A 115,343-nucleotide genomic window follows, 5' to 3' on the forward strand; every position below is an offset into this window, starting at 1 on the left:
GGTGAAGAAAAAGAGCACCAATTACATATAGACTTGGATACAGACACTATTGACTCTCATCTTGTATTCAAAGGTGCATTAGATCGAACAACAAGTTGGATTGGAGAGCTTAGTGAAGCCGATGTTATTACAGACATAGGGCCTTGGAAGTTAAATAAACAAGCAGAGCTATCTTATAATATTCAAACACAACAAGCATTTATTCAAGCGCATTGTTGGAGTCAAGAAGATGGAGCATCAGTTTGTCTTAATAAGGACTTAACAGCAGGTAAAGAAGGAGCTGTTGATTTAAGTATTAAGCAGTTCCAGTTTCAGAAATTAGCAGCTTTTTTACCTGAGGAAACCCAAATATACGGTGAGATTAATGTGGATGTCTTTGCTGACTGGTTTGAAAACTCATCGCCTCATGTGAAAGCCTCTATTATCTTACCAAAAGGTAAAATAGAACAGATAATGGAAGATACCATCACTGTAGGTTGGGATGAGATAACTGTAAATGCAGAGATGAAGAATGATCAATTAACCTCTAATTGGGCTGTAATGCTAACCAATAATGGTCAATTAAAGGGAGAAATGAATATTGACCAACTTACAGGTAAGAAGACCTTAACGGGGTTCTCTGAGATAGAGCAATTGTCTTTATCTATGCTTAAACCATTATTGGGTGAATACAGTGAACTAGATGCGTTAATCAAATCACGTATTAATATATCTGGCCCAATTGAGCACCCTAAAATGTTAGGGGCAATTACTATAGATAATATAAAGATGAAAGGAGATGTATCTCCGGTTGATATTAACCAAGGTAATATAAATATTCAATTCTCAGGTTATGACGCAGTACTAACGTCATTGATTACAACTCCTGATGGTGAGCTTAATATAGATGGTACAGGAGAATGGTCTAACTTAGATAATTGGAAGGTCGGTCTAGATGTATCGGGGCAAGAGTTACCAGTTAATGTTCCACCAATGGTGAAACTGAAAGTAAAGCCCGACTTACAAATCAGAATAATTCCAACCCTTGCTAAAATTAGTGGTTCTATAGGTATTCCATGGGGAAGGATAGTAGTTAAAAACCTTCCAGAAAGTGCCATTGGTGTATCTTCTGATGAAGTACTTCTGACTGATAATTTAAAGCCTATAGATACAACGACCCCATTACCAATGAGAGTTGAGACGGATATTATTATTAGCATTGGTGATGACGTGTTGTTATCTGCTTTTGGTTTAGAGGGAGGGTTAATTGGTAAGCTAAATATCACGCAAAAGGATAAAGCTCCTTTCATTAATGGTGAAGTCAATATAAAGGAGGGAACCTATCGTTCTTTCGGCCAAGACTTACAAATACAAAAAGGTAAGATTTTATTTAATGGTCCTGCTGATCAACCTTATGTAGCAATAGAGGCTATTCGAAATCCAGAAAATACTCGTGACGATGTTATTGCAGGAATACGAGTTAATGGCTCTGCAGATACACCAACCGTTGAAATATTTTCTTCACCAAGTATGCCACAAGCTAATGCATTGTCTTATTTATTGAGAGGGCAGGATATTGATGCTGAATCTGGTGGTAATGCTATGACAACAACGTTAATTGGTTTAAGCATTGCTAAAAGCGGTAAGATTGTTGGAGAAATAGGGCAAGCGTTTGGCGTTCAAGATCTTCAGCTTGATACTGCAGGTTCCGGTGAGGAATCACAAGTTACAATAAGTGGTTATATTGCACCTGGTCTACAAGTTAAATATGGTGTTGGCATATTTAACTCTGTTGGTGAGTTTACTTTAAGATATCGAATGATGAGTAATTTCTATATAGAGGTGATATCAAGTTTAGAGAGTGCTGTAGATATTATTTATCAATTTGAATTTGACTAAATACTTTGAATTGTGGGTAACTGTGTTGATAACCTGTATTGTAGCTAAGGGTAAAAAAAGATAAGTTTCCTTTTGTATAAATGCTCAACAAACAGTAAGTAAATATAGAAAAATGAGCATTTAATACTTGCTAATATAAGCTGTGTCCCTATAATGCATCCTCACTGACACGGAGCGCTCAACGTAGAGCAGCAAAGGGTTGGTTGAAAAAACGGTTTTAAAATTAAAATAAAAAAAAGTGTTTGACACTTAAGTTTAATTGGATAAAATAACCGTCCTCTTCACTGAAAGGCTTAAGTGCTTCGAAAGTTAGAAGAAATGCTCTTTAACAATTTAACCAAATCAATCTGTGTGGGCACTTGTGAGTTGATAATCACTACTTTGCTTTTACTTTTCGAAGTGAATTCAAACAAAAATAATCAATGAACTGAGTGACTACACAAAATTACTTTTATGTAAGAAATCAGTATTAATCATTGAGCCGGTTTTGTTTCTGCCCTCTTTTAACTAAGAAGACAGAGCAACCAAAAAAACTTTAATTGAAGAGTTTGATCATGGCTCAGATTGAACGCTGGCGGCAGGCCTAACACATGCAAGTCGAGCGGTAACAGGAATTAGCTTGCTAATTTGCTGACGAGCGGCGGACGGGTGAGTAATGCCTGGGAATATGCCTTAGTGTGGGGGATAACTATTGGAAACGATAGCTAATACCGCATAATGTCTTCGGACCAAAGAGGGGGATCTTCGGACCTCTCGCGCTAAGATTAGCCCAGGTGAGATTAGCTTGTTGGTGAGGTAAGAGCTCACCAAGGCGACGATCTCTAGCTGGTCTGAGAGGATGATCAGCCACACTGGAACTGAGACACGGTCCAGACTCCTACGGGAGGCAGCAGTGGGGAATATTGCACAATGGGCGAAAGCCTGATGCAGCCATGCCGCGTGTATGAAGAAGGCCTTCGGGTTGTAAAGTACTTTCAGTCGTGAGGAAGGGTGTGTAGTTAATAGCTGCATATCTTGACGTTAGCGACAGAAGAAGCACCGGCTAACTCCGTGCCAGCAGCCGCGGTAATACGGAGGGTGCGAGCGTTAATCGGAATTACTGGGCGTAAAGCGCATGCAGGTGGTTTGTTAAGTCAGATGTGAAAGCCCGGGGCTCAACCTCGGAACCGCATTTGAAACTGGCAAACTAGAGTGCTGTAGAGGGGGGTAGAATTTCAGGTGTAGCGGTGAAATGCGTAGAGATCTGAAGGAATACCAGTGGCGAAGGCGGCCCCCTGGACAGACACTGACACTCAGATGCGAAAGCGTGGGGAGCAAACAGGATTAGATACCCTGGTAGTCCACGCCGTAAACGATGTCTACTTGGAGGTTGTGGCCTTGAGCCGTGGCTTTCGGAGCTAACGCGTTAAGTAGACCGCCTGGGGAGTACGGTCGCAAGATTAAAACTCAAATGAATTGACGGGGGCCCGCACAAGCGGTGGAGCATGTGGTTTAATTCGATGCAACGCGAAGAACCTTACCTACTCTTGACATCCAGAGAATTCGCTAGAGATAGCTTAGTGCCTTCGGGAACTCTGAGACAGGTGCTGCATGGCTGTCGTCAGCTCGTGTTGTGAAATGTTGGGTTAAGTCCCGCAACGAGCGCAACCCTTATCCTTGTTTGCCAGCGCGTAATGGTGGGAACTCCAGGGAGACTGCCGGTGATAAACCGGAGGAAGGTGGGGACGACGTCAAGTCATCATGGCCCTTACGAGTAGGGCTACACACGTGCTACAATGGCGCATACAGAGGGCTGCAAGCTAGCGATAGTGAGCGAATCCCAAAAAGTGCGTCGTAGTCCGGATCGGAGTCTGCAACTCGACTCCGTGAAGTCGGAATCGCTAGTAATCGTGAATCAGAATGTCACGGTGAATACGTTCCCGGGCCTTGTACACACCGCCCGTCACACCATGGGAGTGGGCTGCAAAAGAAGTGGGTAGTTTAACCTTCGGGAGGACGCTCACCACTTTGTGGTTCATGACTGGGGTGAAGTCGTAACAAGGTAGCCCTAGGGGAACCTGGGGCTGGATCACCTCCTTAAACGATAGATTGCAATTTATGAGTGTTCACACAGATTGATTAGGTTAAAAAATTAAAGAGACGTTATGTGGGGCTATAGCTCAGCTGGGAGAGCGCTTCGCTGGCAGCGAAGAGGTCTGCGGTTCGATCCCGCATAGCTCCACCATTTTTAAGTATTCTCTTTGAGAGTCTTTAAAAATGGTTTCGACACCTTTTATTAGGTTGAAAAACAATTGCTCTTTAACAATTTGGAAAGCTGACTGATTTAAATAACTTACGAGTTATTCAAATCAAAATTTAAAAGTTCTTAATATCTTTTGTTTATCTTAGATAAACAAATTAAAAACACATTCAAGTGTTCTTGTATTTTGAATCCGGCGAAAAACCAGAACTCGCAATGACGAGTTCAACCTTGGTTGTTTATGCCATACGAAACCTCTTGGGGTTGTATGGTTAAGTGACTAAGCGTACACGGTGGATGCCTTGGCAGTCAGAGGCGATGAAAGACGTATTAACTTGCGATAAGCCCAGATTAGGTAGTAAAAACCTTTTGAGTCTGGGATTTCTGAATGGGGAAACCCACTAGCATAAGCTAGTATCGCTGCGTGAATACATAGCGCAGCGAAGCAAACCGGGAGAACTGAAACATCTAAGTACCCCGAGGAAGAGAAATCAACCGAGATCCCGAAAGTAGCGGCGAGCGAAATTGGGTTAGCCCTTAAGCTTTTAATGAGACAGGTGAAGCCTCTGGAAAGTGGCGCGATACAAGGTGATAGCCCTGTAACCGACATCTCATCATCAGTGAAAACGAGTAAGGCGGGACACGTGATATCCTGTCTGAATATGGGGGGACCATCCTCCAAGGCTAAATACTACTGACTGACCGATAGTGAACCAGTACCGTGAGGGAAAGGCGAAAAGAACCCCTGTGAGGGGAGTGAAATAGAACCTGAAACCGTGTACGTACAAGCAGTAGGAGCATACTTGTTATGTGACTGCGTACCTTTTGTATAATGGGTCAGCGACTTATATTCAGTGGCAAGGTTAACCGTTTAGGGGAGCCGTAGGGAAACCGAGTCTTAACTGGGCGTTCAGTCTCTGGATATAGACCCGAAACCAAGTGATCTAGCCATGGGCAGGTTGAAGATTGAGTAACATCAATTGGAGGACCGAACCGACTAATGTTGAAAAATTAGCGGATGACTTGTGGCTAGGGGTGAAAGGCCAATCAAACTTGGAGATAGCTGGTTCTCCCCGAAATCTATTTAGGTAGAGCCTCGGACGAATACTACTGGGGGTAGAGCACTGTTAAGGCTAGGGGGTCATCCCGACTTACCAACCCTTTGCAAACTCCGAATACCAGTAAGTACTATCCGGGAGACACACGGCGGGTGCTAACGTCCGTCGTGGAGAGGGAAACAACCCAGACCGCCAGCTAAGGTCCCAAAGTTATAGCTAAGTGGGAAACGATGTGGGAAGGCTCAGACAGCCAGGATGTTGGCTTAGAAGCAGCCATCATTTAAAGAAAGCGTAATAGCTCACTGGTCGAGTCGGCCTGCGCGGAAGATGTAACGGGGCTAAGCTATACACCGAAGCTGCGGCAATGCAATTTATTGTGTTGGGTAGGGGAGCGTTCTGTAAGCCGTCGAAGGTGTGCTGTAAGGCATGCTGGAGGTATCAGAAGTGCGAATGCTGACATGAGTAACGATAAAGGGGGTGAAAAACCCCCTCGCCGGAAGACCAAGGGTTCCTGTCCAACGTTAATCGGGGCAGGGTAAGTCGACCCCTAAGGCGAGGCTGAAAAGCGTAGTCGATGGGAAACGGGTTAATATTCCCGTACTTCTTATAATTGCGATGGGGGGACGGAGAAGGCTAGGTGGGCTTGGCGACGGTCGTCCAAGTTCAAGTGCGTAGGCTAAGAGTTTAGGTAAATCCGGACTCTTGTTAGGCTGAGACACGATGTCGAGCATCTACGGATGTGAAGCCATTGATGCCATGCTTCCAGGAAAAGCCTCTAAGCTTCAGATTATAAGAAATCGTACCCCAAACCGACACAGGTGGTCGAGTAGAGAATACTAAGGCGCTTGAGAGAACTCGGGTGAAGGAACTAGGCAAAATGGTACCGTAACTTCGGGAGAAGGTACGCTCCTAGCGGTGATGAGACTTGCTCTCTAAGCTGCCGGGAGTCGCAGATACCAGGTGGCTGCAACTGTTTATTAAAAACATAGCACTGTGCTAAATCGTAAGATGACGTATACGGTGTGACGCCTGCCCGGTGCTTGAAGGTTAATTGATGGGGTTAGACTTCGGTCGAAGCTCTTGATCGAAGCCCAAGTAAACGGCGGCCGTAACTATAACGGTCCTAAGGTAGCGAAATTCCTTGTCGGGTAAGTTCCGACCTGCACGAATGGCGTAATGATGGCCACGCTGTCTCCACCCGAGACTCAGTGAAATTGAAATCGCTGTGAAGATGCAGTGTACCCGCGGCTAGACGGAAAGACCCCGTGAACCTTTACTACAGCTTGGCACTGAACATTGACCCTACATGTGTAGGATAGGTGGGAGCCTTTGAAACCAGTACGCTAGTATTGGTGGAGGCAATCTTGAAATACCACCCTTGTATGCTTGATGTTCTAACGTTGGCCCCTTATCGGGGTTGCGGACAGTGCCTGGTGGGTAGTTTGACTGGGGCGGTCTCCTCCCAAAGAGTAACGGAGGAGCACGAAGGTGGGCTAAACACGGTTGGACATCGTGTGGTTAGTGCAATGGCATAAGCCCGCTTGACTGCGAGAATGACAATTCGAGCAGGTACGAAAGTAGGTCATAGTGATCCGGTGGTTCTGAATGGAAGGGCCATCGCTCAACGGATAAAAGGTACTCCGGGGATAACAGGCTGATACCGCCCAAGAGTTCATATCGACGGCGGTGTTTGGCACCTCGATGTCGGCTCATCACATCCTGGGGCTGAAGTCGGTCCCAAGGGTATGGCTGTTCGCCATTTAAAGTGGTACGCGAGCTGGGTTTAGAACGTCGTGAGACAGTTCGGTCCCTATCTGCCGTGGGCGTTGGATGATTGAAAGGGGCTGCTCCTAGTACGAGAGGACCGGAGTGGACGAACCTCTGGTGTTCGGGTTGTTACGCCAGTAGCATTGCCCGGTAGCTAAGTTCGGGATCGATAAACGCTGAAAGCATCTAAGCGTGAAGCGAGCCTTGAGATGAGTCATCCCTGATACTATACGTATCCTAAAGGGTTGTTGGAGACTACGACGTAGATAGGCAGGGTGTGTAAGTGCTGCGAGGCATTGAGCTAACCTGTACTAATTGCCCGTGAGGCTTAACCATACAACACCCAAGGGGTTTTGAACGGATTTAAAGTTGCAAGAAACAGATTGAATGTGATTAAGAACAACTCTTTATATAGAGAAACGGCTTTCCAGATTATTATTTATCTCTTAGTGAGGTAGATAGAAAGAATTTGCTTGGCGACCATAGCGTTATGGACCCACCTGATCCCATGCCGAACTCAGAAGTGAAACGTAATAGCGCCGATGGTAGTGTGGGGTTTCCCCATGTGAGAGTAGGACATCGCCAGGCTTTTAAATTAAGATACACCTGAATAGACACTGCGGAGTGGTAGTTCAGTTGGTTAGAATACCGGCCTGTCACGCCGGGGGTCGCGGGTTCGAGTCCCGTCCACTCCGCCACTACACCAAGAAAGCCCTAATCGAAAGATTAGGGCTTTTTTACATCTGAATAAAACGAATCGTTCAGGTTATAATACCAATTTCGTTAATTTTATGATCTAATATGGACTCTTAAAAGGAGTCCTTATGAAGCATGATTTCCCGAGTTTGATTAATTCCACATCCAATGCTCGACTTAGAGTGCGTTATTTATCCGTTTCTCATTTTGTTGACGGTAAAAGTCGCACTCAAATAGCTAAGTATCTTAAAGTTAGCAGAGTAAGCGTCAATAAATGGGTCAAAGCATATCTCAACAATGGTCTTCAAGGACTTCAAGAGAAACCACATTCTGGTAGGCCTTATCGCCTAACAGACGAGCAAAAATCACAACTCAAAGAATGTGTTATCGAACATGCCGTAAATGAGAGTGGCGGTCGTCTTCAAGCAAGAGACATTGGGCTCTATATAGAAAGCAACTTCAATACATCATATAAAAAGTCGGCGCTCTATCAGTTATTACATGACATAGGTTTGAGTTGGATTACAACTCGTTCCAAACATCCTAAGCAGTCAGTTGAAGCTCAAGAAGCTTTTAAAAAAATTCCCAATCGAAACGCTCCTTAAGATCCCTGGTCATGTCCCCTTAAAAGATGTTCAAATATGGTTTCAAGACGAGGCTAGATTTGGTCAACGCAATACAACAACGCGCATATTGGCAGAGAAAGGGACCCGCCCTAGAGTAGTACAACAACAGCAATTTGAGTATGCATACCTTTTCGGAGCTGTATGTGTCACGACAGGAGAAACTGAAGCGATAGTGGTTCCCCTGAGCAATATGGAAGCAATGAAAGAGCAACTCAGATTAATTTCTCAAGCCACACTAGCTGGCAAGCATGCTGTTGTTATCATGGATCAAGCGAGTTGGCACCAGAGCTATCTTGCCGATGAATTTGAGAACCTCACCATAATTCATATCCCACCTTATTCGCCCGAACTTAACCCTATAGAACAGGTATGGAGTTGGCTCCGCCAAAATGAAGTAGCAAACAGGTGCTTCGAAAACTATGACGATATCGTAGAGACATTATGTAGAGCGTGGAATCGGTTTTGTGAAGATAAAGACAGAGTCATCTTACTCTGCTTTAGATATTGGTTAAAATTGATAAGTTAATTAACGGAATTGGTATTATAGATATAAAAAATGGAGATACACAATATGCATCTCCATTAATAATTGATAGTGCTATGGATTAAGAATCTTTTTCTAATTTCTTTGCTTTTTCAATCATGGTTGTAATGGTTGAGCCTTGAACCAAAATAGAGAAAACAACAACAGAATAAGTCATAACAAGAATAATTTCTCTGACATCTATATTCTTATCTGGGATGATGATAATGCCTGATGGGATAGCCAAAGCCATCGCTAAAGCCAGTCCGCCTCGAAGGCCGCCCCAAGTTAAGATATTTACGGATAATGGGTTATAAGTTCTGAATCGTTTAAAGCCAATATATGGTAAGTAAACGCTTAAATAGCGACTTGCTAGCACCAGTGGGATAGATATTGCCATTAAGATCCAGTCTTCTTGATGGAATTGGAATAACAACATAGACATACCAATAAGAAGAAATAACACGCCATTTAAGAATTCATCAACAAGCTCCCAGAAATGGTCTAAATGCTCTTCACTTTCTTTTGAAAAACCAATATAACGGGTCCAGTTGCCGATCATTATACCAGATACGACCATAGCTAAAGGACCTGAAACATGAATGACTTCAGCAAATGCATAACCTGATGTTGGGATACCTATGGTTAATAATAATTCCATTGAATGGTCATTAGTTGAACTTATTAGATAATGGAAAATTAAACCTAAAAGGAAACCGTAAATAATACCGCCAATAGCTTCCTGTAAAAATAGTGCTGTTACACTACCAATTGTTGGTGTTTCTGAACCAAAAGCAATGGTAAATAGCGTAACGAAAATTACTAAACCAAAACCATCATTGAATAATGATTCACCTTCGATTTGAGTCGAAATACGTTGTGGAGCATTCAGCTTTTTTACTATCGCAAGTACGGCAATAGGATCGGTTGGTGAGATCAATGAGCCAAATAATAAGCAGTAGATTAAATCAAGATTAATACCTATTAGATTACATATTCCCCATAGAGTAAAACCAATAAAGAAAGTTGAGAATAAGGTAGCTCCTAAAGCAAGTACGGTTATTTCCCACTTTTGATCTTTAAGGTTTTGAAGTTTTATCCCTAGCCCGCCAGCAAATAATAAGAAACCTAATATTCCTTTTAATAAAAAATCTTCGAAATTTATATCTGTCAGAGTTTCAGTCGCAACTTCTCTAAGATGAAACCAATCATTGTGACCAGCAAAAATTATCCCTAGTGATAGCATCATTGAGCCTGCAGTGATTGCTATCGTTGTCTGCATTTTTCCTATTTTGCTATTAAAAAATGCGATTAACATAGCAGCAGCTGCAAGAAAGCAGAGTGTGTTATATACGGACATTGTTAACCTCTATATATCTTATTTATGTAACAAAATGTGATTCAGGTCATTTTCCACTCAAATTGATAAATATCAAACTTTATTTCTAATTTGGATAAATAAATCTATTTTGGACGTCTAGATTCCTATTCGATGTGTGATAGGATTGTAACAGAAACGTATTATGGATGAGGCAGTACCGTGGCAGGAAGCAATAAGAAAACTGAAATAGAAAAGCACCTTCTGGAACGTATACTTTTGATCGATGGTGGCATGGGAACCATGATCCAAGAGTATAAGTTTGAAGAACAAGATTATCGTGGAGAGCGCTTTAGTGATTGGCATTGTGACTTAAAAGGTAACAATGATCTTCTAGTGCTTTCTCGTCCTCAAATTATTAGAGATATTCATTCTGCTTATTTAGAAGCGGGTGCAGATATCTTAGAGACTAACACCTTTAACTCAACAACGATCGCAATGGCTGACTATGATATGGAAAGTCTGAGCGAAGAAATGAACTTCGAAGCTGCAAAATTAGCAAGAGAAGTCGCAGATGAATGGACATTAAAAACGCCTCATAAACCGCGTTATGTTGCAGGTGTTTTAGGCCCAACGAATCGAACGTGTTCTATTTCTCCTGACGTAAATGACCCTGGTTACCGAAATGTCTCTTTCGATGAATTAGTCGAAGCTTACTCTGAATCAACTCGTGCATTAATCAATGGTGGTTCTGATTTAATTCTTATTGAAACCATCTTTGATACTTTAAATGCAAAAGCGTGTTCTTTTGCCGTTGAATCTGTTTTTGAAGAAATGGGTATTACATTACCGGTGATGATTTCAGGTACGATTACAGATGCTTCAGGTCGTACGCTTTCAGGACAAACTACAGAAGCGTTCTACAATGCTTTGCGTCATGTTAAACCAATCTCATTTGGTTTGAATTGTGCATTAGGACCTGATGAATTACGTGAATATGTAAGTGAGCTGTCTCGTATTTCTGAGTGCAGTGTTTCAGCACACCCGAATGCAGGCTTGCCTAATGCCTTTGGTGAATATGATCTCTCTCCAGAAGAAATGGCAGAACACGTAAAAGAGTGGGCCGAGAGTGGTTTTCTAAACTTGATTGGAGGTTGTTGTGGTACGACTCCAGAGCATATTCGTCAAATGGCACAAGTGGTAGAAGGGGTTAAGCCACGTCAATTACCGAGACTTCCTGTTGCTTGTCGTTTATCTGGTTTAGAACCATTAACTATTGAGAAAGACTCTCTTTTTGTGAACGTAGGTGAAAGAACCAATGTTACCGGTTCTGCTCGTTTTAAGCGTTTAATCAAAGAAGAGTTATACGATGAAGCCTTGAGTGTCGCTCGTGAGCAAGTAGAAAATGGCGCTCAAATTATTGATATCAACATGGATGAAGGCATGCTTGATGCTGAAGCGTGTATGGTTAAATTCTTAAATCTATGTGCTTCAGAACCAGAGATATCTAAAGTTCCTGTGATGGTCGATTCTTCTAAGTGGGAAGTTATCGAAGCTGGCCTTAAATGTATCCAAGGTAAGGGTATTGTTAACTCGATATCGCTTAAAGAAGGTAAAGAAAAATTCTTACAGCAAGCTAAGTTGATCCGTCGTTATGGTGCAGCTGTGATTGTGATGGCTTTTGATGAAGTGGGTCAGGCCGATACTCGTGAGCGAAAAATTGAAATATGTACTAACGCTTATAATATCTTAGTAGATGAAATTGGTTTCCCGCCAGAAGACATTATTTTTGACCCAAATATCTTTGCTGTTGCTACGGGAATCGATGAACATAACAACTACGCTGTTGATTTTATTGAAGCAGTTGCCGATATAAAAAGAACGCTTCCTCATGCCATGATTTCAGGTGGCGTATCTAACGTATCATTCTCATTCCGAGGTAATAATTACGTACGTGAAGCGATTCATGCTGTGTTCTTATATCACTGCTTTAAGAATGGTATGGATATGGGGATAGTGAACGCTGGTCAATTAGAGATTTACGATAACTTACCAGAAGATTTACGCGAAGCGGTAGAAGATGTCGTTCTTAACCGTCGCAATGATTCAACAGAACGACTACTAGATATCGCGACAGAGTATCTAGAGCGTGCTGTCGGAAAAGTCGAAGATAAATCAGCACTTGAGTGGCGCTCATGGTCGGTTGAAAAACGTCTTGAGCATTCATTAGTAAAAGGGATTACTGATTTCATTGTTGAAGATACCGAAGAAGCTCGTGTAAATTCTGAACGTCCAATTCATGTTATAGAAGGTCCATTAATGGATGGTATGAATGTGGTTGGTGACTTATTTGGTGAAGGTAAGATGTTTCTTCCTCAAGTAGTTAAATCTGCTCGTGTAATGAAGCAAGCGGTAGCGCATTTAGAGCCATTCATTAATGCAACTAAAGATGTGGGATCTACTAACGGAAAAATTCTTTTAGCTACAGTAAAAGGTGATGTTCATGATATCGGAAAGAACATCGTAGGCGTAGTACTACAATGTAATAACTACGAGATTATTGATCTAGGTGTAATGGTTTCTTGTGAGAAAATACTAAAAGTAGCAAAAGAAGAGAATGTCGATATTATCGGACTTTCAGGTCTTATTACTCCATCACTTGATGAGATGGTTCATGTCGCTAAAGAGATGGAGCGTCAAGGGTTTGATTTGCCACTTTTAATTGGTGGAGCAACAACCTCTAAAGCACATACTGCTGTTAAGATAGAACAAAACTACTCCCAACCTGTGGTTTATGTTAATAATGCTTCTCGTGCTGTTGGTGTTTGTACGTCATTGCTTTCTAATGAATTGAAACCAGCATTTATTGAGAAGTTGGATTTAGATTACGAGCGTGTGCGTGATCAACATAGCCGTAAAACACCACGAACAAAACCCGTTTCACTAGCAAGAGCACGAGAAAACCAAGTCGATATTGATTGGGTAAACTACACGCCTCCTGTACCTGTAAAGCCGGGTGTGCATATTATTGATGATATGGATGTTGCTACGTTACGCCAATATATTGATTGGACCCCTTTCTTTATGACATGGTCTTTAATGGGAAAATATCCTGCAATTTTAGATCATGAAGAAGTGGGTGAAGAGGCGAAGCGTTTATATAAAGATGCGAACGATCTGTTGGATCGTGTAGAAAAAGAAGGCTTACTAAAAGCGCGAGGAATGTGTGCTATTTTTCCTGCTAACAGTGTTGATGATGATATTGAAGTGTATACCGATGAATCACGTACTGTGGTATTGAAAGTTCTACATAATTTACGCCAACAAACAGAAAAGCCAAAAGGGTTTAACTATTGTCTATCTGATTATATCGCGCCGAAAAAGAGCGGAAAAGCCGATTGGATAGGTGGCTTTGCTGTGACTGGAGGTATTGGTGAGCGAGATCTAGCGGATGAGTATAAAGCCAAAGGTGATGACTATAACGCCATTATGATCCAAGCCGTAGCAGATCGCTTAGCCGAAGCATTTGCTGAGTATTTACACAAAGAAGTTCGTAAAGATATCTGGGGATATTCACCAGATGAAGATCTTTCTAATGATGATCTTATCCGTGAAAAATACCAAGGTATTCGCCCTGCTCCTGGTTATCCTGCCTGCCCTGAGCATACGGAAAAAGGAAGCTTATGGGAGTTGATGAATGTTGAAGAATCGATTGGTATGTCATTAACCTCAAGTTATGCGATGTGGCCAGGCGCATCAGTGTCGGGTATGTATTTCTCACACCCAGACTCTCGTTATTTTGCTATTGCTCAAATACAGCAAGATCAAGCTGAAAGTTATGCAGAGAGAAAAGGTTGGGATATGTTAGAAACTGAAAAGTGGCTAGGGCCAAATCTAAACTAAGATCTTTTTCATAATAAACATTAAAAATCCCATTAATAATCAATTAATGGGATTTTTTAGTTTAATAGGTTTAGAACATGATTTTCTACTTTTCAAATAGTTCTTTATGTAGAACTTGAACCGCACGTTTAGATTCTGATTCATGTAACAAGAAACATAAATTATGCTGACTTGCTCCATAACAAATCATGCGTAGATTGAAATCTTCTAAAGCTCCAAACACTTGCTTAGCATATCCTTTAGAGTCACTCATTTGATTACCAATAAGTGCAATTAGACATAGATCGTTTTCTATTTCAACCGTGCATAATTTTTCTAATTCTTGTTGGGCTTCAAAAGGTAATTCTGGCGCTTTACCGTTGGTATTAGTTTGGTCAAGAGTAAGAGCGACACTTACTTCAGAGGTGGTAATTAAATCGACTGAAATCTGATATTTAGCTAATATTTTAAATACTTCAGCTAGAAAACCATAAGCATGGAACATGTTTGGACTATGTAATGTCACCATGGTTTGATTGCAACGTAAGGTTAGCGCTCTAAATAATGGAGAGCTGTCTACTTTTTGCTTTATCCACGTACCGCCTTTTTCTGGTTCTTTTGATGAACCAACAAACACAGGGATTTGATGACGTAGAGCGGGTAATAGTGTTGATGGGTGTAAAATTTTAGCACCATAGTTTGCCATCTCTGAAGCTTCACTAAAGCTAATTTCTGGGATTGGAGATGCAGCAGGTGCAATGCGAGGGTCGGTAGTATAAATACCAGGAACATCAGTCCAAATTTCTAATCCACAAGCATTTACAGATTCAGCTATTAATGCCGCACTATAATCACTGCCACCTCGACCTAATGTCGTTGTATTTCCTTCATTATCAGACCCAATGAAACCTTGTGTTACGACAATATGTTTCTGGCAAAGAGGTGCGAGTTTAGCTTGAGCTAGCTGAGATATTTCTTCAAGTTGTGGCTCACCTTTACCAAATTGTGCATCGGTGCGAAGAACTGTTCTGATATCAAAGCGAACGGCAGAGTTACCGCGTTCAATTAATAGTTGAGTAAATAGGTGAGTTGACATGAGCTCACCGCAAGAAACAAGATGATCAGTGAGTTTATCACTTGATTGAAATGAAGCTGCATCGGCCGCTTTTTTTATGTCTTCAAGGATTTCAAGAATAGCTTTCTCTGGATAAATAGGATCAGAGAGTTGATCTAATACAGAAAAGTGAATGGACTTTAACTCTTCAAAAATATCTTTTTTTCTTTGGTTATCTTGTACACCGTTAGCGAGCTCTACCAATAAATTAGTAACGCCAGAGCAAGCACTAATAACCACAAGGTGAGTTTTTTGATTCTGCTCGACAACATGAGCGCTGCAGCTCATTGCTTCGAAATTGGCAACGCTAGTGCCACCAAATTTAGCAACATTAATAGGGTTCACTTTCCTGTCTCCCGACTACATCCAATGTGTAAAATAAAGGTGAAGGGGTGATAGCAAGAAATAAATAGTTGCTAGAAGCCCTTCACTTAAAAAATAAGTGACAATCGTTAGGATTCAGCCTAAACGACCGACGAAGTTTTCCCAATAAAGTTCGTCTCGGCATTACTCTCCCTCACTTAGTTGACTAGGAGTTTGGACTCCACAAATTAAGTTACCTAGGTAATGCTCCTCTTCTTTATGTATTTCAAAGGAACAAAATACGTATTAATAATGTGCTTTTTTATGGCTTAAATGTCAACAAGTGGTAACAACTTTATTTGTATTTCTTCTCTTTAAAGTAAAAGTAGGTGTTTTGATGGTGTTTTTTCTAGTTTAGTCACTCTAATGACTTAGTCTAATTGAGTTTAATTATTTTTGTGTCTATTCTTTGTACACCCTATATTTCAAGGAGTGAATAATGCAAAGTTTTATCCCACCAAGAAGAACCCTTATGGGACCTGGTCCATCAGATATTTCACCACAAGTATTACAAGCCTTAAGCCGACCTACAATTGGCCATCTTGACCCATTATTCATAAAAATGATGGATGAGGTTAAAGAGTTACTTAAATACGCATTTCAAACAGAAAACGAGTTCACGATTGCAGTATCAGCCCCTGGAAGTGCAGGAATGGAAACTTGTTTTGTTAACTTAGTTGAAGCTGGCGAGAAGGTTTTAGTTTGTCGTAATGGTGTTTTTGGCGAACGAATGCGACAAAATGTTGAGCGTTGCGGCGGTACTGCAATTGTTATTGATGATAAGTGGGGAGAACCAGTTTCGTTAGATAAAGTGAAACAAGCGTTAGAACAACATCCTGATATTACTATTGTCGCTTTTGTGCATGCAGAAACGTCTACAGGAGTATTGAGTGACGCTAGAGCTATTTCTGAACTTGCACGTAAGCATGGATGCCTAACCATTGTGGATGCGGTGACGTCATTAGGTGGCGTTCCATTATTGGTGGATGAATGGCAATTGGATGCGGTGTATTCTGGTTCCCAAAAATGTTTATCTTGTACACCAGGTTTGTCTCCTGTGACGTTCTCGAATAAAGCCGTTGAGAAGATGACATCGAGAAAGACGCCCGTACAGAGTTGGTTTTTAGATCAAAGTTTGGTGTTAGGTTATTGGAGTGGTGAGGGAAAAAGAAGCTATCACCATACGGCCCCAGTCAATAGTTTATACGCCTTACATGAAGCATTATTAATGCTAAAAAATGAAGGAATAGAAGAAGCGTGGAGTAGACATGCATATTATCATCAAGAGCTAAAACAAGGTTTAGAAGCTCTAGGTATTCAATTTATTGTTGATGAAGCTTATCGGTTGCCACAATTGAATGCAGTTTATATTCCGGAAGGTGTTGATGATGCTGCGATTAGGTCACGCCTACTGAATGAATATAATTTAGAAATTGGTGCTGGACTGGGAGATTTAGCAGGGAAAGCATGGCGTATTGGTTTAATGGGGTATGCGGCTAAGAAAGAAAATGTGGCTCTTTGTCTTAAGGCTTTATCTGATGTTCTTTAAGAATTAACCAAAAAACCGCTGAATAATCAGCGGTTTTTATGAATCGTTTATTTATTTTTCTCTTTTAATACAGAGGAGTTCTGGCGAAGTTTTTCATCTAATTCTACCGATTCAAATTTATTATTTGGAAATAAGAAAATCGCCTCTCTTCTTATATCTTCTGCATTTTGAACTTGCCCAAGAGCTTGATAAGCAATGATTAGGTTTTGATAAAATGCAGGTCTAGGCTTTGTTTTTATAAGCTCTTTTGACCATGTTATATAGGGTGTAATTAATTCTGATTTTTTATTCATAATCCCTATAGTTAGCTGAGCTGAAAGCACATCCCAATTAAATCTATCTTCCCAAGCAACAGGGTTAGTCACTTGATTTAAAATATCAGGGTTCATTGGGCGGGTGGTTTCAAATTTCGTTAATACCCAATTGGTATGCAGCGTTGAAAGCATATAGAAAGCAGTAACAATTGGGAGAACTAACGAACTTATACGTAAAGCTACTTTTATGATATCGCCGATATGGCGCTTTTTGTACTTACAGCTAAGTTGATCTATCCAAAAGAGAAGAATAATAAAAGTGAACCAATGAACCATTGAGTGATAGAACGGGTACTCTAATTGGCTATGAATAAAAATAGGAGCAATTAAGGCAAGTAAAGCAAACTGTGTATCTAGTTTACTTTTTCTTATCTTTAGCAGTACGCCACCAGCAGCAATAAGCAAACCTAAAATAGCGACAACACCTCCTTCTACTCCCCAATATAGAACTTCGTTGTGAGGGTGTTCCATCGAAGGAAGCCCAGGTCTATAGGTCGTTGAGAGTTGATGTTGTTTAGCTGTATACAAGGTGTATTCTGCTTCAAAATTCCCGTAACCATACCCTGTGATTGGTTTCTCTAAGAACATATCGAGAGCTTGAGGGAAAATGTATTGTCTCGCATTCGCTAAACTGGTTTTTTGAATGATAGTTGATGCGTTATTCGTCTCTTTTTCTTTTGATATTTCGAGGAGAGCATAATGACCACTAAAACCTATAACTATTGCTAATATCCAAGAAAAAAATCGTTGTTTAGTACAGTATTTCCACATATAGGGTGTTAATAAAGTAATACTAAAAATGGTAGCAAGCCATCCTGTACGAGATGCCAAGACGATAATCAGCGGTACTGTAAATATGATAGTTGCATAAAGCAGGGTTAGTGCAATGATGTTTTCACGGTATTTAGTCGGTTGTCTAGCTAGGAAATAAGAGGCAATAGCAAGCCCTGTAGCTAAGAAACTTGCCATAACATTAGGTTGTTGAAAAATACCATAAGGTCGATTAACGATAACGTTATAGCCAAAGCCATTACCTTCTTTTAGAAAGATATATTGGATGTAACCTATACTAGTCTCAATTAAAACAGAGCCAATAATACACCATAAAAGCCATTGCTTTTGTTTATTTGAAAAAGCGAATTGTTGCAATGTAATGAAAAAAATTAGCCCAGCCCATAAGCCTAAGAACTTACCGAGTGCTAATTCTGGTGAGGCATCATGATAAAATAAGGGGATAGAGAGTAGTATTACAGACAATGATAAAACAAGTGTTAAAGTTGAATATTTAAGGAGTCCTTGTTTGGCTATATGAAATACACCAATAGCAATAGCAATACTAGCAGGGATCCAAGAGATGGCATTAAATGCAAGGTGTAAGCCTGAACCGCCAGGGTTTGGTTGAAAGAAGTGAGCACAGACAAAGAAAAGAGTACTAAGGCTAAATAAAAAAGATTTAGTTAATGGTTTTCTAACCTTTCTTGCTTCTAGTTGCGTTCCTTGGGTAAGTAGCGTTGCCATGTATTAATCAATTCCTATTGCGAGCATGAATATAAAAAGTAAAGCCAACAAAATGCTGGCTTTATTCTATCGTATTCACCTTATAAAGTGCGGAATTTATTGCTTATTCAACATTGGTTTTAAGAAGCGTGCAGTATGAGAGCCTTCAACAAGAGCCACGTTCTCAGGTGTTCCTTCAGCTACAATCTCTCCTCCACCTTGTCCACCTTCTGGACCAAGATCAATAATCCAATCCGCTGTTTTTACAACATCAAGGTTATGTTCGATCACGACAATGGTATTACCTCGCTCACGTAAGCGATGCAGTACATTCAATAATTGCTGAATATCGTGAAAATGCAGACCTGTGGTGGGTTCATCTAGGATATATAGTGTTTTCCCTGTATCTCGTTTTGATAGTTCGCGAGCTAATTTAACTCGTTGAGCTTCACCACCAGATAAGGTGGTCGCTGCTTGACCTAAACGAATATAAGATAGCCCTACATCCATTAGTGTTTGCAGCTTTCTAGCAATAACAGGGACTGGTTGGAAGAAAGAATTGGCATCTTCAATGGTCATTTGAAGGACTTCATCAATGCTCTTACCTTTGTATTTTACTTCTAGAGTTTCACGGTTATAGCGCTTACCGGTACACACATCACAAGGAACATAAACATCAGGCAAGAAATGCATCTCAACTTTAATTACTCCATCTCCCTGACAAGCTTCACAGCGGCCACCGCGGACATTAAAACTGAAGCGGCCCGGCTTATACCCACGAGAACGAGATTCTGGCGTACCAGAAAATAACTCACGAATAGGGGTAAAGATCCCAGTATAAGTCGCAGGGTTTGATCGAGGAGTTCGCCCAATTGGACTTTGATCAATATCGATAACCTTATCAAAGTGTTCAATACCTTTGATCTTTTTATAGGGTGCTGGTTCTGATGTTGTGGCTCCATTTAACTGAGTATGAGCAATCTTAAAGAAAGTATCGTTGATTAGTGTTGATTTGCCAGAGCCTGAAACGCCAGTAACGCACGTAAACAGACCAACCGGTAATTTGAGTGTGACATTTTTTAAGTTATTGCCAGTTGCGCCAATCAGTTCAACTTGTTTTTTAGGGTCTGCTTTAATTCGCTCATGTGGAATGGAAATTTCTTTAGCGCCACTTAGGTATTGACCTGTTAGCGATTCTGGATTTGAAATAATATCTTGGTAACTGCCTTCTGCGACAATATGACCACCATGAATTCCGGCCCCAGGACCGATATCAATAATATGATCCGCACTTCTTATTGCGTCTTCATCGTGCTCCACAACAATAACTGTATTGCCCAGATCTCGAAGATGGTTAAGGGTTTCTCAATAGGCGTTCATTATCTCGTTGGTGAAGGCCGATAGAAGGCTCGTCAAGAACGTACATAACACCGACTAATCCTGCACCTATTTGACTTGCAAGACGAATACGTTGAGCTTCACCACCAGAAAGAGTATCAGCACTACGTGATAGATTAAGGTAATTTAGACCAACATTGATAAGGAAATTCAGGCGCTCATTAATCTCTTTCATGACCTTATCTGCAATTTGAGCTTTCTGTCCTTTCAGCTCCAGTGAACTAAAAAAGGCCATTGAATCTTGAATGCTCATTTCACAGATTTCAGGTAATGTTGTGTCACCAACAAATACACTACGAGCTTCTAAACGTAAGCGAGTTCCGTGACAGCTTGAACATGACTGAGTTGAAATATACTTTGATAGGTCATCACGAACTGAACTTGATTCTGTTTCTTTGTAGCGTCGATCAAGCGTGTTTAATATTCCTTCAAAAGGATGGCGCTTAACGCGTAGATCGCCGCGATCATTGCTGTATTGGAACTCAATTTCTTCTGTTCCTGAACCATTAAGAATGATATTTTGAAATTTCTTTGATAGTGATTTAAATGGCGCAAAAAGATCAAACCCATAGTGTTTGGCTAATGAGCCTAACATTTGAAAGTAATAATAGTTTTTTTGATCCCAACCTTTAATCGCCCCTTCAGCAATACTGAGCTTATTATCTAAAACAATACGATCAGCATCAAAATACTGTTGAACCCCTAAGCCATCACAAGTACCACAAGCGCCAGCAGGGTTATTGAATGAAAACAGACGAGGCTCAAGTTCAGACATACTGTAGCCACAATGTGGACAGGCAAAGTTGGCAGAAAAGATCAGAGGCTCATGCTTGGTATCATCCATGTAATCAACAACAGCAATACCACCAGTGAGCTCTAGCGCGGTTTCAAAAGATTCAGCAAGGCGTTGTTTTAAATCGTCTCGAACTTTAAAACGATCAACAACCACTTCAATGGTGTGTTTTTTATGAAGTTCTAATGTCGGAGGATCGGAGAGATCACACACTTCACCATCAATACGAGCACGAATAAATCCTTGTGCGGCTAAATTTTCTAACGTCTTAACATGCTCACCTTTACGCTCTTTCACAATAGGTGCTAACAACATCAGCTTTGTGCCTTCAGGCAACTCTAGCGCTTTATCTACCATTTGGCTGATAGTTTGTGCTGTTAATTCGACATGATGTTCAGGACAACGAGGTTCGCCAATACGTGCGTATAGAAGACGTAAGTAATCGTAGATTTCAGTAATTGTACCGACTGTCGATCTTGGGTTATGAGATGTGGATTTTTGTTCGATAGAAATCGCAGGAGAAAGCCCTTCAATGTGGTCAACATCTGGTTTTTCCATTAATGATAAAAATTGACGAGCGTATGCAGACAAAGATTCAACATAGCGTCGTTGACCTTCTGCATACAAGGTATCAAAGGCCAAAGAGGATTTACCTGAGCCTGATAATCCCGTAATAACCGTTAGCTTATCTCGTGGGATAGTTAAGCTAATATCTTTTAGGTTATGGGTTCTTGCCCCTCGAACTTCAATTTTATCCATGGAACGTCTCTCTGCTTAAACAATAACTAGAGAATAAGTATTGCACAGAGTATTAAAACAGCAAAGAGGTACTGGATAAAAAAACAGTAATGTTATTAGAAGAGAGATTCTATAAGAGATATGAAAATGCCTTGTAATAAATCACAAGACATTAGTATGATTAGCAAATCAAGGGGTTATTTTTTACCTGTTTTTTGCTTTGCAAGTTCAGCAGATTTTTTATCTTTTAAATAAACATTTTCGTAGCAGTAGTTAGTTGCTTCGATGTAACCTTCAACGCTACCGCAGTCAAAACGCTTACCTTTAAACTTATACGCAAGAACACAACCAGATTGAGCTTGTTTTAATAGTGCATCCGTAATTTGGATTTCACCGCCTTTACCCGGTTCTGTTGTTTCTAGGATCTCAAAAATATCAGGAGTTAAGATGTAGCGACCAATAATGGCAAGGTTACTTGGTGCTGTACCTGGTTCTGGTTTTTCTACCATGCTATCTACACGGTAAAGATCGTCTTTGATCATCTCACCCGCAATAACGCCGTATTTGTGAGTTTCGTTATCTGGTACTTCTTCTACTGCAACGATAGAGCAACGGAATTGCTTATACAATGCAACCATTTGAGAAAGAACTCCTTGCTCTTCGTTCACGCATAAATCATCAGCAAGTACGACAGCAAAAGGTTCATCGCCCACTAGTTCACGACCAGTAAGAATAGCATGACCTAAACCTTTCATTTCGCGCTGGCGGATATAAGTAAAGTGAGCTGCATCAATGAGTTCACGAACATCATCAAGCAGTTCTTCTTTATTGGTACCACTGATTTGATGTTCTAGTTCGTAGTTTTTATCAAAGTGGTCCATTAATGAATGCTTGCCACGGCCTGTTACAACACAGATCCCGTCCATACCCGCATTGATAGCTTCTTCTACGCCATATTCAATCAGAGGTTTGTTTACTACTGGCATCATCTCTTTTGGCATTGATTTAGTTGCTGGTAAAAAGCGAGTGCCGTAGCCTGCGGCAGGAAAAAGACATTTTTTGATCATAACTGAGTCCTAAATAGACAATAACTTTAAAATTAATAAAAATGCTCTTACATGAGCGTCATCGTTATAAGATAAAGTGTAACGATTAAATATAGTGAAATGAAGTTGTTTCGTTTTAAAGAGGTGTTAGGCATCTTATTAATGCGATTTATTTAATCATTATCATTAATATAGCATGGGTTATCTACATCAATAGCTCATGCTTTCGCAGGTAATTAGAGTTAAATGTTTTACTGATAATTTGGTAGTTATTATTTATTATCAGAATTTATTCGGTCGAAATCACCCTTTAAGTGAAATGGAGTTCTATTGTAAGTTTAAATAAATATTCTTATGTATTATTTTAAATTACTCATGAATCGATTCTAGCTTTAGGGCTATCAGAAATAACCATGAACGTGTTAGACTGAAGACTACTGTATATATAACCGGGTAGCACTATGCATACCCCTAATCTATCTGGAGCAAACTATGGCCAGCCGTGGTGTAAATAAAGTTATCCTTGTTGGTAACTTAGGGCAAGATCCTGAAATCCGTTACATGCCAAGTGGCGGTGCGGTAGCAAATATTACAATCGCAACGTCAGAATCATGGCGTGATAAAGCAACGGGTGAACAACGTGAAAAAACAGAATGGCACCGTGTGTCTCTGTTTGGCAAGTTGGCGGAAGTTGCTGGTGAATATTTACGTAAAGGCTCGCAAGTGTATATTGAAGGTCAACTTCAAACACGTAAGTGGCAAGATCAGAATGGTCAAGATCGTTTTACAACGGAAGTGGTTGTTCAAGGCTTTAATGGCGTAATGCAAATGCTTGGCGGCCGCGGTCAAGGCGCACCTGCTAGTGGTCAACAGCAGCAGCAAGGTAATTGGGGACAACCTCAGCAGCCAGCTCAACAACCTGCTCAGCAAAATAATTTTGCTCCACAACAGCAGCAAGCACCACAACAACAGGCACCGCAGGCGGCTCAACCTCAGTATAATGAGCCACCAATGGACTTCGATGACGATATTCCGTTCTAAATATTGATGTCGAGATAATGACAGTAAAGGCCTCGAATTATCGAGGCTTTTTTATGATTTATAGTTCTATAAATCTCAGTGTATATTCACTAGATTGAAGTATGAATAAAGATTTTGTTATGTTTACTGCATAGTTAGATGTGGCTCTAAAATTTATATAGAAAATTATGCGATCATTTACGATCGGTTTTCTTCAAGGAAGAAGAGTTTAATGAGAAAAACCCCGAGCTTACGCTTAAGTAATCGTCTTATTTCATTTGTAACACTTATGGTTTCTGCTGCTATTTTTATTTTAATGCTTGGTGGAACCATATCATTTAAACAAATTGGTAATGAATATCTTGAGCACTATTTACTTGGCGTTGTTAGTGTTGTTGATGAAGAATTGCTTGCGCCTGAAGAGGCTGAGTCAATGGCTAAATGGCTACCAAAACTGTTAAAAGCCAGTAGTGTAGTTAGTATGGAATTATCTTCAGCTACAGGGAGTGTGTATTCTTTTCAAACCTTAGCTATTATGCCAGATGATAGCTTATTGTATAAAAAAACATTCCCACTCCAAATGAATAAAGGTTATGCCATTACCTTTAAATCTATCCCTCCCTATAGTGCGTTCACTTATTCTTTAGGTGCGTTATTTTCAATTACAGCAGCCATTGCAGTGATTATAGTGTTTCTTTTGTGGGGGGTTGTATGGCTAAGAAAACAGCTACATGGGTCAGAGTTGCTAGAAGAACGAGGGCGAATGCTACTTGCAGGAAAACTTGATGCTTATGCAATAGGAAGTGAAGATGAATGGCCAGCAACGGCAAGCTTAGCTTTAGATAATGTTATTACAGAATTGAAGGATGCACGTAAAGAACGTAGTCGCTTTGATACATTTATTCGGACTCATACATTTTTAGACCAGCTGACAGGTTCTGCGAATCGTGTATTATTTGATAGTAAATTAGAGTCAATGTTACAAGAATCACAACATCAGGGTGTTCTTTTATTATTAAGAATTAATGGTTGGGAAGAGCTTATAGAAGAGCAAGGTAAAGCGACTGGTGATGAACTAATTGTTGAGATTGGAAAGCAGTTAAATAATATAATGCAGCGTTATAGTGATAGTGTTCTTTCTCGCTATTATCAATCAGATTTTGCGTTGTTAATTCCTCAGCAATCATTAAAAGAAGCGAAGCTACTTGCATCTCAATGTTTGAAAGTAATAGAAAAAATCCCTCCACCAAAGAGTTTAGATGCTGATAATTGGTGCCATATTGGTGTCAGTATGTATGTGAGCGGAGAGAGGCGAGGTCGTTTAATGGATGAGTTAGACATGGCTCATCGCAGTGCTTTATTACAAAATAATAATAGTTGGTCCTTATTTAAAAAACAGCAACAATTAACTGAGAGTTTAGGAAGCGTGCGTTGGAGGAGCTTGTTTGATGCTATTTTTGAACAAGAACAGTTATTACTTTACAAGCAACCGACATTTATATTTGAGAATAGTGAGTTAGTTCCGCTACACTTGGAGTTATTTTCTCGGATTAAAGATGAGAATGGCATACAAATCAAAGCTTCTCGTTTTTTACCTGCCATTAAGCAAGTGGGTTATCAAATAAAACTGGATAGTGCAGTTTTAAAGCAAGTCTTTCCTTTACTGGCAGATCCTGACTTTTCAGAGCATATGTTTTCTGTGCACTTGCAAGTGAAAAGCTTACAAAGTACAGCATTCATACGACAGTTAAAAAACCGATTATTACAAACCCCTAGAGCGCAACTCAAACGTTTAAGTTTTGAATTAATTGAAGGGCAAGTTGTAACGTATTTAGATGCGGTAAGGCCAATAGCAAAATTATTAAAAAGTTTTGGTTGTAAGCTAGTGGTAGAGCAAGCTGGAAGAACAATAGTTAGTACACATTACATCAAAGACCTAAATGTTGATTACATTAAACTTCATCGAAGCTTAATTAAAGACATTCATCAACGCTATGAAAATCAATTATTCATACGTAGCTTGCTTGGAGCATGTGAAACTATTGAAGTACAAGTTTTAGCTGTTGGTGTTGAGAATAAAAAAGAGCTTAAGTTACTAACAGAGTTAGGTGTAAAAGGTGTTCAAGGGCGATTTTTTGAAGCAGAATCATCGCTATTTCGTCATAAAGAAAAGATATCAATTCCGAAAAGAAAAAATCGTTGGGGAAGCTAAGTATTCTTACAGCATGATATTTTCATACCGAACTGTAGTTGGATGCGGTATGATTATTCATCATGTATGCGACCTAATTAGAACATTGAATATAAGTTAAGAGAATCGAGCAATAAATGAATATGATGGATGCATTTAAAAAACTGACATTAGCCCGTTCAGTAAAAACAACGACATCAATTGTGATATTGCAAGGTGGCATTTATATTACAAAAAGTGATGGTCATGATGAGCTAAAAGAAAGTCACTTTACTCCAATTGAGCAACAAAACTCTTGGAAAGAGGCTCTAATTTTAGCTTGTCAAAAAAATGGTATTTCAGATTGTCATACTAACGTGATACTTGGTTCTCATCTTTATCAATCCTTTCAAATAGAGAACCCTAACTTACCGAAAGAAGAGCTACTAGGAGCATTACCGTTCTTAGTTAAAGATTTAATTTCTGATCGAGTTACAGATATTGTTGCTGATGGTGTTGAAGCGGTTAACGGTAAACTACAGGTATATCTCTCTCAAATATCTACAATACAAACAGTGGTTGAATTATTAAAAGAATGTTCAATCCAAGTTGTTAATGTAACACCTGATGAATTGGTTTGGAGTTATTCTAAACCGGACGAAAGTAGCTTTATGCTATTGAACCATAGCAAGTTGGCTGAATTTAAGTTACTGGCTTTTAGCGAAGGGAGCCTACATTTAAACCGCTCTTTACGGGGCATTGTTGCTCCATTAACTGGTGGACTCTCTGACGGTTTTCAACTTGATAGTTTAGCGCTAGAAATACAGAGATCTCTCGATTATTTAAGTGCGCAGTTGCATGGTGTAAACATCAATCACTTATATTTTCGCTGTGATGATGAAGATGATGTGTTACTAGCATCAGAATTACAAAATCGTCTTGGAGTACAGGTCAGCACATTATTAGTGGATGAACCAAGAGTTTTTCGTTCTGGTGAGATTTTAAGTTGGCTTGGATTATTCAATCAGCCTAGCATAAATCTTTATAATGATAGATTAAAACCTAAAACTGATTATTTTACTTTGCAAAATGTAGTAGTTAGTTGGGTGGTAGGTCTGACTATTACTGCTGCGATAGTTGGATATTACCATTGGCAATACTATAATTTAAGTACTGAAATACAAACACTTTCTATAACAGAGAGTAGCCAAAAACAAACGCTAGCCAGTTTAAGTCAACAACTAGAAAGTCATAAGCCCTCTGCGGCTAAGATGGCTGCTATTCAACGATTGAAAGAAGATATAGAGTCGAAGAAAACCTCATTGAAAGTGATTGATAACTTTGATGAAGGAATGCAAATTGGTTACTCGGGCGTAATGAGTAGTTTAACGCAATTAGGTCAGGGTAATATCTCTTTGTCTAAAATTTATATGTCAGGTGAAAACGTCAATTTTATAGGCTACGCTCGAACTCCTGATGTGATACCTAACTGGATAAATAGTTTTGAAAATGAAGTGCACTTAATTGGCCGTACCTTTGCTCAACTTGAGATAAAAACGGATGAGAAAGGAATTGTTTCATTTGTTCTAAATACTAAGGCGTCAGGGGAAGAATAATGGAACATTGGAATAAAGCCAAAGATATGTTTGCTGCGCTTTCTCAGAGAGAAAAAATATTAATCACTCTAGTCGGTTGGGTTGCGGTTATTTTTATTTCATTAACAGTCGTCATTGAACCAAAAATTGCTCAGTATCAAACAGCGGAAAGAGAAGTTACTCATGTAACTAGATCTATTGCTTCATTAAAACAACAGATTGAACTAGCGCAGTTCAGATTACAAAAAGATCCTAATATAGAAGTTAATAAGCAATACCAAGAGCTCACTCTAGAAAGCCAAGATCTCGCTAGTTTGCTCTCTGAGCGAGTTGCTTCTTTAGTTTCGCCGAGTCAAATGGCACAGTTATTGGAGAGTGTGTTGCAGCAATCCTCGAAATTAACATTAATTTCATTGAATACATTGCCTTCTGAGCGCTTATTGGATGAAAATAATAAGGCTGGCTATTATATCCATCCAGTACGATTAGTATTGTCTGGTAACTATTTTGATATAGAAGAGTACTTATCTAATTTAGAAGCGTTACCAGTTAAATACTATTGGCGAAATTTCCATTATGAAGTGAAAAAATACCCTAAAGCTGAAGTGGCGATAGAGGTGTATACACTAGGTTCAAGTAAAGGGTTTATTGGCGGTTAGTATGAAACGTATGTTTTTAGTTTTAGCATTATTATCTAGTACTGTTGAGGCTTCAGAAATAGGGCAAGATCCAACCAAACCATTAAGTTGGCTACAACCTAGTTCACCAGTAAAAGCTAAAGTAGTCAAGAAGCGTCAATATTTTCCATCATTACAAGCAATTACTTGTAATGATAGTACTGAGTGTAATGCCGTTTTAGATAATCAAGCGATGATAAAAGGTGACAAGATTTCTGGCTATGTTTTGTTATCAATAAACGAAGAAAGTGTTTTGATTGGTCGTTCAGGAAAACAGTGGCACCTTTCCCTATTTTTACAAGATATTAAGAATTAAGGTTTACATTAATGAAAGTACGTAATGTCATCATTGGATTTATGGCTGTATCGTTAGCAGGATGCTCAATGGGGCACCGTGATCCTGTTGAAATAAAAGAAGCTTTAAACCAATCAATTAATGAGAATGGCGCACAATTATTAGCTGAACTTCCAGCCTCGGTACAAGCCGATTTAATGCCAGATCTAAATGCACCAACGGTTGAAATTGAAGAGCCGCTTAAGCGTTTTAGAATAAAAGCAAATAATGTAAATGCAAAAGCCTTTTTTACTAGTCTTGTAAAAGGAACTGAATATAGCGTAGTTTTGCATCCTAAGGTTGCAGGGCGCATTACAATGAATGTTAATGACGTAACGTTAGACGAAGTGTTGTCTTCAGTTGAAGATTTATATGGTTACGAAATTATTAAAGTTGGTTCGGTATTACAGGTTTTCCCAGCAACAATTCGTACAGAAACCATTCCGGTTGATTATTTACAGTTGAGCCGCAAAGGTCGATCTTTAACTACTATCACCACAGGTTCGATTAGTAACTCTGAAAGTGGTTCATCAAGTAGTAGTGACGATTCAAGTAACTCTTCATCTAGCAGCAGTAGTAGCTCTTCAGCCACTGGTGGTACAGAAATAGAAACTATTAGTGAAAGTGACTTCTGGAAAGAGCTAGAGAAAGCAGTATCAGTTATGATTGGTAATGGTGCTGGTCGAAGTGTTGTTGTTTCACCACAAGCAAGTGTAGTGACGATTACGGCTTCTCCAGATGAGTTGCGTAAAGTAAAGCAATTTCTAACTATCTCTCATAAACGATTACAACGCCAAGTTATTCTTGAAGCAAAACTATTAGAAGTAACTCTTAGTGATGGTTATCAACAAGGAATTAACTGGTCTAATTTAACCGCTTCTTTAGGTGGAACTGATGTTATCTTCGGTCAAACACCGGGTTCGATACCCGGTGCGGATGGGATAAGTGCATTACCAGGAATGGATGCCATCGGTACTTTATTAGGTGGTCAAACAAATATCACGGTATCAGATGGTAATTTCAATGCGGTACTAAGTTTCATGGATACGCAGGGTGATCTTAATGTACTTTCTAGTCCAAGAGTGACGGCTGCAAATAACCAAAAAGCGGTAATTAAAGTTGGACGTGATGAATATTATGTTACAGAGGTTTCAAGTGTTGTAGGAAGTGGTGATAATTCGAACGCCTCACCTGAAGTGACATTAACGCCATTCTTTTCTGGTATATCATTAGATGTAACGCCACAAATTGATGACCAAGGTAATGTGATGTTACATGTGCATCCATCTGTCATAGATGTTGAAAATGAGATTAAAGAGATTGATTTAGGTGAGTCGGGTGGTGTGTTGAAATTGCCATTGGCAAAAAGTTCTATTCGAGAGTCTGATTCTGTAATTCGTGCTAAAAGTGGTGATGTAGTTGTTATTGGTGGATTAATGAAATCACAGACAGTGGATCAAGTTTCAAAAGTCCCACTGCTTGGCGATATTCCAGCGTTAGGGTATTTATTTAGAAATATCAGTCAACTGACACAGAAAACTGAATTAGTTATCCTGTTAAAACCAACAGTTGTTGGTGTGGATACTTGGCAAGAAGAGTTAGAACGTTCACGTGATCTATTACAAGAATGGTTCCCTGATGAGTAATCACTGGTTATATGTATGAACAGCACTTTGGTTTAAAGCAGTTACCTTTTACTTTAACACCTAATACTTCTCTCTTTCATGGATTGCCACCTCATTATGAAGCGATTCAAATGGTGTTGTCTTCAATATCAATGGGAGAGGGGATTATTAAAGTAACAGGGGAAATTGGAACTGGTAAAACCTTAGTGTGTCGAATGTTAATGAGCCAGTTACCAAGTAATGTTGAATTACTCTACTTACCAAACCCTGTAATGAATGGTCATGAATTGAGGCAAGCTTTAGCTAAAGAGCTATGGCTTGATCAAATCGGTGATGATGTTGCGTTAACAGATCGAATACATGAAAAGCTGATAGATTTACAAGCGGAAGAAAAAACAGCGGTTGTATTTATTGATGAGGCTCAAGCGTTAAGCGATGAAGCTTTAGAAACGTTACGGTTATTTGGTAATTTAGAAACCGATCATAAAAAATTATTACAAATTGTCCTATTTGGGCAACCTGAGTTGGATGAGCGTTTAACGCAATACTATTTACGACAGTTCCGCCAACGTATTACATTTTCAGCTGCTTTACGACCTTTAAACGTCAGTGAAACTGTAGCTTATATTAGACATCGAATGTTAGAGTCTGGATGTCAAAGTGATTTATTTACTCTGTCTCAAATGAAGGCAATTTGGAAAGCAAGTGGTGGGGTTCCGCGCTTAATTAATCAAATATGCCATAAATCATTACTTATCTCCTTTTCTGAACAATTGGATAAGGTATCACCTAAGTCGATATTTGATGCGATTTTAGATACGGCAGACACTGCCAAGCCCAGACACTATTTTCCCAAGTTTTGGGGGTGGAGATCATCGTGAGTGCGACAAATAAAGCATTATTAAATATTACAAAGCAAAAATTGAATGAGGATGATAAAAAGACACTCCTTCCTGCCAATGTTCCTGATATAGAGTCCAGATATAAAGCGCCCTTCTTTTTTGCTATTGGCGTTGTGAGTTCTCTTTGCTTGATTGGATGGGCAAGTGTAAATCATTCATTTGAGTCGGTTCAAGAAAATATAGATATAGCATCTACTCCTTCTAACGAAATAAATAGTTTAGAGGGAAGTGATGCGAGTTTAGCTCTTTTTGCTTCCTCTCCAACCACGAAAAGTACAATTCAAGAAGTGAGCTCTATTTATATTGAGCCTTCTCAAGGGGTCATCGATGTAGTGAAAGCGCAGGAGAAAGCGGTTCATAAAAAACAGGGACTTACATCTTCACCACCAGAACAAATAGTGAATGTAGATACAGGGGTTCCAGCGTTAAAATCAGCATCTGTTATTCCAAATACAGTGCGTGAAAATGCTTCAGAAGAGTTTTATGTTCAAGAAGTAGAATTATTGCCTTCTGAATTAGCAAAAAAAAGCAGAGAAGCTGCGAGTAAATCATTAGATAGATCTGATTTTAAATCTGCGATTAAAGAGTTTTATACCGTTTTAAAATATCAGCCGAATGATGAAGAGTCTCGTAAAAAATTAGCGGCGTTGCTTTATGGAAAAAGGAACGCAAAAGAAGCTGCATCTGTTTTACAGCAAGGAATAAAATTAGATCATGACAGTGTAAGCTTACGTTTAGCATTGGCCAGTTTATTGCAAAAAGAAGAACAGTCAGAAGCTGCATTATCAGTATTAGAATATGTTCCTGTAGAGGCAAGTATTGATTACTTAGCGACTCGTGGTGGATTGGCTCAAAAATTAAAATTTATTGATTTAGCAGAAGAAAGCTATCAAACCTTAGTTGTTAAGGCTCCTGAAAATGGTCGATGGTGGTTAGGTTTAGCCATTGCGTATGAAAGAAAAGCGCAAACTCAAGAAGCATATAAAACGTATAAAATAGCGTTAATGACCCCTGGATTGTCTCGCTCTTCACAAGCATTTGTACGAGATAGAATTAAACTCTTAGCAACAATGGAAGGAAATGAATAATGCGTCTTAAGTTAAGAAAAAGACTTGGTGATCTATTAGTCGAAGAAAACATTGTTACTGAAGAGCAAATAGAGCAAGCGCTTTTAGCACAGAAAAAAACAGGACGAAAATTAGGTGGAACCTTAATTCAGCTTGGCTTTTTATCTGAAAAGCAAATGTTAGCTTTCTTATCTCAGCAGTTAGATATACCTCTGGTTGATTTGAATCGAGCTGATATTGATGCCGCAGCAGTGCAATTGCTACCAGAAGTGCACGCTCGTCGATTGAGAGCTTTAGTCGTCAGTCAGCAAGGAAATACTATTCGTGTAGCAATGAGTGATCCTGCCGATCTATCAGCTCAAGAAGCGTTATTTTCTCAGCTTCAACAATACCAACTTGAAATGGTTATCGCATCTGAAAGACAGTTAGTTGATTGTTTTGACCGTTTTTATCGTCGAACTAAAGAGATCGCATCTTTTGCTGAACAGTTGCAATCAGAACACCAAGAATCAGATGATTTTAATTTCGGTATTTCAGACAGTGATAATGATGAAGTTACCGTTGTAAAATTAATTAACTCACTGTTTGAAGATGCGATTCAAGTTGGTGCGTCTGATATTCATATTGAACCTGATGATAAAGTACTACGTTTACGTCAGCGTATTGATGGTGTATTGCATGAAACGCTACTTAATGAAGTCAATATCGCATCAGCATTAGTTCTTCGTTTAAAGTTGATGGCGAATTTAGATATTTCTGAAAAACGTCTACCTCAAGATGGGCGGTTTAACATTAAGTCTCGTGGTCAATCAGTAGACATACGTTTATCTACAATGCCTGTTCAATATGGTGAATCGGTAGTAATGCGTTTGCTAAACCAAACCTCTGGTATTCGCGAATTAGAATATTCAGGCCTACCTGAACACCTCCTTATTCGCTTGCGTAAGCAGCTACGTCGTCCTTATGGCATGATTTTAGTTACAGGACCTACAGGCTCAGGTAAAACAACGACTTTGTATGGTGCACTAAGCGAGTTAAACCAACCAAGTAAAAAAATCATCACAGCAGAAGATCCCGTAGAGTATCGTTTACCTCGAATTAACCAAGTTCAGGTAAATAATAAAATTAATTTAAGCTTTGCAAAAATCTTAAGAACATTCTTACGTCAGGATCCAGATATTATTCTTATTGGTGAGATGCGTGACCAAGAAACTGTTGAAATTGGGCTACGAGCAGCTTTAACAGGACACCTCGTGTTATCTACGTTACATACTAATGATGCAGTAGACAGCGCACTCCGTATGATGGATATGGGAGCGCCAGGTTACTTGGTCGCAAGTGCGGTCAGAGCGGTGCTTGCTCAGCGATTAGTAAAGAAAATTTGTACTGAATGTTCAGGCGTTGATGCGTTAGATGAGTCGCGCAAGCAATGGGTACAAACACGTTTTCCTAATCAGATTTCGGTGCCATTTCAACGAGGCTATGGCTGTCAAAGCTGTAATTTAACGGGATATCGTGGACGCGTTGGTGTGTTTGAATTGTTAGAATTAGATCAACCAATGATGGACGCATTAAGATCTAATGATGCTGTAGACTTTTCACATAAAGCTCGTGAAAATCCTGATTACAAACCATTATTAGCTTCTGCGATGGAATTAGCTATGCAAGGGATAATCAGTCTCGATGAAGTAATGGTATTGGGTGAGGGAGACAACGTGGCCTCTCATCAGCCAATATTAATATAGGCATAAGTAATGGCGATATTTAAATATAATGGACGTAATGGCCGAGGCGAGCAAGTATCAGGCTCTATCGAATCAGTCTCAGAAGAAGCTGCTGCAGGGCAATTAATGAATAATGGCGTGATCCCTACGTCTATTCGAGCAAGTAAATTTGGCGGCGGTTCAAGCTCGACAGATTGGAAGAAGTGGTTTCAGCCAACCATACCTTTAGAAATATTGGTTATTTTTTGTCGTCAAATGTACAGCTTAACCAAAGCAGGTGTCCCATTACTTCGAGCAATGAATGGATTGGCACAGAATAGTAATAATAAGTTATTAAAAAAAGCACTTGAAGAAGTGACGGCAGAGCTAACGAATGGTCGCAGTCTATCTGTTTCAATGCAGCAGCACCCTCATGTGTTTAGCTCTTTATTTGTTTCAATGATCCATGTTGGGGAAAACACAGGTCGCTTAGATCAGGCGCTAATGCAATTAGCAAACTATTACGAGCAAGAAATGGAAACTCGCAAGCGTATTAAATCAGCCATGCGTTATCCTATTTTTGTATTGACGTTTATTTTGTTAGCAATGTTTGTACTTAATATTAAAGTTATTCCTCAATTTGCCAGTATGTTCTCTCGTTTTGGTGTTGACTTGCCCTTACCTACACGGATCTTGATCGCGACCTCAAGCTTCTTTGTTAATTATTGGCATCTTTTAATCGCAGCAATGGCTGGTGCATTATTTGCTTTTCAAGCTTGGATTAGTCAAGCCAAAGGGCGTGAAACGTGGGACAAATTTCGACTACGTTTACCAATTGTTGGCGACATTGTAACACGAGCGCAAATGTCACGTTTTTCTAGAACCTTTGCATTGATGTTAAAATCGGGTGTGCCATTAAATCAATCGATAGCATTATCTGCTGAATCTTTAGGTAATAAATACTTAGAGAATAGATTACTGGAGATGAAAGCGGGTATTGAATCAGGCACTAGCATGTCAGTCACTGCTGCTCAAAGTGGTATTTTTACACCTCTAGTTCAACAGATGATCGCCGTGGGCGAAGAAACAGGACAGATTGATGACTTATTGTTAGAAGTCTCTGATTTTTATGATCGTGAAGTTGACTACGATTTAAAAACATTAACCGCTAGGATAGAGCCTCTGTTATTAGTTATTGTTTCCGGGATGGTTCTCATATTAGCTCTTGGTATTTTCTTACCAATGTGGAATATGTTAGATGTAGTAAAAGGAAAATAATAATGTCTGCAACCCGAATGATATGGGGAGGGATCGTCATTGTTTTGCTGGCTGTATTCTTATTTCAATGGGATCAACTTGAACCTAAAGTAGAAGATACCTCGTTAGTTATTGCTAGTAGAGAGATTTTATCATCAGCGAATGAATTTAAAAATTATTGGGTAGTAAATGGTCAGCCGTCATCAATGAATAAAGAAGGGGTAGAGATAATATTTACCTCATTAGGTTGGCCGATAGTTATTAATGACCAAGAGATTGACTGTCAAAAATGGATTGCTATTTTACTGCCAGATAAAGAGACCATTTATACTGATAGTATACGTAGTCACAAAAATTTAACAGAAATTGAAAGCTATCATTGCGATTACAGTATATCAAATGGTAAGGTAATGTCTGTAATGTTAAATAATGGTATTTTTAAGGTCAGGGTTGGCAGTTAGGACAAAATTAAGTTGGCAATTTTTTGACGAACAGTATGTTTTTTTTTGTATAATCCCTTACAATCCCAGAATAACATCAAAAGAATAGAGAGAAGCATTACGATGAAACACCAAAAAGGTTTCTCACTGGTTGAGCTAGTGATTGTGATTGTTGTTATCGGTTTATTGGCAACGGTAGCATTACCTCGATTTTTAGATGTCAGTCTTGAGGCTAAAAAAGCAAGTATAGAAGGTGTTGCAGGTGGTTATGCTACCGCAGTTCTTTCAGCAAGAGCGCAATGGGAAGCCGAAGCTCGACCAAAAATAAATGGTAATAATGCAGTCAGTTATGATGGTACTGAATTTTGGCTAACTGATCCTTCTAAAGCGAATCAATCTGATTTTCGTCCAGGGTACCCTATGGCCCCTCGTGAAGATTTAGATGGTAATGATACGGGTAATTACCCTGCTTCATTAACAGCAAAAGAGTGTATTTTATTGATGGAAATGTTATTGCAAAATGCACCATATGTCACTAGTAACAGCGATGATGATAAAGCAAAATATTTAGCTGAAGTGCTTAGTGAAAATAGCCGAAATCAATGTAAATATATACAGCAAGAGAATGAAGGTCACTTTTTTACTTATGAGCCTGAATCAGGTCGAGTGGTTGTGACGCTGCAATAACAGAATTTACATCTTTGTGTGAGTATTATACCAATACGGCACATAGAGAGATAAATCTGCTTTAACTCATTAGGTTTGAGCAGGACACGTTTTTAACAATAATGGTGGCAACAATCGAGTTCCATCACTTTTATAATAAAGAGAGAAGTAACATGAAAAGACAAGGTGGTTTCACCCTTATTGAGTTGGTAGTTGTAATCGTTATTCTAGGTATTCTAGCAGTAACAGCGGCACCTAAGTTCCTTAACCTTCAATCAGATGCGCGTGCTTCATCGCTGCAAGGTCTGAAAGGTGCAATGTCTGGTGCTTCTGGTATCGTTTATGGTAAAGCGGCGATTAATGGTAAAGAAACCTCAACAGCAACTGTTGCTATTGATGGTATTGATACTGTTTATGGTTACCCTAAAGCAACAACTACTGGTATTGGTGCTGCAGTTGTTGGTTTAAGTGAAGATTGGAGTTCTGTAGTGTCTGGTTCTACATTAGTTGTTGGCTTTAAACAAGATCCAGAACCAACTGCAGCTTCAAAAATTACAGATACAAATTGTTATGTTACCTACAGTGAAGCTACAACAGTTTCATCTGGTGTCTCTGCAATTGTAACGGCAACTAAGTGTTAATCAATAAACTTTAATATGCCTCTAAAAGCCAGCGACTTTCGCTGGCTTTTTTGTATCAAAAATTAACATTGCCTTCGTTATCTCTATAAATTCCGTTATCCTACAAACAGGAAGTAATAAGGTAACGGATCATGATTTATCCTCGTGTAACATACTTAAACAATCCCCCAGTAAAAGCCAATGGATTTACGATAATAGAATTGATAGTCGTGATTATATTATTAGCGATTATTGCATTATATACGTCGAGTAAATACATGGGGGCAAGTCACTTTTCTTCTGCGGCTGCACAAGAGCAAGTTGTGTCCATTTTACGTCAAGTTCAAATCACTGCAATGCAAAGCAATACTTCAGATAGCAGTGCGTCTTGTCGCTCTATTTTGATGACTTCTGATCAGTTTGGGGTAACGGCATCCTGTCAAAGTAAAGGTATGGTTAGTGCGACACTTTTAGATTATTCCAAAGACACGAATCAACAGCAACTGGAACTTATTCAATTAAGTTATGCTTTTTCTTCAGCCAGTGCCGCGATTTCAGTTTCAGAATTATCTTTTGATTTATTAGGTCGACCTACTATGGTCGCTTCTCCTGTAGATACGAGATTGTGTACAACAACAGATTGCCGTATCACGATTACAACACCTTCAACGGGAGAGAATCGCTCTATTTGTATTAATAGTGAAGGCTTTATTTATCGTTCGACTCACAGTGTAGAGTGTTGATTTATGTATAAATTCAAATCACAGCAAGTTGGATTAACGTTAATTGAATCTATCGTTGGCATTGTTATTTTAGGCTTTGCACTCTCAGTTTTAGTTTCTGGTGTATTTGGTTCATCTTCTAAATCGCATCAAGCTACATATCAAGTTCAGGCTGCAACACTTGGGCATTCGATAATAACCGATATATTAAGTCGTCAATTTGATGAGCACAGTGATCCTAATGGCGGAGCATATCGTTGTGGTGAAGCGATAGCTCCTGAGTCTTGTACAGCAAGCAATGATCTAGGTAGAGATGGCAGTGTTGAGAAAAATACAATGAGTCGTTCAGCCATTTTTAATGACGTGGATGATTTTATTGGCTGTTGGGGGGAGTCAGCACATTGCTCATCTAATACCTTGACGAATTACCCTCTGAATAAGCTAATTGATGAGCAACGATCTTCTGGTTATAAAAATTTTACAGTTCAGATCCAGGTAACCTATTCTGATATAGATGGGAATAATCCAGCTTCTGTTCCTTATAAGAAAATTGAAGTGATATTGTACGCCAGTAATTATGCGACTTATGCCTTTCATGCATATAAAGGGAACTACTAATGAAGCGTTCTCATGGGTTTACCTTAATTGAATTAATTTTGACTATTGTAGTTGTAGGGATTGTGGCTTTAGCTGCGAGTAATACGTTACAGTTGGGTTTTCAAAGTTATAACGACAGTATTGATCGTCAAGATAATCAAATGCAGGCAAAGTTTGTAATCGAAAAACTGAGTAGAGAACTTCGTCATGCAGTACCAAATAGTGTTTCAATTACCTCATCCGGGCAATGTGTCACTTTTATTCCTCTAGAAACCAGTGCGTTTTATTTGTCTCTGCCTGTTTATGGAGAGACAGCGATAGATACGGTTATTTTATCGGAAGAGAGTATTGCTCTAGATAACTTAAGATTAGTGATTAATCCGAGTGTTCAAGGTGATTTATTGGTCGAGGAAAATCATAGATATGTATCGATTGATAGTTTATCTGTATCCGGTGGTGTATCGACAATCAATTTCTCAAGCAACAATGATCCTGCTTTTATTTCTTCCTCTATTTCTGAACGAGCCTTTCTGTATAAACCTAATGTAGTGTCTTATTGCATTCAGTCTCAAAGTATATTTCGCTCAGGCGTTCAAATAGCAGAACAACTTTCTAGTGGTAGCTTTATATTTGAAGGTGCTTCAATCAATCGTAATAGTATGATCACTATGACGTTGATTTTTGAAAATGATTTAGGTGAATTGACTCAATACCAACATGATGTACAGGTGCTGAATGTTCCATAATAAACGTAAACAAAAAGGCAATTTATTAATCATGTCCATTGTCGTTTTAGTGGCTGTAGGATATTTATCACTGAATTTATTGAATGTAGAAACGAATAATCATGATGCCGTCTCAAAAGAAGTTTTAGGAACACGGGCGTGGTTTCTTGCTCATTCTGGTGCTGAGTGGGGGTTGGTTCAATTATTTCCGTTAGGGAAGTCAAATGCAGAGACGACTATTTGTAATAGTAACCCCCATAGCCCTTTAAATATGATAACGGCGAACAGTGGTTGTAATAGTGCCCCTAGTGTTATTTGTGATGAAATTGAAGTTATCTATCATGGTGAAGCTATTCGCTATTTCCAAATCACAAGTACAGCAACCTGTGGTTCAGGAATTAACCAAGTAACACGAGTTCAAGAAGTATGGGCAAAGGAGGTTAATTAAATGAAATGGTATAGCGCTTTTTTTGTGTTGTTGTTCTCTGTGTTGATCTCGTCGCCAAGTATTGCAGACGATGATGATGAATTTTGTGGCGTGATTTCTAATCAAGCATTCACGGTCTCTTTTGAGATAGATGCACCAGAAAATGTACACTCAAGTATATCGTTATTGGGGGAAACTTTATATGTATCAACAACTGACAGGGGAAATATAAAACCTTTTTGGTCTATGGTTGATGATGGTGCTTTTATTAAAGTAGATGAACAAACCATTACTGATGACTTCGAAGTTGAGCTGTCTTACGAACCTGTTATTTTTGGTACTGGAAAAACGGGTGAAGTACTTTATAAGTATCGTTTTGATGACGATGACCCCTGGACAATTGTAACTACTCTTTTTGATGTTGATTTATCAGAATTTAATAATGAAAAAATAGCTTTTTTTGCTTTAGATGACGACTCGACTTTAGCTCCGCCTTATTCAGTCGAGGAAGTGAGCTGTAAGCAAAATAAACCATTACCACCACCTCAGCCTCCAAATAATGAGCAGTGCGATTACTTTCCTTCTAGTGCACAGTCATGGGAGGGAAATGCTAATAATGTACTTCTATCAGTGTTAGCACCTTCAAGTTACTCGCGTTTGTACAATACAACAGATAATAAAGTTGGGTTTAATAATCTGATTATTAGTGACTATAACGGGTCAGCATATACTCCAGATAATCAAAAAATATCCAGTCAATGTGATGGTATTGAGTGTGTTTTAGGTGGGGTGGCGGCAGCACCTTATCGGAAAGTGTTTAATGTGCCTTCAAACCTTCCATTATTTACTGATTATGTTCCTGTTTCAGGAGATAGAATTACTCAAAGCAGCTATTTTTCATCCACATATGGAGCGCCTTATTACGCTTTTACAGTGAATCAAGATGTGGTGGTAACCTTTAAAAGTGGAGAATATTGGCTTGATAGTTTGAATGTCATAATGCGTGGGGAAATTATCATTGATGGTGATGTTATTTTCCATATTAAAGATGAACTGAGTGTCGGTGGTAAAGTAACACAAACCGATAATAGCTCTTTGATGGTTTTTTCTTATAGTGATAAAGGCTGTCCAACACCTCAAAATTTTCCAGTAGGGCCACCTGATATCTATTGGGATGTAAATGACTATCAAAGAGTAGACATTGCTTCTAATGCTGTATTTGAGGGGCACATTTATGCTCAAGGGCCTGTACAGCTATCAAATGATGCTAAAGTTATTGGTGCGGTGACTGCTTGCCAGTTGAAAATGAATAATAACTCTGAAATTACCGGGGCAGTTTTAAAAAACTGTGATAGTAAAAAGGATATTCAATTAGTTATTACTCCTTCATCAGGAAGAGGGCTTGCGTGTGATGGAATAGAGATAAATTTTTCATTGCAAGATGACTCAGGGAACCTAGTTATGGGGGAAGGGCAGCAATTGAATGTTACTAGCCAGTCAGATACTCGTAAGCCTGAATATGCCTGTTGGAGTGAAAGTGGCTCCATATCGACAAATGAATGCAACAAGGAATCTTATTCCTCTTTTTCTGCTGAGTTTACTGCAAATCAACCAGCGGAAATCACTCGCTATATCCATAGTCGATTTTTGAGTGATTATAGGATTGAAGCCTCATTGGATTCGCCTAAATTAACGGTTCCTGCAGGCTTATACGAATTTATTGGTGAAAGTATTTCAATTTACCCAAAAGAGGGGGTAGATGGCGATGATTACCAGCAAGTAGCAGGGCGTGAATTTCCTTTTGAAATGCATATTAGGGGGAAGGAGAATGGTAATGTTTTAAAGTGCCATACAGTCAAAGACACTGAGACCAAGACTATAGATTTCAGTCAAGTGAACTTACCTGCAAGTTCAAGTGAGTTATTACAGATATGGAGTAAGGGTAAGTGGTATACCGCAGATCAAAATATTGAAATTGATTTTATTAAAGGTGTCGCTGGTGGAGATTCAAGTGCCCCATTAAAAGCGGTACTTCATGATGCCGGGATTGTGGATATAACGGCTAATTTAACATCACGTGAGACTCTTGGTAATGCACGATTTTATTTTCGTCCATTTACCATGGCAATATGTGATGGCACTACAGAACTACCATCAAATACAACAGAATTAAATGGAGATTATCTTGCATCGGGTAGCGATTTTAACGGAGTAATTAAAGCGGTTAACTGGGTTTCATCATTGGATTCAAATAATAATGGTATTCCTGATAGCCATAATGCCGAGCTTGTATGTAAAAGACCTTATACAGAAAGCTATTTAACACACAGCGGTTATGCTGCTAGTGCCAGTTTATCAGCTAGTGTGATTTACCCTGCTTCTGGAGACCTAGGTTTATTCAGTGCTGATAATGTTCCTTTCAACCATTATTACAAACATATAACGGCTTCAAACCAACATCAAACAACACTGTTTAATTGGAATGAAGTTGGAAGCTTACAACTAGGTTCTTTTCAAAATAATTACTTTAATCGTTCGGGGTTTAATATCCCACCGACATTAGCGCAAGTCGGCCGTTTTTATCCTTCCTATTTCAGAGTCACAAAAACTGAATGGACTTATCCTACAGAGCAAGGGTCGCAAGCTGGATCTTATATTTATATGGATCAAAATTTCACTGATGTTGATTTTGAAGTCACCGCTTACAGCGCTTTGGATTCAGAAACAACAAATTATGTTTTTTTTGATGATTCACTTAAAGCCTCTTTTTCTCTCGTTGATGAGGTTGGATATGCCGAGCGCTTAAATATTACCGATGTTGATCTCAATGCATCACATTGGAATAGTGGTGCGGTGTGGCATGTGAATAATTTAAATCATGCAGTGATATGGTCTAAAAAAGAAGTCACAGCTATCGCAAGTACTAGAACGACTGAAGCTGATGGTCCGTTTAATAAGGTTGGAAATTCTAATTCGATAATAACCGAATTAAGCTTAGAAATTCATGGAGAAGACCCTGTTACTTTTATTAAAGGTAGCTCAATAGCAGAGGCTGAATTATTAGCTCAACCAGATGTTCGTTATGGCCGAATGGTGTTAGATAGTGTTGGTTCTGCTGTGGGTCGTGATGTGTTAGTACCGTTGAAAGTTGAGTATTGGAATGGTAATACTTTTGTATTGAGCGATACCGATAATGCCAGTCAGTTTGATGGTTCTAAGTACTGTAAGAAGACAGTGTGGCCTGACCCTAATAAATCAAGCGAAACTCAACTGGAAGGAAAGGGAACTGTTAGTCAGGGACAAAACTTAACGACTCTTATTGCTAACAGTAATAACAGTGAACTGAGAGAACAAATACGTTTTTGGCTGAGATTAGCTTCAAATTCACCACAAACAAGTGAGTCTCATGTTAGTTGTGAATCTTCACCACCGCTCTTAGAACAGCAGCCTTGGCTGCAATACAACTGGCGAGGCTTAGGTGATGAAGACCCGTCGGCGATTGTTACCTTCGGTGTATATCGAGGTAACGATAGGATTATTTTCCGTGGTGAAAGTAACATTATTGGTACATCTAACTAAAATATGAATAAAAATCCTGATTTGCTTCAGGATTCTGTAGCAATGCCTTGCTGATTAGGCTAGGCATTGGTACATTTAGTCAAATTTATCTTATTCTCACGTTTTCAGGAAATACGAAGATTATGTTCAAGAAACTTCGTGGTATGTTTTCAAACGATCTTTCGATCGATCTAGGTACTGCCAATACACTTATTTATGTTAAGGGCCAGGGCATCGTCCTTGATGAGCCATCTGTTGTTGCTATTCGTCAAGATCGTGGAGGCTCAACTAAAAGTGTTGCTGCTGTTGGTCATGATGCAAAACAGATGTTAGGTCGTACTCCTGGTAACATTTCTGCTATTCGCCCAATGAAAGATGGCGTTATCGCTGACTTCTATGTAACTGAAAAAATGTTGCAGCACTTTATTAAACAAGTGCACGATAATAGCGTTTTACGCCCAAGCCCTCGCGTATTGGTATGTGTTCCTTGTGGTTCAACACAAGTTGAGCGCCGTGCTATCCGTGAATCGGCGCAAGGTGCTGGTGCGCGTGAAGTTTATTTAATTGATGAACCAATGGCGGCTGCTATCGGTGCAGGTCTTCCTGTATCAGAAGCGACTGGCTCTATGGTTATCGATATTGGTGGTGGTACAACTGAGGTTGCTGTCATCTCTTTAAATGGTGTTGTTTATTCCTCATCAGTTCGTATTGGTGGTGACCGTTTTGATGAAGCGATCATTAACTACGTACGTCGTAACTACGGCAGCTTAATTGGTGAAGCTACGGCAGAGCGTATTAAGCACGAAATCGGTTCAGCTTATCCTGGCGATGACGTATGCGAAATTGAAGTTCGTGGCCGTAACCTTGCAGAAGGTGTTCCTCGTAGCTTTACTCTTAACTCAAACGAAATCTTAGAAGCACTGCAAGAGCCTCTTTCAGGTATCGTATCAGCTGTAATGGTAGCACTAGAGCAGTGTCCACCAGAGCTAGCTTCTGATATTTCAGAGCATGGTATGGTACTGACTGGCGGCGGCGCATTACTTCGAGATTTAGATCGTCTTCTTACTGAAGAAACGGGTATCCCTGTTGTCGTTGCAGAAGAGCCGTTAACCTGTGTTGCTCGTGGTGGTGGTAAAGCTCTTGAGATGATAGATATGCATGGTGGCGATCTCTTCAGTGAAGAGTAATAAAAATAACGGGTGAAGGATATGATTCCAATTTTTAGTAGAGGTCCTTCTCTACAATTTCGCCTGTTTATTGCTGTAATGTTATCGGCTAGCCTTATGTTAGCCGATAGTCGTTTAAATGCATTTTCTGATATACGTTATCTACTAAATAGCTTTGTTGCTCCGATTCATTATGCTGCAAATCTTCCTCGAACTATGTTTGATGGTATGTATGAGCGGTTTAATAGTCGTAACTCACTCATGCTTGAAAATCAGAAATTAAAGCAAGAAATGCTGATTCAAAATAGCAATCTATTGTTAATGGAACAGCTTCAGCAAGAAAATAGCCGTTTACGTAATTTACTTGGTTCACCTTTTGTTCGTGATGAAAAGAAAATGGTGACAGAAGTAATGGCTGTAGACTCAGCTCCTTACACTCACCAGGTGATGATCGATAAGGGCCAAATTGATGGCGTTTATGAGGGGCAGCCAGTTATCAGCGATAAAGGAATTGTTGGCCAAATTAACTATGTTGGTGCCCACAATAGTCGTGTTCTATTATTGACTGACCCTAATAATGCCATACCAGTTCAAGTAGTTAGAAATGACATTCGTGTTATTGCATCAGGTAAAGGTCATTTAGACACTATGCAATTAGAGCATATCCCAACCAATACTGATATTGAGATTGGTGATTTACTGGTGAGTTCTGGTTTAGGTGGTCGTTATCCTGAAGGTTACCCTGTAGGTTATATCTCAAATATTGATAATGATAATAAACGCCCGTTTGCTTCAATTGATTTAGCAACTACGGTTGAATTTGATAAATTACGCTATTTATTATTAGTATGGCCAACAGAAGTACAAGTGAAGGAGAACCTTGATGGCGAGTAGTCACTTAATGCGCGGTAGGATCATTATTTGGCTCTCTTTTTTAATCGCGTTAACCTTACAAGCAGCCCCATGGCCAGGTACATTAGAAGTACTTAGGCCATCTTGGATTATTTTAGTTACCTTTTACTGGGTACTTGCTCTACCACATCGGGTAAATGTGGGAACGGCTATGTTATTGGGTGTCTTATGGGATCTACTATTAGGTACAACATTAGGCATTCGTGGCATGACGATGGCTATTTTAGTCTATTTGGTTGCAGCTAACTTTAAGGTATTGAGAAATCTAGCGTTGTGGCAACAAGCAGCTATTTTTTCTGGATTAACTTTATTAGGCAAAATATTAGAGTTTATGGGCGAATTTTTAGTTCATGATGTGTCTTTTAACGCACATTTCTTATGGGCTGGCGTGTTAAACTTTATTTTATGGCCTTGGTTATTCTTGTTGATGCGTAGAGTACGTCGTCATTGGTCGATTCGATAGGGAAAAAGAATGACAACTCAAGTTTTTTTAGCTTCAGGTTCGCCTCGAAGAAAAGAGTTATTAGCTCAGTTAGGCTATCAATTTGAGATTTTATCTGTCGATGTTGAAGAGGTGCATCAAGCGCATGAGACACCTCTTATATATGTCGAACGATTATCTAAAGATAAAGCACAAGCTGGGGTTAAATTCTTAGTTAATGAGCGAAAAATCGAACAAACGAAGAATATTTTTGTCCCTGTATTAGGGTCTGACACCATCGTCGTTATCGATGGTGTTATTTTAGAGAAACCAAAGAATTTTGAAGATGCCAAGAGAATGCTCTTGGCACTGTCTGGTCGTCAACATCAAGTAATGACTGCTGTCACTTTAGCTACACCTGAAACAACAAGAACCAAAACAGTAATTACACAGGTATGGTTTAGAGTGCTTTCCGAGCAAGAAATCGAACAATATTGGGAAAGTGGAGAGCCTTGCGATAAAGCAGGTTCATACGGTATTCAAGGTAGTGGTGGGCGATTTGTCTCGCGAATTGATGGCAGCTATCACGCTGTCATGGGACTGCCTTTGATGGAAACGGATCAGCTCTTACACCAATTTTTGTAAAAATTAGTGAGGTGCTCCAATGAGTACAGAGTTGTTAATAAACGTAACGCCGAGTGAAACTCGAGTTGCGATGATTGAAGCCGGTGTGCTTCAAGAGATCCATGTAGAAAGAGAAGCACGACGTGGTATTGTAGGTAATATATACAAAGGCCGAGTAAGCCGAGTATTGCCGGGGATGCAAGCTGCGTTTATTGATATAGGTTTGGATAAAGCCGCATTTCTGCACGCCTCAGACATTGTTCCTCATACGGAATGTGTTTCTGAGAATGAAAAACGCCAGTTTCAGGTGAGAGACATTTCTCAATTAGTACACCAAGGGCAAGATCTGGTGGTACAAGTTGTTAAAGATCCGCTTGGAACGAAAGGTGCTCGTCTTACTACTGACATAACCCTTCCTTCGCGCTATTTGGTATTTATGCCAGGGGCTAGTCATGTTGGTGTTTCTCAGCGCATTGAAAGTGAAAAAGAACGTAATCGTTTAAAAAATACGGTTTCTGATTATTGTGATGAGTTTGGCGGTTTTATTATTAGAACTGCAGCTGAAGGTGCAAGTGAAGCTGAAATTTCACAAGATGCAGCTTTCTTAAAGCGTCTATGGCACAAGGTTATAGAGCGTCGTAAAAAGAGCAAAACTAAATCTATGTTGTATGGGGAATTAGGTTTAGATCAACGTATCCTACGTGACTTTGTGGGAACAGAACTAGATTTAATCCGTGTTGACTCGAAGTTAGCTTTTGAAAAATTAAAGCAATTTACAACTGAATTTGTACCTGAATTAACTAAGAAACTTGAGTATTACTCGGGTGACAAACCTATCTTTGACATGTACGAAACTGAGAATGAAATTCAACGTGCACTTGATCGAAAAGTTGAACTTAAGTCTGGTGGATACCTGATCATAGATCAAACAGAAGCAATGACAACGGTTGATATTAATACTGGTGCGTTTGTTGGTCGTCGTAATTTAGAAGAGACCATTTTTAACACTAACGTTGAAGCGACACAAGCCATTGCTCGTCAACTGCGTCTACGTAACCTTGGTGGGATCATTATCATTGATTTCATTGATATGCTTAGTGAAGAGCATCGTCGACGTGTATTACAGTCGTTAGGGTCAGCATTAGAGAAAGATCGTGTAAAAACCAATATTAATGGATTCACACAACTTGGCTTGGTTGAAATGACTCGAAAACGCACTCGAGAAAGTATTGAGCATGTTTTGTGTGGTCAATGCCCTACATGTGAAGGCCGAGGTGCAGTGAAAACCGTTGAGAGTGTTTGCTATGAGGTTTTACGTGAAATAACACGAGTAAACCGAGCCTATGATTCAGATAAGTTTGTAGTTTATGCTTCGGTAGCAGTAGCGGATGCACTTGAAGGTGAAGAATCTCATGCTTTAGCTGAACTCGAACTATTTATTGGAAAACAGGTAAAAATTCAGGCTGAACCTCTGTATATTCAAGAGCAGTTTGATGTTGTAATGATGTAGAGAATAATAATACGTGACCACTAAGTTAATTCGTTTTGAACGTTGCTTTATGGGATTATTGCTGCTGGTATTTTTATTAGCAGCATTAGTCATAACAAGCTTACGTCTATTCCTCCCTTCCTTAAATCAGTACCAATCGGAAATTGAAGTTTTCCTTTCTCAGACTACAGGTCTTTCAATCTCTATTGGAGAACTTGATGGGCGTTGGCGAAATACTAATCCATCGTTAAATCTTAGAAAAGTATTAATTGCAGATCCTGCTTCGGGAGATGAAATTATTTCGGTTGGTGATGTTGAAATTCAATTGAATATACTTTCTTCCCTTTGGGCTAGACAACCTCAATTTGCAGATTTACGTATTGATAAGCTAAGTGCTGATTTAACATCATTAAATAAAGAAAGTGGTGATGCTTCTGGCGGTGAAGGGCAGAAAAAAGCAACCGCTGAAGATTCTTTAGCTGCGCGTTTGGAGGACCTATTTTTAGTTCGATTAAGCCATTTCTCTGTTAAAAACTCTCAGGTCACTTTATTCACTTTGGATGGTAAAGAAAAAACACTTCAAATAGACTCGTTGCAATGGAGAAATGAGCGACGAAAACATTTGGCTGAAGGTGTTGTTAGTGTTATTGGCAGTGAGATTAACCAGCTTAAAGTGATCGCTAACTTTAAAGAAAAGGGCACATTTAAAAGTTTAGATGGGCATTTTTATGTAGAAGCAAAAAATATTCAAGTGACACCTTGGATAACAGAGGAGCTTCAAAAAGAATACGGGATAACTCAAGGTGAAGTATCTGCCAATGCGTGGTTTTCTTTTAAAAACGGCCAACCAATCGATGCTCTAGTTGAGGCCTCACCTTCTTATCTTAATTGGATGGAAGATAAGGATATTCATCAAGTAAGTATTGAAGGAGGCGTTTTTGAACTGCAGCCAAAAGAGAAAGGTTGGCAAGTCTTGTCTTCTGGTATTCAAGTTAAGAACCAAGATGATTTATGGCCAGAGATTTCAGGCAGTTTTAATTGGCAGCCAGAAAAATGGACAGCAAACGTAACGCATATTGATTTATATAGTGTTTTGGGATTGAAAACACTATTACCAGATTCACAAGATAATATTACAGAGCTACTTACGACGCTAGATCCTAAAGGCAGTATTAATGATATTCGTGTTGAATTTGATCAGACTCGCGGTTTAACTTACTCCGCCTCTATTCATGCGGCAGGAATGGAACAATGGGAATTACTTCCTGGATTTCGAAAACTAGACATATTATTGGCAGGTGATGCAGAAAAAGGTAAAGCTACACTATCGCTAGTTAATGATACCCTTCCTTATGGTGATGTTTTTCAAGCCCCATTAAATATTACACAAGGTGATGTCACTGCATATTGGGAAGTCAATGATAAAGGATGGCGATTATGGTCTGATTATATCAATGTATCGACTCCTGATTTACAAGTTAAGGGAGAATTTCGTCTTGATTTTCCAGTAGAAGAACCAGCCGTACTCTCTTTTTATGGAGAAGCCGACGCGTTTAATGCTGATCAAACATGGCGTTATTTACCAGCATTAGCTTTAGGGCAAGACTTAACTGACTATTTATCGGCAGCGGTTCAAGGCGGTAGCGCTAAAACTGTGCAACTGCTTTGGTATGGTGAAGTCGCAGATTTTCCCTACACCAAATACGATGGGATCTTCCAAGTTAAAGTTGGATTAAAAGACGCTCAGTTTTCGTTTGATACAGCTTGGCCTCCATTAACGAATTTACAGTTAGATTTGTTATTTCAAAATGCATCAATGTTTTTGAGTTCACACTCAGCAGAGTTGATGGATGTGCATGCAACACGTGTTACTGGACGAATTGCCAACTTAGCAGAAGATGGAAAGTTAACCATTAGAGCGGTTGCTAATGGTTCAGGTAAAGCGGTACGTGAATACATGACAGCAACGCCGTTGGTTGATTCTGTTGGAGCAGCTTTAAATAGCATACAAGTTAATAATCGTATTGATGCATTATTGCGTTTAGATATTCCATTTAATGGGAGTGAAGTCAGAGCTTGGGGTTATGCTGATTTAGCAAATAACCACATTGAATTGCAATCACCTAATATAGTGTTAACAAATGCTAAAGGACGTATTGAATTTGATAATGATGTCGTTAAATCTTCTGGAATAAAAGCCTCGTTACTAGGTCAGCGAGTGTCACTCTCTTTTCGTGGTGAAGCACAGTCTGATTTTTATGCTGTTGATATTGATACAAAGGGAAAATGGACAGCTTCTTTGTTAGAAAAATACATAGATTCACCAATGATGGAAAAAGTCAGTGGGGGGGCTGAATGGAATTCAACAATTAATTTGCAGGTTGCAGATGTTGGTGTGACTTACCAGGTGGGCTTAGATGCTTCACTTGATGAGTTAAGCACAACATTACCTTATCCTCTGGCTTTGAATAAAGGTCAAAAGCAAAAAGCACAACTACAAGTTTCTGGTAACTCAGAAAGACTCTCTGGTCGCTTAACTTTGCCTGATATGAAATATCAAGCTGAGATTAATATTACACAAATGCCACCAGTGATTACTGCGAGTCATGTTATTGTCGGTCGTGGTAATTTTAAAGTCAGCCCAATTGTAGGGCAATCGGCATCAATTAATACTCAATCATTAAATGCTGATGAATGGTTATCTGAACCTATTTTAAGTAAAAAAGCAGAGAAAATAACCTCAAAGTCATCACCTAGTCATTTTCCTATTATTCCGCTGCCAACCCATATTGATGTGAGTGTAACCTCATTACATCTAGCCAATTTGGATTGGAATGATGTTAAAACAGATATTCGAAAAAAATCTCAAGGTTGGTATGCTCAAATTAAAAGCCAAGAAGTTGATGGGAAAGCGAGCTGGAAGAATAGTGATGATTTATTAGTACAGTTAGATAATCTTCATCTTTATATCCCAAGTTTGGATAAGCCAGAAAATCAAAAGCGTTTAAATCAAGCTAAAAGCGATGATCCTATAGTGTCTAATTTTGATCGCGAGTTTTTTCACTTAATGCCAAACTTAGAATTAACGATTAATGATGCTTGGATTCAGGGTTATAGGTTAGGTAGTGTAAATTCTAAGCTAAAAAAATCTAAGAATGTTTTCTATCTAGATAAATTAAATATTATTAGTGGTGATAATAAACTGGCAATGTCAGGTAACTGGTCGTTAAACAACGACAAAAGCCGTTCTGAGTTTAAAATGACAGCCTCTGGAGAGAATAACTCAGAGTTATTAGCTCGCTTTGGTATCAGTTCTGGGATTCAAAAAGCCAGTTACAGCATGGATGCGGATCTTCATTGGGAAGGAGCTCCTTGGAGCATCCAAATTAATACGCTTTCTGGTGATCTCTCTTCTACTCTTGGTGAGGGAGTTATTACCGATGTAAAAGGTGCGGCGCGTTTTCTTGGTTTATTCAGTATTGATTCGATTATCCGTAAGATGAAATTGGATTTTAGAGATGTGTTTGATGATGGGATGGCATTTAACTCAATCACTGGTAGCGGAAAAATGCGTGGAGGTGTTTTTGTTAGTAATAACTTAATCATGGATGCAGTTGCTGGTGAGATGAAGATTAAAGGAAAGGCAGATCTGAATACTCGCTTAGTGGATGCTGAAGTGAACTTTACGCCAGATCTCACCTCTGGTATTCCTATTATTACAGCGTTTGCTGTCGCTCCTCAAACGGCAATTATTGTACTAGCTGTTGCTACGGCAATCTCTCCTGTTATTGATGTGATAACACAGGTTAACTATAAAGTTGAGGGCGAGTTAGAGTCTCCAACAGTGAAAGAGTTATCACGCAGTCAAGGTGAATATAAGCTACCTGAGAAAACAAGAAAGTAAAGTGTGAGGCACATAGCCTAATAAGGATATATTGATGAGCAAAGTAGGTGTGGTTCAAATGAATTCGGGGGCTTCCCCTGAAGAGAATATGAAGCAACTGAATCTCAAATTAAAGGGATTACAGCTACAAGGGGCAAAACTGGCTTTAACTCCAGAGAACAGTATTGTTTTTGGTCAAAAAGAAGATTATGAACGTTATGCTGAATTACTAGGCCAAGGGCCGCTTCAGCAAGAGCTATCAGATCTCGCAGTTAGGTATCAACTGTGGCTTATTGTAGGTTCTTTCCCCATAAAAAAACCTGATGGTAAATTATCAACGACATGCTTGGTATTTAATAGTGAAGGCCAGTTAGTAGATCATTATCATAAGCTACATATGTTTGATGTTGAAGTAGAAGACGGTCATCACTCTTATAAAGAATCTGATACTTTTACGCCAGGGAATGAGATTAAAGTAGTTAATACGCCTTTTGGGAAAATCGGTTTATCTATTTGTTATGATGTGCGATTTCCACAACTCTACAGTAAACTTCGACAACAAGGAGCTGAAATTATTGTAGTACCTGCGGCATTCACTAAGGTAACTGGATACGCTCATTGGGATATTTTACTGCGTTCTAGAGCAATAGAAACTCAATGCTGGGTATTAGCGGCAGGGCAGTGGGGAAATCATGGTGCAGGTCGTGAGACTTGGGGGCATTCAATGATTATTGATCCATGGGGCAATAAAGTAACGATGCAGCAAGAAGGAACAGGAGTTTTAGTTACTGAGCTTGATCTTTCACTACAAGCTGCGATTCGTAAAAAAATGCCAGTTTCACAACATGCTAGATTAAACAGCCATCTTAAATAATTGGTATAGCTATCGCTTTATTTAAGAAAAGAGTGGGTTTCACTATAAAAGCCGCTCTTTTTTATTCATAATTAGATCCTAGATCTTAAATTCTTAACAAGAGTACCTCGAATGAGTTTGCAAGAAGTAGAACAATCCTTATTGAGTCAAGCAGGGATCGGTCAGCAGGAACTGTCTCAGACTTTAAGCACCATTGCCAAAAGAGATGTAGACTATGCTGATATTTACTTTCAATCTTGTTGGCATGAGTCGCTAGTTCTTGAAGATAGCATCATTAAAGATGGCTCTTTTAATATCGATCGCGGTGTTGGTATTCGTGCCGTAGCAGGTGAAAAAACGGGTTTTGCTTATTCCGATCAAATTAATCTTGATGCATTAACTCAAAGCGCAAAAGCGGCTCGCGGTATTGTTCAGCAAGGTGGTGAAGGAAGAGTTAAGGCGTTTACAACTCAAACGGCACCTCAGTTTTACGCGCCAATTAACCCACTTAATAGTTTAGATAAGAAACAAAAAATAGCATTGCTTGAAGAAGTTGATGCTTACATCCGAGCAAAAGAACCTTTAGTTCAAGAAGTATCAGCAAGCATTAGTGGTGTATACGAGCAAATGCTTGTTGCAGCATTGGATGGTACTTATGCTGCAGATATACGCCCATTAGTGCGCCTATCTATCAGTGTGTTAGTTCAGCGTGGTGATAAGCGTGAACGAGGCAGTGCTGGTGGTGGCGGTCGCTATGGTTACGATTATTTTTTAACAGAAGTGGATGGAAAGTCTATAGCGCTTGAATTTGCTGATGAAGCAATCCGTCAAGCTCTTGTTAATTTAGATGCAGATGCAGCCCCAGCAGGAATGATGCCTGTGGTTCTTGGTTCTGGTTGGCCTGGTGTTCTACTACATGAAGCAGTAGGTCATGGTTTAGAAGGCGATTTTAACCGTAAAGGCTCTTCAGTATTTTCTGGGAAAATTGGGGAACAAGTCACTTCTTCAGTATGTACCATTGTTGATGATGGCACTATGGCTGATCGCCGTGGTTCATTAAATGTTGATGATGAAGGTGTTGCTGGCCAATATAATACATTAATTGAAAATGGTGTATTAAAAGGCTACATGCAAGATAAGTTAAATGCACGTTTAATGGGGGTTGCTCCGACGGGGAATGGTCGTAGAGAATCTTATGCTCATCTGCCAATGCCTCGTATGACGAATACTTATATGTTGCCTGGCGAACATACACCAGAAGAGATTATCTCAACAGTTAAAAAAGGTATTTACGCACCAAATTTTGGTGGTGGCCAGGTTGATATTACCTCTGGAAAGTTTGTGTTTTCTGCATCAGAAGCATACTTAATTGAAGATGGTAAAATTACTCGCCCAGTAAAAGGCGCGACTTTGATTGGTTCTGGTATGGAAGCGATGCAGCAGATCTCAATGGTTGGTAATGATTTATCACTGGATCGCGGTGTTGGTGTATGTGGTAAAGCAGGACAAAGTGTTCCTGTTGGTGTTGGACAACCGACACTAAAATTAGATGCGTTAACCGTTGGTGGTACTGAGTAGTCTTTCGTTAAAATGAACATATAAAAAGGGCCAAGTATTGGGTAATACTTGGCCCTTTTTTAATCTTTAAATAAAAAGAAAGTTTATAGGTCTTCGTCTAAGTATAGTTCTTTTAATACTTGGAAGATTTCACGATAAGCCTTTGGCGGCTTTTTCGATGCTTTTTCTTTATTTGCTTGGCGAGCCAGTTGGCGGAAACGTTGACGATCCGCTTCTGGATATTTCACCATTACTTCTTCAATCACAGCGTCAGGTGTTTCAATCATACGGTCACGTAGGACTTCTAGCTTCTGAAGTGCAATTGTTGCTTGTGAATGCTTGTTGCGAACTTTATCTAGAGCTAATTGGATTGGCTCAGGATCTTCATTACGCATTAGCTTGCCAATGTATTGCAACTGACGACGTTTCGCTTCATTTTTAAAACGTTGTGCATCATTGATTGCATCTCTCAGAAGATCTGAGAATGGGAACTTAGCAAGAACAGCTGGCTTTAAACCAATTAGTTCTTCACCTAGTTTTTGTAAGTCTTCCATGTCATTTTTCATCTCGGTTCTACTTACCCAGATGATCTCTTCTTCTTCTTCCCAAGGAGCTTTTTGATTTTTACGTGCCATGATCTTCATTCTTTAATGGGTGATTCTCTCTATTTTAGCAAGATAAATGGATAATTGGGCGCAAATTTATCACATAGAGTGTTATTCTAGTAAAAATGTATATATTCAATCAGATGTTATGGATGCAAAAGCCCAAATGATGAATCAAAAAATAGAACTTGAAGCAGCAGTAGCCAAAGCGTTAGAAATGGCGACACAACACGCGAGTGCGGCAGAAGTTGCGATAACAAAAACTACTGGCATTAGTGTATCAACCTTAATGGGAGAGGTTGAAAACGTTGAATTTAATCGTGATGGTGCCTTAGGCATTACCGTTTATCGTGGCCATCGTAAAGGCAGTGCATCTACCTCTGATTTGAGTGATAAAGCAATTGAACAAACGGTAGCTGCGGCATTAGATATTGCGAATTATACATCTGAAGACCCATTTTCTGGGCCAGCGCCAAAAGAATTAATGGCGAAAAATATTCCTGATTTAGATTTATTTCACCCTGATGATCCCGAGCCTGACTATGCGGCGCAAAAGGCGATTGAAGCTGAACAAGCGGCATTAGAGTACCATTCTTCGATTAAACAGAGTGATGGTGCAAGTTACGACAGTCATTACGGCATTAAGGTTTACGGCAACAGTCATGGCATGCTAGCAAGCTATCCATCAAGTCGTCACAGTATTAGTTGCAGTGTTATTGGTGTCGATAAAAATGGTGATATGGAGCGTGATTACAGTTATACCGTTGCGCGTCATCGTGATGATTTGTGGGATGCCAAAAAGGTTGGATTAGAAGCAGCTGAACGTACAGTGAGCCGTTTAGATGCTAAAAAGCTAGAGACGATGAAAGTACCAGTGATGTTTTCAGCAGATGTTGCGACTGGTTTGTTAGGGCATTTGGTAATGGCGATTAGTGGTGCAAACTTATATCGAAAATCAACCTTCATGCTAGATAAGCTAAACGAAAAAATTCTGCCTGAATGGTTTAATGTTAGTGAGCGCCCGCACATTTTAAAAGGCTTAGCAAGTAGCCCATTTGATAGTGAAGGCCTATACACTCAAGATCGTGAAATCATAACTGATGGTGTCTTGGCTACGTATTTATTAACTAGCTATGCTGCTCGTAAATTAAATATGACCCCGACAGGGCATGCGGGTGGTATTCATAACTGGTTTGTTAAATCAACGGGCCAAAGTTTTGACCAAATGCTAAAAACTATGGGTACAGGTCTCCTTGTTACTGAGCTTATGGGTCAAGGTGTAAATACAGTAACTGGTGATTATTCTCGCGGTGCCGCTGGTTTCTGGGTTGAGAATGGTGAAATTCAATATCCAGTTTCAGAGGTTACTATTGCAAGCAATTTGACTGAGATGTATCAAAATATTATTGCAGTGGGTAATGATGTTGAAACTCGTTCACAAATTCAAACTGGTTCTATCTTAATTGAATCAATGAAGATTGCTGGTCAGTAATATAATAGATAAATAAAAGCGCGCAGTCATTTAACGAAAGCGCGCTTTTTTGATTTTTAGTGCCAAATCAAATAAGTTATACCAATTCTAGTAATTATCTAATTACATGAGAATAGTTGCTAGGCCAAGAAAAGCAGATAAACCAATAATATCTGTAATGGTTGTTAATGCCATTCCTCCCGCTAATGCAGGGTCGATATTCATTTTCTTTAGGAGAACAGGAATGGTAACACCCGCAATACCAGCAACCGTTAAGTTAACCAGCATTGCTACGGAAATAATAGCACCAAGCATAATATCTCCTTTCCAAACCATGACGATACCACCAATGATCGATGCCCATAAAATACCATTGAGCAGGCCGATCCCAGCCTCTTTAATTAGTAACTCTTTTTGGTTACTGTCACCAATATGACCTACCGCTAAACCTCGAATGACAAGTGCGACGGTTTGATTACCAGCAACACCACCCATAGAAGGGACAATGGTCATTAGTACAGCGATGGATGCCATTTGTGCTAAGGTTGCTTCAAACATATTTGAAACTGACGCTGCAGCTAATGCAGCAAGTACATTCATACCTAACCAAACACTACGACGACGAGCAGATTTTACAACTGGAGCAAAGGTATCTTCTTCGTCATCCATACCTGCCATACTCATCATTGAGTGCTCTGCATCTTCACGAATTACATCGACTACATCATCAATGGTAATACGACCAAGTAATAAGTGGTTTTCATCAACAACAGGTGCTGAAACCCAATTACGACGCTCAAATAGATTAGCTACTTCACCGTCGTCGGTATTGACTGGAATTGCTTCATCCGCATCATCCATTACTTCACTTACTAAAGTGTCGGGTTGGGTTGTTATGATTGTTGCTAGAGATAAATGCCCAATTAAACGGCTTTCTTCATCAAGTACATAGAGTGCATCGGTTGACTCTGGTAAATCACCTTTCATACGCAAGTAACGTAGAACAACATCGATTTCAACATCTGCTCGGATAGTGATGAAATCGGTATTCATCATACCGCCAGCGGTGTCTTCAGGGTAGGAGAGTGCGGTTTCAACACGGAACCGGTCAACCGTGTCCATCTGGCTTAATACTTCACGAGAAATGTCGTCAGGCAAGCTACGAAGGACATATGCGACATCATCTATCTCCATGCCTTCGGTTGCTTCAACAATGCTTTCTGGAGCCATTTGAGAGACGATACCGTCTTTTACGTCTTCCGACAGTTCGTCAAGAATTTCACCGTAATCTTCGGGGTCGGTCAGTTGCCATAATACATGACGACTTTTTCTGGGTGAGGCTTCTAATAGATGGGCAATATCTTCGGGTTCCATGTCTTGTAGTAAACGACGAACATGGACAAACATCCCACTATCAAGGGCATTAGATACTTCTTGAAGAGTTTGATGGGTTTGATCGAAATCTTGTAGCTCTTGCATACTCTCCCCCATAGATACCAAGGTTCTTAGTCCTTGGTATAAGCCGATGTCTTACTCAAACTATGAGTATAGACAATCTAGATTAGATAATGGGCTGAATAGTAACGCAATTTAGAGAGCACGATAAGTGAATTTTGTGAGGATTAGGTCAAACTATTGATGTAATAAATAATAACTCATTCATCTTCATCGAAACCAGCCTCAATTAGATCGCAAATAGCAGTAAGTGCTCGTTCTGCATCCGGACCATCAGCTGAAACATCTACATATTGACCTTGTGCTGAATCGAGCATAAGCAACCCCATAACGCCGTCAGCAGTGGCTTGTTTATTTTCATCATTGGTTAGAGTGATAATGGCATCAAAGCTTTGAGCCATTTCAACCAGTTTTATCGCAGCTCTTGCATGCAAACCTAAACGGTTTCTTATTAAGAGATGACGAGATGAAATAGGCATACTTAGTGCCTCTCTAATGTCTTGTGGCGAACCTGCACTTGCTGTCCTTGTTGTTTGAAGTACTCACCAAGTTGTTGGGTAATATAAACAGAACGATGTTGACCGCCAGTACAACCAATAGCAACAGTTAAGTAACTGCGATTATTCTTTTCTAAGGCAGGTAACCAAGTGGTGAGGAAATCTTGAATTTGAGTTTTTAATTGCACAACATCATCGTGCTTTTCTAGATAATCAGCCACTGGCTTATCTAAACCTGTCATTGGTCTTAAGCTTGGTTCCCAGTGTGGGTTAGGTAAAAAGCGGACATCAAACACATAATCGGCATCGGTTGGTAGGCCATGTTTAAAACCAAAAGACTCAAATACCATCACGAGTTCTTTTGACTCTCGACCAAGGATACGAGCACGTAAAGTTTCACTTAAATCATGAATGGATTTAGTTGTAGTATCTAAAACTAAATCTGCCTCTTCTTTAAAGTCACCTAAGATAGTTTTTTCTAAAGCAACAGCTTGCTCTAAGGAACACTGTTCTCCGATTAAAGAGAGAGGGTGTAAGCGACGAGTTTCACTGTATCGCTTAATCAATTCTTTGTCTTCGGCATCTAAGAAGATCACAGTAACATCATGATCTTTTTTTAACTCAGTTAAAGTATGGGTTAGTAATGATGGATCTTTAGGAAGGTTGCGAATATCGACACTTACGGCTACATTCTGAGTGCTTTGTTGAATGGATTCAACAAATTGAGTTAAGAGGTCAATCGGTAAATTATCGACACAATAGTACCCTAAATCTTCCAGTACACGTAAGGCAACAGATTTACCTGCTCCTGAGTTACCACTAATTACCATGAGTTTCATTAGAATGCCTTTAGCGTTTATTATGACGTGAAGAGTTGATAGAGGTCTTGGTCATTTTCCGCATGGCGAAGTTGACGCAATATTTGCTTATCGTTGAGCTTTTCAGCAACGGAAGAAAGTGTCTTTAGGTGCAACTTACATTGCTCATCAGGAACTAGTAAGGCAAAAAGAATATCGACAGGTCGGTTATCTATAGAATCGAATTCGATAGGTTCTTGGCATTGCAGTAAAACAGCAACAGCATTTTCAGAATCAAAGATCCGGCCATGAGGAATAGCAATGCCATTACCAATGCCGGTACTTCCCATTTTTTCTCTATTTAATAAGCTTTCAAAGAGTTCTTTAGGATTTTGGCCTATTTGAGGAGCCGCAATTTCACTGATAAGTTCTAATGCGCGTTTTTTGCTTGAGCATTGGACTGCACTTTTAGTGCAATCCAATGAAAGAATGGTGCTTAATTGCATGTTAATGACTACTTAGTTTTTCTTTATGTTTATTGAGTTGACGAACAAGTTTGTCCACCAAACCATCAATCGCGGCATACATATCTTCTGCGTCAGAATGGGCGTGTATATCACCTTGATTTACATGAAGTGTTGCTTCGGCTACATGGCGTACTTTTTCTAATTTCAAGACGACATGTACATTATTTATATGCTCAAAAAAGCGGTCTAATTTTTGGAATTTCGTATCTACATATTCACGAAGGCTATCTGTTAGTTCGACGTTTTGACCTGTAATGTTTATTTGCATAACACTTCCTTTCTGTTAATTAAAGTAAACGCTTACGCTGATTCGATGGGGCTATCCCCAGAGATTCACGATATTTAGCTATAGTGCGTCGTGCAACTTGAATCCCTTGCTCAGCTAATAAGGTTGCGATTTTACTGTCGCTTAGTGGTTTGGCTTGGTTTTCAGCCGCGACCAACTTTTTCACTAGTGCCCGGATTGCTGTTGATGAGCATTCACCACCGTTATCCGTACTAACATGACTAGAGAAGAAATATTTTAATTCAAAAATACCACGAGGGGTATGCATGAATTTTTGTGTAGTGACTCGAGATATAGTGGATTCATGCATTTCGACATCTAAAGCAATGTCATTAAGAACCATTGGCTTCATGGCTTCTTCACCATATTCGAAGAAATCTTGTTGATGTTCAACTATACAACGTGCAACTTTGAGCAGCGTCTCGTTTCTGCTCTCTAAACTCTTAATTAACCACTTTGCCTCTTGCAAATTGGTTCGAATGAATTGCCCGTCTGGACTGTTGCCCAACCCCTTACCTAAAGCTGCATATTCTGCATTTACTTTTAAACGAGGAACACTATCTGGATTGATAGTAACGACCCATTTCGCATTATGTTTAAAAACTGAGACATCAGGGATGACATATTCAGTATCTGTATCAATTACACGGTTTCCTGGTCGAGGATCAAGCTCGTGAATTAGGGTCATAACCTGTTTTAAATCGCTTTCTTTTAGCTTAGTCTCTTTTGCTAATTGTCGATAGTCACGATTGCCTAATAAATTGATATGCTCTGTTAAAATTAGCTTAGTTTCAGGTAGCCATGGAGTATCAGCAGGATAGGTAGCAAGCTGTAACATTAGGCACTCAGCAAGATCTCGAGAGGCAACGCCAAGTGGATCAAATTGTTGAATACGTTTTAAAACAGCTGCTACTTCATCCATTTCAACATCGTCATTTCCAACGCTTTCTAGCACTTCATCAAGGCTGATAGTTAAATAACCATAATCATCTAAGGATTCGATAATCGAGGTAGCGATGGTGCGGTCAATATCACTGAATGGAGTTAAGTCAGCTTGCCACATTAAATAATCTTGAAGGCTCTCTGTAGTTTCGCCTTGATACAATGGAGTATCATCATCAATGGCTAATCCAGTACTGCCACTGTTGGCGCTATATACGTCATCCCAGTTAGCATCCATTTCTAATTCTTCTGAGATGTTATTGCTTTCAATCACGTCACTGCTGTCTGTGACTGGAACTTCTTGTTCTGCAGTTGCCGTTTCTTTTTCTGGTTGAGGTTCAGGAGATATCAGTTCTTCAGGCGTGCTTAATGCTTCCTCTTCTACATCCAGAAGAGGATTGGAGTCTAGCGCTTCTTGAATCTCTTGCTGTAGGTCTAGGGTCGATAATTGCAATAATCGAATTGCTTGCTGCAACTGAGGCGTCATTGCAAGCTGTTGTCCCATTTTGAGCTGAAGAGAGGCTTTCATTATTTAGCAATACCTTTTAAATACATTACAACTTAAATTGATCACCAAGATAAACACGTTTAACGTGCTCATCATTTAATACGTGATCAGGGGAGCCATTGGCTATCATATGACCTTGGCTAACGATATAAGCGTGTTCGCATACATCCAGTGTTTCGCGTACATTGTGATCGGTAATTAAAACGCCAAGACCACGATCTCTTAGGTGCTGAATAATTTTCTTAATGTCGATAACTGAAATTGGGTCGACACCTGCAAAAGGTTCATCAAGCAGAATAAACTTAGGATTAGCAGCTAACGCTCGAGCTATTTCAACTCGACGACGTTCACCACCAGAAAGTGCCATACCATTACTGTTGCGAATATGCTGAATGTTAAATTCATCTAGTAACTCTTCAAGTTTATCTAAGCGCTCCGCTTTTGATAAATCTTTACGGGTTTGCAGCACGGCCATGATGTTATCAAACACAGAGAGCTTTCTAAAAATAGAGGCTTCTTGTGGTAAGTAACCTATCCCCATTTTCGAACGGTTATGCATTGGTTGTAGTGAAATATCAACACCATCAATAGTAATAGAGCCTTCATCACGAGAGACCAAACCAACAATCATATAAAAAGAGGTAGTTTTGCCTGCTCCATTAGGGCCAAGTAAACCGACTATTTTTCCAGACTCAACCGTCAGACTAACATCAGAGACCACTTTACGGCTACCGTATGTTTTTGCAAGGTTTTTTGCTTCTAATATGGCCATAATTACTTATTATTCAATTGACTAGGCTGAAGGATGGTTGTAACGCGTTCGTTCTTATCACCGTCAGCAATCAGTCTTTGGGTTTGCATATTATAAGTAATGACATTGCCTTTAATAACACTGTCATCTTGAGTAAGTTGTGCATTACCTTCCATTTTTAGAAATTCTTTTTCTAACTCATAATGCAACTTATTGGATTCCCCTTTTAACGTTTTACCATCATCAGTTAGTTGGCTAAAACGAGCAGGCTTCCCATAGGCTTCAAGTGTTTCTCTTCCTTCTTTTCCTTGAGGGCGAGTAACAACTAACTTATCTGCAAAAATCTCAATGCTGCCTTGCTTTAAGGTTACTTTACCAAGGAAAGTAACTTGGTTACTCTGCATATCAAAGCTTTGTGAATTTGAGTTAATATGGATAGGTTGTTCTGTATCGGTGCTTAGTGCCCAACTTGGAGTACTTAGTAGTAAGCCTGCAAGTAGACTAATGTGTGAAAGCTTCATAGATACCTTGTACGTTTTCTAATAAAGTGGCTTGTTGATGAGCAAAGTTTCCTTTGATCCCCACGCCTGTTGTTTCAAACGTGGAGCCAACAAGGCTAACGACATCTTCTGTCATAAAATCTTTTGTCGTCAGTTTTATGTTTATGCTATCGGTTTTCATGGTGTTAAAAGCGGCTTCAGGTAACAGGTTTTTAATCGTGACATTTCCTGTTAAATAGAGCTCATGCTTATTATTTAATACACCAAAATCAGATCTTATTTCCCACTCTTTCGTTTCTCCATGTTCAAAAACAAAAAGATGAGGTGCTGTAAAGCTTGTTTCACCTGTTTTAGCAAAACGGGCGAGAGCCTTAGCGTTAATTTGGTAATTACGAACACCACTTTCATTATAATTATTATTACTAATATCTTGGCCTGTAAATACGGGTACTTTTTGATCTGGACTTACTTGAACGTCACTTTTGACAGATTCATAATATAAGTAATAAGCAGACCAGCTAGATATCAATAATAATATGGTTATGAAGAGGTGTTTCAAGGTCATATGCTTAAGCCTTTATGTTGCTCTAGCTCTCCCTTCGCTTCTAAAATAAGATCGCTGACTTCTCGAACGGCACCGTGGCCGCCTTTAATCTTGGTTACATAATTTGCTCGTTGTATAAGTAATGGGTGTCCATCAGCTACACAGACTTTTAAGGCTACTTTTTCCATTACAGGCCAATCAATTAAATCATCACCAATATAGCCTGTGTGCTCTGGTGCTATATTGAGTTTAGTTAAAATATCTTGATATGCTTGTAGTTTATTATCTTGGCCTTGGTAGATTAGCTTGATCCCAAGAGCTGTCATTCGGTTCTCTACAATTTTAGAGTTACGACCAGTAATAATCGCTATTTCTACACCTGCAGACATAAGTGATTTAACACCATAGCCATCACGGGTATGGAAAGTCTTTAGTTCTTCGCCATCATTGCCCATATAGACTAGACCGTCAGAAAAAACACCATCAACATCACAAATTAATAGCTTAATATTTTTAGCAAGAGTAAATACAGATTCTTCTACATTTCCGTAAAGCGTTGGGATTAATTTAGTTGTCATTACATTACTCCAGCTTTTAATAAGTCATGCATATTGAGTGCGCCAACTAAGCGATTATTTTCATCGCAGAGTAATAAGCCATTAATTTTTTTATCTTGCATTAAATTCAAGCCTTCAACCGCCAGTAAATTTGGATTGGCAACCGCTGGGGAGTGAGTCATTACTTCACCAATAGTTTGGGTGTGAATGTCAATGCGATTATCGAGAAGACGACGTAAATCACCATCAGTAAAGATACCAATGACTTTTTGTTCACTATCAACAATAGCTGTCATACCAAGCCCTTTTTCAGAGACTTCAAGCAATGCAGTTTTAATTAATGCATCTTCGGTTACCATTGGTAACTCATCATCTTTATGCATGATATCAGACAATAATAGCAGTAATTTACGGCCTAATGCGCCACCTGGGTGAGACAAAGCAAAGTCGTCAGCAGTGAATCCTTTAGCTTGCAGAAGTGCAACAGCAAAGGCATCCCCCATCGCTAGGGTTGCCGTGGTGCTTGATGTAGGTGCTAACCCTAGCGGGCAGGCTTCTTGAGGTACTGTAATTTGTAAATTTACATCAGCAACTTTTGCCATGCTTGAATCAGGTTTACCTGTCATGGTAATCAAAGTAATACCAAGGCGCTTAATTACTGGTAATAAAGCAAGAATTTCACCAGCTTCACCAGAGTTTGAGATCGCAATGACTACATCGCCTTTTTCAATCATGCCTAGGTCACCATGGCTTGCTTCTCCTGGGTGAACAAAGAATGAAGGTGTGCCGGTACTTGCTAATGTTGCTGCAATTTTATTACCAATATGGCCCGATTTTCCCATACCCATAACAACAACTTTACGTTTGCACTCCAACATTAATTGGCACGCTTTGGTAAAATCGTCATTGATGTAATTATTTAATTGGGTAAGTGCATCTATTTCAATTTGAAGAACATTTTTACCTGCTTTACAGAAATCAAACTGAGTTGCCATCGGGTTACCACCTTATTTGGGTTAGAGCAGAAGTATGATACAAGTGAGTAGCGTATACAATTATTATGCCATATGCCAGAGGTAGTGCAAGGAAGTGCTGTTTCTTATTGGAGGAAGGTTATGATAGATAAGCAGCAAATTTATCCAAGTCAGATAAACTTACTGCTTATATTTAGTAGAATTAGTAGAGATTACATTGTATAGAAAAGGTAACCTTGGTAGACAAGGAAGATAACAACAAGAATGCTACCTTCTATACGGTTAATGCTGCGACTTTTCCCTAGCGCCATTAAGAGCAATAAAACCGAGACACCTAGCATTACATAGAAATCACGACCCATAATAAATTCACTGATGATTGATGGGTGAATCAATGCAGGTATACCCATTACGGCTAAAATGTTAAATACATTAGAACCAATGATATTACCAACGGCCATATCATCTTCACCTTTTAGAACACCAGCAACAGAGGCGGCTAACTCAGGTAAACTTGTTCCTAGGGCAATAATAGTTAAGCCGATAACTAAGTCGCTCATACCAAAATGTTTGGCAATAACAACGGCATTATCGATCAGCATATTTGCACCAAGAGGTAATAAAATAAGACCAATAACAACCCAAAATAGTGCTTTATTGTTTGCTACACCTTCAGGGATCTCTGATTCTTGTTCTTCAAGTAATGTATCCCCGTTTTTTTGCTCATTTTTACTTATGTACAGCATAGCTAAGATGAAAGCGATGAATAGAGCAGCTAATAATACCCCCTCATAAAAACCAAGATAATTATCATACATAATGCCACCGGCTAAGATGGTCACAATTAACATCAGTGGTAATTCGCGGCGAATAATCCCCGAGCTAATAGCTAACGGTTTAATTAACGCGGTAATCCCTAAAATTAACGCAATGTTAGCAATGTTTGAGCCAATAACATTACCGACTGCAGTATCTGTTTTTCCATCTAGTGCGGCAGCAGCAGACACCATCATTTCAGGTGCAGATGAGCCCATAGCTAAGATCGTCATACCAATGACAAGTGGAGAGATACCATAGTTTTTCGCTAATGCGGCAGAACCAAATACCAGTTTATCGGCGCCCCAAACGAGTAGAGAGAGTCCGACGATAAGAAGTAGAGTTGGCATGAGCAGCTCTGTCATTATGTTAATTTCCTTTTGTAAAAAATGTTTTTATGGTTAGGGGGCAATTTTGACGCTTCTCTGACAAAAAGGAAAGGAAAAAGGAAATCTTTGAAGCGGGTTAATGATAGATTGTTAAAAAGAATAAGTTAGATGGAATAAGTTCACGTATACTTACAGCAACATAGAGAGGAAGTGGTGTTTAATGAATAACGGTGAAATAACAGCCAGCCCCGAGTTAATAAAGGTAGAAAACTTAACCTTCAAACGTGGTGATAGACTGATTTTTGATAACATTAATATGTCGATCCCAAAAGGTAAAATTACCGCTATTATGGGGCCATCAGGCATAGGTAAAACTACCTTACTACGATTGATGGGAGGGCAAATCTCCCCTGAATCTGGAGATATTCATTTTGAAAAGTGGAACATTCCAACATTAGGTCGAAAAGCGTTGTATTTAGCTAGAAAGAAGATGGGAATGCTTTTTCAATCTGGTGCGCTTTTTACCGACATGAATGTATTTGATAATGTCGCTTTTCCACTGAGAGAGCATACCGAATTATCAGAAAGTTTTATTAAAACCTTGGTCTTATTAAAGCTTGAGGCCGTTGGTTTACGTGGTGCTTCAAAACTAATGCCGAGTGAATTGTCTGGCGGTATGGCTCGCCGAGCAGCTTTAGCTAGAGCGATAGCTTTAGACCCGGATTTAATCATGTACGATGAGCCATTTGTTGGGCAGGATCCTATCACTATGGGGGTCTTGGTTGATTTAATCCGCAACCTGAATGATGCATTAGGACTAACTTCTGTCGTGGTATCTCATGATGTTCCAGAGGTTATGAGTATTGCTGATCATGTTTATTTATTAGCGAATGGAAAAGTCATTGCTCAAGGTTCACCAAAAGAGCTTGAGGCTAATCCAGACCCACAGGTACGTCAATTTTTAGATGGTCGCTCTGATGGACCAGTCCCTTTTCGTTTTCCTGCAAAACCTCTGAAGGAGGAATTATTCCCTCATGAGTAACTTTTCACTTATCTCATCTATTGAGCAACTTGGTAAGCGCTCACTATCAGTGTGTGAAGTGCTTGGTCGTGCGACGTTTATGCTTTTTGGGGCTCTTATTGCAAAGCCGCAACCCGTGAAGATGTTCCCATTATTGTTAACTCAACTTTATTCTGTCGGTGTTCGTTCCCTTCTAATCATAGTCGTTTCAGGACTATTTATCGGTATGGTGATCAGCTTACAAGGGTATATTATCTTGGTTGATTATGGTGCAGAGACCAGCTTAGGTCAGTTGGTGTCTTTATCCTTATTAAGGGAGCTTGGCCCTGTAGTGACTGCATTACTATTTGCTGGTCGTGCGGGTTCAGCGTTGACTGCTGAGATTGGCTTAATGAAAACCACAGAGCAAATTTCTAGCATGGAAATGATGGCTATTGATCCACTGCGCCGTATTATCGCACCACGCTTATGGGCTGGTATTATCTCAATGCCACTTTTAGCTATGATTTTTATGGCGATAGGTATTTGGGGTGGACAAATAGTTGGTGTTGAATGGAAAGGCATAGATTATGGTAGCTTTTGGTCATTAATGCAGTCATCGGTTGATGTGCGTTATGACATCGTAAACAGTCTTATTAAATGTGTTGTGTTTGCATTTATCGTCACCTGGATTGCGTTGTTTAATGGTTATGACGCAACGCCAACCTCAGAAGGTATTTCATTAGCAACAACACGAACGGTAGTGCATTCGTCACTAGCGGTATTAGGTATTGATTTTGTGCTGACAGCACTGATGTTTGGGAATTAATTATGCGACAGACTCGTAAAGTAGAATTTTTCGTTGGCCTTTTTGTTTTATCAGGAATGGCTGCATTGTTAATGCTATTGCTTAAAGTTGCCGATGTTCGTAGTGGAGGCAGTGGTGAGAACTACATCTTAAAAGCACAGTTTGATAATATAGGTAGTTTAAAATCACGCTCACCAATTAAAATTGGTGGTGTAGTTGTGGGTCGAGTTGAGGCGATTACATTAGATACAGAAAGTTATTTACCTGTTGTTAGTATGTCTATTGATAAACAGTTTGGCACCTTCCCTGAAACGTCAGCAGCACAGATACTGACATCAGGGCTTATTGGCGAGCAATATATAGGGATCGTTCCAGGATTTATTGATGAAGATATCGATATGTTAGGTGATGGCGATTATATTGAAGACACAAAGTCTGCTTTGGTCTTAGAGGATATGATTGGTCAAGTACTGTATAGCATTGGTGGTGATTCATCAGATAAAAGTGAGGATAAATAATGAAGCAGTGGTTAAGTGCCGTTATAGCTGTGCTGTGTTTATTTACAGCAAAAATACATGCTCAAGAGGTGGATAAAACTAAGCCCTATGAAATGATGGCTCAGGTATCCCAGGAAACATTTTCACGCTTAAAAGCAGAGCAAACAGCTATTCAAGCGGATCCGAATAGATTAAAAGTCATCGTGAAAGAAGAGTTAATGCCATATGTAAATATAAAATACTCGGCATATAAATTACTGGGTTCTCATTTAAAGAAAACGACTTCGGAGGAGAGAGCTGAGTTTGTTAAGGCTTTTGATGCTTACTTAATCTCATCTTATGCACAAGTATTAACTCTGTATACCAATCAAGAAATTGTATTAGAAAAAGCAAAGAAAATCCCTGAAGGAAGAAGCATTATTAGCGTACGAGTTGATATTCTAGATTCTGCTCGCCCAACAGTAAAAGTAGATTTTAAATTACGTAAAAATAAGAAAACAGGCGAATGGCAAGCTTTTGATATGGTTGCTGAGGGTGTCAGCCTACTATCGACTAAACAGTCTGAATGGAATGGTAAAATTCGTAAAGAAGGGATTAGTTCGGTGAGTAAAGAATTGACGACTTTAGCGAAGCAAGCAATTCGTTTGGAAGGAAGTAAATAATGCCAGTAATGGATTTATGTGAAGCTAAAGCGGATGAAATTCAATTTAATGGCGCTCTTGATCGTGAGACTGTGCCGAATATTTGGAATAAATTGACAAAATGGAAACCGAATACTACTCAAGTAAAGGTAGACTTAGCTCACGTTAATCGTATTGACTCTGCTGGGTTAGTATTACTTTTACACCTAATAGAGCATGCAAAAAGTAAAAACTGTCATATAATGCTTACTTTCGTCCCAAATCAGCTTATTACTTTAATAGAATTAAGTAATGTGGAGTCATTGTTTGCTGATCACTTAAATAACGCAAAGGTAGAGTAATGGATAGCGCCGAAATTAAAGAATTACTAGATGCAGCCCTTCAATTAGAAGAGATTCATGTTAAAGGTGAAGGAAGTCACTTTGAAGTAGTTGCAGTCGACGCATCGTTCGAAGGAATGAGTCGAGTAAAGAAGCAACAAACCATCTATGGACCACTGATGGAACATATCTCAACTAATACAATTCATGCTCTATCAATAAAAGCGTTTACCCCTGAAGAGTGGGCGCGTGATAAAAAATTAAATAGCTTATTCTAAGAGGTCCTTTGATGTATAAGTTCCGAATTCAAGGAAGTGAAAAACCACTTTCTGGAGAGGTTACGGTTTCTGGTGCAAAAAATGCTGCACTACCAATTTTATTTGCTGCACTACTTGCTGAAGAACCAGTAGAAGTTGCAAATGTTCCAAAACTTCGCGATGTAGATACAACCATGGAGTTGCTACAACGTTTAGGTGCTAAAGTTTCTCGTAATGGCTCAGTGCATATCGATGCGAGTAGCGTAAATGATTTTTGTGCACCTTATGATTTAGTTAAAACGATGCGCGCCTCTATTTGGGCATTAGGTCCATTAGTTGCACGATTTGGTAAAGGGCAAGTATCCTTACCTGGTGGTTGTGCTATTGGTGCTCGTCCTGTTGATCTTCATATCAACGGCCTTGAGCAACTTGGTGCAACAATTAAGCTTGAAGATGGTTACGTTAAAGCGGAAGTTGATGGTCGTCTTAAAGGCGCTCATATCGTTATGGATAAAGTGAGTGTTGGTGCAACAATCACTGTTATGTGTGCAGCAACGTTAGCTGAAGGTACAACGGTATTAGAAAACGCAGCGCGTGAACCTGAAATTGTCGATACTGCTCATTTCCTAAATGCGATTGGTGCGAAAGTATCAGGCATGGGTAGTGATACGATTACTATCGAAGGCGTAGAACGTCTTGGTGGTGGTTATCATGAAGTGGTTGCTGACCGTATTGAAACAGGTACATTCCTTGTTGCAGCAGCGGTATCTGGTGGTAAAGTTGTTTGTAAGAACACTAAAGCGCATCTTTTGGAATCTGTATTAGCAAAGCTTGAAGAAGCAGGTGCTAAAATTGAAACCGGTGAAGACTGGATTAGCTTAGATATGACGGGACGTGAGCTTAAAGCGGTAAATATCCGTACAGCACCACACCCAGCATTCCCAACCGATATGCAAGCGCAATTTACGTTATTAAACATGATTGCAAAAGGCCCAGGTATTATTACTGAGACGATTTTTGAAAACCGTTTCATGCATATTCCTGAACTGCAACGCATGGGCGCTCACGCTGAAATTGAAGGTAATACTGCTATTTGTGGTGACACTGATGGTTTAAGTGGTGCTCAAGTGATGGCAACTGATTTACGTGCCTCTGCAAGCCTTGTTATCGCCGGTTGTATAGCAAAAGGTGAAACAATTGTTGATCGTATTTATCATATCGACCGTGGTTATGATAAGATCGAAGATAAGTTAACCGCATTAGGTGCGAACATCGAAAGAGTTCGTAGCAACGAGATTTAATCACTACGATTAATTTTCTAAAAATCACTAAGCGGAAACCGGGTATATAATGACCCGGTTTTTTATTGTTTGTATGTAGGAGAAACACTTATGATCGCATTGTTGCGCCTGATTGCATTGGCTATCTTTGCTGTCTTTACGTTTGTATTTGGTTGTGGCTATTGTTTATTAAGTCCACGTAATCCAAAACACGTTTATACTTTTGGCCGTTTATTTTCTCGTATGTCACGAGTATTTGGTATTAAACTTGAGTTAAGAGTTCCAGAAAGTGTTAAGGATGCTGGCCCAAGTTTATACATTGCAAACCACCAAAATAATTGGGATCTATTTACTGTTTCTGGTGCGATTCAACCAAAAACGGTAACCGTAGGCAAAAAGAGCTTAGTTTGGATGCCACTGTTTGGGCAATTGTATTGGATCACAGGTAATATCTTGATTGATCGTAATAATCGCAGTAAAGCGGTAGGTACGATTGCACAGGTTGCTGACAACATTAAAAAGCGTAATGTTTCTGTTTGGATGTTTCCAGAAGGTACTCGCTCTCGTGGTCGCGGTTTATTGCCATTTAAAACTGGCGCTTTTCATGCAGCCCTTGCTGCTGAAGTTCCAGTTACGCCAATTGTGTGTAGTAGTACAGAGGCCGTGAAATTAAATCGTTGGAATAACGGAGTTGTGATTGTTGAAATTTTACCTCCGGTTAATACCGATGGTTATGATAAAAGCAATGTTCGTGAGTTTGCGAATGAATGTCGTGAGCAAATGAAAGTTAAGCTAGAAGAGTTAAATAAAGAAGTTGCAGAGCGCAACCAAGCTTAATTTTTCACGATAATTTATATTAACTGAATAAATATTTAAAGGGTGTATAGCTTGCTGTATACCCTTTTATTTTTATGATTCAAATATGTGAGTGTCATGAAAGAACAAGTTGTCCTTGTAAATCAACAAGGTGAAACCATTGGAACAATGGAAAAATTAGAGGCCCATGAAAAAGGGTTATTGCACTTAGCTTTTTCCGTTTTACTGTATCGTGAAACAGAAAATGAGTATGAATTTCTACTACAGAAGCGTGCTGAATGTAAATATCATAGTAAAGGAAAGTGGAGTAATACCTGTTGTTCTCATCCAAGAGTCAATGAGTCGGTTGAATTAGCAGGTGAGCGCCGATTAGCAGAAGAGATAGGAATTGTTGGTGTTGCAGCAGATAGTTTTGAAAACCTAGGTTGGTTTATTTATCAGGCAGAGCTAGAAAATGGTTTGAGTGAGCATGAACAAGACTACATATTACTTGCTAATACTCCTAATGTTGAATTTACGATGAACCCTGACGAAGTTAGTGACATAAAGTGGTGGACTGAGAGTCGCATTCAGCAAGAATTAGTAAATAACCCCGCTATATTTTCGGTTTGGTTTGATACTGTTTTTTCTAAAGCAATAAGATACTTAGCAACATTGGATAAAAAATAAGGCAGAGATCAGTAATACTAATATCTGCCTTGTGCCGTAATTATTATTTACGAACTGCAATTGCTTCGATTTCAATGCCAACATCTTTTGGAAGACGAGCAACTTCAACACAAGAACGTGCAGGGTAGTTTGCTACATTGTGCTCATCAAAGAAGTTGCCGTACACTTCATTGACGGTACCAAAGTCATTTAAGTCTTTTACGAAAACCGTTAATTTAACGATATCAGCAACCGTTAGACCAGAAGATTCAACGACGGCTTTCACGTTTTCTAGTGATTGACGAGCTTGCTCTGCAATATCATCAGACACTTCACCAGTTGCTGGGTTTACAGGGATCTGGCCTGAAGTTAGTACCATATTACCAAGGTCAACACCTTGAATATATGGACCAATTGCTGCTGGTGCGTTATCTGTATGAAGAACTTTAGTCATTATCATGATTCCTATGATTAATAGAGAGAGCAAGTAGCTCTGCTGTGAGGTCAATATAAAACAAATCGTAATAAGAAAACAGCCCCGATAATATCGAGGCTGAGAAGAATCATATAATTAATATTAATTTAAGTCAGTGACCACTTCACGTGAATAAACCTTTTCACAATACTTACACTTTAAGTGTATGTCTTCGTTTTTTGTAATGACCTTAAAGCTACTATCAACCGGTTCACCATGAGTAATACAGTTGCTGTTTGGACATTCAAATACACCAGTAATTTGTGTTGGTAACTGAAGAGGAATTTTCTTTGCTACTTCATAGTTTTCAATTTGATTTACCGTTGCGTGTGGAGCATAAAGCGCCAATTTACTTGCTTGCTCTGGTGTAACAAAGGTATTTTCTATTTTTAATAGATCTTTAGACCCAATCGCAGAAGAAGGTAGATTTAAACCAATAGTTACGCGTTCTGTCGTTTTATCCATTTGAAATAGTTTTAAGACTTTAACACCAATGTTCGCAGGGATATGGTCGATGACTGTACCGTTGTTGATTGCTTCAACACGTAATTGAGTTTTGTTAGGCATCATTTTTTCTCCCTAAAGTGTTTCGTTAAGAACTAAAGCTAATAGAGCTTGGCGAGCATAGACACCATTCTCGGCTTGTTGGAAGTAGTAAGCGTGTGGTGTTTTATCAACATCGGTATCTATTTCATCTACGCGAGGCAGCGGGTGAAGGACTTTTAAGTTATCACGAGCAGGTGCTAATGTTTCAGCTGAAAGAATATAGGCTGACTTAATATGCGCGTATTCAGATTCATCAAAACGCTCTTTCTGAACACGAGTCATGTACAGAATATCTAACTCAGGAATGGCTTCATCCATTTCATTTAGTAATTGATACTCAATGCCTAATTCATCTAATTCTTCACAAATGTAATCAGGCATAGCCAATACTTCTGGAGCTATAAAAAAGAACTTAATGCCGTTAAATTTAGCTAATGCTTGAGTTAAAGAGTGAACGGTACGACCGTATTTCAAATCACCAACAAAAGCGATGTTTAGATTATCTAAGCGCCCTTGAGTTTCGTAGATGGTGTATAAATCCAATAGCGTTTGAGTTGGATGCTGATTCGCCCCATCGCCAGCATTGATGACTGGTGTGCCATTAGAGAACTCTGAGGCTAGACGTGCAGCGCCTTCTTTTGGATGACGCATAACATATGCATCAACATAAGAGGTAATCACTTGAACAGAGTCTGCCAGTGTTTCGCCTTTTTGAGCAAGAGAAGTATTACCTGCAGAATCAAATCCAATAACAGAGCCACCTAAGCGTTGAATTGCGGTTTCAAAAGATAAGCGGGTACGAGTTGAGGCTTCAAAAAAACAGCTCGCAATGACTTTATTTTTTAATAAGTCAGGCTGAGGTTCTTTTTTAATATTACCAGCTGTTTCTACAATCAGTTCTAACTCTTGACGAGAAAGCTCTGGAATAGAAATGATGTGCTTTTGATATAGCGAGTTAGCCATAGTCTCTCTTCCCTTTTATTTATCATATTGAAATCAAAAAAAAGCCCCCTATAAAATAGGAGGCTTTAAAAATATCGGTAATTAGGAAACTCAAAAAATAGGGGACCGCCGCACGTTGGGAGTGCAGATTCTCGGTCGACCGCTGTATGAAGATAAGTTAATAACATCATAATTTCCTAGTAAATTGCGCGAAATTATACTCGTATCAAAATCCTAAGCAAGCGTTTGCATCAAATTTTCTTTTGATTACTCTTTTAAAACAAGAGAGATTAACTTCCTAGTGTTGCAACCATTATTGCTTTAATTGTATGCATACGATTTTCTGCTTCATCAAATACGATAGAGTAGTCAGATTCAAAAACTTCGTCAGTAACTTCTAAACCATTCATGCCATACTTTTCTGAGATTTCTTTTCCAATGGCTGTTTCATTATTATGAAAGGCAGGTAAACAATGCATGAATTTCACGTTTGGATTTTCGGTCGCTTTAATCACATCCATATTTACTTGATAAGGCGTCATTAATGCGACACGCTCATCCCATGCTTCTGGTGCTTCACCCATAGAAACCCAAACATCAGTGTATAAAAAGTCACAGCCTTTTACTCCTGTTTGAACCTCTTCAGTTAGGATGATTTTGGCGCCAGTTTGGGCCGCTATTTCTTGGCATTGAGCGACTAACGTTTCTTCTGGCCAAAATTGTTTTGGTGCAATAAGACGGATCTCCATCCCCATTTTTGCTGCGCCAACCATCAGCGAGTTGCCCATGTTATTGCGAGCATCACCAAGATAAGCAAAAGTAATTTGATTTAGCTGCTTACCATTTGCATATTCTTGCATCGTAAGGAAATCTGCCAGAATTTGAGTTGGGTGAAATTCGTCAGTTAACCCATTCCAAACAGGAACACCAGCATACTTACCGAGTTCTTCAACAATAGATTGACCAAAACCACGATACTCAATGCCATCGTACATACGACCAAGTACGCGAGCGGTGTCTTTCATCGATTCTTTTTGACCAATTTGAGAGCCTGATGGACCAAGATAAGTAACTTTAGCGCCTTGGTCAAAAGCAGCAACTTCAAAGGCACAGCGTGTACGAGTAGAGGCTTTTTCAAAAATAAGTGCAATATTTTTACCTGATAGGCGAGGTTGTTCATACCCTGCGTATTTTGCTTTTTTTAAATCAGCAGAAAGTTCAAGTAAGTGTGCGATCTCTTTTGGAGTAAAATCCAAGAGTTTTAAAAAGTTTCTATTACGTATATTAAAAGCCATAGTGTGCTCCTAGCTGTGCATATCAAATCCGGTAAATTTCATTTAAACATATAAATGCTTATTTTGTGAATATATATTTAATTTTTATTGTTGTATTTGTTCGTGTTAAATACCATCTCTTTCTATTGGGCAGCTCATGCATCTTGCTCCACCACGACCACGACCGAGTTCATCTCCCGTTATTGGAAGAACAGTAATGCCTGCTTTATCATATTTCTCATTGGTGTAAGTATTACGCTCATAAGCAACAACAACGCCCGGTTTAATCGTCAATACATTATTAGCATCATGCCAACTGCTCTCGTTCGGCTTCATAACTGTCGCCGCCGGTTGTGATTATATTTAGTTCATCTAACTCTAATGCGGATTTCAACACTTGCTGAAAGTTTGGCATTTCTTTAATTGCCAATTGTTGTTCGCCACAAGGAGTTATAGACCAACAAGGCATATCTTTATTTATAACTCTTGGATAGACAGAGAATACGTTATGGTCCATATGAGTCATTACCGTATCTAGATGCATACATGATCTGTCTTCTGGTAATTTAATCGCGATAACTTGTTTTGCTTGATGCGTTCTAAACAGTTGTTTAGCTAAATTTTCTATCCCTTGAGGTCTGGTTCGTTCAGAGATCCCGACTAAGACATTACCTTTGCCAATCACTAATACATCGCCACCTTCAATGGTGGCATTGTCGTAATCTCGGTTTTCATCCTCAAAATACTGAGGGAATATCTGTTGAGAAAACAGAGGGTGCCAGCGATAAATCGCACGTAAATGATTTGATTCTCTTTTTCTTGCTGCTTTTGCCATTGGATTGATAGAGACGCCACCATAGATCCAACATGAGGTATCACGAGTAAATAAATGGTTTGGTAATGGGTCAATGACAAAATCAAACGGGTCACTCAATTGTTGCAGCATAGAAGGCGCTTTAAATGGCAGCTCAATAAAGGCAAGGCCACCTAATAAAATTGAGGCGAGTTCTTTGTTACTTTTTTCAAGTAAAAAGACTCTGATTTGGTTGGCAAAAGTAGGACCAAAACGATAGTGAGAAATTTGATGCTTTAACAGCCATTGCTTTGCTTCTGGGTGTTGTAGTGTCTCTTCGAGTAAGTCTTGTAAGAGAAGCACTTCAACATCTTGAGACTGTAATGTTAAAACAAACTGATCGTGCTCAAGAAGTGCTTTTTCAACCGATAATACATCATCAAAAAGTAAGTCGTGACAGTTTGTTGGTGTTAAGTGACTTAGTGCTCTTTCTGGGCGGTGAAGAATAACTCGACGAAGTTGACCAATTTCAGAGCCAACAAATAGCTTATTCATAAGATTCCTTTCTAATATCTACTACTATAAGAGAAATAATACCGTATAGCAGCTAAATATTCTTTAATTATTGAAGTGCTAGGGAATTTGGTTTGAGCAGGCTATAATGCCTGAGTTAATTTCTATTATTTTATACAGTGTGGAGCCTTACTATGTCTCAAGAAGATGAATATCTATCGGTTGAGCAATTTCTTGAATTGCAAAAAGCGGAAACGCGCGAAATTATTGAATCACTAAAAGCCGATGGTAGTGAGCCGGATGCACTGTATGCTATCGAACACCATTTAATGGCAGAAGACTTTAAAGCGTTAGAAAATGCAGTAGTAGAAGCATTTAAAATGGGTTTTGAAGTATTAGAAGCTGAAGAGCTAGAAGACGAAGATGGCGCTAAAATCTTATGTTGTGATGCCGTGATGGACTCAATATTAGATGCAGACGTTATCGATGCTCAAGTTGAAAAATTAGTTCAACTGGCTGAGAAATTCGACATTATCTATGATGGTTGGGGTACATACTACGAAGGCGAAGACGCTGAGTATGACGTTATCGAAGATGGCGACGAAGAATAAAAACATTGTCAAATAACGACAATTGAGAGACTGTGCCCTAGGCTTGTAATAACAAGTGTAGGGCATTTTTTTAGGGATGAATATATAAATGAACTCAAGAATCATACTTAATGGTGAAGAAGCGTTATGGCAACTTTCACCGTTAACAGATACTGCATTGCCGATTAAAGATATTCCAATTCAACAAGGTGTCGCTTCTGCTTACGAAGCACTTTCTGTGGAAGAGGCGAATAATCAAGAATGGCATTTAATGCGTTTTTTTGAAGTAGATGAAGCTTTACTTAATTATCCTGCGATTGAATTAGTGATGAGCGGTATCTCACGCTATGCTGAAGTGAGAATTAATGGCGTAGCCGTCTTTGATTGTAATGAGCTAATGACTCGCTACCGTAAAGACATCAAAGAGTTTTTACAGTTAGGCGGAAATCGCTTTGAAGTTCTATTTTTAGAAGAAGATGAAGACGATTGGTTGTTAGACGATAGCGAAGCAAGTGGTGTTTGTGAAATCAATCAAGCATATCATTATCGTTTTGGTGCAGTGAAAGATAGCGACATTAAAGATGATATTGGTGTGTTTGGCGTCTGTTTTTTCCAGCCAATTCCCCATCTTTCGTTGAATCATATTAGTGTAGAGCAAATATGGCACCACGGTTGTGAACTTAAAGTCGATGTTCATTTTAAGATGTATAAACCAAATTTAATTTCAGCTAGCATTAAATTTGATGGTATGACATTAACGATCCCTGTTGATGTAAGAGGCGATCATGTATCTGCATTATTTCAGGTTGAAGCGCCAAAATATTGGGACGATCAAACGAAGAATTCAAATGATTTGTATGTGATTTCAGTCATGCTTGACGGACAACATCATGAACTAGAGATTGGATTATCAAAAACTGGAAAACGTTATTCACTTTCCTTTGTAAGTAAAAAAAGGCCGATGTATTAACATCGGCCTTTTTTATGCATTACGATAATATCAACCTAATAAAGATAAAAGGCTTACTTAAAGTGCTGCGATTGTTTCTTTTTGCGCTTCTAGTTTAACTAATGTTTCTTTATAGCCTTCTAGTTTTTCACGCTCTTTAGCGATAACGACTTCTGGTGCTTTAGCAACGAAACCTTCGTTACCTAATTTACCTTCGATACGTTTAATTTCGCCTTGGATTTTAGCCACTTCTTTATCTAAACGAGCAAGCTCTGCATCTTTATCGATAAGACCCGCCATTGGGATCATCAACTCAGACTTACCAACAAGAGAGGTTGCACATGCTGGCGTCTCTTCATTGTCTGCAAGCACTTTGATGCTGTCTAGTTTTGCTAGAGAAGTCAGAACAATCTCGTTAGCTTGAATACGTGCAGCGTCTTTTTCGTCTGCCACTTTAATCATCACATCTAAGCCTTTGCTTGGTGCGATATCGTATTCAGCACGTAGGTTACGAATGCTTGTAATGAACGCTTTAACCCACTCAAGATCAGCAACTACATCAGCGTTGAAGTTTTCTTCATTAAACTGAGGTAATGCTTGAGTCATGATTGTTTCACCCTCAACACCATCAACTAATGGCTTAACGCTCTGCCAGATAGACTCAGTGATGTAAGGAAGAACAGGGTGAGCAAGACGTAATGTCTTCTCTAAAACCGTAATTAGCGTGTAACGAGTAGCACGTTGTTGTGCTTCAGTACCTTTCCAAAGAACAGGTTTAGTTAGCTCTAAGTACCAGTCACAGAATTGGTTCCAGATGAATTCATACAGCGTGTTTGCTGCCATATCTAGACGGTAGTTGTCTAAGTGAGCATTAAACTCTTTTGCTGCAACTTCAAACTGAGATGTGATCCACTGATCCGCTAGTGAGAATTCAAGTTCTGCACCTTCAGCCATGCCACAATCGTGCTCTTCTGTGTTCATTAATACGTAACGGCTTGCGTTCCATAGTTTGTTACAGAAGTTACGGTAACCTTCAAGACGTTTCATATCCCAGTTGATATCACGACCTGTTGATGCCATTGCTGCAAGAGTGAAACGTAGGGCATCTGTACCGTATGGTTCGATACCGCCTTCAAACGTTTTACGCGTTGCTTTTTCGATCTTCTTAGCAAGTTGAGGTTGCATCATGTTGCCACAACGTTTTTCAACTAGTTCTTCAAGGCCGATACCATCGATCATATCGATAGGGTCAAGTACGTTACCTTTAGACTTAGACATTTTGTCACCGTTTTCATCACGGATAAGGCCCGTCATGTAAACTGTCTTAAATGGTACTTGTGCATTGCCTTCTTCGTCTTTAACGAAGTGCATGGTCATCATGATCATACGAGCAACCCAGAAGAAGATAATATCAAAGCCTGATACTAGAACTTCTGATGGGTGGAATGTTTTTAATGCATCTGTGTTTTCAGGCCAGCCTTGTGTGCCGAACGTCCAAAGTGCAGAAGAGAACCATGTATCAAGTACATCGTCATCTTGGCGAAGAACGATAACTGGAGAAAGGTTGTTTTTCTCACGAACTTCTTCTTCAGTACGACCAACGTAAACTTTACCGTCGTTGTCATACCATGCAGGAATACGATGACCCCACCAAAGTTGACGAGAGATACACCAATCTTGTACGTCACGCATCCACGCAAAGTACATGTTTTCGTATTGCTTAGGTACGAATTGGATTTGACCATCTTCAACTGCTTTAACTGCAGGCGCAGCTAGAGGTGCAGTACGTACATACCATTGGTCAGTTAGCATTGGTTCGATAACAACGCCACCACGGTCACCGTAAGGTACAGTTAAATCGTGATCTTTAATCTCTTCAAGAAGACCCAGTTCATCAAACTCAGCAACGATAGCTTTACGAGCAGCAAAACGCTCCATGCCGTGGTATTTCGCAGGAAGGTCAGCGCTGTATACATCACTCTCTTCGCCGTTAGTTGTGAATACTTCAGCAGAATCACGGATATCAGCGTTGAACGTTAAGATGTTGATCATTGGCAGGCTATGACGTTTACCTACTTCATAATCGTTAAAGTCATGAGCTGGAGTGATTTTCACACAACCCGTGCCTTTATCCATATCCGCATGCTCATCGCCTACGATAGGAATTAAACGACCAACGATAGGTAGTTCAATGTGCTGACCAATCAGGTCTTTGTAACGAGGATCTTCAGGGTTTACAGCAACACCAGTATCACCAAGCATAGTTTCTGGACGTGTCGTTGCAACTACGATGTAGTCTTTACCGTCAGCAGTTTTAACACCATTTGCTAGTGGGTAGCGGAAGTGCCACATGAAGCCTTTTTTGTCTTTGTTTTCAACTTCAAGATCAGAAATAGCTGTGTGCAGTTTAGGATCCCAGTTTACTAGACGCTTACCACGGTAGATAAGGTCTTCTTCGTATAGACGAACAAACACTTCTTGAGTTGCAGCAGATAGGCCGTCATCCATTGTGAATCGTTCACGATCCCAATCGACAGATGCACCTAGACGACGAAGTTGCTTGGTAATTGTGCCGCCTGACTCTGCTTTCCATTCCCAAATTTTGTCGATGAAAGCGTCACGACCGTAATCGTGTTTTGTTTTGCCTTCTTCAGCCGCAATCTTACGCTCAACAACCATTTGAGTTGCGATACCTGCGTGGTCGGTACCTACTTGCCAAAGGGTATTCTTACCTTTCATACGTTCAGCACGGATAAGGGTATCCATGATCGTATCTTGGAAAGCGTGACCCATATGTAGGCTACCAGTGACGTTTGGTGGCGGGATCATGATGCTATAAGCTTCTTTTGATGTGTCGCCATGAGGCTTAAAGTAGCCTTTTTCTTCCCAAGTCTGGTACAGAGCTTGTTCTATTGATTGCGGGTTATATGTCTTTTCCATAGTGTTCGTCACGAATATCTCTATTAAAAAGTGGAATGCCAAATATCATAATTAATGGCTCAATTTGAAAATAGGCTTTCAGTTGAGTTACTTAGCTATGATGATTGGCACTATTTTAATGTCTCGGTTTGCATGGCTCGGCCTGCATTTCGGTATATTTTATACCTTTCTCGAGCGTGTTGTTTGCTTTTTTCTTCACAGGGTACGAAGTCTACCACTTGAGCAAAGGAAACCGCAAAAGTTGCGACCTCTTGAGCCAAATTTATTAATACATGCCGGCGGCCAGATGCCCGTAATGTACCCCAACCAATCTCAATAGGAGAGCCAGATTTAGGGCCTTCCCCAATTAAGTTGTGTGGCGTAAATTCAGAAACATCACTTTGCCAGAGAATTTCATCAATCAGCAATGCTTGTTCTTTGTTATCACTTAAAATATAGACACGAGCATTTTCAGAGTAGTAGTAATGAGCGAGCTGACACACAAATTTCAACAACCCTTCTTGCGAGGCTGTTGGTGATGTGGGTTCAAGTACATAGAATAATGCTTGGCTCATAATCTCTCTTTATTTCTTATCGTGGATTGAGTCAAATTAAATGTATTAAAAAGGGCCTTTATATAGGCCCTTTATATCATAAAACGAACAATTTTATTCTTCGTTTTCTTGGCCTGAACGGTTTAGTAAGAATTGGACAAGCAATGAGACTGGACGGCCTGTTGAGCCTTTGTTTGCTCCAGATACCCAAGCTGTACCTGCGCTATCAATGTGCGCCCAATGATACTTCTTAGTAAAGCGTGCTAGGAAACAACCTGCAGTGATAGTTCCCGCTGATTTACCGCCAATGTTAGCCATATCAGCAAACGGGCTGTTTAATTGCTCGTTATACTCTTCAGACATTGGTAAACGCCAAGCGCGATCGCCAGATTGCTCTGATGCATTAATCAGTTCATGAGCAAGTGGGTTATGGTTCGCAATTAGTCCATTAATATGATGACCAAGAGCAACAACACACGCACCAGTTAAGGTAGCAACATCAACCACACACTCAGGGTCGTAACGTTCAACATAAGTAAGAGCATCACAAAGAACCAAGCGGCCTTCAGCATCGGTATTTAATACTTCAACTGTTTGACCTGACATCGTAGTTAAAATATCACCAGGACGGTACGAGTTGCTGCTTGGCATATTCTCACAGCCAGCTAGAATACCAACGACGTTCAAAGGAAGATTTAATTTAGCCAGTGCTTTCATTGCGCCAAATACAGAAGCTGCACCACACATGTCATACTTCATCTCATCCATACCAGCACCTGGTTTAAGAGAGATACCGCCTGAATCAAATGTTAGGCCTTTACCGATAAGAACGATAGGCTTTGCATCAGGGTTAGGGTGACCCTTATATTCCATTACCGACATCAAAGACTCATTATGAGAGCCTTGGCCAACAGCAAGATAAGAAGTCATTCCTAGCTTCTTCATCTCTTCTTCACCGATAATTTTGGTAGTTACGGTTTCGTAGTCATCAGCTAGGCGACGAGCTTGAGATGCAAGATAAGCTGGGTTAGCAACATTCGGTGGCATGTTACCTAAATCTTTTGATGCTTTCACACCAGAAGAAATAGATAAGCCATGGTTAATTGCTTTTTCACCTAAATTAAGCTCACGACGAGTCGGTACATTAAATACTAACTTGCGTAATGGGCGGCGAGTTTCAGGTTTATTACTCTTAAACTGGTTAAAGGTATACAAACTATCTTTGGTTGATTCAACCGCTTGGCGAACTTTCCAATAAGTATCACGACCTTTCACGTGTAGTTCTGTAAGAAAGCATACTGCTTCCATAGAGCCTGTTTCATTTAATGTGCTGATGGTTTTCTTGATGATTTCTTTATATTGACGCTCACCAAGTTCACGTTCTTTACCACAACCTACTAATAAAACACGCTCAGAAAGAATATTTGGTACTTGGTGCAATAACAGCATTTGACCAGGTTTACCTTCTAGATCACCACGGCGAAGTAATGAACTAATGTAACCGTCACTGATTTTATCAAGCTGTTCTGCTATTGGAGATAAACGACGTGGTTCAAAGACACCAACAACGATACAAGCGCTGCGTTGTTTCTCTGGACTGCCACTTTTTACACTGAACTCCATGCGTACTCCTACATCCTAAAGACAAATAGAACTAAATGTTAGATAATGAGCAAAATCTAGTTAGATACTATAATCGTTGTATACCGATTTCACAGGTGAACATTTAGCCAAAGATTAAAAAATAAATGGTTTACACGGAAATTATAGTGATTCTGGCAAAAATACAAGTTTTCTATAGGTAGATTCAACGTGATTATTATTAGATATTTGATCAAGGAAACATTAAAGAGCCAATTTGCGATCTTTTTTGTGCTTTTTTTGATCTTTATGAGCCAAAAATTTATTCGGGTTTTAGCCGACGCTTCAGATGGAGATATACCAGGAGGGTTAATCCTATCATTAGTTGGCTTGAACATGCCGGCGATGGGATTACTCATGCTACCTTTGAGTATTTTCATTGGTATTCTTTTAACATTTGGTCGTTTGTACGCAGAAAGTGAAATTACCGTAATGAATGCCACGGGAATGGGAAACTCGATTCTTATTCGTGCTGCACTTTATTTAGCTTTAATTACTGGGGTTGCAGCAACGGTTAATTCATTATGGTTATCTCCTTGGAGCCAAGAAAAAACGACACAATTACTTGAGACAGTAGAGTCTGATGCTGGTGTTGATTTGCTACAGAAAGGGCAATTTCAGCGTTCTCCAGATGGTAGAGCTGTTGTATTTATTGATGACATAAATAATAACGATGGTAAACAGCTAGAGAATATATTTTTAGCGCAACCAGTTCCTTATGATTCATTACGCCCTAGCGTACTAATCGCTAATCGAGGTTTAGTGAAAGAGCTTGCTGATGGCCGCCAAGTATTAGAGCTACAAGAAGGTACTCGATATGAAGGTATACCAACACGGCTAGATTACCTTGAGAGTCGGTTTTCTTCATACGAAGTTCTGATAGGGCAAAAATCGGTAAAAGAGAAACGACGAGATTGGGATGCTATCCCAACGTTAGAGTTAATCAAACGCCCTGAACTTGAAGCGAAAGCAGAACTGCAGTGGCGTATTTCTCTGATTATTTGTATTCCATTATTAACCATGATTGTAGTACCACTTTCGGCGGTAAACCCTCGTCAGGGGCGCTTTGCTAAATTAGGCCCTGCTGTCTTGTTATATTTGGCTTACTTCCTATCATTAAGTGCAGGTAAATCAGCAATTGAAGATGGGGGTTTAGCCCCTTATATTGGTTTGTGGGCCATTAATGCCGTGCTATTAATTATTGGTATTATATTGAATTCGATGGACAGTGTGTTTGTGAGAAAACTGAAAGATAAAATGCGGAGAAAAGCGAAAAATGTTTAAGATTTTAGATTGGTACATTGGTCGTACCATCATGGCTACCTCTGCATTATGTTTAGTTACCTTAGTGGGCCTTTCTTCTATTATCAAATATGTAGAGCAGTTACGTAAGGTTGGAAAGGGTACATACGATCTTCTCGACGCTCTATATTTTGTTATTTTAAGTATGCCTCGTGATATCGAAATGTTCTTTCCAATGGCAGCCTTACTTGGTGCTTTGATTGGTCTAGGTATGCTCGCTGCTAGTTCTGAATTAGTGGTTATGCAAGCAGCAGGCTATTCAAAATTAAGTATTGGGGTATCAGTATTAAAAACTGCAATTCCTTTAATGCTAATGGTAATGGCATTAGGGCAATGGGGAGCACCACAAGCTCAGAAAATGGCGCGTGACTTACGAGCATTTGCAACCTCAGGTGGTAATATCGCAGCGGTAAGAGCAGGGGTTTGGGCCAAAGATGGTAATGATTTTATTTATTTAGCCCGTGTTGATGATCAAGAGAAGCTATATGGCGTAACAGTATGGAAATTTGATGATGAAAATCAGCTAGATAATATTGTATTTGCTCGTAAAGCGGATTATCAATCAAAAGAGGCTGGCTGGATGATGAGTGATGTTTCGGTTACTCAAATGGAAAATAAAGCGGTAATTAGCGAGCGAAAACTAGACACTTTAAATTGGTCGACAACATTAACTCCAGATAAACTAGCAGTGGTAACCGTTAAACCAGAGGAACAATCATTGACTGGTTTATATGATTACGTTAATTATTTAAAAGATTCTGAGTTAGATGCATCACGGTATGAACTCGCATTTTGGCGCAAAGCCTTACAGCCGATTTCAGTTGCGGTAATGATGTTACTGGCGCTTTCATTTGTCTTTGGGCCATTAAGAAGTGTAACCATGGGGGCAAGGATTCTTTCGGGAGTAATTGCAGGGTTTACGTTCTATATTTCTAATGAAGTATTTGGGCCAATGACCTTGGTATATAATATACATCCTGTATTTGGTGCATTAGGGCCTAGTTTTGTGTTTTTATTGATTACTTTAGGGCTACTGAATAGAAAGCTTTAAACGCATTATCGTGAAAAAAGAATAAATAAAAAGGAGATACTGCAGAGTATCTCCTTTTTTATATTTATAAGTTCATTTTCAATAAAAGACTTATACCGCTTTATCTAGAACGATCACACGAGTTTTTGCCCAAGTATCTTGAAAGGCTGCATTATCTTTAGAGATAAAGACAAGAAGATTACCTAAACCAAAAGCAGAGGTAGACATACGAATAATCGCTTGAGTTAATGTGATTGGTGAACCATCAAGTTGCTGAACTTGTAATTTCCATGCTCGCATACCAAGTGTTTGCCCTTTACACCAAAAATACGCAAAGAAACCTGAAAAAACAGAAACAAGAGTAATAGGGTAGAGGTTTTGCCATAAAGGATCGTGATTTAAATAAGTACTAACATCAGGGAACTGACCGTAACTGATAACTCCTAACCCATACAGCATCTCAAGAGTCGCTACCATAGCTCCGCCAGTTAACATCATAATTGCGCTAATAATGAGAGTATCGTAAAACCAAGCTCCCATACGACGCATAAAGCCTGCTTGTTTTTGTATTGTCATTTTTTCTTCCATAAATTAAAAAACTGACAGCAGTATAACGATAGAAAAGAAAAAAATGAAAATCAGATTGTAAATAAGTGCTGATTATTTCAGCAAACAAGATCTTAGAGTAATAAAGAGCTTGCGTGACGATCATCTCTGAGTATAATCAACGACATCAAGCAGCAATGCTGATAAAGCCGGTATGGTGAAATTGGTATACACGAGGGATTCAAAATCCCTTTCCGAAAGGAGTGGCGGTTCAAGTCCGCCTACCGGTACCATATTTAAATGATAAAGCCTCGATGAAAATCGGGGCTTTATTGTATCTGGAATATAGAAAGTCCGCCATCGCTCTCTCTACATAAAAAAGCCCTAACCGAAGTCAGGGCCCTAGTATTACTCATTGAAAAGATTTATTGATTCTCTTCAAGCTTTGCTTTTGCTTCTTCTACTTTAGAGAAGTCTAAACCTAACTCTTCAACTGCTTCTTTAATTAAGCTTGGATTTGTCATTACTTGCATCATTAGTGGTTGTAGCTTTTCTTGTGGAATGCCTAAGCTTTGAATAATAGCCATTGCCGCTAATGGGTTTTGAGTTAGCGTTTGAAATACTTCTGCAATTTTTTCATCGCTAACGTTGTGTTCTTTTAGTGTTTGAATAATAGGGTTCATTAGAATTGTCCTTATAATTAATTAAAGATAGTTGCTGCCAATGATCATTAGCCAAGTAAAGCCAGCAAAGCACAGAGCGACAAATACAGCCGCAGAACCAATATCTTTAGCTCTGCCACTTAATTCATGATATTCAGGGCCTATACGGTCTACCACAGCTTCTATTGCGGAGTTTAAAAGCTCAATCATAAAGATCAGAACAAATACTCCGATCAATAAAATCTTTTCTACTACAGTCACATCCAAAAGAAGTGCAATAGGGGCAGCAATAACTAGCATCGCTAACTCTTGACGGACAGCTGCCTCATGTTTAAACGCAGCTTTTAGGCCTTGAATCGAAAAGCCAGTTGCTTTGATTACACGCTTGATACCAGTATTGCCTGGTTTTCCTGATGGTGTTTCAGTCATGGTTTAACTCTAAATGAAGAACTGATATGAATGGAGGTTATGGTAGTGTCGCATTGGCTAAATAACAAGCATAAAAAAAGCCTCGTCAAATGACGAGGCTCTCTTATTGGCTCCCTTTGCTGGACTTGAACCAGCGACATACGGATTAACAGTCCGGCGTTCTACCAACTGAACTAAAAGGGAATTATATGGTGCCTCGAGGCGGAATCGAACCACCGACACGAGGATTTTCAATCCTCTGCTCTACCGACTGAGCTATCGAGGCAAAAAAATGGTGCCGACTACCGGAGTCGAACTGGTGACCTACTGATTACAAGTCAGTTGCTCTACCTACTGAGCTAAGTCGGCACACTTATTTTTTTGCTATTGTTGGATAAACCAACAACCTGTGAATCTTTATGAAAACAGATTCTTTAATATGGCTCCCTTTGCTGGACTTGAACCAGCGACATACGGATTAACAGTCCGGCGTTCTACCAACTGAACTAAAAGGGAACAGATTTTGTGTTCTTCTTACAAGGAAGAAATGGTGCCGACTACCGGAGTCGAACTGGTGACCTACTGATTACAAGTCAGTTGCTCTACCTACTGAGCTAAGTCGGCACTAATTTTTTATTAATCTTTAAAAAGATAAAGACTAAATTGTATGGCTCCCTTTGCTGGACTTGAACCAGCGACATACGGATTAACAGTCCGGCGTTCTACCAACTGAACTAAAAGGGAATTGTATGGTGCCTCGAGGCGGAATCGAACCACCGACACGAGGATTTTCAATCCTCTGCTCTACCGACTGAGCTATCGAGGCAAAAGAATGGTGCCGACTACCGGAGTCGAACTGGTGACCTACTGATTACAAGTCAGTTGCTCTACCTACTGAGCTAAGTCGGCACACTAAATTCTTTTGACTATTCGTGAACTAGCATTTAATAAATAAATCTAGAACTACACCAACAATCTTATTGTATGGTGCCCGGAGGCGGAATCGAACCACCGACACGAGGATTTTCAATCCTCTGCTCTACCGACTGAGCTATCCGGGCAACGAGCGCTATTAAACGGATTTTTGCCCCTACCGTCAACTTTTTTTTTCAAAATATGCTATTTTTTTGATTGTTTGCTTGATAATTCATCGAATAGCTTATTTTGTGGCTAAATCTTCCCAGAATTAAACTCTTTTTTAAAGGCTGTAACCTTTTCTAAGTATCGTCTTGCTTCTGAATTTTTGTGTTTTTTAGTCAAAGCCCAATAAACTTGGTTAGGTTTTAAACTATTAATATCGCTGATTGCTCGGCTTTTACTGCTACTAAAGGTATTCAATACGCCTCCAGCCCCTCCATTGTAAGCTGAAATCATACTGTACTGCTTTGATACAGGGTGACGGATGTCTTTGTAAATAGCGTGTTTTTAAAATATGGAAGTAGGCCGTTCCCGTATCAATATTGTTGTATGGATTAAATAAATACTCAGGACTAGGATCTCCAGATTTATTTTTTACTAATTTAAATACATCGCGTCCAGCGGTTTTAGGTACAACCTGCATTAATCCATAAGCATTAGCCCAACTTACAGCGTAAGGGTTAAAGCTACTTTCTGTTCTGATTATTGAATAAATCAGATCTTCTGGGATATCGTAGCGTTGGGATGCCTTTCTAACAATGTCAGCATATTTGTATTCACGCAGTTGCGCATGGTTCTTGACCATAGGAATATCAACATAAAATGCTTTTTTATAATCGATATTTTTAGTTTTTAAGTGATTAGTAATTAAGTAGTCAGCATAACGGCTAGCTCGCCAAGACCACTCAATCGGTTTCTTATCTTGATCGAGTACTTGCTTATATAAAAAAGGTTTTCCACCAAGGGTAATATCGGCATCAGAATAAAGATCGACACTTGCAGGGTCATCAGGGGTAAGCAGTGTTGTAATAATTGCTTGACGCAAATGAGTTTTTGGGTCGGTTCCAGCAACGGTTTCTACTGTCACTCGACCTGTAGTGAAGTCAACTTGGGAGCGACTTAAGTAACCGTCGGTATATTTTACATAAGAGCGTTTGCCTGCAGTAACAAGATTTTTTTTACCCCAACGCTTTTCAATGTTGCCATTAAAACTACTAATTAAACTATCAAGAGCTTTTACATCTTTAGTAAATTGACCTGGCAGGGGGGCTAAGTTTTTAGCAAAACGGTTAGTGGTATCGTAGTTCACCCCAAAAGTGGACTCTATGGATTCTCGGCTACAACTGGTGAGGAAAAGACAAGCAGAGGTAATCAGGATAATTTTTTTCATAAAGACAATATAGGTAAGAATTCGATAATAAGGTTAACGGCTAAGAGATAAATAGCTGAAACAGATAAAAATAAAGCAGCCATTAGACTGCTTTATTTATAATAATTTATGCGCTTGGTGGTGTGTAACCATCAATGATGACTTCTTTGCCATCAAATAAGAAACCTTCCATTTCCGTTTCCAGTAGTTTGCGGTGCTCTGGATCCATCATGTTCAGTTTCTTTTCATTAATAAGCATAGTTTGCTTATGTTGCCATTGGCCCCACGCTTCTTTGGAGATATTGTCAAAAATACGCTTACCTAGTTCTCCTGGGTAAAGTTGAAAATCTAGGCCATCGGCTTCTTTATTTAAAAGAACGCAAAATACAGTGCGACTCATGGTTATTCTCCATTAGAAATTTCGAACGGTAAGGCATCTAACAGTTTTTGAACTGGCGCTGCTAATCCTACCGTCATTGGTTGAGATAAGTTATACCAAACTCCACGCGTTCCTTCCATCACCATATTAGGTTTCTTGGTCAGAGTGATAAGTACAGGAGTAATATCTAAGTGGTAATGGCTAAAGGTATGACGAAAAGCAATTAATTGCTGGCTTGATTTCACATCCATACCATAGTGATCAGATAAATCATTTAAGGTATTTTCTGGTTTTTCAGGAAAGCAGTATAAGCCACCCCAAATTCCTGTTTGAGGTCGTTGTTCTAGTAAGACTTCACCATCGTGATAGTAGATAGCAAACCATGCCTCTTTAGTTGGTTTGTCTTTTTTGGGCTTTTTAGTTGGGAAATCTAATTGACGGTCTTGAGCTTTGGCTTGGCAAAGATCATTAACAGGACACAACTCACATTTAGGTTTGGAGCGAGTACAGACAATCGCCCCCATATCCATCATGGCTTGATTATATCGCTCAACGCCAAGTTCTGGAGTGTGCTCTTCTGCTACTGCCCACATGGCATTTTCAACGGACTTTTTACCAGACCAACCTTCAATGGCAAAGCAACGAGAAAGGGTGCGCTTTACATTGCCATCTAAAATAGGGTGGCGTTGCTTGAGAGAAAGTGACAGAACAGCACCCGCAGTAGAACGGCCAATCCCTGGAAGGGCAATGACTTCTTCAATCGTTTCGGGGAATTTTCCATTATATTGCTCAGCGATGATCTGTGCTGTTTTGTGCAAATTACGAGCACGAGCGTAATAGCCAAGTCCGGTCCATAAATGAAGTACTTCATCTTGCTCTGCGTTCGCTAAATCAACCACGGTTGGAAAGCGAGCCATAAAGCGCTCGAAATAAGGAATAACCGTTGTTACTTGGGTTTGTTGCAGCATGATTTCAGATAACCATACTTTATAAGGCGTTTTTTCTAATTGCCAAGGTAACGTCTTACGGCCGTAATTGTCGTACCACTCTAAAATGGCGTGAGAGAAAGAAGTCATGACATGCTCGATTGCTTTTTATAATGGAGAGGATTGCATCATACTGTGGTGACTTTGTACACCCGATAGAAAATAGGGTTATTCGGTCAGGTATATAATTTAGCTTAATTAAGCTTGTTTATAGAGAAAACCAAAGATAATACTTGAACACTGGGCTAAACTTTGGATAATGCCGGATCCACAATCCTTGTTCAGAGAATAACCAGGTTATCCAATCATGACTGAAGTGACTAAAAACGACTTTACCGAAGAAGGTAAAATCGTTCGTAAAATTCGCAGCTTTGTACGCCGCGAAGGACGTTTAACGAAAGGCCAAGAAGGCGCGATTACTGAGTGCTGGTCTACCATGGGCATCGATTTTGTTGAGCAAATGCTTGACTGGAACGAGGTGTTTGGTAACAACAACCCTGTCGTTTTAGAAATCGGTTTTGGTATGGGTGCATCTTTGGTTGAGATGGCACAGAATGCTCCTGAGAAAAACTTCTTAGGTATTGAAGTTCACCGTCCGGGCGTTGGTGCTTGTCTTGCAGCAGCAAAAGAAGCTGGCGTAACTAACTTGCGTGTTATGTGTCATGATGCGGTAGAAGTATTTGAATCGATGATCCCTGATTCATCGGTAAATACATTACAACTGTTCTTCCCTGACCCATGGCATAAAGCGCGTCATCATAAGCGTCGTATCGTTAAGGCTGAGTTTGCTGAGATGATCCGTCCTAAGCTGATTGACGGCGGTATCTTCCACATGGCAACAGACTGGGAAAATTACTCAGAACACATGGTTGACGTTATGAATGCGGCACCAGGTTATGAGAATATCGCAACTGATGGCGACTTTATTGCTCGTCCAGACGAGCGTCCATTAACAAAATTTGAAGCTCGTGGTCATCGTTTAGGTCATGGCGTTTGGGATATTAAATTCCGTCGCAACGCATAATCAGTAGGTTTACCATGCTGTATGACAGCGCACCATAAGCGCTGCATAGATCTTATGCCAATCTAAATAAATATTAAAGCCAACCTCTGTGTTGGCTTTTTTGTCCCTGCTGTGAAAGGAAGTAAAAGATATGAAGCCAACAAAACAGATATTAGAAGATATTTTGGATGAAGTTCGTCCTCTTATTGGACAAGGGAAAGTTGCCGACTATATTCCTGCACTCGCCTGTGTATCAAGTGATAAACTTGGTATTGCAGTGTATACCAATGATGGTGAGATGTTCACAGCAGGAGATGCGCAAGAACAGTTTTCTATTCAATCGATTTCAAAAGCACTAAGCCTGACGTTGGCAATGGAGTTATATCAACCAGAAGAGTTATGGCAACGAGTCGGAAAAGAGCCCTCTGGACAGGCATTTAATTCGTTGATCCAACTTGAGATGGAACAAGGTGTTCCTCGTAATCCATTTATTAATGCTGGGGCTATTGTTATTGCGGATATGCTGCATAGTCGTTTTTCTGCACCCAAGCATCGCTTATTGGAATTTGTGCGTAAGTTATCAGGTAATGAACATATTATTTATGATCGTGCAGTGGCTAATTCGGAAATGGATCATAGCGATCGAAATGCTTCTATTGCTTATTTAATGCGATCGTTTGGTAATTTTGATAATGAAGTGATGCCAGTATTAAAGAATTATTTTCATGCTTGTGCATTAAGTATGAACTGTGTTGATCTGGCTAGAACATTTGGTTATTTAGCCAATAAAGGCATTCAACCAGAAACTAATGAGGTGATTGTTACTCCAATGCAGAGCAAGCAAATTAATGCGTTAATGGCAACTTGCGGCTTGTATGATGGCGCGGGTGAGTTTGCATATCGTGTTGGAATGCCTGGTAAATCGGGCGTTGGTGGTGGCATTATTGCCATTGTTCCTGGTGAGATGACGATTGCTGTATGGTCTCCAGAGTTGGATCCATCAGGTAACTCGCTTGCGGGTACCAAGGCATTAGAGCTGCTTTCTGAGCGTATCGGACGTTCGATATTTTAAGATAGAAAGAGCAGTAAATTATGTGTTTACTGCTCTTATAGTTTCTAGCGCGAAGCGATATAGTTTCTAGTTAAGAGATTAATCCTCATCACTCACAAACGCTTCCAACAAATCATTCAAAAACAACTTGCCGTGCTCAGTGATCTGCCAATGCGTTTCGGTTTCATTTAGATATTTTTTCTCTTTCGCCCAATCAATCGTTTCTTGAATCGACTCAAACCCTAACCCAGTTTTATCAATGAAATCTTGTTTTGGACACGCTTCTAACAGACGAAAACGGTTCATAAAGAACTCAAAAGGTCTATCGTGATCCGCAACCTCTTGTTCGTCAATTAAGTAAGGTTTCATTAAATCTAGAAAGCCGCGTGGGTGCTTAATTTTAGTTGTACGAACAATGCGCCCATCAGCAAAACTCAGTTTACCATGAGCCCCACAACCAATTCCTAAATAGTCGCCAAAGCGCCAGTAATTCAAATTATGACGACATTGATAACCGACTTTACTGTAGCCTGAAATCTCATATTGAACATAGCCAGCATCGGATAGAATTTGATGGCCTTGTTCAAAAATATCCCATAAATCATCATCATCTGGCAACGTTGGTGGCTTATAGTAAAACACCGTATTTGGTTCAATAGTCAGCTGATACCAAGATAAATGTGGAGGGCTAAGCTCTATCGCTTGTTTTAAATCAGATAAAGCATCATCAATACTCTGGTTCGGTAGGCCATGCATTAAATCAAGATTAAAACTGTTTAATCCGGCTTCATGAGCAAGGCGAGCAGCGCGAATCGCTTCATCTTTACCGTGAATACGCCCCAGTTTTTCTAGTTTTTCTTGCTGGAAGCTTTGCACACCAATAGAGATGCGATTCACACCTGCTTCACGGTACTCAATGAATCGACCTGCTTCTACCGTTCCAGGATTCGCTTCCATGGTGATTTCAATGTCATCAGCAAATGGTAAACGTTTTTCAACTTCGATCAGTAAACGCTTAATTTCTGGAGCCGTAATTAAGCTTGGCGTACCACCACCAATAAAAATAGAGTGCAGCTTACGTGGGTCATTTTCCATATTATAACGAGCAAGATCGGTATCAAGATCGTCAATTAACGCTGAAATATATTGTGCTTCAGGGATTGTCGTTTTCAAGGCGTGAGAGTTGAAATCGCAATATGGGCATTTTTGAATACACCATGGAATATGAATGTATAAGCTAAGTGGTGGTGGAACTAGCATCAATTATTGACCTTCTTTTAATGCTGAAAACAGTTTCTTAAGAGCTTGTCCTCGGTGAGAAAGCTGTTTTTTACGAGCAGGTTCAAGCTCTGCAGAAGAGCAGTTATCTTCACTTACCCAGAAGATAGGATCATAACCAAAGCCATTCTCACCTTGTTGTTCAGTAGTAATGTGACCTTCCCATGAGCCGTGGCAAATTAATGGCGTAGGATCGTTCTCATGCTTCATTAGAACTAAAACACAATGAAAGCGTGCTGTACGTTTTTCTGCTGGGATACCTTCCATTGCCGTTAGCATCTTATCGATGTTCTTTTGGTCGGTAGCGCCTTCGCCTGAATAGCGTGCAGAGTAAACACCAGGTGCGCCATTTAATGCGTCGACCTCTAGGCCTGAATCATCAGCAATCGCAGGTAATCCTGTTTCTTTAGCGGCATGACGCGCTTTAATAATGGCATTCTCAATAAAGGTTGTGCCTGTTTCTGCTACGTCAGAGACGTTGAATTCACTTTGTGCAACCACATCAAACCCAAAGTCAGACAGAACACCTGCCATTTCACGAACTTTACCTTGGTTGCCTGTTGCTAATACGATTTTGCTCATAATGATTCTCTTACTCTTCTACGTAAAATTTTTGATTGAATTTTAATTTACCGGCGCCTTTGGTATCAGCGGATACATCGATATCAAAGCGAAAGGTTTCTTCGTTAGTGATTGGTAGTTCAGCGATATAGTAAATCGCGTTTTGTTCTTTAATTTCACGGAAGGTTAACGTTTTTGTTTGGCCGAGTAAATTCTTAGCGCTGCCTGTGATTTTTGCAGGAATAGCAGGCTTACCGGCTTGTGATATATCTAACACGCTAATATTAATTAAGGCATTGTAACCTGAGCGTTTTAATTGATAAGCGCGGGCTACTTTTGGGGTAAGAAAGGTTGAGTTAAACGCAGAGTAATGGACCTCTACATTTTTAATTTGTACAAATTGTCCTGCAAAAGTGGGTAAGCTAAAAAGAAATAGGGACAAAAGTAAGATTATTTTTTTCATAACGATCCTCATATAAAAAAGCCGAGGGTTAACTCGGCATTAGTATTATTTTGATGGTAACAGCTGCTTAATTACTTCAGGAATAATTTCTGGTGAATGAATTCGAACTTGCTTGTGACGATTTAGTTCTCCTTTTTCTACCGTAATTTTTCCTTTAGCAACTTTAAACAGTTTGGAGAAGTACTTAATTAAATGTGCGTTTGCCTTTCCATCGACTGGAGGGGCTGTAATCGCTATTTTGAGTTCTTCACCATGTATTCCTACAATTTGATCTCGACTGGCTTTAGGTTGTAAATACAGTCGTAAGATCAAATCATCATTATCATATTTAACTGGCATAGCTAAATTACAAGCTGTACCAAATAGGACCAATTAGATCGCCCATCAAGAAGTTAGCAAATTGAAGTACGATAAATAGCACTAATACGCTTAAATCTAACCCACCCATTTGAGGAAGGATTTTACGAATAGGAGTAAGCATTGGTTCTGTTAATTGATGCATAACGTATTCAATTGGACTGCGACCTTGACTAACCCAGCTCAGAATAGCGCGAACTAATAAGATCCAGAACAACAAACCACCAGCGGCTTTAGCAAGGGCAATTAAACCTATGAATAAAAACTCAGGGCCAAAAGCAACACCGCCTGATACAACTAATTGTAGAGCAACGAACTTCACAACACACAGTACATAAGCAAATAATACAGTGGCTAAGTCTAAGCTACCAATCGATGGGATCACTCGACGTAAAGGAGAGACTATTGGTTGTGTCGCTTTTACGATAAATTGTGAAAATGGATTATAAAAGTCAGCGCGGGCAACTTGTAACCAAATTCGTAGGATCACGACCATGATGTATAAATCAAAAACGGTCGAGATTAAAAAGCTCATTGCATTCATAGTTTATTAACCTTAAAAATCATTGGTTTTGTAAATAGAGTAATTGAGTATAGAGGTTATCTTAAAATAACGATTCCATCTCTTCTGCACGAGAGACTGCGGCTTGCATTGCTTTAGCGACAATATCTTGCAGGTTGTGTTCATTAAACGTGCGTAGTGCTTCTGCAGTAGTACCGCCTTTTGAAGTGACTTGCTCACGCAGTGTTGATAGTTCTGTTTCTGGGTTTGCTACGACCATTTCAGCAGCACCAAGAGCGGCTTGCTGCACTAACAGGCGAGCTGTCTCTTGATCAAAACCTTGTTTAATTGCTTCTGTTTGCATCGCTTCCATAAATAAGAAGAAATACGCTGGAGCACTTCCTGCTGCCGCAATAACAGAGTTAATGCCTGATTCTTTCTCAACCCAACAGACTTCACCAACTGCTGAAAGTAAGTTACCAGCATAGGTTTTGTCTTGTTCTGAGATATGTTCTACTGCAAACAGACCACTCATGCCTTTGCCCACTAATGCAGGAGTATTTGGCATGACTCGAACTAGGTTTAATTCAGTTGCAAACATCTCATTCAAACGTGTAGCAGAAATACCAGCCGCAATAGAAATCACCAGTTTAGTAGAAAAATCGATGCCTTGTAATAGCTCAGCAGCTGTTGCCATTATCTGTGGTTTCACAGCTAGAACTATAACGTCTGCATTTTTAGCCGCAGAAATATTATCAGTAGAAGTATTAATGCCGTAACATTTTTCTAAATGTTCAAGCTTACCAGTACTTGGATTTGTCGCGGTGATTTTTTCTTTAGGGTAACCACTGTTAATCAAGCCGGCAATAATAGAGCGAGTCATGTTGCCCGCACCAATAAAAGCAATATTGCGATGTTCCATTCGTCTTCCTTACTTTATACCTATCGTTATTTTGAGATTGGTATCATTCGAGTTGAGGTTATTATTTATTTTTATAGTCTCTGACACCAAAAATGGCAGTGCCAATTCGAACCATTGTTGAGCCTGCTTCGATGGCAGCATCCATATCACCACTCATCCCCATTGATAGGGTGTCGACTTGAGGATATTGTGCGCGTAATTGGTTTTGAATGGAAGCAAGTTGTGTAAATGCAGCCAGTTGTTCATCGTAATTAGAGACATTCGCAGGGATAGACATCAATCCGCGCAATGTTAGGTTTGGCATCTCATTGATAGCAGCAGCCAGTTCCATCACTTCTTCAGAAGTGGTTCCTGATTTACTCTCTTCTGAGCTGATATTGACCTGAATAAGAACATTTAGTTCACCAAGGTTATCTGGACGTTGCTCATTAAGGCGTTGTGCAATTTTTAGGCGGTCAACAGAATGAACCCAGTCAAAGTGTTCAGCGATAGGGCGGGTTTTATTTGATTGAATTGGACCAATAAAGTGCCACTCTAATTGAATATCAGCATGGTGCTGTTGAAAATATTGAACTTTCTCAACACCTTCTTGCACGTAATTTTCACCAAATGCACGCTGACCAATATTTATTGCTTGTTCGAGCAACTCGATAGGTTTTGTTTTACTTACTGCGAGTAATTGCACCGAATTTGGGCGTCGACCACAGTTTTGAATGCTATTCTCTATCTGAAGAGTGATTTGGTGGATATTTTGTTTGATACTAGTCATAGAAACGATTACCGAGGGAAAATTATGGATATCACAGAACTACTGGACTTTAGTGTAAAACAAAACGCGTCAGATCTACACCTATCAGCTGGAGTTCCTCCTATGGTACGTGTTGACGGTGAAGTTCGTAAACTAACCTTACCGGATTTTACGCACGCAGATGTTCATCGTTTAGTTACCGATATTATGAATGATGCACAGCGTAGTGAGTTTGAAGAAAAATTAGAAGTCGATTTCTCATTTGAGCTACCGAGTGTTGGCCGTTTTCGTGTTAATGCATTTAATCAGTCACGCGGATGCGCTGCTGTTTTTCGTACCATTCCCGTTGATATTCCATCATTAGAGCAATTAGCAGCCCCAGAGATTTTTACAGAGATTGCTAAATATCAAAAAGGGTTAGTATTAATTACCGGGCCAACAGGTTCGGGTAAATCTACAACATTGGCAGCAATGGTTGATTATATTAATGAGAACGATAATAAACATATATTAACCATTGAAGATCCGATTGAGTTTGTTCACAAGAATAAAAAATGTTTGATAAACCAACGTGAAGTTCATCGTGATACGCATAGTTTTAAAGCGGCGTTACGTTCAGCGCTGCGTGAAGATCCCGATGTTATTTTGGTCGGAGAGCTTCGAGATCAAGAAACCATTAGTTTGGCATTAACAGCTGCAGAAACGGGTCACTTGGTTTTTGGTACTTTGCATACCAGTTCAGCAGCTAAAACCATTGACCGTATTATTGATGTGTTTCCTGGTAGTGATAAATCAATGGTTCGCTCCATGTTGTCTGAGTCGTTAAAAGCGGTAGTAGCTCAAACGTTATTAAAACGCATTGGTGGTGGTCGTGTTGCGTGCCATGAAGTGATGATTGCGACACCTGCTATTCGTAACTTAATCCGTGAAGATAAAGTCGCTCAGATGTATTCGATTATTCAAACCGGTTCTTCTTTTGGAATGCAGACAATGGAGCAAAATGCGAAAAAAATTATTGCTCAAGGTATTGTTGATCCAGATGAAGTTACGAAGAAAGTTACGATTACAAATGTGGGTTTTTAATGATGATGCTTAATGAAATACTTAACCAAATGGTTTCTTTAAAAGCTTCTGATATTTATTTGACGGTAGATGCACCGTGTCTGTTGCGTGTTGATGGAGAGCTTCAAGCGTTAGGTAAAAAACAGACTGTAAAGTCTATCACAGCATTACTAGCAGAAATGATGGATGATGAGCGTCATAAAGAATTTAATCAAAAACTAGAAGCTAATTTTGCGATAGTGAAGGATAGTGGTCGTTTCCGTGTCAGCGCATTTTGGCAGCGAGAACAACCAGGTGCTGTGATCCGCCGTATTGAAACTAAGATACCATCAATGGATTCACTGCACCTTCCTGAAATAATGAAAGATTTAGCGGTTACAAAGCGTGGATTGATTTTAGTCGTTGGTGCTACTGGGTCTGGTAAGTCAACCTCTATGGCTGCAATGACTGGGTATCGTAATGATAACCGATCAGGGCATATATTGACGGTCGAAGATCCTATTGAATTTGTACATCCACATAATAAATGCATTGTTACTCAACGTGAAGTTGGGCTAGATACAGAAAGTTACGAAGTTGCCTTAAAAAATTCATTACGACAAGCTCCTGATATGATTTTGATTGGTGAGATTCGAAGTCGAGATACAATGGAATATGCTATGACGTTTGCTGAAACAGGTCATCTTTGTATGGCAACGTTGCATGCAAATAATGCTAACCAAGCGTTGGAACGAATTCTTCATTTAGTCCCAAAAGATCAAAAAGAACAATTTTTGTTTGATCTCTCAATGAATCTTAAAGGGGTTATTGCTCAGCAACTTGTTCCTGATGCTAATGGTAATGGCCGCCATGGTGTTTATGAGGTTTTATTAAATACTCCTCGTATTTCGGATCTGATCCGTCGTGGTGATCTACATGAATTAAAAACAACAATGGCGAAATCTCGTGAATCTGGCATGCAGACGTTTGATCAGTGTTTGTTTGATTTGGTGGTGGCAGGTAAGGTTTCAGAAGATGAAGCGCTGCACAGTGCAGATTCTGCCAATGATTTGAGGTTGATGTTGAAAACAAAGCGAGGAGATTCATTTAGCTCGTCGAAGTTTGATAATGTATCGATTTCATTAGACTAAAAGCGATACGCTTCGCTAACTAGAACGCTACGCTCTAGAAACTATAAGAGCAGTAATACGTAAAATAATTACTGCTCTTAATATCTGCTTTTGATCTTATAGGAGCGAAGCGTTCTAGTACCTAGTTTCTAGATCCACTGACTCTCAAACCAGCTTTCTAAAATAACCACAGCTGACTGACAGTCAATATTACCTTTCGACAATGCTTTATAACCACCGTATTCAAACAGATCAGCGCGAGCTTCTGCAGTTGATAGGCGTTCATCGTGTAATTCAACTTGATTACCAAAACGGCCATGCAGACGGTTCGCAAATTTCTTTGCCTTGGGCGTAATAGTTTCTAGTTCTTTACCGTGAAGATCGGTAGGTAAACCAACAACGATTAAATCTGGTTGCCATTCTTTGATTTGCTTTTCAATATCATCCCAATTAGGGGTGCCATCTTGTGCTTTAAACGCTTTTAATGGACTTGCAGTACCTGTGATCTCTTGGCCAATGGCTGAGCCAATACTTTTGGTGCCAAAATCAAATGCCATAATGGTACGTGAACTCATGCGTGTCCAACCTCGCTGGATAAATTTGCAGGATTAATGCCTAATATTTCGATCGCTTTTCGCCACCGATCAGGGATAGGAGTATCAAAAATAACAGAAGGATCTGCTTCTAGGGTTAACCATGTATTCTCAGATAATTCTTGCTCTAATTGACCTGCATCCCATCCAGAATAACCAAGAGCGACTAAATATTTCTGAGGTTGTTCTTCGGTTCCTAACGTCGCAAGAATATCTTTTGATGTTGTAACATATAACTCATCGGTGACTCGGATACTTGAAGTATAAGTATCTTTTTCTGAATGAAGGACAAAGCCGCGATCATCAGAAACAGGTCCACCATTAAGAACTGGTTGAGTTAATGTCTGTGGGAACACAATTGGAGATGGATTATCTAGTTCAATCTGTTCTAGCATGCCTTTTAATGAAATTGGAACGGTTTCATTAATGCGCAAGCCCATGGTTCCTCCTGAATCATGCTCACAAATGTAGATGACGCTTCGCTGAAAGAAAGGATCTTTCATACTAGGCATTGCGACTAAAAAATGGTTTTTTAAATCCACAGAGCCTCCTAAATAACTTAGTTCGATTGAAGAGGGACAAACCCCCTTCATATCATTTGGATTTACTAAGCGTTAATTTTTCGCTCAATAGCATCCATCAGTTTGCCTGTGATTGAAATATCAAATGCAGCTTCAATTTCTTTGATACAAGTCGGGCTAGTTACGTTGATTTCAGTCAGTTTGTCACCAATAACATCAAGGCCAACAAAAATTAAGCCTTTTTCTTTTAATGTAGGCGCAACGGCATTAGCAATTGCCCAATCCGCTTCACTTAGTGGGCGAGCTTCACCAGTACCGCCCGCGGCTAAGTTACCACGAGTTTCACCTTTAGCAGGAATGCGAGCTAAGCAGTAAGGCATTGGCTCACCATCTACAACAAGAATACGTTTATCACCATTGCTAATATCTGGAACAAATGTTTGTGCCATGCAGTAATTTTGTTCGTGATTAGTCAGTGTCTCAATGATTACTGATACGTTTGGATCGCCTGCTTTTACACGAAAGATTGATGCGCCACCCATACCATCGAGTGGTTTAAGAATGATATCACCGTGCTCTTCGCGGAACGCTTTAATCTTCTCTGCTTTACGAGTGACTAAGGTTGTTGGTGTTAGTTCTGGGAACCAAGCGGTAAACAGTTTTTCATTACAATCACGTAAGCTTTGCGGTTTATTTACGATTAACGCCCCTTGGATTTCAGCGCGTTCAAGAATGTAGGTTGCGTAGATGTACTCTGTATCAAACGGAGGATCTTTACGCATTAATACGGCATCAAGATCGGCAAGGTCAATGGTTTGCTCTGATGTGAATTCGTACCAACTTGTTGGGTCTTCTTTCAGCGTGACAACCTTGGTATCAGCAACTGCTTTACCTTGATCTAGATGTAGGTCAGCCATTTCCATGTAATGGATTTCCCAGCCGCGCTTTTGAGCTTCAAGCATCATGGCAAAGCTAGAGTCTTTCTTGATGTTAATAGACGAGATTGGATCCATTACGATACCGAGTTTGATCATTGTATTTCTCCAGTTAGCCAAGATCGCCAAAACGAACTTGTAGGGCAGTAATTGCGGTAAGCGCTGCGGTTTCGGTTCTAAGAACACGAGGACCAAGCAGAGTTTCTTCAAATTGATATTGTTCAGTCATGTCAATTTCATCAGACGATAAACCACCTTCTGGTCCAATTAACAAGCGAACATTAGTGACTGGTTCTGGCAGTGTGTTGATTGAGTATTTTGCTCTTGGGTGAAGGTTTAGTTTCAAACCTTCATATTTTTCAGCACACCACTCTTCTAATGACATAATCGGACGTATTTCAGGAACGATATTACGGCCAGATTGTTCGCATGCAGCAATCGCAATTTTTTGCCATTGGTCGAGTTTCTTTTCAAAACGTTCTTTATTTAATTTAACACCACAACGCTCTGAAATTAGAGGGGTAATGACATTTACTCCCAATTCCACCGACTTTTGAATGGTGAATTCCATTTTATCACCACGAGAAACCACTTGGCCTAAATGTAAATTTAGCGGTGATTCACTGCTACGCTCAATACGTTCACTGATTTCAACTTCGACACTTTTCTTAGTGGCTGAAGTGATCACTGCTGGAAACTCAGCACCGCTGCCGTCAAACAGTAATACCGACTCGCCTTCTTTCATTCGCATTACGCGACCAACGTGGTTGGCTGCATCATCACTTAAATTAATTTTCCCTTGTGATGGAAGGGCATCTGGATGATGAATTCTAGGTATTCTCATGGTCTACTTTTCTTTAACTATCTTATATTTAAGGATGGAGGTTAAATTGTGCTTTTTCAACCTCTATTTAGAGTCTGTTTAGTTATTTAGTACACGCTTTGTAGACGAATTGATTGTGATTACCTTGGATCTTGGCAATACGCTGATCTCGTTCACATTCCCAAGCAGACACTGGGTATTGTTTATTCCAGGCTTCCATTAGTTGGCGCTGTGCTTTAGATAAGTTAAAGCTATACTCTTTATTCATATACATATAGGTACGAGCAATAGCACCTCGTGATTGTGCTGGTGGCTCAGCTACGCGGCCTTTGAAATCAACTTTAAAGCTACATTGACCATAATTAGCGCCTTTACTGCCATTCCATTGTGAAAAACGAAAGTTAGAACGGTCGCCATTCACTTCACCAATGGCTGGTACTAGATTGTGTAAGTCAGCCTCCATCATTTTAAATTTTTTGTCATTTTTGGTGCAATTCTTACGTCCGCCATCTTGCCAGCATTGGCGTTGATGGCCAAATTGCCAAGCAGGGACTACGTGCTCCCATTCAATGCGACTGGCGCGTTTTTCTTGTTTTCGTACTTCATAGCCACAGCTTTCTAGATCAGGAATGCCTTTCTTTTTATCTTTCCATGTAATGTCGCAACCACAATAGAAAGAGCTGGGGTGATCAAGATAGATTTTCACAGCTAATTTTTTAGCTTTAGAGAATGAAGAGGGAGGTGCTGAAAGTGCGTTAAAGCTAAAACTGACAGCAATGATGCTGATAACTAAGCGGATTAATTTCATGATAAACCTACTGATTATTGTATTAATACAGTAAGAGTAGCTTATTGTTAAAACGCTTTATAGATAAATACGATAATAGATCTTATTGGGGGTTTATTGTGTCTTTTTAGAGAGCTTTAATGGAGATTTGCAATCCTTACAAAGGTACTTTGTTTCTTTACGTTGTACCCGGTTATGGCGACGAACAGTAAGTTCATGAGTGGTGCATTTACAGCGATATGGGAAAGTATTCCCTTTTACTGAATCAACGCTAAAGCTGTGTGTTGTTCGAGCTGGTAAGTTGAATACTTGATTCATTACTCCTTGCCACTCTTTTCCATGCGGGCGAACTCGACCGTATAATTTGAAAGTGATTAAGTGTGCGATTTCATGAGGGATCACCTCATTAATAAAGGTGTGGTTATTTTCTTCTAACAGAACGGGATTAATACGTATTTCCCATCCTTGCAAGCGAGCTGTTCCTGCGATTTTTCCACGTTGAGTAAAATTGATTTCTGGTAGAGAAAATGGGCGATTAAAAAAAGTAGATGCTTGTTGGATACACTGCTGTGCTTTGGCGATTGAAGCTTGTTGAAGTGAGGTCATTGAATCTCTTTAAATTGTGAATAATTAAGATAGGCTTGAATTAGATTACCGTAATATATAACAAGAGATATGGGGCTGAAAAACAAAAAAGGAAGCCGAAGCTTCCTCTTTTATGAGTAATTTAAACAATAAATTACTTGATACCTGCGAAATCACGAAGGATTTCAGCTTTATCTGTCGCTTCCCAAGGGAACTCTTCACGACCGAAGTGACCGTATGCTGCCGTCTTCTTGTAGATAGGTTGAAGAAGGTTAAGCATTTCTTGTAGACCATATGGACGTAGGTCAAAGTGCTGACGAACCGCTTCAATGATGATGTCGTGAGATACTTTTTCAGTACCAAACGTTTCAACCATGATTGATGTTGGATCTGCAATACCGATAGCGTATGAAAGTTGAATTTCACAACGATCAGCCATGCCAGCTGCAACGATATTTTTCGCTACATAACGTGCAGCGTATGCTGCTGAGCGGTCAACTTTTGATGGATCTTTACCAGAGAATGCACCACCACCGTGACGAGCTGCGCCGCCGTAAGTATCTACGATGATTTTACGACCAGTAAGGCCACAGTCACCCATTGGGCCACCGATAACAAAACGACCTGTTGGGTTAATAAAGAAGTTAGTGTCTTTATTTAGCCATTCTTGAGGAAGTACAGGTTTGATGATCTCTTCCATTACCGCTTCACGAAGATCTGCAGTTGTTACAGAATCACTGTGTTGAGTTGAAAGAACAACAGCATCAATACCAACAATTTTACCTTGGTCGTATTGGAAAGTTACTTGAGATTTTGCATCTGGACGTAAGAAGTCCAGTTTTCCGCTTTTACGTACTTCTGCTTGTTTTTGAACAAGTAGATGAGAGTAAGTAATTGGAGCGGGCATTAAAATTGGAGTTTCGTTTGTCGCGTAACCAAACATGATGCCTTGATCACCCAGCACCTTGCTCTTTAGGGTCAGCTTTATCAACACCTTGGTTGATGTCTGGAGATTGCTTACCAATAGTATTTAATACAGCACAAGAGTTTGCATCAAAGCCCATGTCTGAATGAACATAACCAATTTCACGAACGGTTTCACGAGTGATTTCTTCGATATCAACCCATGCAGAAGTTGTTACTTCACCACCGACCATAACCATGCCAGTTTTTACGTACGTTTCACAAGCAACACGTGCTTTTGGATCTTGCTCTAAGATCGCATCAAGTACAGCATCTGAAATTTGGTCTGCAATTTTATCTGGGTGACCTTCTGATACTGACTCAGAGGTAAATAGGTGCTTAGCCATGATGAGCTCCACTTCTATAGGTAATAAATTTTAAGAAAATACCCACAGTATATATAAGTCTATACGTTTAACAGTGTAGGTGTTCTTCCATCTAGACGTCCATAATAACGCAAAGTTGGTTAATTACAACTCATTTTACTAAAGTACTAAGATATATGTCATAACCAATCGTTTGCGTTAGAAGAGGATAATTGTCTATAAAAATACAGTTTTCTTTCAAAATCGTGAAAAAAAGCCTCTTATTTATTAAGTAATCGTTTGCAGTGCTGATAAGCCTTTGCGACAATATGGCGCTGCAAATTTAAGTTAATCCATATTTATGGATAACTAATCAAGAGTTAACTAGCTCAATAAACATATAGTCCTTCGAATTTTCAGGAGCAGGCATGTCTTCACGTAAACATCTAGCAAATGCAATCCGCGCTTTAAGCATGGATGGTGTTCAACAAGCAAATTCTGGTCACCCAGGCGCACCTATGGGTATGGCAGACATCGCTGAAGTATTATGGCGTAGCCACTTAAATCACAACCCACAAAACCCAGAGTGGGCAGATCGTGACCGTTTCATTCTTTCGAATGGCCACGGTTCTATGCTGATTTATTCTCTGCTTCACCTTTCAGGTTACGACCTGTCTATCGAAGATTTAAAGAACTTCCGTCAACTGCATTCTAAAACTCCAGGTCACCCTGAATACGGCTATGCACCTGGCATTGAAACAACAACTGGTCCATTAGGGCAAGGCATCACTAACGGTGTTGGTATGGCGATGGCTGAAAAAGCATTGGCAGCACAATTTAACCGTGAAGGTCACGATATCGTTGACCACAACACATACGTGTTTATGGGCGATGGCTGTCTAATGGAAGGTATCTCTCACGAAGCATGCTCTCTAGCGGGTACATTAGGTCTTGGTAAGCTGGTTGCTTTCTGGGATGATAACGGTATTTCTATCGATGGTGAAGTTGAGGGTTGGTTCTCTGACGATACACCTAAACGTTTTGAAGCGTACGGTTGGCACGTAATTCCAGCTGTAGATGGTCACGATGCTGACGCAATCAATGCAGCGATCGTAGCAGCAAAAGCGGATCCTCGTCCTACTTTGATCTGTACTAAAACTATCATTGGTTTTGGTTCTCCAAACAAAGAAGGTACGCACGATTGTCATGGTGCTCCACTAGGTGCTGATGAAATCGCAGCAACTAAAGCGAAGCTTGGCTGGGAGCATGGTGCATTTGAAATTCCTGCCGATGTTTACGGCGAGTGGGATGCAAAAGAAGCAGGAACAGCAAAAGAAGCATCTTGGAATGCGAAATTTGATGCATACGCAGCAGCGCACCCAGAACTGGCAGCTGAATATAAGCGTCGTGTAAACGGTGGCCTACCTGCTGAGTGGGAAGAGAAGACAAATGCAATCATTGCAGATCTTCAAGCAAACCCTGCAAACATTGCATCACGTAAAGCATCTCAAAATGCACTAGAAGCGTTTGGTGCTATGCTACCTGAGTTCATGGGTGGCTCTGCTGACCTTGCACCATCTAACTTGACCATGTGGTCTGGTTCTAAATCTCTAACGGCTGAAGATTTCTCTGGCAACTACATTCACTACGGTGTTCGTGAGTTTGCTATGACAGCTATCATGAATGGTATTGCTCTGCACGGTGGTTTCGTACCATACGGCGCAACGTTCCTAATGTTCATGGAATACGCGCGTAATGCTATGCGTATGGCTGCACTGATGAAAATTCAGAATATCCAAGTCTACACACATGACTCTATCGGTCTTGGCGAAGATGGTCCAACTCACCAACCGGTTGAGCAGATCGCTTCTCTACGTCTAACGCCAAACATGAGCACATGGCGCCCATGTGACCAAGTTGAATCTGCTGTTTCTTGGAAGCTAGCAATTGAACGTCGTGATGGCCCATCAGCACTAATCTTCTCTCGTCAAAATCTTGCACAACAAGATCGTAACGCAGAGCAAGTGGCTAATATCGCTAAGGGTGGTTACATCCTGAAAGATTGCGAAGGCCAACCAGAGCTTATCCTTATCGCTACAGGTTCAGAAGTTGAACTAGCGGTTGAAGCAGCAGCTCAACTGTCTGCAGACGGTAAAGCTGTACGTGTTGTATCTATGCCATCTACTGATGCATTTGATAAGCAAGACGAAGCGTACCGTGAAGCGGTTTTACCATCATCAGTAACTAAGCGTATCGCTGTTGAAGCCGGTATTGCTGATTTCTGGTACAAGTACGTTGGTTTCGGTGGCAAGATCATTGGTATGACAACGTTTGGTGAATCAGCGCCTGCTGACGAGCTATTCAAAATGTTTGGTTTCACTACTGAAAATGTAGTAAACACAGCAAAAGAGCTTTTAGCTTAATCAAAAGTCATTTGCTTAATAAAAGTGAATAACTAAATAAAAAGCGAAGTTATCGAAAGATGGCTTCGCTTTTTTGATCCTTTAAGAAAAAAGCGAAAAGAGTACAATAGACGACAAATAAATCTGAGTGAATGGAATTATGTTAAGAGTGGCGATAAATGGATTTGGCCGAATTGGTCGCAGTGTTCTTCGTGCTTTATATGAAAGCGGAAAGCGTGATCAAATAGAAATCGTTGCAGTGAATGAACTGTCACAACCAGAAGGGATGGCACACCTTCTTCAATACGACTCTACCCACGGACGCTTTCAGCATAAAGTCACTCATGATCAAGAATATCTTTATATCGACTTACCTGATGGCACTCAAGATAAAGTACGGATCCTGCATCAAGCCGATATTACACTTTTACCGTGGCATTCATTAGATGTCGATTTAGTCTTAGATTGCACTGGTGTTTATGGTTCAAAAGCGGATGGTGAGAAACATATTGAAGCGGGAGCTAAAAAGGTTCTCTTTTCGCATCCTGGTAGTAGCGATTTAGATAACACTATCATTTATGGTGTCAATCATGACACTTTGCTGCCAGAACATAGAATTGTCTCCAATGGTTCATGTACTACAAACTGTATTATTCCAGTTATTAAAGCGATAGATGATGCGTTTGGGATTGACTCTGGAACCATTACAACCATCCACTCATCCATGAATGATCAACAAGTGATTGATGCTTATCACCCTGACTTACGCCGAACTCGTGCGGCAAGTCAGTCTATTATTCCTGTTGATACTAAGTTGCATAAAGGTATTGAACGTATTTTTCCGAAATTTTCTAACAAATTTGAAGCTATTTCCGTGAGAGTCCCTACGGTAAACGTCACTGCGATGGATTTAAGTGTAACAATTAATACAAATGTGAAAGTTAATGACATAAATCAAACCATTGTTAATGCATCTCGGTGTACATTACATAACATTGTTGACTATACTGAAGCGCCGCTTGTTTCTATCGACTTTAATCATGATCCTCACAGCGCCATTGTCGATGGTTCACAAACAAGAGTAAGTAATGGGCATTTAGTAAAAATGTTAGTTTGGTGCGATAACGAATGGGGATTTGCGAATCGGATGTTAGACACCGCATTGGCAATGCAAAAATAAAAGCTGTAATCAAAAAATTGTGATGGAAAGAGAAAAAAGATTAATTTTCACCTTGAAAAAAGTGAACTCCATCCCTATTTATTGAATAATGCAGTAAGAATTTAATCGGTTTGGCAATGATGCCGAGCTTGAAAACTTTTTATTATTTAATTGAGAGGACACAACATGTCTGTAATCAAGATGACTGACCTGGAACTTGCAGGTAAACGCGTATTTATCCGTGCTGACCTAAACGTACCAGTTAAAGATGGTAAAGTAACTTCTGATGCTCGTATCCTAGCATCTCTACCAACTATCAAGCTTTGCTTGGAAGCTGGCGCTAAAGTAATGGTTACTTCTCACCTAGGTCGTCCAACGGAAGGCGAGTACAACGAAGAGTTCTCTCTAGCTCCTGTAGTTAACTACTTAAATGACGCACTAGATTGTGACGTTAAACTAGCTAAAGACTACCTAGATGGTCTTGAATTAAACGCTGGTGAGTTAGTTGTTCTTGAAAACGTTCGCTTTAACAAAGGCGAGAAAAAGAACGAAGAAGCGCTTTCTAAGCAATACGCTGCACTATGTGACATCTTCGTGATGGACGCATTTGGTACTGCTCACCGTGCTCAAGCGTCAACTCACGGTGTTGGCATGAACGCTCCTGTAGCATGTGCTGGTCCTCTTCTAGCTGCTGAACTTGAAGCTCTAGGCAAAGCAATGGACAATCCTGCTCGTCCATTAGTTGCTATCGTTGGTGGTTCTAAAGTATCAACTAAACTGACAGTTCTTGAGTCTCTATCTAAAATCGCTGACCAACTTGTTGTTGGTGGTGGTATCGCGAATACATTCATCGCTGCTGAAGGTCACAACGTAGGTAAGTCTTTATACGAAGCTGATCTAGTTGAAACGGCTAAAAAACTGATGGTTGAGTGTTCAATCCCTGTTGCTACAGATGTTGCGTGTGCAAAAGCATTTGATGAAAACGCTGAAGCTGAAATCAAAAACGTTGCAGACGTTCAAGATGACGACATGATCTTCGATCTTGGCCCTGATTCAACAGCAGTTCTTGCTGACATCATTAAGAATGCAAAAACAATTCTTTGGAATGGCCCAGTTGGCGTATTTGAATTCAAAAACTTTGAAGCAGGTACAGCCGGCATTTCTAAAGCAATCGCTGATTCTGAAGGTTTCTCTGTAGCAGGTGGTGGTGATACGCTAGCAGCTATCGATAAATTCGGTATTAAAGCAGATGTTTCTTACATCTCTACAGGTGGTGGTGCATTCCTTGAGTTTGTTGAAGGTAAAGTACTCCCAGCAGTAGCAATGCTTGAAGAGCGTGCTAAAGCATAATTATTTAGAAAGCGGGAATTTAACATTCCCGTTTTTTACGTTTGTTGATGGCAATGTTTATTGATACAATAGCGACAGTTGTGAGCAAACGTTTGCAAAAATTTAAACGTAAGTTTTTTAATTTTAAAACGATAGAATAAATAGGACTATTTCCATGTCTAAGATCTTCGATTTTGTAAAACCTGGTGTTATTTCTGGCGACGACGTACAGAAAGTATTTGAAGTAGCAAAAGCAAACAAATTTGCTCTTCCTGCAGTAAACGTAATCAACACTGATACTATCAATGCTGTTCTTGAAGCTGCTGCTAAAGCTAAAGCTCCAGTTGTTGTTCAGTTCTCTAATGGTGGTGCTGGTTTCTTCGCTGGTAAAGGCGTTAAACTTGAAGGTCAAGGCGCACAAATCCTTGGTGCTGTAGCTGGTGCAAAATACGTTCACGCAGTAGCAGAATCTTACGGTGTTCCAGTTATTCTTCATACTGACCACGCTGCTAAGAAACTTCTTCCATGGATCGACGGTCTACTAGACGCTGGTGAAGAGTTCTTCGCGCAAACTGGTAAGCCATTATTCTCTTCTCACATGCTAGACCTTTCTGAAGAGTCTCTAGAAGAGAACATCGAGACATGTGCTAAGTACCTAGAGCGTATGGCTAAACTAAACATGACAATCGAGATTGAACTTGGTTGTACTGGTGGTGAAGAAGACGGCGTTGATAACTCTGATATGGACGCATCTGAGCTTTATACTTCTCCTGAAGATGTTGCATACGCATATGAGAAACTAAACGCAGTTAGCCCACGTTTCACTATCGCAGCATCTTTCGGTAACGTACACGGTGTTTACCAAGCTGGTAACGTTGTACTTACTCCTACAATCCTACGTGACTCTCAAGCACATTGTGCTGAGAAATTCGGTATCGCGGCTGATGCACTTAACTTTGTATTCCACGGTGGTTCTGGTTCTTCTGAAGCAGAAATCCAAGAGTCTATCGGTTACGGTGTTATCAAAATGAACATCGATACTGATACTCAGTGGGCTTCATGGGATGGCGTTCGTACATACGAAGCTGAAAACCGTGATTTCCTACAAGGTCAAATCGGTAACCCAACTGGCGAAGCTGCGCCAAACAAGAAGTACTACGATCCACGTGTTTGGTTACGCGCTGGTCAAGCTTCAATGGTTACGCGTCTTGAAAAAGCATTTGCTGACCTTAACGCAGTTAACGTACTATAATTTTTATTATAGAACGCTCTAATTGAGTTAATAAAAAACCCGCTGATAGCGGGTTTTTTTATGTCTGAATCCTTTAAGCGAAGCGATCTGAAACCTATCTATATTCTTTAAATATAAAAAAGCAGCCTGTAAATACAGACTGCTTTTATCGTTTCTAGAGCGTAGCGTTCTAGCTAGCGAAGCGTATAGAAATTACTTTTTCTTTTTCTTCTTCGGTGCAAGTTTCTTCGCTAAAGCCGCTTTTTTCTTCGCGTTCTTTTTTTGTTTGTTCTTAAAGACTGCTTTTTTATGCTGTGGTTTTAATCCTTCAACAAAGCGTTCTTTAATGACTTCATCTTCTTCTTTAACGTAGCGACCCACGCGTTCCATCATCTTCTGATCATGTGCTTCGATTAAAGAAACCGCATTACCTTTTTTACCTGCACGAGCAGTACGGCCGATACGGTGTAAATACACATCAGCAGTACGTGGCATATCAAAGTTAATAACGTGAGTTACATTAGGTAAATCAATACCGCGAGCAGCAATATCTGTTGCAATAAGAACATTAACTTTGCCATCACGGAAACGAGCGATAGCATTATTGCGACTTTCTTGTGGCATATCGCCTTGTAGCCAGGCGCATGAAATCTTAGCTGTTTCTAAGTGGCCACGAAGCTCAGCAAGACGCTCGCGCGTTTTAACAAAGACAATTGAGCGTTCAGCTTGTTGAGTTAAGATACTTTTTAATAGCTCAATTTTATGAGGCATATTATCGGCACGGTGATACCACTGTGTGATCTTCTTACGCTCACGACGCGATGGCTCAGCATTAATTTCAGCTGGCTCATTAAGTAGGTCGGCTGTGAAACCTTCTACACCACGGCCTTCTAATGTTGCAGAGAATAAGAAGGTTTGCTTACGCCAGCGACACTCTTTTGAAAGACGATCAACAACAGGACCAAAGCCCATATCTAGCATACGGTCAGCTTCATCAAGGATCAGTGTTTCAATAGCTCGACAATCAAAGCGCTCAGCTTCGATGTACTCCATTAAACGCCCTGGTGTCGCTACAACGATATCTTGAGTAGTAGCAAGAATATCAGCGTGATCTTGGTAGCTAATACCGCCTGTGATCGTAAATACTTTATGGCGTGTGTACTTTGATAATTCACGAGCTTCATCGGCAACTTGAATGGCAAGCTCACGAGTTGGCGTTAGGATCAGAATACGCGCAGGTCCTGGATCACGACGAGGGAAGTCGTCAAGGTGCTGTAGTGCTGGCAGTAAGAAAGCTGCTGACTTACCAGTACCAGTTGGAGCAGAAGCAAGAATATCTTTTCCTTCTAATGCTTCAGGAATAGCCATAGCCTGAACTTGAGTTGGACGTTGATAACCAATCTCCTCAAGAGCGCGCAATAGGTTAGGGGATAGATCGAGATCAGCAAACGTTTTGATCAAGGGTAGATTCTCCGTTCAGGTCTAAATAGAATATTTTCCAACCTAACTCAGTATTTTACTACTTATTTAGATTGGTATTAGCCAGACATTATAGTGATTTATTAGAGATGGATCACCGATCTTTTAATCCATATTGAGATAAAAGCATCTAGTTAACTGAATAAAGTCGTGACTGTATCCATTTTCACTATGAATCACTAACGTATTCTCTTGATAATCATAAGGAAAAAGAGAAAGCTCAATCAATAAACGGGAAACTTCTTTTTTTTCTGTTGTTTTCACTTTTGTTAGTTTAGTTAAGTGAAAATCGTCATTTTTAGCTATTTGAATAAATTGATTACCTTCGAAAAGTGGAAGAATGAAGCTTGCTCGACCTTGAGTTGTGAGTAGTTTTTTACATTGAGCTAGTAAATCACTAAATGGTAATGAATTAGAGTGACGTGCAACAGAGCGCTCCCCTTTTTTAGATTGTTCCCCATTATTGAAATAAGGTGGGTTACAAATAATAGCGTCATACTTTTTATTTACCTGGTAGGAGAGAATATCCTGATGAAATAAATGCAAACGTTCTGCCCATACGCTGTTTAGAAAATTCGTTTGTGCAACTTGTGATGCTGCTGGCATTAGTTCGATAGCATCAATGTGACTAGATAGCTCTCTTTGAGCACACATTAAACTTAATAGCCCAGTTCCACAGCCGATATCGATGATGGAAGAACTATTTTTAATATTCGCCCATGAGCCGAGCAATACCCCGTCAGTACTTACTGGCATGCCACATTCACCAATATCAATATGGAACTGCTTGAAAGTGAAGCTTTTATTCATGAATAACCTAAATATACGTCAGATGTTAATGTTGTGCTTTATATGTTAATTAGTGTGATGTTCTATTTTTAATATTTTGTTGATGCTTTCTATGCTGACTGATCACTCTTTTATAAATGTTATTTTTGGTTGATAACACTGCTTTTTAACATAATTACAACTAGATTATGGTGTTTTAGACTAAGCTATTGCGATTTAATGATTTATTAGTCATTATTCTGAAATAAATATCAAAAAAGATATAAAACACAATATTTAATACACACAACATTATACAAGGGTTTCCTGTGAAACAATCATTAAAACTTGCCGATATTATTGCTGTCGGCTTTATGCTTTTTGCCTTCTTTTTAGGTGCTGGTAATATTATTTTCCCTCCAATCGCAGGTCAGATGGCTGGTGAGCATGTTTTTAGTGCGATGAGCGGTTTTCTTATTACAGCTGTAGGTCTGCCATTATTAACAATCATTGCCATTGGCGTTGCTGGTGGTTCTTGGCAGCACCTTACGCGTGATCTTCCACCAAAAGTCGCTATGGTTATGGCGATACTTATGTTCGTTATTATTGGTCCAGCCTTTGCTGCGCCACGAACAGGCTTAGTAGCTTATGAAATGGCAGCAAAACCTTTTATTGGAGTGAATGCGGGTCAGTTTTCTTTAACATTATTCTCAATCGCATTTTTTTCAATCGCAATGTTCTTTGCATGGTCTCAAGGCAAGCTTATCGATACGATTGGTAAGTTCTTAACACCTGCATTATTTGTTGGTTTAATGGTTCTTGCTATTGCTGTTTTCGTGAATCCTCAAGGTGACATTATTGCAGCAACAGGAAACTATATTGATAGTCCTTTAACTACGGGGTTTTTTGAAGGCTATAATACTATGGATACCTTTGGTGCCTTGATGTTCGGTATTTTGATTATCGATGCATTAAAAAAGAAAGGCATTACAGAGCATAAAGCAACCACAAAATACCTGACAATGGCAGGTTGTATTGCTGCACTTGGTTTAGCGTTTGTGTACATTTCTTTATTCTACCTAGGGGCAACATCAAGTACGGTTGCTGCGGGTGCTGAAAATGGCGGGGCGATTTTAACTGCATACACTCATGCATTGTTTGGTTCTTCTGGCCAAATAGTATTATCTATTATCGTATTGATTGCTTGTTTAACAACTGCGATTGGCCTGATCTCAGCATGTGCTGATTACTTTAGTTCAATTTGCAAAGTGACGTATAAAGCATGGGTTATTATTGTTGGTGTTGCATGTGCAGTGGTTGCTAATGTTGGTTTAAGCCAGTTAATTACCTTGTCGGTACCAGTATTGTTCTTACTTTACCCTGTAGCAATTGCGTTGGTGGCATTAGCATTTACACGTAAGTTTATGCCAAACCCTCGTCTTGCTTACCGAGTTGTGATTTTAGTTGCGACCTGTTTTGCTGTATTAGATGCAGCGAAGGTTGCTGGTGCAGATATGTCAGCGTTCTCTATGTTACCAATGTTTGATCACGGTATGGCTTGGGTTATCCCAACGTTTGCTTCGATGATTGCTGTTCGTTTTGTTGGTAAGAAAGAAGACGAACTAGTAACTGAAAACGCATAATTCTAGAAACTAGAGACTAGAGACTAGAGACTATAAGAGCGAGTGTAACTGTTTAAGTTTACTCGCTCTTTTCTTTTATAGGAGCGAAGCGTTCTAGTTAGCGAAGCGTATCGTTTCTAGTGTTAAAGTGAATCGTGATACTCAACTAACACCTGCTCACACCACTGCTCAATACGCTCATCACTCTTATCATATTGACTGTCTTCATCTAGCGCCAAACCAACAAAGTGAGATTCATCTTCAGTCAATGCTTTTGATGCATCAAACAGATAGCCTTCATTTTTCCAATAACCAATAAATTTAGCATCAGTGGCTTTTAATTCATCGTGCAAT

The 115,343-nt window shown here is 39.7% G+C and carries 97 protein-coding genes, 12 tRNA genes, 3 rRNA genes, 5 pseudogenes and 1 riboswitch (2 of these 118 only partly in view); of the genes and pseudogenes, 59 read left to right on the top strand and 58 right to left on the bottom strand.

Annotated elements, in window-relative coordinates; translation table 11 throughout:
• From tamB to ACU5DF_RS20615, 7 genes are all read left to right on the top strand, one after another.
• A protein-coding gene (gene tamB / locus ACU5DF_RS20585; RefSeq protein ID WP_446714009.1) for an autotransporter assembly complex protein TamB crosses the window boundary here: on the top strand, positions 1 to 1,878 show its 3' end. Its footprint begins 1,917 nt before the window's first position; only the last 1,878 of its 3,795 coding nucleotides appear in the window; its start codon lies off the left edge, out of view; it ends in the stop codon at positions 1,876 to 1,878.
• 536 nt (positions 1,879 to 2,414) lie between these two features.
• Positions 2,415 to 3,957, top strand: a 16S ribosomal RNA gene (locus ACU5DF_RS20590).
• Positions 3,958 to 4,026: 69 nt separating this feature from the next.
• Positions 4,027 to 4,102, top strand: a tRNA-Ala gene (locus ACU5DF_RS20595).
• A gap of 285 nt (positions 4,103 to 4,387) precedes the next feature.
• Positions 4,388 to 7,278 (top strand): 23S ribosomal RNA (locus tag ACU5DF_RS20600).
• A gap of 136 nt (positions 7,279 to 7,414) precedes the next feature.
• Positions 7,415 to 7,530, top strand: a 5S ribosomal RNA gene (gene rrf / locus ACU5DF_RS20605).
• The 16S, 23S and 5S rRNA genes sit together here with 2 tRNA genes alongside, the layout of an rRNA operon.
• A 33-nt stretch (positions 7,531 to 7,563) precedes the next feature.
• Positions 7,564 to 7,640 (top strand) — tRNA-Asp (locus ACU5DF_RS20610).
• Between the two features lie 126 nt (positions 7,641 to 7,766).
• A protein-coding gene (locus ACU5DF_RS20615; protein ID WP_446714010.1) for an IS630 family transposase occupies positions 7,767 to 8,790 on the top strand; the annotation gives its coding sequence in 2 pieces (ribosomal slippage) (positions 7,767 to 8,221 and positions 8,220 to 8,790; 1,026 coding nt in all).
• Between the two features lie 79 nt (positions 8,791 to 8,869).
• Here ACU5DF_RS20615 and ACU5DF_RS20620 read toward each other — a convergent pair.
• Positions 8,870 to 10,147: a cation:proton antiporter gene (locus ACU5DF_RS20620; RefSeq protein ID WP_446714011.1), complete on the bottom strand. Its 1,278-nt coding sequence runs from the start codon at positions 10,145 to 10,147 to the stop codon at positions 8,870 to 8,872.
• Positions 10,148 to 10,327: 180 nt separating this feature from the next.
• On the opposite strand from ACU5DF_RS20620, the gene metH reads away from it, so the two are divergent.
• Positions 10,328 to 14,008 carry a methionine synthase gene (gene metH / locus ACU5DF_RS20625; protein ID WP_446714012.1) on the top strand — a complete coding sequence of 1,227 codons (3,681 nt, stop codon included), beginning with the start codon at positions 10,328 to 10,330 and terminating at the stop codon, positions 14,006 to 14,008.
• A gap of 85 nt (positions 14,009 to 14,093) precedes the next feature.
• On the opposite strand, the gene lysC is transcribed toward metH, so the two are convergent.
• Positions 14,094 to 15,446, bottom strand: a complete 1,353-nt coding sequence (gene lysC, locus ACU5DF_RS20630) for a lysine-sensitive aspartokinase 3 (protein WP_446714013.1) — start codon at positions 15,444 to 15,446, stop codon at positions 14,094 to 14,096.
• 67 nt (positions 15,447 to 15,513) lie between these two features.
• Positions 15,514 to 15,687: riboswitch (Lysine riboswitch) on the bottom strand.
• A gap of 216 nt (positions 15,688 to 15,903) precedes the next feature.
• Between lysC and ACU5DF_RS20635 the strand changes: the two genes are divergently transcribed.
• Complete coding sequence (locus ACU5DF_RS20635; protein WP_446714014.1) at positions 15,904 to 17,013, top strand: pyridoxal-phosphate-dependent aminotransferase family protein; 1,110 nt, start codon at positions 15,904 to 15,906, stop codon at positions 17,011 to 17,013.
• A 47-nt stretch (positions 17,014 to 17,060) separates the two neighbouring features.
• Here ACU5DF_RS20635 and ACU5DF_RS20640 read toward each other — a convergent pair whose 3' ends face one another.
• The 3 genes and pseudogenes from ACU5DF_RS20640 to galU form a co-directional block, all read right to left on the bottom strand.
• Positions 17,061 to 18,845, bottom strand: a complete 1,785-nt coding sequence (locus ACU5DF_RS20640; protein ID WP_446714015.1) for a PglL family O-oligosaccharyltransferase — start codon at positions 18,843 to 18,845, stop codon at positions 17,061 to 17,063.
• A 96-nt stretch (positions 18,846 to 18,941) separates the two neighbouring features.
• Positions 18,942 to 21,774 (bottom strand): annotated as a pseudogene (gene uvrA / locus ACU5DF_RS20645) (excinuclease ABC subunit UvrA).
• Positions 21,775 to 21,950: 176 nt separating this feature from the next.
• The gene (galU, locus tag ACU5DF_RS20650; RefSeq protein WP_045102957.1) at positions 21,951 to 22,820 is read right to left on the bottom strand and encodes a UTP--glucose-1-phosphate uridylyltransferase GalU; all 870 of its coding nucleotides are present in this window, start codon (positions 22,818 to 22,820) and stop codon (positions 21,951 to 21,953) included.
• Between the two features lie 471 nt (positions 22,821 to 23,291).
• Between galU and ACU5DF_RS20655 the strand changes: the two genes are divergently transcribed.
• The 26 genes from ACU5DF_RS20655 (at position 23,292) to tldD (ending at position 53,830) form a co-directional block, all read left to right on the top strand.
• On the top strand, positions 23,292 to 23,840 hold the full coding sequence (locus ACU5DF_RS20655; protein ID WP_446714016.1) for a single-stranded DNA-binding protein: 549 nt from the start codon (positions 23,292 to 23,294) through the stop codon (positions 23,838 to 23,840).
• A gap of 211 nt (positions 23,841 to 24,051) precedes the next feature.
• The gene (csrD, locus tag ACU5DF_RS20660) at positions 24,052 to 26,031 is read left to right on the top strand and encodes an RNase E specificity factor CsrD (protein ID WP_045102955.1); all 1,980 of its coding nucleotides are present in this window, start codon (positions 24,052 to 24,054) and stop codon (positions 26,029 to 26,031) included.
• Positions 26,032 to 26,147: 116 nt separating this feature from the next.
• On the top strand, positions 26,148 to 27,605 hold the full coding sequence (locus ACU5DF_RS20665; RefSeq protein ID WP_446714017.1) for an MSHA biogenesis protein MshI: 1,458 nt from the start codon (positions 26,148 to 26,150) through the stop codon (positions 27,603 to 27,605).
• Positions 27,605 to 28,243: a type IV pilus inner membrane component PilO gene (locus ACU5DF_RS20670; RefSeq protein WP_045102953.1), complete on the top strand. Its 639-nt coding sequence runs from the start codon at positions 27,605 to 27,607 to the stop codon at positions 28,241 to 28,243. Before ACU5DF_RS20665 ends, ACU5DF_RS20670 begins: the two co-directional genes overlap by 1 nt.
• Position 28,244: 1 nt before the next feature.
• Complete coding sequence (locus ACU5DF_RS20675) at positions 28,245 to 28,577, top strand: hypothetical protein (RefSeq protein ID WP_045102952.1); 333 nt, start codon at positions 28,245 to 28,247, stop codon at positions 28,575 to 28,577.
• 11 nt (positions 28,578 to 28,588) lie between these two features.
• Positions 28,589 to 30,241: a pilus (MSHA type) biogenesis protein MshL gene (gene mshL / locus ACU5DF_RS20680; RefSeq protein WP_045102951.1), complete on the top strand. Its 1,653-nt coding sequence runs from the start codon at positions 28,589 to 28,591 to the stop codon at positions 30,239 to 30,241.
• An 11-nt stretch (positions 30,242 to 30,252) separates the two neighbouring features.
• Positions 30,253 to 31,101: an ExeA family protein gene (locus ACU5DF_RS20685; protein ID WP_446714018.1), complete on the top strand. Its 849-nt coding sequence runs from the start codon at positions 30,253 to 30,255 to the stop codon at positions 31,099 to 31,101.
• On the top strand, positions 31,098 to 32,210 hold the full coding sequence (locus tag ACU5DF_RS20690) for a tetratricopeptide repeat protein (RefSeq protein ID WP_446714019.1): 1,113 nt from the start codon (positions 31,098 to 31,100) through the stop codon (positions 32,208 to 32,210). The genes ACU5DF_RS20685 and ACU5DF_RS20690 overlap by 4 nt, the downstream gene beginning before the upstream one ends.
• Complete coding sequence (locus tag ACU5DF_RS20695; RefSeq protein ID WP_446714020.1) at positions 32,210 to 33,934, top strand: GspE/PulE family protein; 1,725 nt, start codon at positions 32,210 to 32,212, stop codon at positions 33,932 to 33,934. Before ACU5DF_RS20690 ends, ACU5DF_RS20695 begins: the two co-directional genes overlap by 1 nt.
• Positions 33,935 to 33,943: 9 nt before the next feature.
• On the top strand, positions 33,944 to 35,170 hold the full coding sequence (locus tag ACU5DF_RS20700) for a type II secretion system F family protein (RefSeq protein ID WP_045102948.1): 1,227 nt from the start codon (positions 33,944 to 33,946) through the stop codon (positions 35,168 to 35,170).
• A 2-nt stretch (positions 35,171 to 35,172) separates the two neighbouring features.
• Positions 35,173 to 35,610, top strand: coding sequence for a type IV pilus, mannose-sensitive hemagglutinin protein MshF (locus ACU5DF_RS20705; protein ID WP_446714021.1), 438 nt, complete (start codon positions 35,173 to 35,175; stop codon positions 35,608 to 35,610).
• A gap of 102 nt (positions 35,611 to 35,712) precedes the next feature.
• Positions 35,713 to 36,276 carry a prepilin-type N-terminal cleavage/methylation domain-containing protein gene (locus tag ACU5DF_RS20710; protein WP_446714022.1) on the top strand — a complete coding sequence of 188 codons (564 nt, stop codon included), beginning with the start codon at positions 35,713 to 35,715 and terminating at the stop codon, positions 36,274 to 36,276.
• Between the two features lie 152 nt (positions 36,277 to 36,428).
• Positions 36,429 to 36,896, top strand: coding sequence for a prepilin-type N-terminal cleavage/methylation domain-containing protein (locus tag ACU5DF_RS20715; RefSeq protein ID WP_446714023.1), 468 nt, complete (start codon positions 36,429 to 36,431; stop codon positions 36,894 to 36,896).
• A 131-nt stretch (positions 36,897 to 37,027) separates the two neighbouring features.
• Positions 37,028 to 37,618, top strand: coding sequence for a prepilin-type N-terminal cleavage/methylation domain-containing protein (locus tag ACU5DF_RS20720; RefSeq protein WP_446714024.1), 591 nt, complete (start codon positions 37,028 to 37,030; stop codon positions 37,616 to 37,618).
• Positions 37,619 to 37,621: 3 nt separating this feature from the next.
• Positions 37,622 to 38,215 carry a type IV pilus modification PilV family protein gene (locus ACU5DF_RS20725; RefSeq protein ID WP_446714025.1) on the top strand — a complete coding sequence of 198 codons (594 nt, stop codon included), beginning with the start codon at positions 37,622 to 37,624 and terminating at the stop codon, positions 38,213 to 38,215.
• Positions 38,215 to 38,940: a PulJ/GspJ family protein gene (locus ACU5DF_RS20730; RefSeq protein WP_446714026.1), complete on the top strand. Its 726-nt coding sequence runs from the start codon at positions 38,215 to 38,217 to the stop codon at positions 38,938 to 38,940. The genes ACU5DF_RS20725 and ACU5DF_RS20730 overlap by 1 nt, the downstream gene beginning before the upstream one ends.
• Positions 38,930 to 39,367: an MSHA biogenesis protein MshP gene (locus tag ACU5DF_RS20735; RefSeq protein ID WP_446714027.1), complete on the top strand. Its 438-nt coding sequence runs from the start codon at positions 38,930 to 38,932 to the stop codon at positions 39,365 to 39,367. The genes ACU5DF_RS20730 and ACU5DF_RS20735 overlap by 11 nt, the downstream gene beginning before the upstream one ends.
• Positions 39,368 to 42,925: a DUF6701 domain-containing protein gene (locus tag ACU5DF_RS20740; protein WP_446714028.1), complete on the top strand. Its 3,558-nt coding sequence runs from the start codon at positions 39,368 to 39,370 to the stop codon at positions 42,923 to 42,925. It abuts the gene before it with no gap.
• Positions 42,926 to 43,047: 122 nt separating this feature from the next.
• The gene (locus ACU5DF_RS20745; RefSeq protein WP_045102940.1) at positions 43,048 to 44,091 is read left to right on the top strand and encodes a rod shape-determining protein; all 1,044 of its coding nucleotides are present in this window, start codon (positions 43,048 to 43,050) and stop codon (positions 44,089 to 44,091) included.
• Positions 44,092 to 44,112: 21 nt separating this feature from the next.
• Positions 44,113 to 44,964 (top strand): rod shape-determining protein MreC, encoded by an 852-nt coding sequence (mreC, locus tag ACU5DF_RS20750; RefSeq protein ID WP_045102939.1) that lies wholly within the window; start codon positions 44,113 to 44,115, stop codon positions 44,962 to 44,964.
• Positions 44,954 to 45,445, top strand: a complete 492-nt coding sequence (gene mreD / locus ACU5DF_RS20755; protein WP_045102938.1) for a rod shape-determining protein MreD — start codon at positions 44,954 to 44,956, stop codon at positions 45,443 to 45,445. The genes mreC and mreD overlap by 11 nt, the downstream gene beginning before the upstream one ends.
• Before the next feature lie 9 nt (positions 45,446 to 45,454).
• Positions 45,455 to 46,048 (top strand): Maf family protein, encoded by a 594-nt coding sequence (locus tag ACU5DF_RS20760; protein ID WP_045102937.1) that lies wholly within the window; start codon positions 45,455 to 45,457, stop codon positions 46,046 to 46,048.
• Positions 46,049 to 46,067: 19 nt separating this feature from the next.
• Positions 46,068 to 47,537 carry a ribonuclease G gene (gene rng / locus ACU5DF_RS20765; RefSeq protein ID WP_045102936.1) on the top strand — a complete coding sequence of 490 codons (1,470 nt, stop codon included), beginning with the start codon at positions 46,068 to 46,070 and terminating at the stop codon, positions 47,535 to 47,537.
• A gap of 13 nt (positions 47,538 to 47,550) precedes the next feature.
• On the top strand, positions 47,551 to 51,420 hold the full coding sequence (locus ACU5DF_RS20770) for a YhdP family protein (RefSeq protein WP_446714029.1): 3,870 nt from the start codon (positions 47,551 to 47,553) through the stop codon (positions 51,418 to 51,420).
• Positions 51,421 to 51,454: 34 nt separating this feature from the next.
• Positions 51,455 to 52,273 carry a carbon-nitrogen hydrolase family protein gene (locus ACU5DF_RS20775; protein ID WP_446714030.1) on the top strand — a complete coding sequence of 273 codons (819 nt, stop codon included), beginning with the start codon at positions 51,455 to 51,457 and terminating at the stop codon, positions 52,271 to 52,273.
• Between the two features lie 111 nt (positions 52,274 to 52,384).
• Positions 52,385 to 53,830 carry a metalloprotease TldD gene (tldD, locus tag ACU5DF_RS20780; RefSeq protein WP_446714031.1) on the top strand — a complete coding sequence of 482 codons (1,446 nt, stop codon included), beginning with the start codon at positions 52,385 to 52,387 and terminating at the stop codon, positions 53,828 to 53,830.
• An 83-nt stretch (positions 53,831 to 53,913) separates the two neighbouring features.
• Here the strand turns inward: tldD and yjgA are convergent, their stop codons facing one another.
• On the bottom strand, positions 53,914 to 54,444 hold the full coding sequence (yjgA, locus tag ACU5DF_RS20785) for a ribosome biogenesis factor YjgA (protein ID WP_446714032.1): 531 nt from the start codon (positions 54,442 to 54,444) through the stop codon (positions 53,914 to 53,916).
• Between the two features lie 118 nt (positions 54,445 to 54,562).
• On the opposite strand from yjgA, the gene pmbA reads away from it, so the two are divergent.
• Entirely contained in the window at positions 54,563 to 55,906 is a 1,344-nt protein-coding gene (pmbA, locus tag ACU5DF_RS20790; RefSeq protein ID WP_045103361.1) for a metalloprotease PmbA, read from the top strand.
• A gap of 102 nt (positions 55,907 to 56,008) precedes the next feature.
• On the opposite strand, the gene mgtE is transcribed toward pmbA, so the two are convergent.
• From mgtE to ACU5DF_RS20850, 12 genes are all read right to left on the bottom strand, one after another.
• Entirely contained in the window at positions 56,009 to 57,364 is a 1,356-nt protein-coding gene (gene mgtE / locus ACU5DF_RS20795; protein ID WP_045102931.1) for a magnesium transporter, read from the bottom strand.
• 176 nt (positions 57,365 to 57,540) lie between these two features.
• Positions 57,541 to 57,819, bottom strand: coding sequence for an HPr family phosphocarrier protein (locus tag ACU5DF_RS20800; protein ID WP_045102930.1), 279 nt, complete (start codon positions 57,817 to 57,819; stop codon positions 57,541 to 57,543).
• Positions 57,820 to 57,821: 2 nt separating this feature from the next.
• Complete coding sequence (gene rapZ / locus ACU5DF_RS20805) at positions 57,822 to 58,676, bottom strand: RNase adapter RapZ (protein WP_446714033.1); 855 nt, start codon at positions 58,674 to 58,676, stop codon at positions 57,822 to 57,824.
• 20 nt (positions 58,677 to 58,696) lie between these two features.
• Positions 58,697 to 59,140 carry a PTS IIA-like nitrogen regulatory protein PtsN gene (gene ptsN, locus ACU5DF_RS20810; protein ID WP_045102928.1) on the bottom strand — a complete coding sequence of 148 codons (444 nt, stop codon included), beginning with the start codon at positions 59,138 to 59,140 and terminating at the stop codon, positions 58,697 to 58,699.
• 1 nt (position 59,141) lies between these two features.
• A complete protein-coding gene (gene hpf, locus ACU5DF_RS20815) occupies positions 59,142 to 59,429 on the bottom strand; it encodes a ribosome hibernation promoting factor (RefSeq protein ID WP_045102927.1) in 288 nt (95 codons plus the stop codon).
• 19 nt (positions 59,430 to 59,448) lie between these two features.
• Positions 59,449 to 60,918 carry an RNA polymerase factor sigma-54 gene (locus tag ACU5DF_RS20820; protein WP_446714034.1) on the bottom strand — a complete coding sequence of 490 codons (1,470 nt, stop codon included), beginning with the start codon at positions 60,916 to 60,918 and terminating at the stop codon, positions 59,449 to 59,451.
• A gap of 25 nt (positions 60,919 to 60,943) precedes the next feature.
• A complete protein-coding gene (lptB, locus tag ACU5DF_RS20825; protein ID WP_045102925.1) occupies positions 60,944 to 61,669 on the bottom strand; it encodes an LPS export ABC transporter ATP-binding protein in 726 nt (241 codons plus the stop codon).
• A gap of 2 nt (positions 61,670 to 61,671) precedes the next feature.
• Positions 61,672 to 62,169 carry a lipopolysaccharide transport periplasmic protein LptA gene (lptA, locus tag ACU5DF_RS20830; RefSeq protein ID WP_045102924.1) on the bottom strand — a complete coding sequence of 166 codons (498 nt, stop codon included), beginning with the start codon at positions 62,167 to 62,169 and terminating at the stop codon, positions 61,672 to 61,674.
• Positions 62,150 to 62,713: an LPS export ABC transporter periplasmic protein LptC gene (gene lptC, locus ACU5DF_RS20835; RefSeq protein ID WP_045102923.1), complete on the bottom strand. Its 564-nt coding sequence runs from the start codon at positions 62,711 to 62,713 to the stop codon at positions 62,150 to 62,152. Before lptC ends, lptA begins: the two co-directional genes overlap by 20 nt.
• Positions 62,710 to 63,270: a 3-deoxy-manno-octulosonate-8-phosphatase KdsC gene (gene kdsC, locus ACU5DF_RS20840; protein ID WP_045102922.1), complete on the bottom strand. Its 561-nt coding sequence runs from the start codon at positions 63,268 to 63,270 to the stop codon at positions 62,710 to 62,712. Before kdsC ends, lptC begins: the two co-directional genes overlap by 4 nt.
• Positions 63,270 to 64,244 (bottom strand): arabinose-5-phosphate isomerase KdsD, encoded by a 975-nt coding sequence (gene kdsD, locus ACU5DF_RS20845; protein WP_446714035.1) that lies wholly within the window; start codon positions 64,242 to 64,244, stop codon positions 63,270 to 63,272. Before kdsD ends, kdsC begins: the two co-directional genes overlap by 1 nt.
• Positions 64,245 to 64,435: 191 nt before the next feature.
• Positions 64,436 to 65,404 carry a calcium/sodium antiporter gene (locus ACU5DF_RS20850; protein WP_446714036.1) on the bottom strand — a complete coding sequence of 323 codons (969 nt, stop codon included), beginning with the start codon at positions 65,402 to 65,404 and terminating at the stop codon, positions 64,436 to 64,438.
• A gap of 184 nt (positions 65,405 to 65,588) precedes the next feature.
• Here ACU5DF_RS20850 and mlaF point away from each other — a divergent pair, with 184 nt between their 5' ends.
• The 9 genes from mlaF (at position 65,589) to idi (ending at position 71,656) form a co-directional block, all read left to right on the top strand.
• A complete protein-coding gene (gene mlaF, locus ACU5DF_RS20855; RefSeq protein ID WP_446714037.1) occupies positions 65,589 to 66,410 on the top strand; it encodes a phospholipid ABC transporter ATP-binding protein MlaF in 822 nt (273 codons plus the stop codon).
• Positions 66,403 to 67,197: a lipid asymmetry maintenance ABC transporter permease subunit MlaE gene (mlaE, locus tag ACU5DF_RS20860; RefSeq protein WP_446714038.1), complete on the top strand. Its 795-nt coding sequence runs from the start codon at positions 66,403 to 66,405 to the stop codon at positions 67,195 to 67,197. The genes mlaF and mlaE overlap by 8 nt, the downstream gene beginning before the upstream one ends.
• 2 nt (positions 67,198 to 67,199) lie before the next feature.
• Positions 67,200 to 67,694: an outer membrane lipid asymmetry maintenance protein MlaD gene (mlaD, locus tag ACU5DF_RS20865; protein ID WP_446714039.1), complete on the top strand. Its 495-nt coding sequence runs from the start codon at positions 67,200 to 67,202 to the stop codon at positions 67,692 to 67,694.
• The gene (gene mlaC, locus ACU5DF_RS20870; RefSeq protein ID WP_446714040.1) at positions 67,694 to 68,335 is read left to right on the top strand and encodes a phospholipid-binding protein MlaC; all 642 of its coding nucleotides are present in this window, start codon (positions 67,694 to 67,696) and stop codon (positions 68,333 to 68,335) included. The genes mlaD and mlaC overlap by 1 nt, the downstream gene beginning before the upstream one ends.
• Positions 68,335 to 68,655 carry an STAS domain-containing protein gene (locus ACU5DF_RS20875; RefSeq protein ID WP_045102915.1) on the top strand — a complete coding sequence of 107 codons (321 nt, stop codon included), beginning with the start codon at positions 68,335 to 68,337 and terminating at the stop codon, positions 68,653 to 68,655. Before mlaC ends, ACU5DF_RS20875 begins: the two co-directional genes overlap by 1 nt.
• Complete coding sequence (gene ibaG, locus ACU5DF_RS20880) at positions 68,655 to 68,912, top strand: BolA family iron metabolism protein IbaG (protein ID WP_045102914.1); 258 nt, start codon at positions 68,655 to 68,657, stop codon at positions 68,910 to 68,912. Before ACU5DF_RS20875 ends, ibaG begins: the two co-directional genes overlap by 1 nt.
• Positions 68,913 to 68,923: 11 nt before the next feature.
• Positions 68,924 to 70,192, top strand: a complete 1,269-nt coding sequence (gene murA, locus ACU5DF_RS20885; RefSeq protein ID WP_446714041.1) for a UDP-N-acetylglucosamine 1-carboxyvinyltransferase — start codon at positions 68,924 to 68,926, stop codon at positions 70,190 to 70,192.
• A 90-nt stretch (positions 70,193 to 70,282) separates the two neighbouring features.
• Positions 70,283 to 71,008, top strand: a complete 726-nt coding sequence (locus ACU5DF_RS20890; RefSeq protein WP_446714042.1) for a 1-acylglycerol-3-phosphate O-acyltransferase — start codon at positions 70,283 to 70,285, stop codon at positions 71,006 to 71,008.
• A 96-nt stretch (positions 71,009 to 71,104) separates the two neighbouring features.
• Positions 71,105 to 71,656, top strand: a complete 552-nt coding sequence (gene idi / locus ACU5DF_RS20895) for an isopentenyl-diphosphate Delta-isomerase (protein ID WP_446714043.1) — start codon at positions 71,105 to 71,107, stop codon at positions 71,654 to 71,656.
• Between the two features lie 43 nt (positions 71,657 to 71,699).
• Here the strand turns inward: idi and ACU5DF_RS20900 are convergent, their stop codons facing one another.
• From ACU5DF_RS20900 to arcA, 5 genes and pseudogenes are all read right to left on the bottom strand, one after another.
• Positions 71,700 to 72,089 (bottom strand): RidA family protein, encoded by a 390-nt coding sequence (locus ACU5DF_RS20900; protein WP_045102910.1) that lies wholly within the window; start codon positions 72,087 to 72,089, stop codon positions 71,700 to 71,702.
• A 123-nt stretch (positions 72,090 to 72,212) separates the two neighbouring features.
• Complete coding sequence (gene pyrI / locus ACU5DF_RS20905; protein WP_045103360.1) at positions 72,213 to 72,677, bottom strand: aspartate carbamoyltransferase regulatory subunit; 465 nt, start codon at positions 72,675 to 72,677, stop codon at positions 72,213 to 72,215.
• A gap of 12 nt (positions 72,678 to 72,689) precedes the next feature.
• Positions 72,690 to 73,619, bottom strand: a complete 930-nt coding sequence (gene pyrB, locus ACU5DF_RS20910) for an aspartate carbamoyltransferase (protein WP_446714044.1) — start codon at positions 73,617 to 73,619, stop codon at positions 72,690 to 72,692.
• A 269-nt stretch (positions 73,620 to 73,888) separates the two neighbouring features.
• Positions 73,889 to 74,893, bottom strand: coding sequence for an ornithine carbamoyltransferase (gene argF, locus ACU5DF_RS20915; RefSeq protein ID WP_122036594.1), 1,005 nt, complete (start codon positions 74,891 to 74,893; stop codon positions 73,889 to 73,891).
• A 105-nt stretch (positions 74,894 to 74,998) separates the two neighbouring features.
• Positions 74,999 to 76,220 (bottom strand): annotated as a pseudogene (arcA, locus tag ACU5DF_RS20920) (arginine deiminase).
• A gap of 152 nt (positions 76,221 to 76,372) precedes the next feature.
• Here arcA and rraB point away from each other — a divergent pair.
• On the top strand, positions 76,373 to 76,789 hold the full coding sequence (rraB, locus tag ACU5DF_RS20925; RefSeq protein ID WP_446714045.1) for a ribonuclease E inhibitor RraB: 417 nt from the start codon (positions 76,373 to 76,375) through the stop codon (positions 76,787 to 76,789).
• An 88-nt stretch (positions 76,790 to 76,877) separates the two neighbouring features.
• Positions 76,878 to 77,715, top strand: a pseudogene (locus tag ACU5DF_RS20930) (glycosyl hydrolase 2 galactose-binding domain-containing protein).
• Between the two features lie 80 nt (positions 77,716 to 77,795).
• On the opposite strand, the gene ACU5DF_RS20935 reads toward ACU5DF_RS20930, so the two are convergent.
• The 3 genes from ACU5DF_RS20935 to pepA all read right to left on the bottom strand — a co-directional run bounded on the left by ACU5DF_RS20935 (position 77,796) and on the right by pepA (position 82,813).
• Entirely contained in the window at positions 77,796 to 80,657 is a 2,862-nt protein-coding gene (locus tag ACU5DF_RS20935) for a valine--tRNA ligase (RefSeq protein WP_446714046.1), read from the bottom strand.
• Between the two features lie 110 nt (positions 80,658 to 80,767).
• Entirely contained in the window at positions 80,768 to 81,211 is a 444-nt protein-coding gene (locus tag ACU5DF_RS20940) for a DNA polymerase III subunit chi (protein WP_446714047.1), read from the bottom strand.
• Between the two features lie 93 nt (positions 81,212 to 81,304).
• Complete coding sequence (gene pepA / locus ACU5DF_RS20945; RefSeq protein WP_446714048.1) at positions 81,305 to 82,813, bottom strand: leucyl aminopeptidase; 1,509 nt, start codon at positions 82,811 to 82,813, stop codon at positions 81,305 to 81,307.
• A gap of 189 nt (positions 82,814 to 83,002) precedes the next feature.
• Here pepA and lptF point away from each other — a divergent pair, with 189 nt between their 5' ends.
• Both lptF and lptG read left to right on the top strand, forming a co-directional pair.
• Positions 83,003 to 84,115, top strand: a complete 1,113-nt coding sequence (gene lptF, locus ACU5DF_RS20950; RefSeq protein ID WP_045102901.1) for an LPS export ABC transporter permease LptF — start codon at positions 83,003 to 83,005, stop codon at positions 84,113 to 84,115.
• Entirely contained in the window at positions 84,108 to 85,184 is a 1,077-nt protein-coding gene (gene lptG, locus ACU5DF_RS20955) for an LPS export ABC transporter permease LptG (RefSeq protein ID WP_446714049.1), read from the top strand. Before lptF ends, lptG begins: the two co-directional genes overlap by 8 nt.
• A 90-nt stretch (positions 85,185 to 85,274) precedes the next feature.
• Here lptG and ACU5DF_RS20960 read toward each other — a convergent pair whose 3' ends face one another.
• Positions 85,275 to 85,739, bottom strand: a complete 465-nt coding sequence (locus ACU5DF_RS20960; RefSeq protein WP_045102899.1) for an RDD family protein — start codon at positions 85,737 to 85,739, stop codon at positions 85,275 to 85,277.
• Between the two features lie 178 nt (positions 85,740 to 85,917).
• Here ACU5DF_RS20960 and ACU5DF_RS20965 point away from each other — a divergent pair.
• Positions 85,918 to 86,002: transfer RNA gene (locus tag ACU5DF_RS20965), tRNA-Leu, on the top strand.
• A 132-nt stretch (positions 86,003 to 86,134) separates the two neighbouring features.
• Here the strand turns inward: ACU5DF_RS20965 and ACU5DF_RS20970 are convergent.
• The 14 genes and pseudogenes from ACU5DF_RS20970 to mutY form a co-directional block, all read right to left on the bottom strand.
• A complete protein-coding gene (locus ACU5DF_RS20970) occupies positions 86,135 to 86,392 on the bottom strand; it encodes a DUF2999 domain-containing protein (protein WP_045102898.1) in 258 nt (85 codons plus the stop codon).
• 21 nt (positions 86,393 to 86,413) lie between these two features.
• Positions 86,414 to 86,800 (bottom strand): diacylglycerol kinase, encoded by a 387-nt coding sequence (locus tag ACU5DF_RS20975; protein ID WP_045102897.1) that lies wholly within the window; start codon positions 86,798 to 86,800, stop codon positions 86,414 to 86,416.
• A 107-nt stretch (positions 86,801 to 86,907) separates the two neighbouring features.
• A tRNA-Asn gene (locus ACU5DF_RS20980) sits at positions 86,908 to 86,983 on the bottom strand.
• A 6-nt stretch (positions 86,984 to 86,989) separates the two neighbouring features.
• Positions 86,990 to 87,065 (bottom strand) — tRNA-Phe (locus tag ACU5DF_RS20985).
• A 7-nt stretch (positions 87,066 to 87,072) separates the two neighbouring features.
• A tRNA-Thr gene (locus tag ACU5DF_RS20990) sits at positions 87,073 to 87,148 on the bottom strand.
• A 71-nt stretch (positions 87,149 to 87,219) separates the two neighbouring features.
• A tRNA-Asn gene (locus ACU5DF_RS20995) sits at positions 87,220 to 87,295 on the bottom strand.
• A gap of 32 nt (positions 87,296 to 87,327) precedes the next feature.
• Positions 87,328 to 87,403: transfer RNA gene (locus ACU5DF_RS21000), tRNA-Thr, on the bottom strand.
• 44 nt (positions 87,404 to 87,447) lie between these two features.
• Positions 87,448 to 87,523, bottom strand: a tRNA-Asn gene (locus tag ACU5DF_RS21005).
• A gap of 6 nt (positions 87,524 to 87,529) precedes the next feature.
• Positions 87,530 to 87,605: transfer RNA gene (locus ACU5DF_RS21010), tRNA-Phe, on the bottom strand.
• A gap of 7 nt (positions 87,606 to 87,612) precedes the next feature.
• A tRNA-Thr gene (locus ACU5DF_RS21015) sits at positions 87,613 to 87,688 on the bottom strand.
• Between the two features lie 76 nt (positions 87,689 to 87,764).
• Positions 87,765 to 87,840 (bottom strand) — tRNA-Phe (locus tag ACU5DF_RS21020).
• A gap of 109 nt (positions 87,841 to 87,949) precedes the next feature.
• Positions 87,950 to 89,087: pseudogene (gene mltC / locus ACU5DF_RS21025) on the bottom strand (membrane-bound lytic murein transglycosylase MltC).
• A 106-nt stretch (positions 89,088 to 89,193) separates the two neighbouring features.
• Positions 89,194 to 89,466 carry an oxidative damage protection protein gene (locus ACU5DF_RS21030; protein ID WP_045102896.1) on the bottom strand — a complete coding sequence of 91 codons (273 nt, stop codon included), beginning with the start codon at positions 89,464 to 89,466 and terminating at the stop codon, positions 89,194 to 89,196.
• A 2-nt stretch (positions 89,467 to 89,468) separates the two neighbouring features.
• Positions 89,469 to 90,521, bottom strand: coding sequence for an A/G-specific adenine glycosylase (gene mutY, locus ACU5DF_RS21035; protein ID WP_446714050.1), 1,053 nt, complete (start codon positions 90,519 to 90,521; stop codon positions 89,469 to 89,471).
• A 217-nt stretch (positions 90,522 to 90,738) separates the two neighbouring features.
• On the opposite strand from mutY, the gene trmB reads away from it, so the two are divergent.
• Both trmB and glsB read left to right on the top strand, forming a co-directional pair.
• Positions 90,739 to 91,455: a tRNA (guanosine(46)-N7)-methyltransferase TrmB gene (gene trmB / locus ACU5DF_RS21040; RefSeq protein WP_446714051.1), complete on the top strand. Its 717-nt coding sequence runs from the start codon at positions 90,739 to 90,741 to the stop codon at positions 91,453 to 91,455.
• 130 nt (positions 91,456 to 91,585) lie between these two features.
• Positions 91,586 to 92,506 carry a glutaminase B gene (gene glsB, locus ACU5DF_RS21045; protein ID WP_446714052.1) on the top strand — a complete coding sequence of 307 codons (921 nt, stop codon included), beginning with the start codon at positions 91,586 to 91,588 and terminating at the stop codon, positions 92,504 to 92,506.
• Between the two features lie 78 nt (positions 92,507 to 92,584).
• Here the strand turns inward: glsB and hemW are convergent, their stop codons facing one another.
• From hemW to ACU5DF_RS21080, 7 genes are all read right to left on the bottom strand, one after another.
• Positions 92,585 to 93,745, bottom strand: coding sequence for a radical SAM family heme chaperone HemW (gene hemW / locus ACU5DF_RS21050; RefSeq protein WP_446714053.1), 1,161 nt, complete (start codon positions 93,743 to 93,745; stop codon positions 92,585 to 92,587).
• A 3-nt stretch (positions 93,746 to 93,748) separates the two neighbouring features.
• On the bottom strand, positions 93,749 to 94,345 hold the full coding sequence (locus tag ACU5DF_RS21055) for an XTP/dITP diphosphatase (protein WP_446714054.1): 597 nt from the start codon (positions 94,343 to 94,345) through the stop codon (positions 93,749 to 93,751).
• A gap of 10 nt (positions 94,346 to 94,355) precedes the next feature.
• Positions 94,356 to 94,787: a DUF4426 domain-containing protein gene (locus ACU5DF_RS21060; RefSeq protein WP_122036611.1), complete on the bottom strand. Its 432-nt coding sequence runs from the start codon at positions 94,785 to 94,787 to the stop codon at positions 94,356 to 94,358.
• Between the two features lie 45 nt (positions 94,788 to 94,832).
• Positions 94,833 to 95,126 carry a DUF167 family protein YggU gene (yggU, locus tag ACU5DF_RS21065; RefSeq protein ID WP_060992746.1) on the bottom strand — a complete coding sequence of 98 codons (294 nt, stop codon included), beginning with the start codon at positions 95,124 to 95,126 and terminating at the stop codon, positions 94,833 to 94,835.
• Between the two features lie 7 nt (positions 95,127 to 95,133).
• The gene (locus ACU5DF_RS21070; RefSeq protein WP_045102889.1) at positions 95,134 to 95,688 is read right to left on the bottom strand and encodes a YggT family protein; all 555 of its coding nucleotides are present in this window, start codon (positions 95,686 to 95,688) and stop codon (positions 95,134 to 95,136) included.
• A 61-nt stretch (positions 95,689 to 95,749) separates the two neighbouring features.
• Complete coding sequence (gene proC / locus ACU5DF_RS21075) at positions 95,750 to 96,568, bottom strand: pyrroline-5-carboxylate reductase (RefSeq protein ID WP_446714055.1); 819 nt, start codon at positions 96,566 to 96,568, stop codon at positions 95,750 to 95,752.
• 61 nt (positions 96,569 to 96,629) lie between these two features.
• Positions 96,630 to 97,337: a YggS family pyridoxal phosphate-dependent enzyme gene (locus tag ACU5DF_RS21080; RefSeq protein ID WP_446714056.1), complete on the bottom strand. Its 708-nt coding sequence runs from the start codon at positions 97,335 to 97,337 to the stop codon at positions 96,630 to 96,632.
• Positions 97,338 to 97,361: 24 nt separating this feature from the next.
• On the opposite strand from ACU5DF_RS21080, the gene ACU5DF_RS21085 reads away from it, so the two are divergent.
• Positions 97,362 to 98,399, top strand: coding sequence for a type IV pilus twitching motility protein PilT (locus tag ACU5DF_RS21085; RefSeq protein ID WP_446714057.1), 1,038 nt, complete (start codon positions 97,362 to 97,364; stop codon positions 98,397 to 98,399).
• A 2-nt stretch (positions 98,400 to 98,401) separates the two neighbouring features.
• On the top strand, positions 98,402 to 99,508 hold the full coding sequence (locus ACU5DF_RS21090; RefSeq protein WP_446714286.1) for a PilT/PilU family type 4a pilus ATPase: 1,107 nt from the start codon (positions 98,402 to 98,404) through the stop codon (positions 99,506 to 99,508).
• Between the two features lie 128 nt (positions 99,509 to 99,636).
• On the opposite strand, the gene ruvX is transcribed toward ACU5DF_RS21090, so the two are convergent.
• The 7 genes and pseudogenes from ruvX to metK all read right to left on the bottom strand — a co-directional run bounded on the left by ruvX (position 99,637) and on the right by metK (position 105,041).
• Positions 99,637 to 100,062 carry a Holliday junction resolvase RuvX gene (gene ruvX / locus ACU5DF_RS21095; RefSeq protein WP_446714058.1) on the bottom strand — a complete coding sequence of 142 codons (426 nt, stop codon included), beginning with the start codon at positions 100,060 to 100,062 and terminating at the stop codon, positions 99,637 to 99,639.
• Positions 100,059 to 100,622: a YqgE/AlgH family protein gene (locus tag ACU5DF_RS21100; protein WP_446714059.1), complete on the bottom strand. Its 564-nt coding sequence runs from the start codon at positions 100,620 to 100,622 to the stop codon at positions 100,059 to 100,061. Before ACU5DF_RS21100 ends, ruvX begins: the two co-directional genes overlap by 4 nt.
• Before the next feature lie 65 nt (positions 100,623 to 100,687).
• Positions 100,688 to 101,635: a glutathione synthase gene (gene gshB / locus ACU5DF_RS21105; protein WP_446714060.1), complete on the bottom strand. Its 948-nt coding sequence runs from the start codon at positions 101,633 to 101,635 to the stop codon at positions 100,688 to 100,690.
• A gap of 13 nt (positions 101,636 to 101,648) precedes the next feature.
• Positions 101,649 to 102,380, bottom strand: coding sequence for a 16S rRNA (uracil(1498)-N(3))-methyltransferase (gene rsmE, locus ACU5DF_RS21110; protein ID WP_446714061.1), 732 nt, complete (start codon positions 102,378 to 102,380; stop codon positions 101,649 to 101,651).
• A gap of 82 nt (positions 102,381 to 102,462) precedes the next feature.
• Positions 102,463 to 103,167, bottom strand: coding sequence for a deoxyribonuclease I (gene endA / locus ACU5DF_RS21115; protein ID WP_446714062.1), 705 nt, complete (start codon positions 103,165 to 103,167; stop codon positions 102,463 to 102,465).
• 93 nt (positions 103,168 to 103,260) lie between these two features.
• Complete coding sequence (locus ACU5DF_RS21120; protein WP_446714063.1) at positions 103,261 to 103,752, bottom strand: SprT family zinc-dependent metalloprotease; 492 nt, start codon at positions 103,750 to 103,752, stop codon at positions 103,261 to 103,263.
• A 133-nt stretch (positions 103,753 to 103,885) separates the two neighbouring features.
• A pseudogene (gene metK / locus ACU5DF_RS21125) lies at positions 103,886 to 105,041 on the bottom strand (methionine adenosyltransferase).
• Positions 105,042 to 105,427: 386 nt separating this feature from the next.
• Between metK and tkt the strand changes: the two are divergent.
• From tkt to fbaA, 4 genes are all read left to right on the top strand, one after another.
• A complete protein-coding gene (gene tkt / locus ACU5DF_RS21130; RefSeq protein ID WP_446714064.1) occupies positions 105,428 to 107,422 on the top strand; it encodes a transketolase in 1,995 nt (664 codons plus the stop codon).
• 139 nt (positions 107,423 to 107,561) lie between these two features.
• The gene (gene epd, locus ACU5DF_RS21135) at positions 107,562 to 108,581 is read left to right on the top strand and encodes an erythrose-4-phosphate dehydrogenase (protein WP_446714287.1); all 1,020 of its coding nucleotides are present in this window, start codon (positions 107,562 to 107,564) and stop codon (positions 108,579 to 108,581) included.
• Between the two features lie 165 nt (positions 108,582 to 108,746).
• Positions 108,747 to 109,910 (top strand): phosphoglycerate kinase, encoded by a 1,164-nt coding sequence (locus ACU5DF_RS21140; RefSeq protein WP_045102876.1) that lies wholly within the window; start codon positions 108,747 to 108,749, stop codon positions 109,908 to 109,910.
• A gap of 154 nt (positions 109,911 to 110,064) precedes the next feature.
• Positions 110,065 to 111,141, top strand: coding sequence for a class II fructose-bisphosphate aldolase (gene fbaA / locus ACU5DF_RS21145; RefSeq protein WP_446714065.1), 1,077 nt, complete (start codon positions 110,065 to 110,067; stop codon positions 111,139 to 111,141).
• A 192-nt stretch (positions 111,142 to 111,333) separates the two neighbouring features.
• Here fbaA and srmB read toward each other — a convergent pair whose 3' ends face one another.
• Positions 111,334 to 112,581, bottom strand: a complete 1,248-nt coding sequence (gene srmB / locus ACU5DF_RS21150) for an ATP-dependent RNA helicase SrmB (protein WP_045102874.1) — start codon at positions 112,579 to 112,581, stop codon at positions 111,334 to 111,336.
• A 123-nt stretch (positions 112,582 to 112,704) separates the two neighbouring features.
• Entirely contained in the window at positions 112,705 to 113,409 is a 705-nt protein-coding gene (locus ACU5DF_RS21155; protein ID WP_446714066.1) for a tRNA1(Val) (adenine(37)-N6)-methyltransferase, read from the bottom strand.
• Positions 113,410 to 113,696: 287 nt separating this feature from the next.
• Between ACU5DF_RS21155 and brnQ the strand changes: the two genes are divergently transcribed.
• Positions 113,697 to 115,010 (top strand): branched-chain amino acid transport system II carrier protein, encoded by a 1,314-nt coding sequence (gene brnQ / locus ACU5DF_RS21160; protein WP_446714067.1) that lies wholly within the window; start codon positions 113,697 to 113,699, stop codon positions 115,008 to 115,010.
• A 122-nt stretch (positions 115,011 to 115,132) separates the two neighbouring features.
• Here the strand turns inward: brnQ and fldB are convergent, their stop codons facing one another.
• Positions 115,133 to 115,343, bottom strand: partial view of a flavodoxin FldB gene (fldB, locus tag ACU5DF_RS21165; protein ID WP_446714068.1) — the 3' end only. The gene runs 308 nt beyond the window's last position; the window shows 211 of its 519 coding nt (coding positions 309–519); the start codon falls outside the window, past its right edge — the gene reads right to left on this strand; it ends in the stop codon at positions 115,133 to 115,135.

The organism is Aliivibrio wodanis, assembly GCF_052920805.1.

Coding starts and splice junctions, on each gene's coding strand:
- ACU5DF_RS20620 (WP_446714011.1), bottom strand. CDS start 10,147: ATGTCCGTATATAACACACTCTGCTTTCTTGCAGCTGCTGCTATGTTA.
- ACU5DF_RS20635 (WP_446714014.1), top strand. CDS start 15,904: ATGCAAAGTTTTATCCCACCAAGAAGAACCCTTATGGGACCTGGTCCA.
- ACU5DF_RS20640 (WP_446714015.1), bottom strand. CDS start 18,845: ATGGCAACGCTACTTACCCAAGGAACGCAACTAGAAGCAAGAAAGGTT.
- galU (WP_045102957.1), bottom strand. CDS start 22,820: ATGATCAAAAAATGTCTTTTTCCTGCCGCAGGCTACGGCACTCGCTTT.
- ACU5DF_RS20655 (WP_446714016.1), top strand. CDS start 23,292: ATGGCCAGCCGTGGTGTAAATAAAGTTATCCTTGTTGGTAACTTAGGG.
- csrD (WP_045102955.1), top strand. CDS start 24,052: ATGAGAAAAACCCCGAGCTTACGCTTAAGTAATCGTCTTATTTCATTT.
- ACU5DF_RS20665 (WP_446714017.1), top strand. CDS start 26,148: ATGAATATGATGGATGCATTTAAAAAACTGACATTAGCCCGTTCAGTA.
- ACU5DF_RS20670 (WP_045102953.1), top strand. CDS start 27,605: ATGGAACATTGGAATAAAGCCAAAGATATGTTTGCTGCGCTTTCTCAG.
- ACU5DF_RS20675 (WP_045102952.1), top strand. CDS start 28,245: ATGAAACGTATGTTTTTAGTTTTAGCATTATTATCTAGTACTGTTGAG.
- mshL (WP_045102951.1), top strand. CDS start 28,589: ATGAAAGTACGTAATGTCATCATTGGATTTATGGCTGTATCGTTAGCA.
- ACU5DF_RS20685 (WP_446714018.1), top strand. CDS start 30,253: ATGTATGAACAGCACTTTGGTTTAAAGCAGTTACCTTTTACTTTAACA.
- ACU5DF_RS20695 (WP_446714020.1), top strand. CDS start 32,210: ATGCGTCTTAAGTTAAGAAAAAGACTTGGTGATCTATTAGTCGAAGAA.
- ACU5DF_RS20700 (WP_045102948.1), top strand. CDS start 33,944: ATGGCGATATTTAAATATAATGGACGTAATGGCCGAGGCGAGCAAGTA.
- ACU5DF_RS20705 (WP_446714021.1), top strand. CDS start 35,173: ATGTCTGCAACCCGAATGATATGGGGAGGGATCGTCATTGTTTTGCTG.
- ACU5DF_RS20710 (WP_446714022.1), top strand. CDS start 35,713: ATGAAACACCAAAAAGGTTTCTCACTGGTTGAGCTAGTGATTGTGATT.
- ACU5DF_RS20715 (WP_446714023.1), top strand. CDS start 36,429: ATGAAAAGACAAGGTGGTTTCACCCTTATTGAGTTGGTAGTTGTAATC.
- ACU5DF_RS20720 (WP_446714024.1), top strand. CDS start 37,028: ATGATTTATCCTCGTGTAACATACTTAAACAATCCCCCAGTAAAAGCC.
- ACU5DF_RS20725 (WP_446714025.1), top strand. CDS start 37,622: ATGTATAAATTCAAATCACAGCAAGTTGGATTAACGTTAATTGAATCT.
- ACU5DF_RS20730 (WP_446714026.1), top strand. CDS start 38,215: ATGAAGCGTTCTCATGGGTTTACCTTAATTGAATTAATTTTGACTATT.
- ACU5DF_RS20735 (WP_446714027.1), top strand. CDS start 38,930: ATGTTCCATAATAAACGTAAACAAAAAGGCAATTTATTAATCATGTCC.
- ACU5DF_RS20740 (WP_446714028.1), top strand. CDS start 39,368: ATGAAATGGTATAGCGCTTTTTTTGTGTTGTTGTTCTCTGTGTTGATC.
- ACU5DF_RS20745 (WP_045102940.1), top strand. CDS start 43,048: ATGTTCAAGAAACTTCGTGGTATGTTTTCAAACGATCTTTCGATCGAT.
- mreC (WP_045102939.1), top strand. CDS start 44,113: ATGATTCCAATTTTTAGTAGAGGTCCTTCTCTACAATTTCGCCTGTTT.
- mreD (WP_045102938.1), top strand. CDS start 44,954: ATGGCGAGTAGTCACTTAATGCGCGGTAGGATCATTATTTGGCTCTCT.
- ACU5DF_RS20760 (WP_045102937.1), top strand. CDS start 45,455: ATGACAACTCAAGTTTTTTTAGCTTCAGGTTCGCCTCGAAGAAAAGAG.
- rng (WP_045102936.1), top strand. CDS start 46,068: ATGAGTACAGAGTTGTTAATAAACGTAACGCCGAGTGAAACTCGAGTT.
- ACU5DF_RS20775 (WP_446714030.1), top strand. CDS start 51,455: ATGAGCAAAGTAGGTGTGGTTCAAATGAATTCGGGGGCTTCCCCTGAA.
- tldD (WP_446714031.1), top strand. CDS start 52,385: ATGAGTTTGCAAGAAGTAGAACAATCCTTATTGAGTCAAGCAGGGATC.
- yjgA (WP_446714032.1), bottom strand. CDS start 54,444: ATGGCACGTAAAAATCAAAAAGCTCCTTGGGAAGAAGAAGAAGAGATC.
- pmbA (WP_045103361.1), top strand. CDS start 54,563: ATGGATGCAAAAGCCCAAATGATGAATCAAAAAATAGAACTTGAAGCA.
- mgtE (WP_045102931.1), bottom strand. CDS start 57,364: ATGCAAGAGCTACAAGATTTCGATCAAACCCATCAAACTCTTCAAGAA.
- ACU5DF_RS20800 (WP_045102930.1), bottom strand. CDS start 57,819: ATGCCTATTTCATCTCGTCATCTCTTAATAAGAAACCGTTTAGGTTTG.
- rapZ (WP_446714033.1), bottom strand. CDS start 58,676: ATGAAACTCATGGTAATTAGTGGTAACTCAGGAGCAGGTAAATCTGTT.
- ptsN (WP_045102928.1), bottom strand. CDS start 59,140: ATGCAATTAAGCACCATTCTTTCATTGGATTGCACTAAAAGTGCAGTC.
- hpf (WP_045102927.1), bottom strand. CDS start 59,429: ATGCAAATAAACATTACAGGTCAAAACGTCGAACTAACAGATAGCCTT.
- ACU5DF_RS20820 (WP_446714034.1), bottom strand. CDS start 60,918: ATGAAAGCCTCTCTTCAGCTCAAAATGGGACAACAGCTTGCAATGACG.
- lptB (WP_045102925.1), bottom strand. CDS start 61,669: ATGGCCATATTAGAAGCAAAAAACCTTGCAAAAACATACGGTAGCCGT.
- lptA (WP_045102924.1), bottom strand. CDS start 62,169: ATGAAGCTTTCACACATTAGTCTACTTGCAGGCTTACTACTAAGTACT.
- lptC (WP_045102923.1), bottom strand. CDS start 62,713: ATGACCTTGAAACACCTCTTCATAACCATATTATTATTGATATCTAGC.
- kdsC (WP_045102922.1), bottom strand. CDS start 63,270: ATGACAACTAAATTAATCCCAACGCTTTACGGAAATGTAGAAGAATCT.
- kdsD (WP_446714035.1), bottom strand. CDS start 64,244: ATGGCAACTCAGTTTGATTTCTGTAAAGCAGGTAAAAATGTTCTTCAA.
- ACU5DF_RS20850 (WP_446714036.1), bottom strand. CDS start 65,404: ATGACAGAGCTGCTCATGCCAACTCTACTTCTTATCGTCGGACTCTCT.
- mlaF (WP_446714037.1), top strand. CDS start 65,589: ATGAATAACGGTGAAATAACAGCCAGCCCCGAGTTAATAAAGGTAGAA.
- mlaE (WP_446714038.1), top strand. CDS start 66,403: ATGAGTAACTTTTCACTTATCTCATCTATTGAGCAACTTGGTAAGCGC.
- mlaD (WP_446714039.1), top strand. CDS start 67,200: ATGCGACAGACTCGTAAAGTAGAATTTTTCGTTGGCCTTTTTGTTTTA.
- mlaC (WP_446714040.1), top strand. CDS start 67,694: ATGAAGCAGTGGTTAAGTGCCGTTATAGCTGTGCTGTGTTTATTTACA.
- ACU5DF_RS20875 (WP_045102915.1), top strand. CDS start 68,335: ATGCCAGTAATGGATTTATGTGAAGCTAAAGCGGATGAAATTCAATTT.
- ibaG (WP_045102914.1), top strand. CDS start 68,655: ATGGATAGCGCCGAAATTAAAGAATTACTAGATGCAGCCCTTCAATTA.
- murA (WP_446714041.1), top strand. CDS start 68,924: ATGTATAAGTTCCGAATTCAAGGAAGTGAAAAACCACTTTCTGGAGAG.
- ACU5DF_RS20890 (WP_446714042.1), top strand. CDS start 70,283: ATGATCGCATTGTTGCGCCTGATTGCATTGGCTATCTTTGCTGTCTTT.
- idi (WP_446714043.1), top strand. CDS start 71,105: ATGAAAGAACAAGTTGTCCTTGTAAATCAACAAGGTGAAACCATTGGA.
- ACU5DF_RS20900 (WP_045102910.1), bottom strand. CDS start 72,089: ATGACTAAAGTTCTTCATACAGATAACGCACCAGCAGCAATTGGTCCA.
- pyrI (WP_045103360.1), bottom strand. CDS start 72,677: ATGCCTAACAAAACTCAATTACGTGTTGAAGCAATCAACAACGGTACA.
- pyrB (WP_446714044.1), bottom strand. CDS start 73,619: ATGGCTAACTCGCTATATCAAAAGCACATCATTTCTATTCCAGAGCTT.
- argF (WP_122036594.1), bottom strand. CDS start 74,893: ATGGCTTTTAATATACGTAATAGAAACTTTTTAAAACTCTTGGATTTT.
- rraB (WP_446714045.1), top strand. CDS start 76,373: ATGTCTCAAGAAGATGAATATCTATCGGTTGAGCAATTTCTTGAATTG.
- ACU5DF_RS20935 (WP_446714046.1), bottom strand. CDS start 80,657: ATGGAAAAGACATATAACCCGCAATCAATAGAACAAGCTCTGTACCAG.
- ACU5DF_RS20940 (WP_446714047.1), bottom strand. CDS start 81,211: ATGAGCCAAGCATTATTCTATGTACTTGAACCCACATCACCAACAGCC.
- pepA (WP_446714048.1), bottom strand. CDS start 82,813: ATGGAGTTCAGTGTAAAAAGTGGCAGTCCAGAGAAACAACGCAGCGCT.
- lptG (WP_446714049.1), top strand. CDS start 84,108: ATGTTTAAGATTTTAGATTGGTACATTGGTCGTACCATCATGGCTACC.
- ACU5DF_RS20960 (WP_045102899.1), bottom strand. CDS start 85,739: ATGACAATACAAAAACAAGCAGGCTTTATGCGTCGTATGGGAGCTTGG.
- ACU5DF_RS20970 (WP_045102898.1), bottom strand. CDS start 86,392: ATGAACCCTATTATTCAAACACTAAAAGAACACAACGTTAGCGATGAA.
- ACU5DF_RS20975 (WP_045102897.1), bottom strand. CDS start 86,800: ATGACTGAAACACCATCAGGAAAACCAGGCAATACTGGTATCAAGCGT.
- ACU5DF_RS21030 (WP_045102896.1), bottom strand. CDS start 89,466: ATGAGTCGCACTGTATTTTGCGTTCTTTTAAATAAAGAAGCCGATGGC.
- mutY (WP_446714050.1), bottom strand. CDS start 90,521: ATGACTTCTTTCTCTCACGCCATTTTAGAGTGGTACGACAATTACGGC.
- trmB (WP_446714051.1), top strand. CDS start 90,739: ATGACTGAAGTGACTAAAAACGACTTTACCGAAGAAGGTAAAATCGTT.
- glsB (WP_446714052.1), top strand. CDS start 91,586: ATGAAGCCAACAAAACAGATATTAGAAGATATTTTGGATGAAGTTCGT.
- hemW (WP_446714053.1), bottom strand. CDS start 93,745: ATGCTAGTTCCACCACCACTTAGCTTATACATTCATATTCCATGGTGT.
- ACU5DF_RS21055 (WP_446714054.1), bottom strand. CDS start 94,345: ATGAGCAAAATCGTATTAGCAACAGGCAACCAAGGTAAAGTTCGTGAA.
- ACU5DF_RS21060 (WP_122036611.1), bottom strand. CDS start 94,787: ATGAAAAAAATAATCTTACTTTTGTCCCTATTTCTTTTTAGCTTACCC.
- yggU (WP_060992746.1), bottom strand. CDS start 95,126: ATGCCAGTTAAATATGATAATGATGATTTGATCTTACGACTGTATTTA.
- ACU5DF_RS21070 (WP_045102889.1), bottom strand. CDS start 95,688: ATGAATGCAATGAGCTTTTTAATCTCGACCGTTTTTGATTTATACATC.
- proC (WP_446714055.1), bottom strand. CDS start 96,568: ATGGAACATCGCAATATTGCTTTTATTGGTGCGGGCAACATGACTCGC.
- ACU5DF_RS21080 (WP_446714056.1), bottom strand. CDS start 97,337: ATGACTAGTATCAAACAAAATATCCACCAAATCACTCTTCAGATAGAG.
- ACU5DF_RS21085 (WP_446714057.1), top strand. CDS start 97,362: ATGGATATCACAGAACTACTGGACTTTAGTGTAAAACAAAACGCGTCA.
- ACU5DF_RS21090 (WP_446714286.1), top strand. CDS start 98,402: ATGATGCTTAATGAAATACTTAACCAAATGGTTTCTTTAAAAGCTTCT.
- ruvX (WP_446714058.1), bottom strand. CDS start 100,062: ATGAGTTCACGTACCATTATGGCATTTGATTTTGGCACCAAAAGTATT.
- gshB (WP_446714060.1), bottom strand. CDS start 101,635: ATGATCAAACTCGGTATCGTAATGGATCCAATCTCGTCTATTAACATC.
- rsmE (WP_446714061.1), bottom strand. CDS start 102,380: ATGAGAATACCTAGAATTCATCATCCAGATGCCCTTCCATCACAAGGG.
- endA (WP_446714062.1), bottom strand. CDS start 103,167: ATGAAATTAATCCGCTTAGTTATCAGCATCATTGCTGTCAGTTTTAGC.
- ACU5DF_RS21120 (WP_446714063.1), bottom strand. CDS start 103,752: ATGACCTCACTTCAACAAGCTTCAATCGCCAAAGCACAGCAGTGTATC.
- tkt (WP_446714064.1), top strand. CDS start 105,428: ATGTCTTCACGTAAACATCTAGCAAATGCAATCCGCGCTTTAAGCATG.
- epd (WP_446714287.1), top strand. CDS start 107,562: ATGTTAAGAGTGGCGATAAATGGATTTGGCCGAATTGGTCGCAGTGTT.
- ACU5DF_RS21140 (WP_045102876.1), top strand. CDS start 108,747: ATGTCTGTAATCAAGATGACTGACCTGGAACTTGCAGGTAAACGCGTA.
- fbaA (WP_446714065.1), top strand. CDS start 110,065: ATGTCTAAGATCTTCGATTTTGTAAAACCTGGTGTTATTTCTGGCGAC.
- ACU5DF_RS21155 (WP_446714066.1), bottom strand. CDS start 113,409: ATGAATAAAAGCTTCACTTTCAAGCAGTTCCATATTGATATTGGTGAA.